General features: G+C 64.2%; 99 protein-coding genes and 2 pseudogenes. 52 read left to right on the plus strand and 49 right to left on the minus strand.

What is annotated here, in order from left to right:
• From Q0D44_RS14800 to Q0D44_RS14820, 5 genes and pseudogenes are all read left to right on the plus strand, one after another.
• Nucleotides 1–291: pseudogene (locus Q0D44_RS14800) on the plus strand (P-type conjugative transfer protein TrbL); the annotation flags it as partial.
• A gap of 3 nt (nucleotides 292–294) precedes the next feature.
• Entirely contained in the window at nucleotides 295–978 is a 684-nt protein-coding gene (gene trbF / locus Q0D44_RS14805; RefSeq protein ID WP_230189364.1) for a conjugal transfer protein TrbF, read from the plus strand.
• Nucleotides 975–1991 carry a P-type conjugative transfer protein TrbG gene (gene trbG, locus Q0D44_RS14810; RefSeq protein ID WP_230189365.1) on the plus strand — a complete coding sequence of 339 codons (1017 nt, stop codon included), beginning with the start codon at nucleotides 975–977 and terminating at the stop codon, nucleotides 1989–1991. Before trbF ends, trbG begins: the two co-directional genes overlap by 4 nt.
• Nucleotides 1988–3211 carry a TrbI/VirB10 family protein gene (locus tag Q0D44_RS14815; protein ID WP_230189366.1) on the plus strand — a complete coding sequence of 408 codons (1224 nt, stop codon included), beginning with the start codon at nucleotides 1988–1990 and terminating at the stop codon, nucleotides 3209–3211. Before trbG ends, Q0D44_RS14815 begins: the two co-directional genes overlap by 4 nt.
• Nucleotides 3208–3432, plus strand: a complete 225-nt coding sequence (locus tag Q0D44_RS14820) for a DUF2274 domain-containing protein (RefSeq protein WP_230189367.1) — start codon at nucleotides 3208–3210, stop codon at nucleotides 3430–3432. The genes Q0D44_RS14815 and Q0D44_RS14820 overlap by 4 nt, the downstream gene beginning before the upstream one ends.
• Before the next feature lie 15 nt (nucleotides 3433–3447).
• On the opposite strand, the gene Q0D44_RS14825 is transcribed toward Q0D44_RS14820, so the two are convergent.
• From Q0D44_RS14825 to msrB, 3 genes are all read right to left on the minus strand, one after another.
• Nucleotides 3448–3756: a hypothetical protein gene (locus tag Q0D44_RS14825; RefSeq protein WP_230189368.1), complete on the minus strand. Its 309-nt coding sequence runs from the start codon at nucleotides 3754–3756 to the stop codon at nucleotides 3448–3450.
• Between the two features lie 27 nt (nucleotides 3757–3783).
• The gene (locus Q0D44_RS14830; RefSeq protein ID WP_230189369.1) at nucleotides 3784–4710 is read right to left on the minus strand and encodes a LysR family transcriptional regulator; all 927 of its coding nucleotides are present in this window, start codon (nucleotides 4708–4710) and stop codon (nucleotides 3784–3786) included.
• A gap of 156 nt (nucleotides 4711–4866) precedes the next feature.
• Nucleotides 4867–5379, minus strand: coding sequence for a peptide-methionine (R)-S-oxide reductase MsrB (msrB, locus tag Q0D44_RS14835; RefSeq protein WP_230189370.1), 513 nt, complete (start codon nucleotides 5377–5379; stop codon nucleotides 4867–4869).
• Between the two features lie 107 nt (nucleotides 5380–5486).
• Here msrB and msrA (Q0D44_RS14840) point away from each other — a divergent pair, with 107 nt between their 5' ends.
• Nucleotides 5487–6155: a peptide-methionine (S)-S-oxide reductase MsrA gene (msrA, locus tag Q0D44_RS14840; protein WP_230189371.1), complete on the plus strand. Its 669-nt coding sequence runs from the start codon at nucleotides 5487–5489 to the stop codon at nucleotides 6153–6155.
• Nucleotides 6156–6324: 169 nt separating this feature from the next.
• On the opposite strand, the gene Q0D44_RS14845 is transcribed toward msrA (Q0D44_RS14840), so the two are convergent.
• The 8 genes from Q0D44_RS14845 to Q0D44_RS14880 all read right to left on the minus strand — a co-directional run bounded on the left by Q0D44_RS14845 (nucleotide 6325) and on the right by Q0D44_RS14880 (nucleotide 12360).
• Nucleotides 6325–6759 (minus strand): hypothetical protein, encoded by a 435-nt coding sequence (locus Q0D44_RS14845; RefSeq protein WP_230189372.1) that lies wholly within the window; start codon nucleotides 6757–6759, stop codon nucleotides 6325–6327.
• Nucleotides 6756–7598: a dienelactone hydrolase family protein gene (locus Q0D44_RS14850; protein ID WP_230189373.1), complete on the minus strand. Its 843-nt coding sequence runs from the start codon at nucleotides 7596–7598 to the stop codon at nucleotides 6756–6758. Before Q0D44_RS14850 ends, Q0D44_RS14845 begins: the two co-directional genes overlap by 4 nt.
• A 17-nt stretch (nucleotides 7599–7615) precedes the next feature.
• A complete protein-coding gene (locus Q0D44_RS14855; protein ID WP_230189374.1) occupies nucleotides 7616–8422 on the minus strand; it encodes an SDR family oxidoreductase in 807 nt (268 codons plus the stop codon).
• Nucleotides 8423–8432: 10 nt separating this feature from the next.
• Complete coding sequence (locus Q0D44_RS14860; RefSeq protein WP_230189375.1) at nucleotides 8433–9137, minus strand: glutathione S-transferase C-terminal domain-containing protein; 705 nt, start codon at nucleotides 9135–9137, stop codon at nucleotides 8433–8435.
• A gap of 28 nt (nucleotides 9138–9165) precedes the next feature.
• The gene (locus Q0D44_RS14865; RefSeq protein ID WP_230189376.1) at nucleotides 9166–9912 is read right to left on the minus strand and encodes a DNA-binding domain-containing protein; all 747 of its coding nucleotides are present in this window, start codon (nucleotides 9910–9912) and stop codon (nucleotides 9166–9168) included.
• The gene (locus Q0D44_RS14870) at nucleotides 9909–10736 is read right to left on the minus strand and encodes a DUF692 domain-containing protein (protein WP_230189479.1); all 828 of its coding nucleotides are present in this window, start codon (nucleotides 10734–10736) and stop codon (nucleotides 9909–9911) included. The genes Q0D44_RS14865 and Q0D44_RS14870 overlap by 4 nt, the downstream gene beginning before the upstream one ends.
• A gap of 168 nt (nucleotides 10737–10904) precedes the next feature.
• Complete coding sequence (locus tag Q0D44_RS14875; protein WP_230189377.1) at nucleotides 10905–11552, minus strand: DUF1109 domain-containing protein; 648 nt, start codon at nucleotides 11550–11552, stop codon at nucleotides 10905–10907.
• 322 nt (nucleotides 11553–11874) lie between these two features.
• A complete protein-coding gene (locus Q0D44_RS14880) occupies nucleotides 11875–12360 on the minus strand; it encodes a DUF417 family protein (RefSeq protein WP_230189378.1) in 486 nt (161 codons plus the stop codon).
• A 280-nt stretch (nucleotides 12361–12640) separates the two neighbouring features.
• Between Q0D44_RS14880 and Q0D44_RS14885 the strand changes: the two genes are divergently transcribed.
• The 6 genes from Q0D44_RS14885 to Q0D44_RS14910 all read left to right on the plus strand — a co-directional run bounded on the left by Q0D44_RS14885 (nucleotide 12641) and on the right by Q0D44_RS14910 (nucleotide 16788).
• Nucleotides 12641–13123, plus strand: coding sequence for a MarR family transcriptional regulator (locus Q0D44_RS14885; RefSeq protein ID WP_294137637.1), 483 nt, complete (start codon nucleotides 12641–12643; stop codon nucleotides 13121–13123).
• A 203-nt stretch (nucleotides 13124–13326) separates the two neighbouring features.
• A complete protein-coding gene (locus Q0D44_RS14890) occupies nucleotides 13327–14292 on the plus strand; it encodes a carbon-nitrogen hydrolase family protein (RefSeq protein ID WP_230189380.1) in 966 nt (321 codons plus the stop codon).
• A gap of 189 nt (nucleotides 14293–14481) precedes the next feature.
• Nucleotides 14482–14619, plus strand: a complete 138-nt coding sequence (locus tag Q0D44_RS14895; RefSeq protein WP_230189381.1) for a hypothetical protein — start codon at nucleotides 14482–14484, stop codon at nucleotides 14617–14619.
• An 11-nt stretch (nucleotides 14620–14630) separates the two neighbouring features.
• Nucleotides 14631–15353 carry a DUF1223 domain-containing protein gene (locus tag Q0D44_RS14900; RefSeq protein ID WP_230189382.1) on the plus strand — a complete coding sequence of 241 codons (723 nt, stop codon included), beginning with the start codon at nucleotides 14631–14633 and terminating at the stop codon, nucleotides 15351–15353.
• 66 nt (nucleotides 15354–15419) lie between these two features.
• Nucleotides 15420–15806: a thioredoxin family protein gene (locus Q0D44_RS14905; protein ID WP_230189383.1), complete on the plus strand. Its 387-nt coding sequence runs from the start codon at nucleotides 15420–15422 to the stop codon at nucleotides 15804–15806.
• 4 nt (nucleotides 15807–15810) lie between these two features.
• Complete coding sequence (locus tag Q0D44_RS14910) at nucleotides 15811–16788, plus strand: hypothetical protein (RefSeq protein ID WP_230189384.1); 978 nt, start codon at nucleotides 15811–15813, stop codon at nucleotides 16786–16788.
• A gap of 451 nt (nucleotides 16789–17239) precedes the next feature.
• On the opposite strand, the gene Q0D44_RS14915 is transcribed toward Q0D44_RS14910, so the two are convergent.
• Genes Q0D44_RS14915 through Q0D44_RS14930 form a run of 4 tightly spaced genes read right to left on the minus strand, consistent with a single transcriptional unit; the run spans nucleotide 17240 to nucleotide 19551 of the window.
• A complete protein-coding gene (locus tag Q0D44_RS14915) occupies nucleotides 17240–17704 on the minus strand; it encodes a DoxX family protein (RefSeq protein WP_230189385.1) in 465 nt (154 codons plus the stop codon).
• Nucleotides 17701–18435 carry a DNA-binding domain-containing protein gene (locus tag Q0D44_RS14920; RefSeq protein ID WP_230189386.1) on the minus strand — a complete coding sequence of 245 codons (735 nt, stop codon included), beginning with the start codon at nucleotides 18433–18435 and terminating at the stop codon, nucleotides 17701–17703. Before Q0D44_RS14920 ends, Q0D44_RS14915 begins: the two co-directional genes overlap by 4 nt.
• Nucleotides 18428–19261, minus strand: coding sequence for a DUF692 domain-containing protein (locus tag Q0D44_RS14925; RefSeq protein ID WP_230189387.1), 834 nt, complete (start codon nucleotides 19259–19261; stop codon nucleotides 18428–18430). The genes Q0D44_RS14920 and Q0D44_RS14925 overlap by 8 nt, the downstream gene beginning before the upstream one ends.
• An 11-nt stretch (nucleotides 19262–19272) precedes the next feature.
• Entirely contained in the window at nucleotides 19273–19551 is a 279-nt protein-coding gene (locus tag Q0D44_RS14930) for a DUF2282 domain-containing protein (RefSeq protein ID WP_230189388.1), read from the minus strand.
• A gap of 233 nt (nucleotides 19552–19784) precedes the next feature.
• On the opposite strand from Q0D44_RS14930, the gene Q0D44_RS14935 reads away from it, so the two are divergent.
• Both Q0D44_RS14935 and Q0D44_RS14940 read left to right on the plus strand, forming a co-directional pair.
• Nucleotides 19785–20060: a hypothetical protein gene (locus Q0D44_RS14935; RefSeq protein ID WP_230189389.1), complete on the plus strand. Its 276-nt coding sequence runs from the start codon at nucleotides 19785–19787 to the stop codon at nucleotides 20058–20060.
• A gap of 354 nt (nucleotides 20061–20414) precedes the next feature.
• A protein-coding gene (locus tag Q0D44_RS14940; protein WP_294018302.1) for an IS3 family transposase occupies nucleotides 20415–21586 on the plus strand; the annotation gives its coding sequence in 2 pieces (ribosomal slippage) (nucleotides 20415–20679 and nucleotides 20679–21586; 1173 coding nt in all).
• Between the two features lie 31 nt (nucleotides 21587–21617).
• Here Q0D44_RS14940 and Q0D44_RS14945 read toward each other — a convergent pair.
• The 3 genes from Q0D44_RS14945 to Q0D44_RS14955 all read right to left on the minus strand — a co-directional run bounded on the left by Q0D44_RS14945 (nucleotide 21618) and on the right by Q0D44_RS14955 (nucleotide 23595).
• Nucleotides 21618–21962: an NrsF family protein gene (locus Q0D44_RS14945; RefSeq protein WP_294137556.1), complete on the minus strand. Its 345-nt coding sequence runs from the start codon at nucleotides 21960–21962 to the stop codon at nucleotides 21618–21620.
• Entirely contained in the window at nucleotides 21952–22488 is a 537-nt protein-coding gene (locus tag Q0D44_RS14950) for a sigma-70 family RNA polymerase sigma factor (protein ID WP_230189391.1), read from the minus strand. The genes Q0D44_RS14945 and Q0D44_RS14950 overlap by 11 nt, the downstream gene beginning before the upstream one ends.
• Nucleotides 22489–22656: 168 nt before the next feature.
• Nucleotides 22657–23595, minus strand: coding sequence for an AraC family transcriptional regulator (locus Q0D44_RS14955; RefSeq protein WP_230189392.1), 939 nt, complete (start codon nucleotides 23593–23595; stop codon nucleotides 22657–22659).
• 345 nt (nucleotides 23596–23940) lie between these two features.
• On the opposite strand from Q0D44_RS14955, the gene Q0D44_RS14960 reads away from it, so the two are divergent.
• From Q0D44_RS14960 to Q0D44_RS14975, 4 genes are read left to right on the plus strand one after another with little or no spacing between them, the layout of a single operon-like run.
• A complete protein-coding gene (locus Q0D44_RS14960) occupies nucleotides 23941–25248 on the plus strand; it encodes a hypothetical protein (protein ID WP_294137558.1) in 1308 nt (435 codons plus the stop codon).
• Nucleotides 25249–25271: 23 nt separating this feature from the next.
• Nucleotides 25272–25550, plus strand: a complete 279-nt coding sequence (locus tag Q0D44_RS14965; RefSeq protein ID WP_230189394.1) for a DUF2282 domain-containing protein — start codon at nucleotides 25272–25274, stop codon at nucleotides 25548–25550.
• The gene (locus Q0D44_RS14970) at nucleotides 25505–26392 is read left to right on the plus strand and encodes a DUF692 domain-containing protein (RefSeq protein ID WP_294018299.1); all 888 of its coding nucleotides are present in this window, start codon (nucleotides 25505–25507) and stop codon (nucleotides 26390–26392) included. Before Q0D44_RS14965 ends, Q0D44_RS14970 begins: the two co-directional genes overlap by 46 nt.
• The gene (locus Q0D44_RS14975; RefSeq protein ID WP_230189396.1) at nucleotides 26389–27153 is read left to right on the plus strand and encodes a DNA-binding domain-containing protein; all 765 of its coding nucleotides are present in this window, start codon (nucleotides 26389–26391) and stop codon (nucleotides 27151–27153) included. Before Q0D44_RS14970 ends, Q0D44_RS14975 begins: the two co-directional genes overlap by 4 nt.
• A gap of 55 nt (nucleotides 27154–27208) precedes the next feature.
• Here the strand turns inward: Q0D44_RS14975 and Q0D44_RS14980 are convergent, their stop codons facing one another.
• The 22 genes from Q0D44_RS14980 to Q0D44_RS15085 form a co-directional block, all read right to left on the minus strand.
• Nucleotides 27209–27934, minus strand: coding sequence for a cytochrome c biogenesis CcdA family protein (locus Q0D44_RS14980; protein WP_230189397.1), 726 nt, complete (start codon nucleotides 27932–27934; stop codon nucleotides 27209–27211).
• A gap of 145 nt (nucleotides 27935–28079) precedes the next feature.
• On the minus strand, nucleotides 28080–28469 hold the full coding sequence (locus Q0D44_RS14985; protein WP_230189398.1) for a thioredoxin family protein: 390 nt from the start codon (nucleotides 28467–28469) through the stop codon (nucleotides 28080–28082).
• Between the two features lie 92 nt (nucleotides 28470–28561).
• Nucleotides 28562–29638 carry an ABC transporter permease gene (locus tag Q0D44_RS14990; RefSeq protein ID WP_230189399.1) on the minus strand — a complete coding sequence of 359 codons (1077 nt, stop codon included), beginning with the start codon at nucleotides 29636–29638 and terminating at the stop codon, nucleotides 28562–28564.
• The gene (locus tag Q0D44_RS14995) at nucleotides 29635–30363 is read right to left on the minus strand and encodes an ABC transporter ATP-binding protein (protein ID WP_230189400.1); all 729 of its coding nucleotides are present in this window, start codon (nucleotides 30361–30363) and stop codon (nucleotides 29635–29637) included. Before Q0D44_RS14995 ends, Q0D44_RS14990 begins: the two co-directional genes overlap by 4 nt.
• Nucleotides 30350–31429, minus strand: a complete 1080-nt coding sequence (locus Q0D44_RS15000; RefSeq protein ID WP_230189401.1) for a 3-oxoacyl-[acyl-carrier-protein] synthase III C-terminal domain-containing protein — start codon at nucleotides 31427–31429, stop codon at nucleotides 30350–30352. The genes Q0D44_RS14995 and Q0D44_RS15000 overlap by 14 nt, the downstream gene beginning before the upstream one ends.
• Nucleotides 31429–32091, minus strand: coding sequence for a 3-oxoacyl-ACP synthase (locus Q0D44_RS15005; protein WP_230189402.1), 663 nt, complete (start codon nucleotides 32089–32091; stop codon nucleotides 31429–31431). Before Q0D44_RS15005 ends, Q0D44_RS15000 begins: the two co-directional genes overlap by 1 nt.
• Before the next feature lie 52 nt (nucleotides 32092–32143).
• Entirely contained in the window at nucleotides 32144–32584 is a 441-nt protein-coding gene (locus tag Q0D44_RS15010; RefSeq protein ID WP_230189403.1) for a CBS domain-containing protein, read from the minus strand.
• Nucleotides 32585–32720: 136 nt separating this feature from the next.
• Complete coding sequence (locus Q0D44_RS15015) at nucleotides 32721–33716, minus strand: YeeE/YedE thiosulfate transporter family protein (RefSeq protein WP_230189404.1); 996 nt, start codon at nucleotides 33714–33716, stop codon at nucleotides 32721–32723.
• 73 nt (nucleotides 33717–33789) lie between these two features.
• The gene (locus Q0D44_RS15020) at nucleotides 33790–34305 is read right to left on the minus strand and encodes a TlpA disulfide reductase family protein (protein WP_230189405.1); all 516 of its coding nucleotides are present in this window, start codon (nucleotides 34303–34305) and stop codon (nucleotides 33790–33792) included.
• Nucleotides 34302–34793, minus strand: coding sequence for a YHS domain-containing (seleno)protein (locus Q0D44_RS15025; RefSeq protein WP_294018294.1), 492 nt, complete (start codon nucleotides 34791–34793; stop codon nucleotides 34302–34304). Before Q0D44_RS15025 ends, Q0D44_RS15020 begins: the two co-directional genes overlap by 4 nt.
• Before the next feature lie 596 nt (nucleotides 34794–35389).
• Nucleotides 35390–35734, minus strand: a complete 345-nt coding sequence (locus Q0D44_RS15030) for a copper-binding protein (protein WP_230189407.1) — start codon at nucleotides 35732–35734, stop codon at nucleotides 35390–35392.
• On the minus strand, nucleotides 35734–38880 hold the full coding sequence (locus tag Q0D44_RS15035; RefSeq protein ID WP_230189408.1) for an efflux RND transporter permease subunit: 3147 nt from the start codon (nucleotides 38878–38880) through the stop codon (nucleotides 35734–35736). The genes Q0D44_RS15030 and Q0D44_RS15035 overlap by 1 nt, the downstream gene beginning before the upstream one ends.
• The gene (locus Q0D44_RS15040) at nucleotides 38877–40109 is read right to left on the minus strand and encodes an efflux RND transporter periplasmic adaptor subunit (RefSeq protein ID WP_230189409.1); all 1233 of its coding nucleotides are present in this window, start codon (nucleotides 40107–40109) and stop codon (nucleotides 38877–38879) included. The genes Q0D44_RS15035 and Q0D44_RS15040 overlap by 4 nt, the downstream gene beginning before the upstream one ends.
• Nucleotides 40106–41272 (minus strand): TolC family protein, encoded by a 1167-nt coding sequence (locus Q0D44_RS15045; protein WP_230189480.1) that lies wholly within the window; start codon nucleotides 41270–41272, stop codon nucleotides 40106–40108. The genes Q0D44_RS15040 and Q0D44_RS15045 overlap by 4 nt, the downstream gene beginning before the upstream one ends.
• 165 nt (nucleotides 41273–41437) lie before the next feature.
• A complete protein-coding gene (locus Q0D44_RS15050) occupies nucleotides 41438–41725 on the minus strand; it encodes a hypothetical protein (RefSeq protein WP_230189410.1) in 288 nt (95 codons plus the stop codon).
• A gap of 100 nt (nucleotides 41726–41825) precedes the next feature.
• Nucleotides 41826–42188, minus strand: coding sequence for a hypothetical protein (locus Q0D44_RS15055; RefSeq protein ID WP_230189411.1), 363 nt, complete (start codon nucleotides 42186–42188; stop codon nucleotides 41826–41828).
• A 311-nt stretch (nucleotides 42189–42499) separates the two neighbouring features.
• A complete protein-coding gene (locus Q0D44_RS15060) occupies nucleotides 42500–43714 on the minus strand; it encodes an integrase family protein (RefSeq protein WP_230189412.1) in 1215 nt (404 codons plus the stop codon).
• Nucleotides 43715–43842: 128 nt separating this feature from the next.
• On the minus strand, nucleotides 43843–44538 hold the full coding sequence (locus Q0D44_RS15065) for a tRNA (guanine(46)-N(7))-methyltransferase TrmB (RefSeq protein WP_294137564.1): 696 nt from the start codon (nucleotides 44536–44538) through the stop codon (nucleotides 43843–43845).
• 43 nt (nucleotides 44539–44581) lie between these two features.
• Entirely contained in the window at nucleotides 44582–45094 is a 513-nt protein-coding gene (locus tag Q0D44_RS15070) for a hypothetical protein (protein ID WP_294137565.1), read from the minus strand.
• Between the two features lie 89 nt (nucleotides 45095–45183).
• A complete protein-coding gene (gene metK / locus Q0D44_RS15075; protein ID WP_294137568.1) occupies nucleotides 45184–46383 on the minus strand; it encodes a methionine adenosyltransferase in 1200 nt (399 codons plus the stop codon).
• Nucleotides 46384–46440: 57 nt separating this feature from the next.
• Nucleotides 46441–48105 (minus strand): apolipoprotein N-acyltransferase, encoded by a 1665-nt coding sequence (gene lnt / locus Q0D44_RS15080; protein WP_294137570.1) that lies wholly within the window; start codon nucleotides 48103–48105, stop codon nucleotides 46441–46443.
• A 7-nt stretch (nucleotides 48106–48112) separates the two neighbouring features.
• Nucleotides 48113–48748 (minus strand): DedA family protein, encoded by a 636-nt coding sequence (locus tag Q0D44_RS15085; RefSeq protein ID WP_294137572.1) that lies wholly within the window; start codon nucleotides 48746–48748, stop codon nucleotides 48113–48115.
• Nucleotides 48749–48886: 138 nt separating this feature from the next.
• Here Q0D44_RS15085 and Q0D44_RS15090 point away from each other — a divergent pair, with 138 nt between their 5' ends.
• The gene (locus Q0D44_RS15090) at nucleotides 48887–49129 is read left to right on the plus strand and encodes a hypothetical protein (RefSeq protein WP_294137574.1); all 243 of its coding nucleotides are present in this window, start codon (nucleotides 48887–48889) and stop codon (nucleotides 49127–49129) included.
• A gap of 276 nt (nucleotides 49130–49405) precedes the next feature.
• A complete protein-coding gene (locus Q0D44_RS15095) occupies nucleotides 49406–50125 on the plus strand; it encodes a hypothetical protein (protein WP_294137638.1) in 720 nt (239 codons plus the stop codon).
• Nucleotides 50126–50196: 71 nt separating this feature from the next.
• Here the strand turns inward: Q0D44_RS15095 and Q0D44_RS15100 are convergent, their stop codons facing one another.
• A complete protein-coding gene (locus Q0D44_RS15100) occupies nucleotides 50197–51108 on the minus strand; it encodes a hypothetical protein (protein ID WP_294137577.1) in 912 nt (303 codons plus the stop codon).
• 159 nt (nucleotides 51109–51267) lie between these two features.
• Here Q0D44_RS15100 and Q0D44_RS15105 point away from each other — a divergent pair, with 159 nt between their 5' ends.
• Both Q0D44_RS15105 and Q0D44_RS15110 read left to right on the plus strand, forming a co-directional pair.
• Nucleotides 51268–51918, plus strand: coding sequence for a glutathione S-transferase family protein (locus tag Q0D44_RS15105; RefSeq protein ID WP_294137579.1), 651 nt, complete (start codon nucleotides 51268–51270; stop codon nucleotides 51916–51918).
• A 161-nt stretch (nucleotides 51919–52079) separates the two neighbouring features.
• Nucleotides 52080–52625, plus strand: a complete 546-nt coding sequence (locus Q0D44_RS15110; RefSeq protein WP_294137581.1) for a hypothetical protein — start codon at nucleotides 52080–52082, stop codon at nucleotides 52623–52625.
• Nucleotides 52626–52634: 9 nt separating this feature from the next.
• Here Q0D44_RS15110 and Q0D44_RS15115 read toward each other — a convergent pair whose 3' ends face one another.
• Together Q0D44_RS15115 and Q0D44_RS15120 are read right to left on the minus strand one after the other, a co-directional pair.
• Entirely contained in the window at nucleotides 52635–52883 is a 249-nt protein-coding gene (locus Q0D44_RS15115) for a DUF465 domain-containing protein (RefSeq protein WP_294137583.1), read from the minus strand.
• A gap of 164 nt (nucleotides 52884–53047) precedes the next feature.
• Nucleotides 53048–53668 carry a hypothetical protein gene (locus Q0D44_RS15120; protein WP_294137585.1) on the minus strand — a complete coding sequence of 207 codons (621 nt, stop codon included), beginning with the start codon at nucleotides 53666–53668 and terminating at the stop codon, nucleotides 53048–53050.
• A 176-nt stretch (nucleotides 53669–53844) separates the two neighbouring features.
• Between Q0D44_RS15120 and Q0D44_RS15125 the strand changes: the two genes are divergently transcribed.
• The 6 genes and pseudogenes from Q0D44_RS15125 (at nucleotide 53845) to Q0D44_RS15150 (ending at nucleotide 58967) form a co-directional block, all read left to right on the plus strand.
• Nucleotides 53845–55152 carry a M28 family peptidase gene (locus tag Q0D44_RS15125; protein WP_294137587.1) on the plus strand — a complete coding sequence of 436 codons (1308 nt, stop codon included), beginning with the start codon at nucleotides 53845–53847 and terminating at the stop codon, nucleotides 55150–55152.
• Nucleotides 55153–55188: 36 nt separating this feature from the next.
• Nucleotides 55189–56447 (plus strand): annotated as a pseudogene (locus Q0D44_RS15130) (terminase family protein).
• A 63-nt stretch (nucleotides 56448–56510) separates the two neighbouring features.
• Nucleotides 56511–56849 (plus strand): hypothetical protein, encoded by a 339-nt coding sequence (locus Q0D44_RS15135; RefSeq protein WP_217671997.1) that lies wholly within the window; start codon nucleotides 56511–56513, stop codon nucleotides 56847–56849.
• A 117-nt stretch (nucleotides 56850–56966) separates the two neighbouring features.
• Entirely contained in the window at nucleotides 56967–58091 is a 1125-nt protein-coding gene (locus tag Q0D44_RS15140) for a phage portal protein (RefSeq protein WP_294137591.1), read from the plus strand.
• Between the two features lie 100 nt (nucleotides 58092–58191).
• The gene (locus Q0D44_RS15145) at nucleotides 58192–58512 is read left to right on the plus strand and encodes a DUF6127 family protein (protein ID WP_294137640.1); all 321 of its coding nucleotides are present in this window, start codon (nucleotides 58192–58194) and stop codon (nucleotides 58510–58512) included.
• A gap of 14 nt (nucleotides 58513–58526) precedes the next feature.
• Complete coding sequence (locus Q0D44_RS15150; RefSeq protein ID WP_294137642.1) at nucleotides 58527–58967, plus strand: HK97 family phage prohead protease; 441 nt, start codon at nucleotides 58527–58529, stop codon at nucleotides 58965–58967.
• Between the two features lie 100 nt (nucleotides 58968–59067).
• On the opposite strand, the gene Q0D44_RS15155 is transcribed toward Q0D44_RS15150, so the two are convergent.
• Nucleotides 59068–59736 carry a phytanoyl-CoA dioxygenase family protein gene (locus Q0D44_RS15155; RefSeq protein WP_294137593.1) on the minus strand — a complete coding sequence of 223 codons (669 nt, stop codon included), beginning with the start codon at nucleotides 59734–59736 and terminating at the stop codon, nucleotides 59068–59070.
• A gap of 180 nt (nucleotides 59737–59916) precedes the next feature.
• Here Q0D44_RS15155 and Q0D44_RS15160 point away from each other — a divergent pair, with 180 nt between their 5' ends.
• The 5 genes from Q0D44_RS15160 (at nucleotide 59917) to Q0D44_RS15180 (ending at nucleotide 62583) form a co-directional block, all read left to right on the plus strand.
• Nucleotides 59917–61035 (plus strand): phage major capsid protein, encoded by a 1119-nt coding sequence (locus tag Q0D44_RS15160; RefSeq protein WP_294137596.1) that lies wholly within the window; start codon nucleotides 59917–59919, stop codon nucleotides 61033–61035.
• 147 nt (nucleotides 61036–61182) lie between these two features.
• On the plus strand, nucleotides 61183–61461 hold the full coding sequence (locus Q0D44_RS15165) for a hypothetical protein (protein WP_294137598.1): 279 nt from the start codon (nucleotides 61183–61185) through the stop codon (nucleotides 61459–61461).
• On the plus strand, nucleotides 61461–61997 hold the full coding sequence (locus tag Q0D44_RS15170; protein ID WP_294137599.1) for a phage head-tail connector protein: 537 nt from the start codon (nucleotides 61461–61463) through the stop codon (nucleotides 61995–61997). The genes Q0D44_RS15165 and Q0D44_RS15170 overlap by 1 nt, the downstream gene beginning before the upstream one ends.
• Nucleotides 61994–62185 (plus strand): hypothetical protein, encoded by a 192-nt coding sequence (locus tag Q0D44_RS15175; protein WP_294137601.1) that lies wholly within the window; start codon nucleotides 61994–61996, stop codon nucleotides 62183–62185. Before Q0D44_RS15170 ends, Q0D44_RS15175 begins: the two co-directional genes overlap by 4 nt.
• Nucleotides 62182–62583, plus strand: a complete 402-nt coding sequence (locus Q0D44_RS15180; RefSeq protein WP_294137603.1) for a DUF3168 domain-containing protein — start codon at nucleotides 62182–62184, stop codon at nucleotides 62581–62583. The genes Q0D44_RS15175 and Q0D44_RS15180 overlap by 4 nt, the downstream gene beginning before the upstream one ends.
• Nucleotides 62584–62948: 365 nt before the next feature.
• On the opposite strand, the gene Q0D44_RS15185 is transcribed toward Q0D44_RS15180, so the two are convergent.
• A complete protein-coding gene (locus tag Q0D44_RS15185; RefSeq protein ID WP_294137604.1) occupies nucleotides 62949–63275 on the minus strand; it encodes a hypothetical protein in 327 nt (108 codons plus the stop codon).
• A gap of 54 nt (nucleotides 63276–63329) precedes the next feature.
• Between Q0D44_RS15185 and Q0D44_RS15190 the strand changes: the two genes are divergently transcribed.
• From Q0D44_RS15190 to Q0D44_RS15240, 11 genes are all read left to right on the plus strand, one after another.
• The gene (locus tag Q0D44_RS15190; protein WP_119744352.1) at nucleotides 63330–63737 is read left to right on the plus strand and encodes a phage major tail protein, TP901-1 family; all 408 of its coding nucleotides are present in this window, start codon (nucleotides 63330–63332) and stop codon (nucleotides 63735–63737) included.
• Complete coding sequence (locus Q0D44_RS15195) at nucleotides 63734–64042, plus strand: gene transfer agent family protein (RefSeq protein WP_294137607.1); 309 nt, start codon at nucleotides 63734–63736, stop codon at nucleotides 64040–64042. Before Q0D44_RS15190 ends, Q0D44_RS15195 begins: the two co-directional genes overlap by 4 nt.
• Nucleotides 64039–64236 (plus strand): phage tail assembly chaperone, encoded by a 198-nt coding sequence (locus Q0D44_RS15200; RefSeq protein WP_294137609.1) that lies wholly within the window; start codon nucleotides 64039–64041, stop codon nucleotides 64234–64236. Before Q0D44_RS15195 ends, Q0D44_RS15200 begins: the two co-directional genes overlap by 4 nt.
• Before the next feature lie 106 nt (nucleotides 64237–64342).
• Nucleotides 64343–64894 (plus strand): tail tape measure protein, encoded by a 552-nt coding sequence (locus Q0D44_RS15205; RefSeq protein WP_294137611.1) that lies wholly within the window; start codon nucleotides 64343–64345, stop codon nucleotides 64892–64894.
• Complete coding sequence (locus Q0D44_RS15210) at nucleotides 64894–67224, plus strand: DUF2460 domain-containing protein (protein ID WP_294137613.1); 2331 nt, start codon at nucleotides 64894–64896, stop codon at nucleotides 67222–67224. Before Q0D44_RS15205 ends, Q0D44_RS15210 begins: the two co-directional genes overlap by 1 nt.
• Nucleotides 67225–67226: 2 nt before the next feature.
• A complete protein-coding gene (locus Q0D44_RS15215) occupies nucleotides 67227–68036 on the plus strand; it encodes a DUF2163 domain-containing protein (protein WP_294137644.1) in 810 nt (269 codons plus the stop codon).
• Nucleotides 68033–68398: a peptidoglycan endopeptidase gene (locus tag Q0D44_RS15220; RefSeq protein ID WP_294137614.1), complete on the plus strand. Its 366-nt coding sequence runs from the start codon at nucleotides 68033–68035 to the stop codon at nucleotides 68396–68398. Before Q0D44_RS15215 ends, Q0D44_RS15220 begins: the two co-directional genes overlap by 4 nt.
• Nucleotides 68399–68410: 12 nt before the next feature.
• The gene (locus tag Q0D44_RS15225; protein WP_294137616.1) at nucleotides 68411–70600 is read left to right on the plus strand and encodes a phage tail protein; all 2190 of its coding nucleotides are present in this window, start codon (nucleotides 68411–68413) and stop codon (nucleotides 70598–70600) included.
• 21 nt (nucleotides 70601–70621) lie between these two features.
• Complete coding sequence (locus Q0D44_RS15230) at nucleotides 70622–71119, plus strand: DUF2793 domain-containing protein (protein ID WP_294137646.1); 498 nt, start codon at nucleotides 70622–70624, stop codon at nucleotides 71117–71119.
• A gap of 201 nt (nucleotides 71120–71320) precedes the next feature.
• Nucleotides 71321–72397: an OmpA family protein gene (locus Q0D44_RS15235; protein ID WP_294137618.1), complete on the plus strand. Its 1077-nt coding sequence runs from the start codon at nucleotides 71321–71323 to the stop codon at nucleotides 72395–72397.
• 308 nt (nucleotides 72398–72705) lie between these two features.
• Complete coding sequence (locus Q0D44_RS15240; RefSeq protein WP_294137621.1) at nucleotides 72706–73239, plus strand: superoxide dismutase family protein; 534 nt, start codon at nucleotides 72706–72708, stop codon at nucleotides 73237–73239.
• Between the two features lie 9 nt (nucleotides 73240–73248).
• On the opposite strand, the gene thpR is transcribed toward Q0D44_RS15240, so the two are convergent.
• Entirely contained in the window at nucleotides 73249–73791 is a 543-nt protein-coding gene (thpR, locus tag Q0D44_RS15245) for an RNA 2',3'-cyclic phosphodiesterase (protein ID WP_294137623.1), read from the minus strand.
• A 125-nt stretch (nucleotides 73792–73916) separates the two neighbouring features.
• Between thpR and Q0D44_RS15250 the strand changes: the two genes are divergently transcribed.
• Nucleotides 73917–74651: a Bax inhibitor-1/YccA family protein gene (locus tag Q0D44_RS15250; RefSeq protein WP_294137624.1), complete on the plus strand. Its 735-nt coding sequence runs from the start codon at nucleotides 73917–73919 to the stop codon at nucleotides 74649–74651.
• A 183-nt stretch (nucleotides 74652–74834) separates the two neighbouring features.
• Here the strand turns inward: Q0D44_RS15250 and Q0D44_RS15255 are convergent, their stop codons facing one another.
• The 3 genes from Q0D44_RS15255 to Q0D44_RS15265 form a co-directional block, all read right to left on the minus strand.
• Complete coding sequence (locus Q0D44_RS15255) at nucleotides 74835–75464, minus strand: glutathione S-transferase family protein (RefSeq protein WP_294137626.1); 630 nt, start codon at nucleotides 75462–75464, stop codon at nucleotides 74835–74837.
• Nucleotides 75465–76380: 916 nt separating this feature from the next.
• Entirely contained in the window at nucleotides 76381–78711 is a 2331-nt protein-coding gene (gene clpA, locus Q0D44_RS15260; RefSeq protein ID WP_294137628.1) for an ATP-dependent Clp protease ATP-binding subunit ClpA, read from the minus strand.
• 156 nt (nucleotides 78712–78867) lie between these two features.
• Nucleotides 78868–79065 carry a DUF1192 domain-containing protein gene (locus tag Q0D44_RS15265; protein WP_006953215.1) on the minus strand — a complete coding sequence of 66 codons (198 nt, stop codon included), beginning with the start codon at nucleotides 79063–79065 and terminating at the stop codon, nucleotides 78868–78870.
• 78 nt (nucleotides 79066–79143) lie between these two features.
• Between Q0D44_RS15265 and Q0D44_RS15270 the strand changes: the two genes are divergently transcribed.
• The 7 genes from Q0D44_RS15270 (at nucleotide 79144) to Q0D44_RS15300 (ending at nucleotide 85979) form a co-directional block, all read left to right on the plus strand.
• Nucleotides 79144–80175 (plus strand): NAD(P)H-quinone oxidoreductase, encoded by a 1032-nt coding sequence (locus tag Q0D44_RS15270; RefSeq protein ID WP_294137629.1) that lies wholly within the window; start codon nucleotides 79144–79146, stop codon nucleotides 80173–80175.
• 156 nt (nucleotides 80176–80331) lie between these two features.
• Nucleotides 80332–81207, plus strand: a complete 876-nt coding sequence (locus Q0D44_RS15275; RefSeq protein WP_294137632.1) for a UDP-2,3-diacylglucosamine diphosphatase — start codon at nucleotides 80332–80334, stop codon at nucleotides 81205–81207.
• Nucleotides 81208–81367: 160 nt separating this feature from the next.
• The gene (locus tag Q0D44_RS15280) at nucleotides 81368–82396 is read left to right on the plus strand and encodes a glycosyltransferase family 1 protein (RefSeq protein ID WP_294137634.1); all 1029 of its coding nucleotides are present in this window, start codon (nucleotides 81368–81370) and stop codon (nucleotides 82394–82396) included.
• A 115-nt stretch (nucleotides 82397–82511) separates the two neighbouring features.
• Nucleotides 82512–83195, plus strand: coding sequence for a DUF1013 domain-containing protein (locus tag Q0D44_RS15285; protein ID WP_119744336.1), 684 nt, complete (start codon nucleotides 82512–82514; stop codon nucleotides 83193–83195).
• Nucleotides 83196–83332: 137 nt separating this feature from the next.
• On the plus strand, nucleotides 83333–85039 hold the full coding sequence (locus Q0D44_RS15290; RefSeq protein WP_294137635.1) for an AMP-binding protein: 1707 nt from the start codon (nucleotides 83333–83335) through the stop codon (nucleotides 85037–85039).
• Nucleotides 85040–85080: 41 nt separating this feature from the next.
• The gene (msrA, locus tag Q0D44_RS15295; protein ID WP_294137636.1) at nucleotides 85081–85614 is read left to right on the plus strand and encodes a peptide-methionine (S)-S-oxide reductase MsrA; all 534 of its coding nucleotides are present in this window, start codon (nucleotides 85081–85083) and stop codon (nucleotides 85612–85614) included.
• Nucleotides 85615–85712: 98 nt separating this feature from the next.
• Nucleotides 85713–85979, plus strand: a complete 267-nt coding sequence (locus tag Q0D44_RS15300) for a hypothetical protein (RefSeq protein WP_217672403.1) — start codon at nucleotides 85713–85715, stop codon at nucleotides 85977–85979.
• Nucleotides 85980–86121: the final 142 nt, after the last annotated feature.

The raw sequence follows: 86121 nt of genomic DNA on the forward strand, positions 1-86121 counted from the left end.
GTCGGCCGCGCGGCCGCCGGCGCAGCCATGTCGCCGCTGCGCAAGGCCGCCGCTTCGCTCAAGGACAGCTACCGCTCGGGCGGCCGTGCCGCCGTCACCGCGACGGGCGGCGCCATTTCGGGCGGCAGCCCCGCGCCCGCGGCCGAGGCTTCCGGCGGCTCGCCCGCCTGGGCCGCCGCGATGAGACGCCGCCAGACCATGACCCACGGCGCGACCGTCGCCGCCCATACGCTGCGCTCGGGCGACGGCGGCGGCGGCGGATCGTCCGTCGATCTCAGCCAGAAGGATTGATCCATGTTTCGACGCCCCAGCATCCGATACGGACAAACCCCGGAGCCGACGACTCCCTACCAGCGCGCGGCGCAGGTGTGGGACGACCGGATCGGCTCGTCTCGCGTGCAGGCGAGGAACTGGCGGCTCGCCTTCTTCGGCGCGCTGGCGCTATCGAGCGGCCTGGCTGGCGGCCTCGTCTGGCAGTCGGCCCGCGGGCATATCGTGCCCTGGGTGGTTGAGGTCGATCGGCTCGGCGAGGCCCAAGCGGTCGCGCCGGCCGAGGGCGGCTACCGCCCGACCGATCCTCAGGTCGCGTTCCATCTCGCCCGCTTCATCGAGCAGGTCCGCGCGATCCCCGCCGATCCCGTCATCGTCCGCCAGAACTGGCTCCGCGCCTACGACTTCACCACCGACAAGGGGGCGCTGTTCCTCAACGACTATGCGCGCGCCAACGATCCGTTCGCGCAGGTCGGCAAGGTGCAGGTCGCGGTGGACGTATCGAGCGTGATCCGCGCTTCGCCCGACAGCTTCCGCGTCGCCTGGACCGAGCGCCGCTATCAGGACGGCAGCCTTGCCGCGACGGAACGATGGTCGGCGATCCTCACCGTCGTCGTGCAGCCGCCGCGCACCCCCGATGCCCTGCGCAAGAATCCGCTCGGCGTCTTCGTCAATGCCCTCAACTGGTCGAAGGAGCTGTCGCAATGACCGCGAGTCCGTTCCGCCGCGCCGCGTCCGCTGCGCTGCTCGTTTCCGCATCGGCGCTCGCCGGCTGCGCCACCACATCGGCGAAGCCGCCCGCCATCGCCTATGACGATCCGCCCGCGCCGATCACGGCAACGCCCGCGCCGGAACCGCCACGCCCGGTCGAGGTGGTGACGATCCCCGAGCCGCTGCCGCTTCCCGGCCAGCTAAAGCCGGTGACGGATACGCCGCGCGCGCCGGAGCCGTCCGATCCCCGCCGGCGCGTGGGCGCGGCGAATGCCGCCGCGCGCGTGCAGCCGGTGCGCGACGGGTTCCTCAACGCCATCCAGCAATATCCCTGGACCGATGGCGCGCTCTATCAGGTCTATTCCGCGCCCGGCCAGGTCACGGACATCGCCTTGCAGGAAGGTGAGCAGCTCGTCGGGCCGGGTCCGGTCGCGGCCGGCGACACCGTGCGCTGGATCATCGGCGATACGATCAGCGGCAGCGGTCCCACGGCGCGCGTGCATATCCTGGCGAAGCCCACCCGGCCCGATCTTTCAACGAACCTCGTCATCAACACCGACCGGCGCACCTATCATCTGGAGCTGCGCGCCACGGCGGCGACCTATATGGCGTCGGTGAGCTGGACCTATCCGCAGGATGCGCTGATCGCCTTGCAGGGCCGGAACGCCGCCGCCGCATCCGCCGCCCCAGTGGCGACGGGCGTGGATGTGTCCGCTCTCAACTTCCGCTACCGCATCGAGGGCGATCGGGCGCCGTGGCGTCCCGCCCGCGCGTTCGACGACGGCCAGCAGGTCTTCATCGAGTTTTCGGCCGGGATCTCGCAGGGCGAGATCCCGCCGCTGTTCGTGACCGGCGCGGCCGGCGATGCCGAGCTGGTCAACTACCGCGTCCAGGGCCGCTACATGGTGGTCGATCGCCTGTTCGCCGCCGCCGAACTGCGCCTCGGCGACAAACGCAGTGAGCAGCGCGTCCGCATCGTGCGCGACGATGGACGGGGGCGGCGGCCGTGAGCGATTCTGCCGACACTCCCTCGACCGAAGCGCCCGCCACGCGCGCGCCGCGTTCCGATCCTCAAGCCTTCCAACTCCGAGGCGACCCGCCGCGCGTCATGCGCCTGTCGCGCAAGGCACTGGCCGTGATGGGCGTCGCCGCGGGTCTCGGTATCGGCGGCTCGCTGATCTACGCGCTACGGCCGCCCGGCGAGAAGGCCGCTCAGGAACTCTACAATACCGACAGCCGGACCACGGCCGACGCGATCACCTCGGGGCCGAAGGACTACGGCCAAACGCCGCGCCTTGGCCCGCCACTACCTGGCGATCTTGGCCGGCCGATCGTCTCGGCGCAGCAGCGCGGCGATGCCGTGCCCGTGCCCGTGCCGCCGGTCGGCGCGCAGCCCGATCCGCGCGCCCAAGCCGCCGAAGCTGCCCGCCAGCGCGCCGCTCAGGAGCGGGACGCGGCTCGCACCAGCGCGGTCTTTCTCGGCAGCGGCGGGGGAGCGTCGTCATCGGCCGCGCCGGCCTTGCCCAGCCTGGCCGTGGCAAGCCCGGCGACACCAGCGGCAGGGGATACGGCGGCGCAAAGCGATCAGGCCGCCAAGCGCGCTTTCATGGCGCAGGCGGCCAACCAGCGCACGGTCAGCGTCGAGCGACTGACGGCGCCGGCATCGCCCAACATCGTTCAGGCAGGCAGCATCATTCCCGCCGCGCTCATCACCGGCGTCCGTTCCGACCTGCCCGGCCAGATCACGGCCCAGGTGACGGCCAACGTCTATGACAGCCCGACCGGGCGCATCCTGCTCATCCCGCAGGGCGCGCGGCTGATCGGGGAGTATGACAGCGAGATCGCCGCCGGGCAGACCCGCGTGCTGCTCGCCTGGGACCGGCTCATCATGCCGGATGGCCGCTCGATCGTTCTCGAGCGCCAGCCCGGCGCGGACGGAGCCGGGTTTGCCGGCCTACAGGATCGCGTCAATCAGCATTGGGGAAACCTGCTCAAGGCCGCTGCCGTCTCGACGCTGCTCGGCGTCGGCGCCGAGCTGGGCGCGGACAGTGAGGATGACCTGACCCGTGCCCTTCGGCGCGGCTCGCAGGACACCATCAACCAGACCGGCCAGCAGATCGTGCGGCGGCAGCTCAATGTGCAGCCGACACTCACCATTCGGCCGGGGCACCCCTTGCGCGTGATCCTGACCCGCGACCTCGTATTGGAACCCACTGGAGGCGCACGATGACGAAATTGAAGCTGGGGCCTCTCGCCGATGATCGGCCGGTGAAGCTGACGGTCGAACTGCCCGCCGCCGTTCACCGCGATCTCGCCGCCTACGCCGCTGCGCTCGCAGCCGAAACGGGAGGGGAAGCCATCGCCCCCGAGAAGCTCGTCTCACCCATGTTGGCGAAGTTCATGGCAAGCGACCGGGGGTTTTCGCGGCGTCGCGGCGGCGCGAAAGACTGAGCCATCACGCTGCCGTCAGTTGCCCATGAATTTCTTGAAGCGCTCGCGGCCTTCCACTTCGGCCACGGCTTGCTCGGCACTGGCGCATTCGCCGCCGCGCACTGAGCCATCGCGACATCCGGCGACGATCCGCCGCGCTTCATCGACATGCGCCACGAAATACTGTGTGCCGCGCGCCTCTGTCGATGTCGGCGCAACTGTCGCTGGGCTGGCGACCGCAGCCGTTTGCGGCGCTGGCGTGATGATCGGCCGTAGGATGAACCCTCCGGCAAATCCGAAGACCAACGCGACCAGAACAATGATAAGTGGCTTGCCTTGTGACATGGCATTACGCTCCAACGAAAACTAACCCTATTCTACTGAATTCTCAGAAATTTTGAAGGATAGTGCATAGCGTGTTTTGACGAATTGGAGAAATCGCCGCAAAGCGGGATTGCAATTTTCGTCGCGCCAGTATCCGGAATAGCAGATCAGCACTGGTCCTTGTTCTCCGTACATGGGCCTATAGACCACATTGGGATACTGTGTGCCGGAGCCACCCTCGCAGATGATGCTGAGGCCGCGCCCGTCGCCTAGCACACTAAGAATTGTCCCATGACCGGACTGGTGCATTCTGACGTCCGGCTGCATTCCCGCCACCGACAGGCGGCCGAGTAGCATGTCGCGAATTTCTGGACCGGGGTCTGTTGCGGGGAGCAGGAAGCGTTCGCTGCGAAGGTCGGTCCAATGGATGATCTCGCGTTCTGCAAGAGGGTGGCTCGACGACAGGGCTACCATCACGCGCTCGCTCCAGAACGCTTCGCGCTGATAACCATCATGGGCAGCTTCGCCCGCCATAATGGCAATGTCGATCTCCCCGGTATCGAGACCAGCAAGCAAAGCACCTCGGTTTGCCTCTATCCCGTCTAGATTGACGTCTGGATGCGCACCGCGCCAACCCAGCATGGTCGCGCGTAGGTTGCCGGCCGAGAGCGAGCAATAATGTCCGATAACGAGGTCGCCGGCGCGGCCCTGACCAGCAGCACGCATTATGGCTACGAGCTTGTCCGCATTCGCGAGCATTGGCCTAACGCATCGAATAAAATCGCGTCCGGCCCCTGTCGTACTTATTCCTGCACGCGAACGCACAAAAATTTGGACTCCGATCATTCGTTCTAGTTTGGCAACGTCCCGGCTAAGTGTGGACTGTTCCATCCCCAATGCGCGGGCAGCTTTGTAGAAGCTGCCGTGATCGGCCGCGGCGAGGACGTGTCGTATCTGGCAAATGCTGAATGACATCAGCAATCAACCGTAGAGGGGGCATAGATTGCTGTTGCTATTGCGCGCCGTCCCGATCCCAATGCGGTTCGCCAAGGCACGAAGAGGCAGCCGCCTTCGAGGTAACTTCGGTGGCTGAGCCCGGCGACAATTAATTTGGCGCCCGTCATGGCCCGCTCAAGCTGGCTTGAACGTCATCGCTACGCCGTTCATGCAATAGCGAAGCCCGGTCGGTCTCGGGCCATCATTGAAGACATGTCCCAAATGACCGGCGCATCGTGTACAATGAACCTCGGTGCGTTCCACACCAAGGCTATTGTCGCGGTGCTCGCCGATGGCGTGAGGAAGGTGGTCGTAAAAACTCGGCCAGCCCGTGCCACTGTCGAATTTAGTCGCGGACGAATAGAGCGGGAGCGCACATCCAGCACATGCGAACGTGCCTTTGCGGTGCTCCTTATCGAGCGGACTTGTATAGGGGTATTCGGTCGATGCTCGTCGGAGCACGGCGTAAGCCTGCGGAGAGAGTCTCTTGCGCCATTCCGCGTCGGTGAGACGAAATGTGGCGGGTACGGTCGCCACAGCCGCGGCATCATCGGCGCCTATCAACCGCCATGCGAGCGCGCCGAGGGCTGCAGTTGTGCCAAGCCCAAGGAGCTTGCGGCGAGTAGGCTGAGCGAGCGATCGTTCCATGCTGACATATTCGTAGTCGAAGGCAGGATGGTTACAGGAAGGAGTGTAACCTGTGTCGCGGCACGAACGAATGCCGGATTGGAGGTATGTTTCCGGAGTTTGAGTCCATGTTACGTTCCACTGCCCTTGCGGTTACATTGTTCGCCGGTGTCGCCGTGACCGCTGCGATAAGGCCCAGCGAAGCTCGCAATAGCGCAATCAAGGTTCCCGTCGCGGTCATGAAGGAGGCGCCTGGGGGAAATCGCGAGACGGCGATCTTTGCCGGGGGCTGCTTTTGGGGTGTCGAAGGTGTCTTCAGCCATGTGAAGGGTGTGGTTAGCGCGACTTCGGGATATGCCGGTGGCTCGGCATCGACCGCGCAATATGAGACTGTTTCGAGCGGTGCGACTGGCCACGCGGAATCGGTCAAGGTCGTGTTCGACCCTCGGCAGGTGAACTACGCTACGTTGCTGCGTATCTATTTCTCCGTGGTCGCCGACCCAACCCAAGTGAACCGACAGGGGCCTGATGAAGGCACCCAATATCGCACCGCCTTGTTCCCGCTATCGGCGGCCCAGACGAGGGTGGCGCGTGCCTACATCAGCCAGCTGAGCGCCGCTCGCGTCTTTTCCGCGCCGATCGCCACGCGCCTCGAGCAGCAGAGGGGCTTCTTTGCGGCGGAGGGCTACCACCAGGACTTTATGGCCCGCAACCCGAACTACCCCTACATCATTGTCAATGATCGGCCGAAGGTCGACGCGCTCAAACGGATTTTCCCCGAGAACTGGAAGGCCTGATCCACGAACCGCGTCCTCCCGGTCCACCGGGAGGACGCGGTTGACCACAATTCCGTCGGAAGCCGGCGCACGCACATCGGATAGCAAGCGTTTGCCCTTCATCACCAGCTGCTGCGAATCCAGCGGAGGCCATGAACGCTCTTGCGAAAGTTACGATGTTGAGAAGGATCTACAGCGCGGCCAGCTCAGTGCCGCATTGCAGGAGAACGGTTCGTTCAATAGCTGCATAGCGGTGAACAAGCGCGGCGCGATAAGTTTCGTCGCGCATCATCGCGAGAAAATGCCCGCGCGAAGGATAGCGAACGATCAGCACCCGATCCCAGTCAGTCGGAGCCGTGCCGGGTTCGCCGATAAAAACCAGCCCGACATCGCCATTATAGATGATGTTCGCCTGACTGACGGTGCCGACGGTGACGCTGAATGCCTTTTCGTACAGGGCATAGGCTTCGCTTCCCGAGCGTGCCGGCTCCCCGCTGTCTTCGGGATAGACGGCCCGATCTTTGAACTTCAGCAGGTTGACCATCGTCACGGGGCCGTCCGGTCCATCATCACGCAACTGGCGTACCTGATCAGCGGTCGGGTCAATCGAGCGATCGATCATCATACCACCCCGTTTGCCTTGAAATGTGCCAACATCCGCGACCATCCGTCACGCGCGTCGCCTTTGTTGTAGCTCGAACGATAGTCGGCGTGAAATCCATGCTGGGCGTCGGGATAGACGTGGATATTCGAACCCATTTTCCCGGCGGCTTGCAACGCAGCGCGCATCGCTTCGACATCGGCCTGGGGGATGCCCTGATCAAGCGCGCCGTACAGGCCTAACACCGGGGCCTTCAGTTCTGCGGCACGGCTGATCAGCGGCTTGAGCTGTCCATACCAGGCGACGCCTGCCTTGATATCGGGATCTTCCATGGCAGCACGCCAGACGACTGCGCCACCCCAGCAGAAGCCAGTGATCGCGATCCGCGTGCCTTCGACGAACGCTTGAGCCTTCAGCCACGTCGAAGTCGCTGCGACATCGTTGTCGACTTGGTCGGGTGTCGCCTGTCGGACGATCGGGATGATCTGCTCGATGTTGGCGATAGCCGGGAGATTGACGCCCGAACGGTAGAAGAAATCGGGCGCGATCGCGACATAACCGAGACGCGCCAACCGTCGGCAGATGTCCTTGATATAATCGTGGATTCCGAAGATTTCATTCACGACGATGATCGCGGCATGTCGGGCCTGACCGGCGGGCCGGGCGACATAGGCCGGTAAGTGCTGGGACGCGCCATTCGGAATCGTTACGCCCTCAATAATCAGCCCGTCTTCAGGTGTCGTGATCGGCGCGGCCTCCGCGGAGAAAGCCGCGAGAGCATAGCCGGCGAAGAACAAACCAGCGGCCGCCCGGCGCGTCAGGTGGAAGTCTTCCGGCAATGAGCCTTCGGGCCTGGTCAGCATGGGGGCTCCTCATCAGTTCACAGCGCGCAGTGCGAGCGTACGTCTCGCTCAAAGACGTCCTTGATCGCAAGAAAATGGGCGTCGATCGCCATCGGATCCTTGCTGTTCAGGTCGATCAGGGCCTGTCTTTCGGGACCACCACGAACCACATTGATGGCGTCATGCTTGATCCCTGCAATGATCGCTTCAGCGACAGCTTCGGCTGGCTCCAGCGAGAATCCAATCTCTGGGCCCGCCTGGTTCGTCGCCATCATCGGGGTATCGGTGCCGCTGGGGTAGACCGTCATCACACGAACACCTTCTCCATTGAGCTCGCGCCGCAGCGACTCCCCAAAGCTCGACAGACCGGCCTTCACCGCCGCATAGGTCGCATAGAACGGCATCGCGACCAATGCGATCGCGGAAGAGACGTTAACGATCATGCTCTCGGAACCAGCTCGCAGCAACGGCAACGCCGTGCGAGTCAGCATGATAGGGGCAACAAGATCCACCTCGATCATGGCGCGGATCTCCTCTTCATCAATCGCATCAAGGCGACCGGCGCGAACCGCGCCGGCGTTGTTCACGAGAATATCGAGCCCGCCGAATGCTTCGATCGCGCCCTGCAAGGCTGCCGTGCGACCTATCGGGGTCGCGACATCGGCAGTGATGCCGGCAGCCTCCGCACCTGATGCGTTCAAAGCCCCGACAGCTTCATCGACGCGCGCTGCTCCGCACGCAGCGATGACCAGACGTGCACCGCGCGCGGCAAGCCCACGCGCCAATTCAAGCCCGATCCCGCTTGACCCGCCAGTGATGAGAACCCGTTTTCCTTCGACGTCCATGACCGGCACCTCAACCTTCTGCAGCATAGTTTGAGGGAAAGAGCGCGCGCAGCGTTTGCTCGTCGAACTCGCGCTTGAATTCGTGATCGCTCCCAACATCGCGAGCACGCCACGCCGCCTGCCGCGCATTGACCAGCCGATGCCAGCGGGCCAAATCGGGATAGCGACTGAGGGGCTCGTCGAATTCGGGGAAGACGAAGCCGGCGCGTTCGATCCATCCCCAGGCCGCCATATCCGCGACCGTGTAGGTCTCGCCGACTATGTACGTCCGATCGCGCAGGTGATCGTCGAGAACCTGGTAATGGCGCTCGGCTTCGCGCCGATAGCGGTTGAGCGCATAGTCCAGACCCGCTGGCGCGGCGCGCTGGAAATGAACCGCCTGGCCGGAAAACGGTCCAAGGCCCGACGCCACGAAAAACAGCCAAGAGAGCAATTGCCCTCGATCCTCGGGTGATCCAAGAAATTGACCGTGCTTTTCTGCGAGATAGAGTAGGATCGCGGTCGAATCGAAGACCGCCGTCGGAACTCCGCCGGGGCCTTCGGTGTCGACGATCGCCGGGACTTTCCCGTTCGGATTGATTGCGAGAAAGGAGGGCGCGCACTGTTCGCCCTTAAAGGTATCGACCGGCACAAGCTCATAGCCGATGCCGAGCTCTTCGAGCAGCAGGGCGACCTTCAAGGGGTTCGGGGTCGGGTGAAAATAGAAGCGGATCATCTCGGTTTGGTCCTCATGCAAAACAGTCTCACCGGACGTCTGCGATCATCTGGTCTTGCACCCAGGACGCGAGATAGCGGCCGGCGGCATCGACCGCCGTTTCGACGCCGATTTCTTCGGACAGGCGGTCGCACAGGCGAGCAAAGCTCATGCCCGACGATGCGAGCTGGATCGCGCCCATCTCAGCGGTCTCGATCGAGGCGAAATGCGGTTGAAGACCGACGCGCCAAACACGCACCCAACCCGGCTCGGGCAGCAACTCGGCTGCCGGAACTTCCTCTTCGGCGGCGATCGCGTTCCAGATCGCGCCACAGTTGGTCTTGACGGGCAGCAACGTGAGCGTCGGCACGAATGCGATCACCGCCTCATCCCAATCGACCGCTGCGAGCTGTTGCCGGTCGAAGGCCGGTGCGTCGGGGCCGTCGAACGCGCGCCGCAAAGCCCAGTCGAGCGCGGCGATTTCGGCGACCTCAGGATCGTCCGGGTAAAGGTCGGCCATTGTCTCCGAGAATTTGACGCCGTAGTCGGCGAGCGTCCAGCTATGCGGCGGGTGGGCGGCGATATGCCGGCGCGCAGCCGCTTCGAACGCCTCGTCTCCGAGCCACGCCCACAGGCGTTCGTAACTGTCTTTGAGGCACTCTACGAGCTGGCCACCATAGGCGTTGTGATAGACGGCAAGGCCCGGCCCACTGGACCCGCCAACGGCAACCGGAATGTCGCTCGGTTCATCCAACAGGAATCCCAGGAAATCGCGTTGAAGGTCGAGAAGCGTCATGCCGCGGCCGCCGTGACGTCGCCTGCGATGCGGCGCGCAACATCCAGCTCGTCCAACATATCCTGAAGCGGAGGAATGTTGTCGTCGCGCTCGATCATAGTGGCGACGCGTCCGAGACGAGGATAAATCCGGGCGAACAGATCCCAAACTGGATCGGGAACAGGCTCGTCGTGCGTATCGATTAGCCGGCCTTGCCCCTGGCTGTGGCCCGCGAGGTGGATTTGCCGAACACGGTCCGCCGGCACGCCCGCCAGATAATCATAGGGGTCAAAGCCGTTGTTCGTTCCGCTCACATAGATGTTGTTGACGTCGAGTAGCAGGTAGCAGCCCGTCCGTTTCGTCATCTCGGCAAGGAAGGCCCATTCGGTCATCTGGTCGTCGGCGAAGGTCAGATAGGTCGAGGGGTTTTCGAGGACCAGCGGACGTTCGAGCGCATCCTGGACATGCTCGATGTTCGCGCAAACGGTGTTGAGTGCTTCCTCGGTGAAGGGCAGCGGGAGCAGGTCATGGGAATTGACCTCCCCAACGCGCGACCAGCTCAGATGATCGGAGACCCATAATGGCTGGATTCGATCAGCCAGCGCTTTCAGGCGCGCAAGATAGTCGGAACGGATGCCGTCAGCCGAACCGATCGACATTGAAACGCCATGCATCGCAACGGGCCAGCGATCGCGCACCTCATCGAGAACGTGGATCGGGCGCCCGCCGGCCCCCATGAAATTCTCGGAGATGATCTCGATGAAATCGACAGGAACGGCCTCGGTCAGATAATTCTGGAAGTGTGGAATCCGCAGGCCGAGCCCGAAGCCGTGAAATGGCGCGATTGTTTCTTCCGGCACAGACTTACTCCGATCGGTGTGCCGGGCCCGGACGGAACGGAGGGACAGCCCGGCACATGACGGAATACGAGTGGTAGCGTCTGGCGGTTACACCTGCTCCGAAAGTTTCGCGCCGCAATGCGATTGGGGTGGGCGCGAGACGGGCCCGCCGCCTTACCAGCGTAAGAGCCGTGGTCCGACGGCGGCGCCGACCAACGTCGCTGCGGCAAGGCCGAGCGAGTACCATAGCAGCACGAAGCCAGGCGATGTCTCGGCGCAGTGTAGAGCGTAGATGGAAGCGCCAGTGGCGCCAGCAACCAATCCCGCAGCTGCGCCAGCGGCCTCAAGCCTCGTCGGAGCAAGGTGGGCCATCGCCCGCACCAGCCCAACGAACACCGGCACCGATAACAACATCACATAGAGCGGGCACTGAAACCAACTCGAGCCCATCCAGAAGGAGGCAGTATTTCCGTCGGGGGCGATGGCCAGCTGGATGGACGTGACCAATGCCAACAGAGCGATGGGTGGCCACAAGAGTCGCGTCCAGTGAAGGTCGCGAGCGCCAGGCCGGCTCAATCGTTCGAGAGCGAAAAAGCCGAGCGACGCGATCGAGGCGGTGTAGAGCAGCTTCATCCAGAAGCCCATTGTCACGGCCGCTACGGACAAATCGCTACGCACGGCCAGCGAAGGCCAGAACAAGACCAGCACCATCGCGACGGCCGCACCCCGAATTAAACCCCGGCGCAAAAGGGCGCGCGGACCATGCAGGGGCACGGGCTGCAAATTCCTGGAAAGCTCCACAATCAACACTTCGGTATTCATCAAATGCTCCGTCGAACACTCGGTCGACGGGCCTCCACGCCGCGAGTCTTGACTCTACATTCGGAACCGCGAGGCAATCGGTTACGCTGGGGTCGGTCCGGGACTGACGTGCATCCAAGAGGCAACGGAGGATGTTCGCGAGAAAAATCCCGACAGAGTGGTGGAGAGGGTTACACCTGACGTCCGCCGAACGCCTTCGCGCGAACTTTTGGCGCCGGTCATGGCCCGTTATTGGTTCGGGAGAGGGCGGTGGCCGTGCCACCGCCTTGAAATGGCATGTTGCCGTCTCCTCAAGTTCGCCTCTCGTCAAGCCGCAGCCTGGTTAGGCGACGCTTGATCCCTTCCGCTGGACCGAGTTTACGAACAAGACGAGGGATGCAGCCAGAAGAACGGCGTCTTTCAATAGAAATTGGCCGGGCGCCGCCGAGATTGCGGGAAAACCGCCGGCGGTTTGCTCAGCCACGCCGGGCGTGCTCACGAAGAACGTCAGCGTTATGGCGTAGGTCGCAATCGACATCGCCGCGCCGAGTGCTGAAAAAGTGGGATGGAAAGCTCCAGCAACAAGGGCACACGCCGTCGCAAGTTCGATCACGCCAATGGCATAGCTCTGCCCCTGGATGCCGAGCATGTTGAGCCAGTGCATGATGGGGCTGTTGTCGATGAACGGTGCGATTCCGTTTGCCTCATAGGCGGTGAATTTCATTCCGCCAAACCAGAGGAAGACAATGACCAATGCCCAGCGCAGGAGGGCGAGGTCACTCCGGCCATGCTCCGCGACCCGAAAGCCGTAGTCGTCGAAAATTTTCATATTTCAGTCCTTTCTTTATGCGAATTGGAAAGTGCTTGGTGTGATTTCGCGTCCCCACTGCGCCGTGGGTGTCCAGCTTCAATTGATCGATCCCGCTCGTCGCGGCGCTCGAATGAGGAGCGCGGTGGAATTGAGCGATCTCGTGCGTTCATGCTCCGGTACGTGAATTATATGCGCCGCGCATATATTGCAGATTGAGGCTTGTCTATATGCGCCGCGCATATAGATGTGGGCGATGCATACGAACCGTGACAGGAACACGATCGGGGCCTTCGCCTTGATGATCGGTGACGAAATTGCCCGTGCAGTCGCGTCCAAGGCACCCGAGGCCGGCCCGATGGCCGCGGCGCTGGCTCTTTTGGATCACGAACCGGGCCTTTCGATCAGGACGCTCTCCGCTGGTGTCGGACTGTCTCATGCAGGCACTGTTCGACTCGTCGATCGACTCGTCTCCGAAGGGCTGATCGAAAGACGGGGGCATGCCGACGACGGTCGCGCCGTTTCGCTCTATCTAACCCCAACGGGGCAGCAGGCCTGCGCCGCCGTTCTTGAAGCGAGGGGCGAAGTCTTGGCGTCCAGCCTTGACGTTCTGAGCGCAGATGAGATCGCTATATTGGCGGAATTGTCTCAGCGTGTCCTCCGCTCCCGTCTGCGCGATTCAGACCATTCATATCGCATCTGCCGCCTGTGCCAGCACGATGCTTGCACCAACTGTCCGATCGACGCCGAATTGAAGGAACGGGTTGAAGGGAGCGCTGGCTGATTCTTCACCAGGCGTCGGGACTGTGGGGCAGCAGATTGATTTAAGGAAATCACAGAGGCGGGCGTGACTTCCTGTAACCCCCGATTGCTTATGGGCGAATGAACCAATGCGCCGTGTAAAAAGAGTCAAGAAGGCGGCGCTGTGTGGCGGGAGATGCCCCCCCGCTTCCCGCCACACACATTTTTCCGGACGGGAGCGACGCGGTGACGGATTTCTCTATCTCGATCGTCCAGGCTCCGCCCGTCTTCCTCAATCTTGCGGCCAGCATGGACCGCGCCGAGGTGTTGATACGTGATGCGGCCCGAAGCGGTGCTGCTATTGTCGTGTTCCCGGAAGCCTGGTTACCCGGCTATCCCGTTTGGCTGGATGAGAGCGCTGGCGCGGCGCTTTGGGGACATCGCCCGGCGGAGTCATTGTTTCGAATATTGTTTGCGAATTGCCCGGATTTGGAGGGGCCAGAAATCGCGCGGCTTGCCGACCTCTCCGCTGAGCTTTCGGTCGAGATCGTGATGGGCATTCAGGAGCGACGCGGCTCAAGCATCTACAATAGTGTCGTTCGCACAACCCCGAGCGGGTGGCGTGATATCCACCGCAAGATCATGCCGACGCATAACGAGCGGCTGATTTGGGCGGCCGCTGACGGCAGCACCTTGAGGCCTTGGCCAGGAACGCACGGACCTGTCGGTGCGCTTATCTGCTGGGAGCATTGGATGCCGCTCGCCAGAGCGGCGCGGCATCAACATGGGGAGGTGTTGCATTTCGCTTTGTGGCCCGCCGTCACGGAACTCCACCTCCTCGCGAGCCGTCACTATGCCTTCGAAGGCCAATGCTATGTCGCGGCCGCGGGCACGGTTTTGACCAGGGACGATGTGCTCGACGGGTTTGATAGCCTCGACATTGCGGAACCCGACGCGCGTTCAATATTGGAGGCGATCCCCGCGGAGCGCGAACTGCTGAAATCGGGGGGTAGCGCCATCATCGGCCCGGATACCTCGATCATCGTGGTTGCGGCCAGCGGCGATCCTTCCACGCTCAGCGCCACGATCGATCCGGGTAGGCTCGCCGAGGGGCGCCTCTATCTCGATACCGCTGGCCATTATTCGAGGCCCGATATCTTCGAACTGCATGTCGATGCACGAGAACGCTCGGGCGTGCGGTTCACTAACTGAGACAGTCGTCCGCGATCGAGTGGTGGAACGGGCGCTGTCGATCGCGGCTGCGTTCTTTACACGCGCTGCCCGCTGCTTTGTTGCGGATTACGCGCTCCAAGGGAGTTTCTTGGTCGGCGAACTGTAACCACCGCGCCGATGGCGGCGAATTCCCAATCATCAAGCAACATGTCCGAGAGGAACGAAATCGTGCGGACCAATACCACCCAGGCGGCATTTTCCGGCGCGCTCCCGGTCATCGGCTCCGGCGTGGCGCTCATCGCCATGCTCACTATCGGCACGATCACAATCGCAGGCGCCATAATGGGCGCGATGCCGGGCTACTGAAAGGAACCGTGATGCGCGCTCCAGCGCTGATTCTCGGCGTGCTCGCCTTTGGCGCGGGCGTCATGGGCTTGATCGAGTCCGGTCGCGGGGATGCTCAGGCGGTTCCAGCGCGGCGCGGCGGTCCCGTTCTGGTCGAACTCTATCAGAGCCAGGGTTGTTCGAGTTGCCCACCGGCCAACGCCAACGTGAATGCTCTGGCCGACCGCCCCGATGTCGTGGCTCTGTCGTTCGGTGTCACCTACTGGGACTATCTCGGCTGGCGCGACAGTTTTGCAACGCCGCAATTCACGCAGCGCCAGTGGGATTATTCACGCTACAACCGTCTTGGCAATGTTGCGACACCTCAGGTCTGGATCAATGGCACGAAGACGATCGTCGGCAACAGCCGAAGCGAACTCGACGCATCGATCCGCACAGCGCGCAGCGACGGACCTCCGCTCGCCATCGCGAACGGCAAGGCTAGTGTTGGCGCCGGCCGCGCGCCGGCCGGCGGTGCGGATGTCTGGATCGCCAACTATGACCCGCGAACGGTTCAGGTTCCGATTAGGGCCGGTGAGAATGGAGGTCGGACCCTCCCGCATCGCAACATCGTTCGTCGGCTGGTGAGGATCGGGCACTGGGATGGTAGAGCGATCAGCTTCGCTCTTCCCCCAGCCGCCCCCGGTTTGGCTACAGCCATCTTCCTGCAAGCGGGTCGGGGTGGTCCGGTGCTGGCCGTAACCAAGGCAAGCTGAGCTGTAACCTCTTCAAGAGTCTGATCGAAGCTCTCCTCGTCTCCAATCAACCATGGAATTGCGATCATGACCTTTCTTCGCGTACTGCCTCTTGCAGCGCTTATCGTTATTGCTGCTCCCGTTCAGGCCCAGCCGGTTCGACCATTCAGCCTAGCGGCGCTCAAGGCGGCTCAGGCGGCCGGCAAGCCTGTTCTGGTGGACGCCTTTGCGCCTTGGTGCCCAACTTGCCGCGCCCAGGCGCCGACGATCGAAAAGCTCGCGAAAGATCCCGCGTACAAGAACCTGATCATCCTTCGCCTCGACTATGACAATCAGGGGGCTGAGAAGAAGTTGCTCGGCATCACCAAGCAAAGCACGCTGATCGCCTACAAAGGCAACCGGGAAGTCGGCAGGATCGTCGGCATTACGGATCCTGCGCAGCTGAAGGCGTTCGCCGCAAAGCCTCTGCGCTGACGCCATGCGCTTCGATCGCCGCGCCGTCATTGCAAGCCTCGGGGCTGTCGCGATCGGCGGCACTTCCTTGGCCGGAGCTATCGCGACTCCGAGCTATGAAGACCCGGACGACATGTATGCCGCGCTCGGCCGCCAACCTCAGCAGGTGCTGAGGATCGGTGGCGGGACGATACGGGTCGTTTTCGCCGATGGTGCGCCCGGGCTCGTTCGCGACCCGGTCCTGGCATGGATACAGACGGCAGCCGTTGCGGTTACGGCCTATTTCGGACGCTTCCCCGTCGAGGATTTCGGTCTGCTCATCATCGCCGACTCATCCGATAAGGTCGGCCACGCGACCACGTTCGGCTACGCCGGTTCCGCCACCAGGATTCATGTCGGGACTGGGGCCACAAGCACGGCCTTTCGCAATGACTGGGTGCTGGTCCATGAAATGGTCCATACGGCGCTTCCCGACCTGCCTCGCCGCGCGCTATGGCTACAGGAAGGAAACGCAACCTATGTCGAGCCCATCGCGCGTGTGATGGCAGGCCAGATCCCGGCGGCGGACGTGTGGCGTCAGCTGGTCACGGGGTTGCCGAAGGGCAGTCCACAGCCTGCCGATGGCGGTATGGATGGCACCCGGGCCTGGGGCCGGCTCTATTGGGGCGGTGCCGCATTCTGGCTGCTGGCGGAGATCGCCATCTATCGCGATACCATGGGCAAGCGCTCACTCCGTGATGCGCTTCGTCGTATCAATCGCGCGAGCGGTGGAAACACGATGGATTGGTCGCCCGAGCAACTCATGACGGCCGGCGACCAGGCGATCGGGGCAAACTCGTTGATCGACCTCTATACCCGTTTCGCCGACACGCGGGTGGTCCCCGATCTCCCCGACCTGTTCCGTCAGCTTGGCATAATCCAGCTCGGCGATGGCGCGATCTCCTTCGATAGTCACGCTCAGTTAGCTGAATTGCGGCGAACGGTAACGCTCCCGCCGCGGTAGGCCGGAGCGAGAACCCTGGCCGACGTTCGCCGGGATTGCCGACTATAATCATAATTGACGGGAGGAGGAGTCAGGTGACGATCATCAACGGATCGGATCCACAGTCGATCTGATTGGCGCAGTGTGGTGGGCCCGGCCGGGGAAATAGTGAGCGCGCGGTTCTGGGGCGTATCGCGATGCCGGGCCGCAGGGGCAATCCGGCCCGGCATCGTCTTACGGACTGCCGCCACTGTTGAGCGACAGGAGTCACCGCCCATCGGGCAGCGGCGTCGTCGGCTGAAGGGAGGGTTACGGCCGCGACACTATGGTATTCGATGGAACGGATAGTCAGGTTACTGTCCCCGGAAGTTTTTTGCCGATCTTGAGCAGCGTTGAACTTCCGCTGCCCGGGATGAAGCGATGATAGATCCCAGCCTCAACTACGAGGAAAAACACTGACGATGAGCCGATATCAATCGGCCGCATAATCCTTGTTCAGCTTTCCGCGTGCCGGATCGATCCCGAGCAGATGGTCGAGCGAAAACTTGCCGCCGCCGCGGAAAATGATCGGGAGGAGCAATCCGGCCCAGCTCAAATGCGTCGGCCAGGCGTCGGGATACACGAACACCTCGATGACCGTCGTCATGCCGAGCAGCCCCAGAGCCGCGACACGGTTGAACAGCCCGAGCACCAGCAAGATCGGGAACAGATGCTCCTGATAAGCCGCGAGATGGGCCGCGATGTGAGGCGGGATCAAGGGGATGCGATAATCGGTCTCGAACAGCGAGTAGGTGCTGTCGGTGATATGAAGGATACCGTCGACCTTGGTGCGGCCGGACATGAAGAACACGCCGGCAACACCGAGGCGGGCGACCAAAAGGAGGATCGAGCCTGGAAGCTGGTCGAGTTTTTGGCCGATACGGGCGTAAATGTTCATGGATTTTCTCCCTGTTGGATGTGTCCGGCAAAGGCGCCGGCCGAAAGCAAGGTTGCGAAGATCGTGGCGACATCGCCGTCTTCGTCGGCAGCGTTCGCCGCCGCGACCGCAAGCGTTGAGCCTGCAAGGAAGGCACGCATTGGCGCGTCGATTACCCGGACCTCGATTGCGTCGGCCGGCCGCGTGATGAGGAACTGCTCCGGCGTCCAGAGCACCTCATCGAGGGCTTCGGGCGGCGCGTCGGCCTGATGCGCAAGCCATAGGCTTGCTGCGGGCGACAGGCTCCGTCCGATCCGTGTTGCCGGGTGCCAGCTCAGCGGCGCGTCTGGATCGATCCCCGCCGCGAGTGTCTCGGGATCGAGAGCGTCTGCGTCCGCGGCGAAAAGCGCCTCCGTCACCAACCGCTCAAGCGCAGCGACGGCACCGAGATAGCGTGCCTCGGCGAAAGGACTCCAAGTGTCGACGAATGCCGGAAAACTGGAGCCATAAAAGCAGAGGCGTGCTTCCGCCGGGGGGGACATTTCGACATAGGCCGTCGCGCAGGCTGCGAAAGCATCGTCGCCGACGAGGGTCGCCGCGACCGGATAGTTGGCGAACAAGGCATCGCGCGCGGCCTTGGTTGCTGTGTTGCGATGCACGGCCAGAGCGCGTCTGATCGCCGGATCGGGCGCCCGTTCTGGCGAGGCAAGCATCGCGCCGAAGCCATGCTGGAATGAGCGGGCATCAAGCATTGGCCGGCATCCGCTGTTCGAGAAGGCGGTGCGCGTGATCGCGCTCCATCATCAGCTCGTTGAACGGGGGGATGTCGTCGTCGCGTTCGACGATAGTGGGTCGCGGGCCGATCCGCTCGATCAACCGCCGATAGAGCAGCCAGACAGGGTCAGCCACCGAAGCGTCATGGCTGTCGATCAAGAGCCCACTGTCCGGATCGGGATCGGGGCGGTGGCCAGCGATGTGGATCTCCCCCACGATCGACGCCGGAATTGCGTCGATGCGGGACTCTGCCGAAAAATTGAGGTTCGCCGCGCTGACGTAGATATTGTTCACGTCGACGAGAAGGCCGCAGCCGGTCCGCGCTGCGAGCTGCGACAGAAAGTCCGCCTCATCGAGTTCGTGTCCGGGCAGATCGACATAAAGCGATGGATTTTCGACCATGATGGCGCGGCCGAGCGCATCTTGGACACGCGCGACATTGTCGGCCGTGATGCCGAGCGCTTCGCGTGTGCGGGGAAATGGCAGGAAGTCGGAATGATGCGCTCCTTCCCATTTCTGCCACGCCAGGTGATCGGAAACAGCGGTGGGTTGGATACGATCGACGAGGCGCCGCAAAAGCGCCAGGTGCTCCGGCGTAGGGGGTTCGACGGAGGCGAGCGAAAGGCCGACGCCATGCAGTGAAATAGGGAAACATGCCGCGAGCGTCATGAGTGCCCGCAGCCGCGGCCCCCCGTCCACCATGTAATTCTCGGCGTGCACCTCGAACCACAGGCCTGGGTTCCGCGCCGTTAGCGCTTCATCGAGATGCTCGAGCTTAAAACTCAGGCCTGCGGTTATGGACATGGCGTTGATCCTCAGGCTTTGGGGGTCAGCGAGCCGTAGCCCTTGGGCGTCTTGATCTTGGCGCAGGTGCCGGCAGGCACCAGCTTCCAGGCGTCGCGCTGATAGTCGATCTTCGACGTTCCCGCGCAGGTCGTGCCGGCGCCGGCCTTGCAGTCGTTCTTGCCGGCCTTGGCGACGCCGTAGCATTTTTCCATCGGCTTCTTGGCCTGAGCATGGGCCGCGTTGGTGGCACCGGCGGCGAGCGAGGCGAGAAGCAGCGCGCTGAGCGCGGCGGTCTTACGGTTGGTCATGACAGTCTCCTTCAATCAGCCTCACGTGCGACGATCTCCGGAAAGGCGATCGCCGCACGGTGGCCCGGGAGGCTGATTAGGTCGGACCACGATGTCGGGTCCGCTGAAGGCTGGCCGGCGGTTACACTTGCTCAGGAAAAATAGAATTTGTCGAAGTCTGTAACCGGCGTCGTATCGAACGCGAAAACCGCCATGCCACTTGGCGAAACATCATCTCTATTCAGGAGTATCCCATGAAGACCTTCAAGACCGGCGCCGCCATTGCTTCCGCTGCTGCCATGCTCGCGCTGACGGGCCTCGCGACTACCGCTCCGGCTTATGCCGCAGGCGGAAAGGCGGCCAAGGTGCAGCACTGCTATGGCGTCAATTCGTGCAAGGGCACGTCTGACTGCAAGACCGCCACGAATGACTGCAAAGGCCAGAACAGCTGCAAGGGCCAGGGCTTCAAGGCTCTCTCGGCCAAGGCCTGCAAGGCGCAGGGCGGCAGCCTCACCCCGAAGGCCGGCTAATCGTCGGCACCGCCCGGTCGTTAAACCGAGCACAATCACGAGCCGCCCGTCAGTTTCGCGCTGGCGGGCGGCATTTGTTTGTGCCGCCTATTCTCGTGTGCGTCGCGAAGGCGAAGGAAAATCGGCCGAGCGACATCCCGGTGAGGTCTGGCGGCACGCACTGCTGCGCGTTCATCGATTAAGGGTCGGCCTCCTCGCGGCGGCTCGGCTATAGCGATCCATGGGCATCGGCCGGAATGCTCAGTCGGGAAAGACGATCACCTTTCGCGCGCGTGGTGCCCACGACGAACGTGAGCTGCCCCCTTCTGAGTGGTCCATCGACTATGACAGTCTGGATCAAGGAAGGGACGACGAATGCCTTCGAAGAAGCACAAGCCCGAGGAGATTATCGGGAAGCTGCGTGAGGTTGAGATCATGCTGGGCCAGGGCGGGACGACGGCTGAGGCGTGCCGGCGGATCGCGGTCAGCGAGCAGACCTATTACCGCTGGCGCAAGGAATATGGTGGCCTGAAGACGGATCAGGCTCGGCGGATGAAGGATCTGGAGAAGGAGAACGCCCGGCTTCGGCGTGCGATTTCGGATCTGACGCTCGACAAGCTGATCTTGCAGGAGGCGGCAAAGGGAAACTTCTGAGCCCCGCACGGCGCCGGCGCTGCATCGATCATGTCCGGGACGTGCTGGATGTATCCGAGCGGCGGGTGTGCCGCGTGCTCGGCCAGCACCGGTCGACGCAGCGCAAGGTGCCGTGCGGGGCAGATGACGAAGAGGCGCTGACCGAGGACATCATCGCTTTGGCCAGGCAGTACGGCCGTTACGGCTATCGCCGGGTGACGGCACTGCTGCATGCGGCCGGCTGGTCGGTGAACCATAAGCGTGTGGAGCGGATCTGGCGACGCGAGGGGTTGAAGGTGCCGCAGCGGCAACCGAAACGAGGCCGGTTATGGCTCAACGATGGGTCCTGCATCCGGCTGCGGCCGGAGTATCCGGGGCACGTCTGGGCCTACGACTTTGTCGAGGCGCGGACGCACGACGGACGCAAGTTCCGCATTCTGACCATCATCGACGAGGCGAGCAGGGAATGTCTGGCGCTGGTTGTGGCACGTCGGCTCCGCCACGAGGATGTGCTTGCGGCACTTGCCGAGCTGTTCATCGAGCGGGGTCCGCCAGCGCATATCAGGTCCGATAATGGCAGCGAGTTCATCGCTACCGCCGTCCAGGCCTGGCTCGGGCAGATCGGCGTGAAGACGCTCTACATCGCACCGGGCTCACCATGGGAGAACGGCTACAACGAGAGCTTCAACGGCTCCCTGCGAGACGAGCTCCTAAATGGCGAAATCTTCTACAGCCTCGCCGAGGCCAAGGTCCTGATCGAGGCTTGGCGGCGCCACTACAACACCGTCCGGCCGCACAGCAGCCTCGGCTACCGACCACCGGCTCCGGAAGCGGCGACACCGCCATTGCCGGTCTCCGGCTCCGCTTCGCTCCACCTCCGACCGGCAATGGCGGCGGAGACGACAATGCACTAACTAACAATCCGGACCACCCGATGGGGGCTGCTCAGCCTTGGCCCGCGACATCGATGACCCAGCCGACGAGGAAGAGACTGGCGACCAGCACAGCCCAACGGCGCAGCCCCGAGCGCGGCGACGAGACAGGGTTGAACGAACCGAGAGCGATGTGGACGCCGAACGCCGCCAACAGGGCGAGGCCTCCCATCTTCCACCAAAATGCTGCGCGACCAAGCGCTGCCGCCACGTCGGGACGCAGCGTGCCAAGCGCCAGGAAACCGGCAAGCTCGACGGCGGCCAGGCAAAGCAAAATCGCCAGCTGGCGACGCGGATTCGACGGGCGGACGGGGCGAAGTTCGTCAACCAGTCGATCTAGCAGAAGATCACTCGACATCGGGCTGCTTCTGAACGATCGTGGCCAACCGCGCCAGCCCGCGATGGATGTTGACCTTGATCAGCGACCCGGATTGGCCAGTTCGTGCCGACGCTTCCTCGACGGAGAAACCCTCGATCTTCACCAGTCGAATAGCTTCGGCCTGAGCGGGTTTCAGTTTGGTCATCAACTGAGTCAAGATGACGGAACTTGTCACGCTGCTCTCATGGTCCTCAATGGCGATGTCGTCAGGCAGTTCCTCCATTGTCGCTCGACCCATCGATCGAAGGCGATCGATCCATTTGTAACGGGCGACCGCAGCGAGCCATGGCTTGAACGGGCGTTCGGAGTCATAAGTATGGCGCTTTTCGTGAATCGCGATCAGCGTATCCTGCACTGCGTCCTCCACCATGGCCGGCGGCAGACGACGGGCATAGAACCGGCATAACCACTTCCTCAGTTCGTCGAGGAGCCGCCTATATGCCCCGGCATTTCCCTGCTGGGCCGCAACCATCAGCCGTCCCCATTCTTCCTCGGCTGCGGTCATGACTGGCGCCGGGATGAATCGGGCAAGTTCGGCCGTCCGGCGGGCGGTCTGGGGGCGAGGGTCAAGGCGCACGGATACGTATTCGATACAACTAGCTGGCGGGTTACACTCGGCTTCCGCGAAAAATGCGCGGCAGTCCTTGGACGAACCGCGGCGCCGGCCACGCCCTTACGCATCAACAACCTCCTGATGGTCTCGGGCTTTCCGCATTTTTGTCGGGTCCATCCCAAAGGTATTCCGGAAAGCGCGACTGAAATGGCTGCGGCTGATGAATCCGACGCGATTGGCGACGATCGACACCGGAAGCTGCGTGGAAAGCAGCAGATTGCGAGCATGATCGAGGCGTGTGCGGGCCACGAATTCCATCGGTGGAGATCCGACGGTCTCGGCAAACATCTTGGCGAACTTGGAACGGCTCATGCCCGCGCTCCGGGCGAGACCCACCAGAGTGTGGTTGGCGGCCGGATTTTCCATGACCTGGGCGACGGCGCGCGCAAGCGACGGACCCTCGAATAATCCAGGCAACGCCCTCCGCGATCCTTGCTTCTCCGCAAATCGCCGGATCGCGAGAATCAGACAGCTTTTCATGAGCGAGGCAATGAGCGCCTTGCTCCCGATCGATGTGATCCGAGTCTCGAGCAATATCCGTTCGAACGCGCTGCGGGCGAAGGGCTCATCGGCGAGCAACGAATAAATTGGCTCCCTCAGCCCATCAAACGGGCCGAACGATCCCGCGAAATCTGCCGTTATCTGCCCACATGCGATCAGCACGCTCGCAGGCTCGCCCATGGAAGCATCGTAGTGCATCAAGCCATCGCGCCGCCGACTACAGGTTTCCGACGGACTGAACATGCTGGAGGGTGCTGGCGAACCGCCAATGACCTGCCTGATTAAAGGCGGGACTAAAACAATCCCGCCTTGCGGAACCGTCATAATCGGGTCGTCGCCGATCTTGAGGTGCAAGCTGCCCGCGAGCACGAAATGGACCTCGATCTGTTCGAGCGGCGGAATCTCGATCGCCGAGCTCGATGCAAATTCGCATATCGCGAATTCCTTCACGTCCACCGCGAGGACGGCCAGAATCTGATCAAGCGCCGAGTGTTCCATAGCTACTTCATGTGTGCCTTATCGTCAGAATGATTCCAGACGATTCGCAACGGCAGGCAAGTTTCGGACGATCAGGCACGCTAACGGATGATCCGCAACTTCAGATGGCGTGAGCAGCCATCTTCTGGCGATCGGCCTTCGCTGCTCGGCGAGACTTACTTGTGCTGCTGGCTGGTCCAAGGTCGGCGTGCCTCGCGCTGTGTCGGCATCGAGCCCGGTGATGACGCATCTGGTTACGGCGGCGGTCCCTTCGGCGGTTGAAGGTCAATGGCGTAAGTGGCGCAACGAACGAGCGCTTTTCGTCGGCTTCTGTAACCTTTTGACAGTTGTCCCGAACATCCGAACATGCGCGTTTTCTGTATCTTTCGGGGCCGGCATCGTCGGCGCACGCATCTTGTGCGATTTGTCGCGGCGGGCTGCGCGGGCTTTCTTGTCCCAGCAAGTGCAAACGCGCAGGCAGCCGCTGCCCCCGGACAGTTCGCGCTGAAGGTCAGTGGCTATGCCAACGGCACTCTCGCTGACGCCACGGCCCAGCCCGACGCGGGCGGGGGCGGTCTAGCCGAGGCCGAAGCGGAGATCACACCCCAATACCGCACCACTGGAGGGACGGTCCTTGCATTTCGCGGCGTCGCCAATGTGCAAGGGCTGGCAAGCAATACCTCCTCGTCGTATCGACTGTCAGTCCCGGAGGTGAGCCTGTTCGTCATCGGTGACTTCGGGCGGATCGAGATCGGCGAGCGGGCAGGATTCCCGCAAAGCCTTGTCGGCTTTACTCCCTCCGAGATCGCATTCACGACGCCGGGCTTTGGCCCGGAATCGGGCGCGCGCCTCGATCCGAATGGGCGCTTGCCGACCAGCTTCCTGCCCCGCGGATTGGGATCGCGGGTCAATGCGCTCACCTACCTGGGCTATGCAGCACGTTTCTACGGCGATGCGTCGCCGAAGATCATCTATCTCTCGCCGCGCTCAAAGGGCGGGTTCTACGGCGCGGTTTCGTATACGCCCGAAACAGTGCGGCCTTCGGGCTTCAAAGTCGCCAATGGCACCACGGCACAGAGTGGCACGATCGCCCCTTCGATGGCGGAGGGCCGATTCCGTGACGTGGTTCAGGCGGCGCTTGTCTGGAACCACAGGACCGAGTTGCTCGATCTCTCGATCGGTGGGACCTATTCGCGCGCCACTGCTGACACGCCCGCAACGCCACTCGCGCCGCTCCGGCGGTCCGATTCATTGAGCGGCGGCATCAGCGCCACGTTCCGCGACACGGTCTCGATCGGAATCAGCGGAACCTATGATGGCTGGTCCCGGGTCGCGCGCGCGCCCGCCGGCCTGCGCCGTGCGACCAGACCCTATGGAATTGTCGCGAGCGCCGATTACGTGCGTGGCCCCTGGACCTTCGGCGGATATTATCAGCACGCGACAGCGGACAGCCAAACGCTGATCGTCTCTCGCGATACTGTCGACATCGGTGAACTCGGCGCGTCCTACCTACTGGATCGCAATCACGATCTGTTGGGGCAGAAGTTCCATACGGACGTAAAACTCTTCGCCGGCATCTATCTCTATCGGTTCGCAAGCACTGTGAGCGCAGCTGATCGGTTGCGGCAATCGGGTCAGGTGTTCCTCACAGGCGCCCGCTTCTCATTCTACTGACTTTCTCAACCGGGAGACAATCGATGAACAAGGCAACCACTATCGTCAGTGCCGCCGGGCTTCTCGCCGCGGTCACCATGGCGGCGAATGCCGCGCACGGCCAGGTCAACGTGCCCAAGCCCACCTACAAATTCGAAAAATGCTATGGCGTCGTGAAGGCGGGTGAAAACGACTGCTTCGGGCCGGCGAACGCCTGCGGCGGAACGTCCAAAGCCGACCGTCAAGCCGATGCCTGGATTTATGTGCCGGCGGGGACATGCAAGAAGATCGCCGGAGGATCGACCGGGCCCGTAAAATCTTGATGCATCGGGCACCAGGCATCGACTGGGTCGGGATCGGATTGCGCGGCCCCTATCATGCTGCTTTCAGCGATCCCGAGAACGACCCCGCCGTCGACTGGCTCGAGATTCATGCCGAGAACTATTTTGATCGCTCTGGCCCCCGTTATCGCTCGCTCATAGCGATCGCGGACCGCTATCCCATCAGCGTACATGGTGTGGGGCTATCGCTCGGCTCGGCCGGGCCAGTCGATGAGGACCATCTTGAGCGTCTCGCCGCGCTCGTCGATGGTGTCGGTGCGTGCCAGATCTCGGAGCACCTCGCATGGTGCCGGCTTGGAGAAATCTATTACAACGATCTCCTGCCGCTCCCGTTGAGCGAGGAGACGCTTGATGTCGTCTCGCGCAATGTCGAATACACGCAGCGCCGACTCGGCCGAAGCATCCTGATCGAAAATCCTTCCGCATATCTGGATGTGCCGGGCGGGACGATGAGCGAAGGCGCCTTTCTCAAGCGGCTCGTCGAGCGGACCGGCTGCGGATTACTTGCCGATCTCAACAATCTGATCGTCTCATCCGGCAATCTGGGTCGGTCTCCGCTTGATTGGCTGGAGGAAGTTCCGCTCGAATCAATCGGCGAAATCCACCTTGCGGGCCACGAGTCGGATGCTGCCGGTAGCGGCTTGCTGGTCGATACGCATGGCAGCGACATCGGAGAGGGTGTGTGGATGCTCTACGCCGATCTCGTCGCGCGCATTGGCCCCCGGCCGACGATCATCGAGCGTGATTGCAATTGGCCGCCGCTTGGCGCGCTGCTGGCGGAAGCAGACCGCGCCAGTGAGATTGTCGGGACGGCAGCGCGATGACGGACCGCCGCCTCGCTGAATTTCAGTCACGCTTTGCCGAAAGGCTGTTTGCGGACGCGCCCATCTTCAGCGCGTCCACGGCAACTCGAGGTTATGCCATTCACGCTCGCAACATCCGAAATTCGCTAGTTTTAGCGCTTGAGCAGAGTTTCCCGGTGGTCCGCGCGCTGGTGGGGGATGCCTTTTTCGTCGAGGCGGCGCGCTGCTTTGTCAGCAATTCTCCGCCGACCAAATCGTGGCTGACCGCTTATGGCCGCGGCTTCCCGGAATTCCTTTCGGCATATCAGCCCGCATCGACATTGCCATATCTCGCCGATATCGCCGAACTGGAATGGGCCCGGATCCGGGCGGCCTTCTCCGATGATGCGCCGGCAATCGACCTGCGGGCGCTGACGCTGCTTTCGCCGAACGCGCTCATGGAGCTGGTGGTGAACCTCCATCCGTGTGCGGCGACCATCACGACCTCCTTTCCGATTTATCGAATCTGGATGGCTCATCAGGAGCCTGACAGCCTTGAGGAATTGAAAGCTACTCCGCCTGGCCCGGGTAACGAGATCGTTCTTGTCTCACGGTCAGCGGACGGCGAGGCGCTAGTCAGCCGCTTCGAGGCGGCGCGAGCGACATTCCTCATCGCGCTGACCAAGGGTGTCCCACTAGGATCATCTTGGAGCCGGGCATTGGACGACGATCCGGAATTCGATTTGACATCGGCCCTTCAGGAGCTGGCGATGCTGCGCGCATTGGGATCGTCGAGCCGATAGGCGTAGGCGCTGGGGTTGATCGAGCCACGCTCTCGGATCGGGCTAACCTTCAGCGTCAGATGGACGTCGTGAGATCGGTCAGCCAGTCGGGCGAAGCGGTGAGAATGGCTCCCTCGATGAGGCGGTCGGTGCCTGTGATGATCAGCAGCCCAACCGCCATGACGAGCACTCCCAGCGCTTTCTTCCCGCTGTTGCCCGCGTTCATCAGCTTGCCGCGCCACTTCGCGAGCACGCTCCGTGCGGCAAGCGCAAGCACGAGTAATACCGAAGCGATACCGAGGCCGAAGGCCGCCATCACGATCGCAACGCCGGCAAGATTCTGTCCCTGGGATGCAAGAATGGTCGCTGCACCCAGCGTCGGCCCGACGCACGGACTCCACACGAGTCCAAGTAGGGCTCCGATTCCGGCTTGCCCCCAAAGGCCGTATTTCTCAAGTCCGGCTTGGCGTTCGCCCGCCCAGCCCGCCAGCGGCGACGCCAGGCGCTCCGACAATCGCTGAAAATATGGGATGATCAGCGCGAGACCGATCAGGATGAGCACGATCGCGCCGATCAGCCGAACCGTATCGCTGTCGATGCCGGCCGCCTCGCCGACGGTCGCCAAGGCGAAGCCGGTGAGCGAGAAAGAGATTACGAGTCCGGTAGCGAGCGCGAGCGGGCCGAAGCGGTGCCGTTGCGCGGCACTTCCCAGCACGATTGGCACCAGCGGCAGTACGCAGGGAGAAAGGATGGTAAGGGCGCCCGCCGCATAGGCGAGCACCGGGTTCAATGCGTTGCTCATCGTCGTTTCTCCCTGGACATCGCGACCATGACTGGGCGCCGGAGCAAATGGATCACGGCGCGAACGCCTCGGCTTTGTTAGATTTCGGGGCAGCCCTTGCGCTGGTTACAGGCCGAACGACATCGCGGTCCGGGCACCGCCGAGATCAGTGAAGAGTCGACGCCAGCAGCGCGTTGATCTTGTCCTTGTTGGTCATGTATTGAATCCGGCCAACCTCCTGCCGCCCGCGAAAGGCAATCAGAGTCGCTTGTTTGCGAACACCGAAGCTTTGCCAAACCGGCTTTTGCTTGTCGTAGTTGATCCGAAAAACGATCAGTCTGTCATAGGCGGACGCCATCGCGGTCTGTTTGATCGTGCGGTTTTGCGAGGCGCAAACCGGACACCACCAGGCATGAACGTCGAGCAGAATGGGGCGGCCCTGCGCCTGTGCCGCAGCAAAGGCCACCTGGTCGAAATCGCGGAACTCCGCAGCTTGCGCTGGCGCGGCCGCAATCGCTGCGGAGAATAAGCTGGCAGTCAGGAAGAAGCGCCGCATCGTAACCTCGTAGAGTTCGTGGTCTGAATAGGTATGGCCCGCAGGTCCATTCGATAGTTCGATGGCGGCTGCGCCATCGTTACAATCCGGGTTCAATCGAGCCTTGACCGATATTGGGCGAGTGCCGCCAGCAGGGTGACGGCAAGGAACATGACGATTGATGCGCCTTGAAGAAGGACGGCACCGGCGTCGCCCCCGCGCAATGTCGCTTCGCGCGCCGCCCGGATGAGATGGGTCAGGGGAAACAGATTACCCAACCACTGCGCCCAGACCGGCAAGGTCGAAAACGGATAGAGGAATCCCGACAGCAACATCGCCGGCAGATAGAATGCGATTGCGCCTTGTAATGCGGCGAGTTGGGTCCGCGCACGGGCGGCAAGGGCCTGGCCAAGGATTAGATGGGCGGATGCGAAGATCGGGAATAGAACGAGCAAGGCTGCGATACTGCCGCGAACCGGCAGATCGAACAGCAGGATGCTGAGCCCCACCACAATCACCCCCTGCGCGGTCCCCACCAAAGCCAGCGGGAGCGTTTTTCCGGCGAGAAGAGCCACGCGGCCAACAGGGAGCGAAGCGAGCGTTTCCCACGTGCCGGTCTCCCGCTCGCGCGCCATGCTCAGCGTTCCCAACATAAGCATGCTGATCATGATGATCGTCCCTGCCAGTGCTGGCAGGAACGCCCAATCGGGGCGCGCGTCGAGGTTAAACAAGCGATCGATCTGTAACCGGGGGCCAATGTCGGCGACCTCATTCCGCTCTGCGAGAGCCTGCCAATAGATGGCGCTGACCTTTTGCTCCGCGACGGCGGTCAGATTGGGATCGCTCGCGTCGATGACCGCCCGCACGGGCGCGAATGGCTCGATAGGAAGCTCGATCCCGATCGAGGCTTTGCCTGCCTCCACCATGGCACGCGCGCCGCCAGGTCGAAGGTTCTGCGCCACAAGCGTGAGGTGCGCGTCCCTGGCGAGGCGCGCGATATCGGCCTGGCCTGCCGGAGGACCGGCAATCGCAACCGCGACGGCGGCTGACGTCGGCCGGATGGCATAACCGAACAGCAGGATTTGCAGCGCGGGGACGAGCAGCAGCAGCGTGAAACTGGTCGGCGAGCGCAACAGGCGCAACAGCTCGACTCTCGAGATCGCGATCGTGGCACGCAGGCTTGCTCTCATCTGCGCGTCGCGAGGCGGATCACCGCGTCCTCAAGACTCGCCGCGCCGGCCTCGACGACAAGCGCCGCCGGCGGCATCGGCCCATTCACCCTGCCATCGGCATAATGTAGGATATACGCGCAGCGCTCCGCCTCGGCGAGATCGTGCGTGCTGATGATGACGCCATGGCCGGCGTCGGCGAACTCGCTCAGCCAATGCCAGATCGTTTGACGGGTGAGGACGTCGAGGCCAGCCGTCGGTTCGTCCAGCAAGAGGATCCGAGGACTGTGGAGTGTCACCGCGGCGAATTGCGCGCGCCGTGCCCAGCCGCCGGACAAGAGGTCAAACCGCGTGTCGAGAACCTCACTCAATCCGTATCGCTCGATCGCGAGATCAATCGTCGGCCGCGAAGGCGGGGGTAGCAAGGCTCCCCGAAAGGCAAGATTCTCGCGCACCGTCAGTTCGGGATAGAGCGACAGGCGCTGGCTCATATAGCCGATGTCGCGGCGCGCCTGGCGATCGAGGCGATAGATGTCGCGTCCCCACACGCTGCCTTCGCCCTCGTTTGGCCGGGTCAGGCCCGCGAGCATCCGGAGCGTCGTGGTCTTCCCGCCGCCATTGGCGCCAACAAGGCCGAGAATAACGCCGGGCATCAAGACGAAGCTCAGGTCGCGCACGACCCAGCGTGTGCCGAAACGCCTTCCAAGCCCGCGGACAGAAATCAGGGGTGCCTCACGCGCTTTCATGGACGAAGCCTCCGAACATGTACTTCGTCGCTTCCGCACCAAGCGCGAGCGTTCGGGTGCCGCGCGGCAGTCCTCTCGCCCTCAATTCGGCAAGCGCGATCCAGATCGCGGCCGATCCCGTGTTACCAAGGCGATCGGCATTGACGAAGAAGCGCTCCTCGGGTTGCCCAAGATGGCGCGCCAGAAGCGTGCCGACCTTGCCGCTAGCCTGATGGGGAATGATCCAGTCCACGTCGCCAAGCGCGAGCCCTTGGCTCATCGCCGCTGCGATGCCCGCTTCGAAGAGCTCGGCACCGCCGCGTAGCACGGCCGAGAAGTCATGCTCGAAGCCGAGTGGTCCCCGACTATTGTTGCCGGGCGCGGCCGAGCCGCCATTGCGCATCTGCAAGCCGGGACTGCGATCGAGCCCGATTGAGCCGAACCAGGCGGCACTCAGACGATCGGCACCAGGCGCTGGCGGTCCAAGGACAATCGCTCCGGCGCCGTCGCCCATCTGGACGAGGTTCACTATCTGGCCAGCTTCATCGGCGAGCGCCGTAAGGTCGAGGAATACGGACCCGGTCTCCGAACCGACAATTGCGACGGGCCGGGCATTTGGGGCAGACAGCAGGCCCATGGCGATCATCAGCGCATTGGCGAAGCCGGTACATGCCTGGCGCAGCTCGACATGTGGCCCGCGATACCCCAGCCGATCGGCAACGAAGGTGATATTGCCGGGGAGAGGTTGCGCCGGCGTCGCTGTGTGGCCGATCAGATAGCCGAGATCGCTTACCTGGAGGCCCGCATCGTTCAACGCCGCGCCAATGGCTCGCGCGGCGAGCGTCGGATTGTCCGCGCCTTCGCAAAGCGCGTCTATACGCGCCGACCAGCTTCGGCCGACATGGCGCGTTCGAATGCCGAGACGATCGGCAACGGTTTTCGCAAGCGACCGCTGGCGTCCTTCAAGGCCAGCCTGATCCAGCAGGCGTTCTGTCGCGACCGCCGGGCCCGGGAGCGCGATGCCGGTTCCAAGCACTGCGGCTACCCGGTGAGAAAACCAGGTTTCCGGCGGAACGAGCCGATCCATCAGCGATACAGGCCGGCAGGGATTCGCGCGAGATCGGCGCGTAGCCAGCGTGGATCGAAAGCAAGCGCCTCGAACGCATCGCCAGCTTGCTCGAGCAGGACGGCGAGGGCTTCGCGAACATGCACGCCGACGCAAACGAGCGTAGCTTCGTCAGCTCGATCACATACGAGATGTCGCGTGAGCCGGACATGGCCCGCTTCGTCGCGTGCAATGCGGCGTAATATGCCGGTGATCACCGGATCGGCCGATAACGGAGTGCCCGGGCGCAGCAATCGCGACAATATGAGGCAGACTGCGGAATCGAGTGCCGTGATCCGCGCCAGCCGCATGATATGATCGCCGCGGCCGAGCTCGAGATGGAAGCGCCTCGAAATGGTGCGCAACCGCGTTGCGTCGGGCGGCGGGGGCAACCCTGCCATAAGTGAAGCGATCAAACCATCATGAACCCGTTCTTCGTCGGCGATCAACCTGAGCGCCGCAATGCCCGCGACGTCTGCTATCCCCGAATCGGCGAGGCTGCCGAACGCGAGTCCGGCCGCCTCCTCACCGCACCCCAGAACTGGCAGCAACTCGGCCAAGGCCGCTGCGGCGCGGTCCGGTAAACTCGACTGGATCGGCGAGAATTGTGGACGCGCGGCTGATCCGAAGCAGCGCTGGCTCATTGGCGAGCCGCTCGGGGGGCTCTTGTCGACAGCGGTCACAGGCCACGCGCCGTCAGGCCGCAGTGCGCCAACGCGCGATATCCTGAAGAACGAGGTTCTCCTGGATTTTCTCGTCGAGACGAAACTTCAGCACATCGCCGATGCTGAGAATCCCGACCAGCTTGTCCTCGTCGATCACGAGCGCGTGCCTCGCGCGCAGATGCGTCATGGCCGTCGTGACAACGTTTAGCGTGTCCGTCGAACGCACCGCCAGTGGTTCCTTGACCATGATGTCCTGCACCTTACGGTGCGGAGCATCGCTGCCCCACCGGGCGACAGCGGCGGTGAGTTCGCGCTCCGATATCAGACCGTTCATGTTGCCGGCGGCGTCTTCGACGACGAGCGCGCCGATGCCGGAGGAGGACATGAGACCTGCGGCCGCCGATAGTGTTGCCGTCATGATGATCTGATGAACATTGCTCGATTTGTTATTGAGTACGTCGCGCACAAGCATTTGACATTCCTCTCTTAAACTAAGCGCTCTCACATTCGGCGCGCTCAATCAGATATTCGACCGCGCGCTTCTTCCGGTTACGGCTACGGCTCTGGAGGATGACGATTTTGCGTGTGGCGCGTGACGGACCAAGACGTCACCCCGCAGCGATACCGCTGTGCGAACGCCGCGAAATAGTGAGGAGGACCAGTATCGCCGCCGCCATGGCTGCCGCCGCGATCCAGGCATAAGGGCGCAGGAGGGGCATACCGATCAGCAGCAAGCCGTCGTTGCCGCCGGGAATCAAATCGGCTCCCCAGCCCATCAACGCGCCCCCGACGAGGCAGCGCAGGGCGGTTCTCACGCTCGGCGATTGCAGGCGGAGCCGGCCACCATGCCACCCGCCGAAGACCGCACCAGCGAAAAGGCTGGCGATCAATATCCACCTTCCGTCACGGGTGCTGCCGCCGTTGCGTGCGATATCCGCAATAACGTCCGTGTACGCCCAGGGGCCGACCGTCAAAAACATCGCGAGGAAGGTCAGGGCAATTCCGATCGTGGCAAGGTGCGCGGTCGATGGGTGTGCGACCAGCGGACGTCTGGCGAGTGCTCCTCCGACGCCAAGAGCACGCCATGCAAGCAGCCCGATGATCGGCGCCAGCAGCCAACCGTGCTCGATCAGGCCAGTCGAGGCACTGAACATGCCCGCCGCCATCATCCGGTGCAGATGAACGAACGCGATATCGCCTGCGAGGATTCCTATCGGGGTGAAGGCATAGGCCCATTGCCCCGAGCCCAGCCGCGCGACAGTACCAAACGCGCAGGCGCCGTTCACGCAAGCGCCCGCTCCGAACAAAAGCCCTCCGGCGATTGCCCAGGCCACCGTCGTTGAAGGTTGTGGTACGGTCACCGCGAAACCTGCAAGCCGCGCAATCGCCATCCCACCCGCAACCCAGATCGATGCTTCGGCGATTGCGGCGAGGCGAGAGCCTCGTCGCATGTGAAGCAGTTCCTCGATTGCTGCAACGAGGCAGGTGCTCCCGCGCTGGATGGCATATCCCATGACGAAGGTGCAAATGGTGCCGAACAAGATTCGATGCGGGGTCAGCGATAGCCCAATCTCGGTAAGTTCGCTCGACCAAGGCATGGCCATCGTTCATTCGCCTCGATTGCTCTCTCTCTGTGCACCGGGAGCCTACGCGATCCGATATCCGGATCGCTTGCGTTCATTGCGTGCGTGCAAGGATCTTGGTCGCCTCAGGGCCGGTCCAGTCGATGGAGCGCGTCACCCGCTGAACTTCTGCGCCTTTCGCATCGAGGATAACGGAATATGGCATCCCGAGTGCGCCGTAGTTCTGGACGGCCGCGAGAGAAGCGAACGCCAGGCGCAAGTGCGGACGGGTGTTGCCGAAGGCAGCCTTGCCCATGCGAGAATCCTCGTCGACCGAGGCGGCGATCACGATCAGTTTGCCAGTTCGCGCTGCAGCAAGCCGTTCGAGACTCGCCAGTTCTGCCCGGCAGGGTACGCACCAACTCGCCCAGAAATTGACGATGACGGCATGACCGCGGAGCGACTGTAGCTTGATTGTCCGGCCCTTGTCCGCAACTAGCGCCGGGAATGCCGCTGGTCCGGCACGGTCCGGCCTTAACCGGGCGTTCGCCGAAACACCGCCGACCCCGAGCAACGTCAAGATGAGCAGGCACTGGCCAATTGAAAGCGAGACAATGCCTCGCCCGCTCACTGCGCCTCGTCTTTCACCGTGGGCCAGTTCTGCTCAGCGCGCTGGATGGTGCCTGGCACGTCCTTGTTGAACAGCGCCTGCGCCTTCTCATTGAAATTCACATAGAGCCTGCCGTTGACGACGCGGCCGGTCTCTGGATCGGCATCGACCTTTTCGCCAAAGGAAGTTCCGATCGCGCAGAAACCACCAAATTGCGGCACATATTTTGCCGGATCGGCCATGAACTGCTGGCGATGCTCCTCGCTCGCGAAAAGATAGCGGGCTCCGTCAAAGCTCGCATCGAGGCTGGCGAGTCCTTTCGTCGGCGTGCCGGTATCGAAATAGGCGACAGGATCATAACCGCGCATCGCGAGGCCATCTTGGTCGACGTTCACGGCCAAGGTTGAACCTGGCACGGTCGCGTGCACGGCGGTCGAGGATAGGAGAGCCGACGGCGCAGAAACTGCAAGCAACGCAGCTGCTAAAGAACGAAAACCAACGCGCAACATATATCCGTCTCCCATTTGTTCGGACCCTGAGGTGATCCGAGATGAGTTCGACGGCATGACGGTCCCGGTTACAGGTTCCGCGATTATTTCACGACGAATCGCGCGCGATTGCAGCTGTTTTTGCCAACGAGCCAACCCCGAGGTCGGGCGACGGTGGGGACGTGTTGGCTCCGCCGATGAATGTAGCGCCGGCAATGGTCACCCTGCTGGTTGCGGCGCTTTCTCTGTCGGCCAGCACTCCTGATTCCTCGGGGCGCCGTCGGTCCTAGGATGGCAGCTTGGGTTGCAATCCGTTACCCAGCGCAAACGACCATCAGTAGCGCGGCCCGCCGGAATCTGTCCGGCCATCGCCGTAGCGCTCGATGCAAGACGTAACGGTCGGCGACGGCGCGCGGCGCTTCGTGACGGCTCTAAAGTAATACGAACGGCGAGATATATTCGTCACGCTTATCCGGCGCGGCGCACCAAACACCGCCGTCTGCCGTCGTGTTGTGCCCGTGAGCCGCCTACGCTTCGATCATCATAGTAGGTGCGGCGGCTTGAGCCGGGCCTGTGCGGCAGGTCTGAAAATCCTTCGCGTTGGCAGAGCGGTCGGCTCATTCCTTGCGGATCGAGGTCAACCGGCCGGCTTGCCCGTCCCACTGAAACGAGAATGCCACCTTGTCGCCAACGGCCAGGCCCTGCGCCATCGCGGCATTGCCCGCGAACGTCATCGTCATCGCCGGCCATTTCAGTTCCGCGACGGGGCCATGATCGAGCGTGATCTGGCCGGTGGCGGCGTCAATCGCGGTGATCGTTCCAACGCCGTTCGCCTGTTTGGACTCACCGGACATCGCTATGTTGGACATGGCATCCGACTTGGTTGCCTGGCCGGTCGAGGCGGACTGTCCGCAGGCTGCCAGCGGAATGGCGAATAGTGCGGCGATAAACGGAATTTTCATCACGTCGGGTCTCCTTGGGTTGCAACGGGTGAAGCGGCGCTGCGGCGCATCAGCAGGTAGGCGGCCGGGATCACGAACATCGAGAGCAGGGGCGCGGTCAGCATCCCGCCGATCATCGGCGCGGCGATGCGGCTCATCACTTCCGATCCGGTGCCGGTGCCGAGCAGGATCGGCAGCAGGCCGGCGAGGATGACCGCCACCGTCATTGCCTTGGGCCGGACGCGCAGTAAGGCGCCTTCGCGGACCGCTTCTTCGACTTTGCCGGCATCGGGCGCAGCGCCACGATCGGCGAGCGCGTGTTTCAGATAGATCAGCATCACCACACCGAACTCGGCGGACACGCCGGCGAGCGCGATGAACCCCACCGCGGTCGCGACCGATTGGTTGTAGCCGAGCAGGTAGAGCAGCCACACCCCGCCGGTCAGCGCGAACGGCAAGGTCGCCATGATAAGCGCCGCCTCGTCCAATCGCCGGAACGTCAGGTAGAGCAGCAGGAAGATGATCGCGAGGGTCGCGGGCACGACGATCTTCAAGCGTTGCGTGGCGCGTTCGAGAAACTCGAACTGGCCGGTATAGGCAACGCTGATTCCCGGCGGCAGCGCGACCCTGGCCGAGACCGCGCGTTGCAGATCGCCGACCATATCGGTCAGCGCGCGGCCGCGGGCATCGACATATATCCACGTCGCCGGGCGACCATTCTCGCTGCGCAGCATCGGCGGGCCCGAGACGATGCGGACATCGGCGACGGTGCCGAGCGTGATTTGCTGACGCGAGGGCGTCAGGATCGGCAGGTTGACGATCTTGTCCGGACTGTCGCGTAGCTCGCGCGGGTAGCGCAGGCTGATCGGGTAGCGTGCCAGCCCCTCGACTGTCTCGCCGATTACAGCGCCGCCGATCGCGCCCGACACCACCTCCTGCACATCGGCGACGTTCATGCCGTAGCGCGCAGCGGCGGCGCGATTGACCTGGACGTCGATATAGCGGCCGCCGCTCAGCCGTTCGGCCAGCGCCGAACTGACCCCCGGCACGGTCTTTGCCACGGCCTCGATCTTCTGCGCGACCTGATCGATCTGGCCGAGATCGGCGCCCGACACCTTGATCCCGATCGGACTCTTGATGCCGGTTGCCAGCATGTCGATGCGGTTGCGGATCGGCGGTATCCAGAAATTGGCGAGGCCGGGCACCTTCACGGTGCGGTCAAGTTCCTCGACCAATTTGTCCTGCGTCATCCCCGCACGCCATTGGTTCTTCGGCTTGAACCGGATCGTCGTCTCGAACATTTCGAGGGGGGCGGGATCGGTCGCGGTATCGGCGCGGCCCGCCTTGCCGAACACGCTCTCGACCTCAGGCACAGTCTTGATCAGCCGGTCGGTCTGCTGGAGCAGCAGCCCGGCCTTCGCGGTCGAGATACCGGGCAGCGCGGACGGCATGTAGAGCAGGTCGCCCTCGTTCATCTGCGGCATGAACTCGCCGCCGGTCTGGCTGATCGGCCATAGGCTGGAAGCGAAGACCAGTCCGGCGATCAACAGTGCCTGCTTCGGCCGTGCCAGCACCCAATCGAGCGCCGGGCGATAGGCGTGCGACAACCAGCGGTTGACCGGGTTCACTTCCTCGCCCGGAATCCGCCCGCGGATGAGCCACCCCATCAGCACCGGCACGAGCGTGATCGACAGAATCGCCGCAGCCGCCATCGCATAGGTCTTGGTGAAAGCGAGCGGGGCGAACAGCCGCCCCTCCTGGCCCTGAAGTGAGAAGATCGGGATGAAGGAAAAGGTGATGATCAATAGCGAGAGGAACAGCGCCGGCCCGACCTCGGCGGCGGCATCGGTAATGACGCGCCAGCGCTCCGGTCCGGCCAGTTCGGTATCGGGATGATCGTGCGCCCAGCGTTCGAGGTGCTTGTGGGCATTCTCGATCATCACGACGGCGGCATCGACCATCGCGCCGATCGCGATCGCGATCCCGCCAAGCGACATGATGTTGGCGTTGACACCCTGCACCCGCATCACGACGAAGGCGGCGAGGATGCCAAGCGGCAAAGTCAGGATCGCGACCAGTGCCGAGCGAACGTGCCAGAGGAACAGCGCGCAGACGAGCGCGACGACCAAAAACTCCTCGAACAATTTGCCCGTGAGATTATCGACCGCGCGGTCGATCAGCCCCGAGCGATCGTAGGTGGTGACGATCTCGACCCCCGGCGGCACGCTCTTCTTCAATTCGTCGAGCTTCGCCTTGACGCCCTCGATCACCTCGCGCGCGTTCTTGCCCTGGCGCATGACGATCACGCCGCCCGCGACCTCGCCCTGGCCGTTCAGTTCGGCGACGCCGCGGCGCATGTCGGGGCCGATCTGGACCGTCGCGACATCGCTCAGCAGAACGGGAACGCCTCCGGTGGCGGTGCGGATCGGCACGCTGCGGAAATCGTCGAGCGACGAGAGGTAGCCGGTCGCGCGAACGATATATTCCGCCTCCGACATCTCGACGATCGAGCCGCCGGTCTCCGAATTGGCGCGCTTGAGCGCCTCGCTCACTTCGGCTTGGGTGATGCCGTAGGAGATCAGCTTCTGCGGATCGAGCAGCACCTGATACTGCTTGACCATGCCGCCGATGCTCGCGACCTCGGCCACGCCGGGGACGGATTTCAGCTCGTAGCGCAGGAACCAGTCCTGCAATGATCGCAGTTGCTGCAAGTCCTGCCGACCGGTCCTGTCGACCAGCGCATATTCGTAGATCCAGCCCACCCCGGTCGCGTCGGGGCCGATCGAGGCCGTCGCGCCGGGGGGCAGGCGGCCCTGCACCTGGCTCAGATATTCGAGCACCCGGCTGCGCGCCCAATACAGGTCGGTCCCGTCGTCGAACAGCACATAGACGAAGCTGTCGCCGACGAACGAATAACCGCGCACCACCCGCGCGCCCGGCACCGACAGCATCGTCGTCGCGAGCGGATAGGTAACTTGATTTTCGACAATCTGCGGCGCCTGCCCCGGATAGGACGTGCGGATGATGACCTGCACGTCGGACAGATCAGGCAAGGCATCGACCGGCGTGGTCCGCATCGCGCCGATGCCGATCGCCACTAGAACCAAGGCCGCCAGAACCACGGCCATGCGCGCCTTGACCGATGCATGGATTATCCGCGCGATCATTTCGCTGCGCCGATCGCGCGAACCGGGATGCCCGTCAGGCTCGCTTCGGAATCGAGCAGGAACTGCCCCGATGCGACGACCTTTTCGCCCGGCGCCAGACCGGCGAGAATTTCGGTCTGGCCGCCCGCATCGCGCCCGACCCGCACTTCGGCGGGATGATAGCGCCCGTCGCCGGTCGCCAGCATGACCAGTGTGCGTGTGCCGGTGCGGATCACCGCCTCGCTCGGCACGAGCAGGGCTGGCCGCGCATCGCCGCCGAGCGCGACGCTGGCGAACATGCCGGGCCGCAGGCGCCCGCTGCGATTGGCGAGTTCGATCCGCACGGTGAGCGTGCGGCTGTCGGCCTGCGCGGTCGGCAGGATCGCGATCACGCGCCCGCTAAACGGCTCGCCCGGAAAGCCGGTCAGCGTCGCGGTCGCCGTCTGGCCGACGCGAACGTCGCCGGTGCGCGCCTCGGGCACGGCGGCGTTGAGCCAGACCGTGTCGAGGCCGCTGACCTGCGCGAGCGTCTGCCCCATTGCCAGCGTCACTCCGGCGCGCGCGTCGAGCGATTGGATCACCCCCGAAATCGGCGTGGTGATCGTCACGACGCCGTTCGGCCGCCCGCTGCGCTCGACGCTGCTGATTAGCCCGTCGGACATGCCCATCAACCGCAAGCGTTGCCGCGCCGCCGCAGTCAGGTCGGGCTTACCGAGGCGCTTGACGCTTAGGAACTCGGTCTGCGCACCGCCCCATTCGGGCAGCAGCAGCGTCGCGATCGGTGCGCCAGCGCGCACCACGTCGCCCGGCGCGCGGGCATAGACGCGCTGCACGAACCCGCCCGATCGCGCCTGGATGATCGCAACATCGCGCTGGTTGAAATCGATCGTGCCGGTGACGTCGAGCGCGCTGGCGAGACTGCCCATCGTCGCCGCAACCGCTCGAATGCCCAGGCTCTGCCGTGCGGCGGGATCGACGCTGACGCCCGGCGCGGCGCCGCCCGCTGCGCCATCGGCGTATTTGGGGACGAGCTGCATGTCCATGAACGGCGATTTGCCCGGCTTGTCGAACTTCTGATTGGGGAACATCGGATCATAGTAATAGAGCGGCGCCGAGCCGCCCGCGCTTGCCGGTGTAAGCGGCGCTTCATTGGCGCTCTGACCCAGCCAGTATCCGCCTCCGCCGGCGACGATCGCCGCCAGCAGGACCGCGCCGCGCCAGCGTGCAGCCTGGGTGCTCGAAAGCGTCATGACGGTTCCCCTCCATAAGTGATGGTGATGCGCACGGCGTCGCGCGCCACATCGGTTTCGCGATTGAGCGCATCGACTTCGGCTTCGGCGAGCGCGAGCGCCGAGAGCAGCGCGCTGCCAAGGTCGAGCTTGCCCGCGGCATAGCTGTCGCGATCGAGTTCGGCACGGCGCTTGGCCAGCGGCACGAGGGTGCTGCGCGCATTCTCCAGCCGCTCATGGTGCATGGCGTGATCGGCGAGGTCGGACTGGAGCGCGGCGATCCATTGCCGTCTGACCGCTTCGCGATCCAGTCTGGTGCCATTCGCTGCGCTTTCACTGGCGGCAATCTTCGGGTTCTGCCGCTTGCCCGCGAACAGCGGCAGATCGATCGACACGCCGACCGACACGAGATCACCGTAGCGCGGGTCGCGGCGGCCATAGGATGTGCTCAGCGACCAGTCAGGGCGCTTGTCGGCGCGCGCCAGCCGCGTATCGGCATCGGCCCCGGCAATCGCCGCGTCGGCAGCGCGCAGCGCCGGCAGCGCATCGATCCCGGCCATCAATAGCGCCGGGTCGATGTCGAGGCTCGGCGGGGGACCGCTCACCTCGGGATTGGTATCGCCGGTATAGCGCGTCAGTCGCGCGCGCGCCTGCGCCACCGCCGCGACCATATCCGCGCGCCGGTCGGCGACCGCGGCGCGTAGCTGCGCCGGTTCGAGCGTCTGCGACGGTCGTGCGGTGCCAGCCGTCAGTCGCGCCGCAACCGTTTTTTGCAGATCGTCGAGGCTCGCGTCGAGCAGGTCGAGCTGCGCCAGCCGGCGCTCGCCATAGTAAAGGTCGATCCACGCCAGCGCCGTCTCCAGTCGAACGGCGCGCGCTTCGGTGAGGACGCCGGCCTCGGCGATGCCGATATTGGCGGTTGCCCGCTCGGCGAGCGCGCGACGCTTCGCCAAATTGGGAAAGCGCTGCGTCAGACCGATCACCGACATCGTGAAGTTGTCGCCTGTGAAGCTGCCCGCCGCGGGGCCAGTGACGGGAAAGTCCTGGAGGCGGAGATCGAGCGTCGGATCGGGCAGGCGGTCGACCGCAATCGCTGATGAGCGCGCCGCATCGGTCGCGGCGCCGCGAGCACGAACGCTGGGCGCCGCAGCCGCCGCGCGCGCCAGCGCCTGATCATAGGTCATCTGGTCGGCGAGCGCGGCGGACGGCACACCCACGCAGGCGAGCAGGATTATGGCGTATTTCATGTCGTCCTCCCCATTGGGACGGAACCGGCTTGCGGGCGGCACCGACGCCGATGGCGCCGCGGGGAAACATGCGTTTCGCCCGCTACGCCACCAGTCGGTTGCTCAGCCCTGACGAGCCGGGTTGCTGGCGGACGGCATGGTCATGCAGTTGGCCGCCTGGGGTCCGCGCATCATCGAGCAATCGCAGTCAGCGGCCATCATCTTGCTGTCGCTGACCCAAACGCGCACGGGCGCGCGAGTGGGTGCCCGTGGGCCGTAGGACGGCTGGCTACGCCATTCGAAGTGCCCCGTCGAAGGAGCCGGCTGCGCGTCCGCAGCAAACGCGGCCGAGGCCGTTGCGGACAGGGCGAGGGTGGCCGCAATGGCTGCGGCGCGAACGATAGTCTTCATGGTGATAGTATCCTTGGTTGAATCGCAGTTGGACGAATGGCGATCGTCGGAGCGCGTGCCGGGCACGACGCTGGACAGCAATCACCGACGCCGGATCGGTTCAGCCAAGGAGTGAGGGTGGTTCAGGCTCGGGCGTGACGGTGCGCCCGGCAAATACGGCCGTGACCGGCCAGAACACCCCGATCGGAGTGATGTACGGCGACGACGCGGCGGGCGCGGGCTCACTGACAGCCAGCATGACGCCGCAACTCGCCATCAGCGCGCAGCCGCGCTTCGTATCTTTGCTCTGCTTCTTATCGCAGTCCGGACACTTCATCGCCATGTCGCAGTCGGGCATATCCGCCATCGCCGAGGTCTGGCTCTGCATCATCATGTTGCACGGCGGCGCTGCCGCGGCCACGCCGTTGCCGACAAGCCCGAACAGGACTCCCACGAGCAATAGATGGCGAAGCAGCCTCAGCATTTAATATGGGTGCGTGATGACATGGCGAAAGTCAATTCGCGTTGCCGCGCAGTTTGGTTACAGTGTCGCGTGCTGGCCGCTTCCTCATCCAATCATCCGAGCCTCCGCACAAAGGTAGCTGGACGGAACTGGTCATTTCGGCCTCATCGAAGCGTTTGCGACGAGATTTAACGGCTCACGACGGCTAAGGGCGTTAGCGGACGGCGCTAGAGTAGCGTGAACGGCGACATATATTCGTCATGTTTGTCCGGCGCGGGGCGCCGCGCCCGGAGCGATTCGAACTTCTGTGCTGCCACTACGGCTAGTGTGTATCATACGGGCACTTCTGCCACCGCGATGGTGCTGGAAATGTGATTGTTCCACATCGCTAGTGCTTCGCGCTTTTCTGGTTTCCAGTCGTGGCGTTGATAGATACCTGCCACTCCTGAGCGCGAACCTCCGACATGATTGAGAACCGCTTCGGTCACCTCGAAGCGAACTCCGAGCCTTTGAAAGCCGGTCGCCAATGTTCGCCTGAGGTCGTGGAGGCGCCAAGGTAGCATTGAGTTGCCGCCGTCTTTTGAAATCAGCTTGTCGAGCTTCGCCTTACCCTTGTGATAGGCGGTGAATGCGGCGCCAGTCGCAGTGGGAAACACCCTGCCACGACTTGGCCACTTCTCCCCACCAGCCACCTTGTCAAATTCTGCGATCGCTAGGTCGTTGAGCGGAATGGTCGTCGGCTCGCCATTCTTTGTCCGATTGCCGGACAGCCGCATCTCCCGTTCTGAGCGGTCAAGTTCTTGCCAATGAAGGCCGCCGATCTCCTCTCGACGTTGGCCGGTAACAATCAGAAGGCGAACGATTGGCCCGAAGCAGCGATGGCATTCCGGAACCTGCACCCAAACCCTCGCCAACTCGCTATCGCTAAGCCATCGCTCGCGGGGCTTGACGGCTTTGGGCGTCTCCATCCCCTCCATCGGGCTTCTGTCGATGTCGCCGCGGCTCACCGCCCATCGAAACAACCGTCTTAGTACCGCGAACACGTTGCGACGATTGGCTGCCTGTTCCGCCGGCATGCGATCGAACACGGCCACCACATCAATACGCGTGATTGCAGGAAGCGCCCTATCACGCAAAACGGGTTTGACGTGCAGTTGAAGCGATCGCGTTACGAGGGTCGACCATCCTGTCCCCTTGCAGTCCGCTGCGAAGCGGTCGGCATAGTTGGAAAAGGCAAGGTCGACAGCCTCGCGCCGTCGCTGTTTGTCCGATTCGACGGGGTCGATCCCTTGGGCGACGAGGCGGAGGAGTCTCGTCGCCTCCTCGCGAGCGGTGAAGGGCGTCCATGGCGAGCCATGACCGCCGATGGTGTAGCGACGCGTCTTCGCCTCGCGACCACCCATCCGATACTGGACGACATAGGACGCAGAGCCGCCTGCGGTGATCTTGAGTCCGAACCCCTTCAGTTCGTCATCCCAAAGGAAGCCGGTAACAGCCCCTGCCTGGAGAGCATCGAGGGTTCGCTTGGTGATTTTTCCGGTGGCCATGACGAACCTCATGTACCAGAAAAGTAATCACCCAGCAATCACCGGAACGGAAATCGGCGGCGGCAGGCGGCGGCGTATTTCGGTTTAACCAACTGAAAACTCATAATTCATGGCGCCAGGTTATTGATCTAAATCCGCTGGTAACGGAAGTACCAGACTTCGTGGCCTTTTTGCCGGGCCTTGGCTTCGTAGCGGGTCTGGGGCCAGCCGCCGGGGCGGGTGAGGAAGTCGGCGGGGTCGCTGGCCAGCCAGTCGAAATCGGGATGGCCGTTCATCACCATCAGCGCCCAGCGCAGATAGATGGGATGGTCGGTGCCGAAGCGAAATTCGCCGCCGGGCTTGAGTTTGCGGGCGATCATCGCGACCGGGCCGGGGTTCATCATCCGGCGCTTGGCATGGCGTGCCTTGGGCCAGGGGTCGGGGTGGAGCAGATAGACGAAGCTCAAGGAGCCGTCGGGGACGCGGGCGAGGACTTCTAGGGCGTCGCCCATATGGAGGCGGATATTGCCGAGCGCGCCTTCGCGGATATGGCCGAGCGCGGTGACGACGCCGTTGAGGAAGGGTTCGCAGCCGATAAAGCCATGATCTGGCAGCATGTCGGCGCGATAGGCAAGATGCTCGCCGCCGCCAAAGCCGATCTCGAAATGGAGCGGGCGGTCGTAACCGAAGAGCGAGGCGGCAGTGACTTCGCCTTCTTCCGGCACGGAGATGGCGGGGAGGAGGGTGTCGACCAGTTCCTGCTGCCCCTGCCGCAGCTTGTGGCCCGACTGGCGGCCATAGAGGCGGTTGAGCGTCGTGGGATCGCCGGATTTATGCGCTGTCATGGGGTGGCGGACTAGCGGGCGAGGGGCGTGGGGGCAAGGGGGGCTAGCGACAGGGCTTGCCGCTATATTCCTTGCGGTTGGCGACATAGGCCTTGCCGTTCCAGCGGACGACGGGAAAGCAGAAGCCGGGGCCGCCGATGGAAATGTCGGGCCAGCCGCCGACGCCTTTGCTTTTCAGAAATTCCGGGATGCCTGTGCTGTTGGTGACCAGTTTCCAGCTGCCATTGGGTTGCTGGCTGACGAGCCAGAAGGCCGTGCCGGTGTTGCCATAGCAATAGGTGCCGCCTTCGGTGACGACCGCTTCGGGACGGCCATCGCCATTGAGGTCGGCGCGGCTTTCGATCGTGCCGGGGGAATAGCTGGCCGTGCCGGGATCATCGCAATCGCTGCGCCATTGATTGCCGCGCTTGATGAACCCGGCGGCGCGGAAGATGGCAGCGTCGTTGGATGGCGCCGCGGTTGCGGGCCTGGTCGTCCTGGGACTGGTTGCGGTCTGGGCATTGCCCGATGTCGCAAGCATCAGCGCCAGTATGGCACCAGAATGACGATATGACATCGCGCCCCCCATGTTCACCCTCTCCGAGTCGTTTCGGATTGGGCATCATAGCATGAAGGGCGCGATATCAGGCGTTAGAAGATGGCGCGTCAGGCCAGTGCCGCTTTCAGCGCGTCCACCAGATCGGTCTTTTCCCAGGGGAAGAAGTCGCCTTCGGGGGTGCGGCCGAAATGGCCGTAGGCGGCGGTTTTCTGGTAGATGGGCTTGTTGAGGCCGAGATGGGTGCGGATGCCCTTGGGGGTCAGGCGCACCAGCGTTGGCAGGACCGCTTCGATCGCCGAGGCTTCGACGGTGCCGGTGCCGTGCAGGTCGACATAGAGGGAGAGCGGTTCGGCGACGCCGATGGCGTAGCTCAGCTGGATCGTGCAGCGGCGGGCAAGGCCGGCGGCGACGATATTCTTGGCGAGGTAGCGGGTGATGTAGGCGGCCGAGCGGTCGACCTTGGTCGGGTCCTTGCCGCTGAACGCGCCGCCGCCATGGGGCGAAGCGCCGCCATAAGTGTCGACGATGATCTTGCGACCGGTCAGGCCTGCGTCGCCGTCCGGCCCGCCGATTTCGAACAGGCCGGTCGGGTTGACATAGATGCTCTCGTCGCCCGGCAGCCAGCCTTCGGGCAGGATGTCGGCCATGACGCCCTTGACATAGGCGCGCAGCTTGGCGCGGCTTTCGTCATTGTCCATGCCTGCGGCGTGCTGGGTCGAGACGACGAGGGCGGTCGCGCGGACCGGCTTTTCGTCGATATATTCGAGCGTCACCTGGCTCTTGGCGTCCGGCTCCAGAAAATCGACCACCTTATTGTGGCGATCATGGGCGAGGCGTTCCAGGATTTTGTGGCTGTAATAGAGGGTGGCGGGCATGAGGTCGGGGGTTTCGTCCGAGGCATAGCCGAACATGATGCCCTGATCGCCAGCGCCTTCATCCTTGTTGCCGCTTTCATCGACGCCCTGCGCGATATGGGCGGACTGGCCGTGGAGATTGTTTTCAAAGCGGAAGGTCTGCCAGTGGAAGCCGTCCTGCTCATAGCCGATGCGCTTGACCGTTTCGCGGACAGTGGCTTCAATCTCTTCCTTGGCACCGGGCGCCCATGCGCCATCCTCATAGACGCCCTTGCAGCGGATTTCGCCCGCCAGGACGACAAGCTGGGTCGTCGTCAGCGTTTCGCAGGCGATGCGGGCTTCGGGGTCTTTGGACAGGAAGAGATCGACGATGGCGTCGGAAATCTGGTCTGCAACCTTGTCGGGATGGCCTTCGGACACGGATTCCGAGGTGAAGAGGAATTGGTTACGCATGGGACTCCCGTAAACGGCTGAACCGGAAAACGATATAAAGAATAGTTTATGTGGCTATTAGCTTTTGCTGCGCAGCATGGCAATGGCCAGTCCGGCCAGCAATGCCATGAAGGCGAAGGACGCCCAGTTGCCGATCCGTGCGAAGAGGGTCGGCGGCAGGGCGGGCGGCAGGCCGGAATCGAGGAAACCGGCGCGGTTGAGGCCGAGCGCATGGACGACATGGCCGCGCGCGTCGATGATGGCGGAGACGCCGGTGGGGGTGGAGCGGATGATCGGAATCCCCTCCTCCAGCGCGCGCAGGCGGGCTTGGGCGAGATGCTGGACCGGTCCCCAGCTGCCGAACCAGGCGTCGTTGGAGGGGTTGAAGAGGAAGGTGGGACGGTTGGCGCGGTCGATCACCTGGCCTGAGAAGATGATCTCATAACAGATTTGCACGCCCATTTTGAGGTCCGGGCGACCGAGCGTGGCGGGGAGGGGCAGGCTTTGCGGGCCGGGGCCGGGCCAGAAATCGGCGTCGCCGGGGACCAGGCGGGAAAGGCCGATCGGTTCTAGGATGTTCCGCATCGGCAGATATTCGCCGTAGGGTACCAGATGCGCCTTGCTGTAGCGGCCGAGCAACCGGGCGTCGGGGGTGACGATCCAGACGCTGTTGTTCGCGCCCGCCAGCTTTTGCGTGATGACGCCATCCTGTTCGACCGGCTTGAAATAGACCTTGTCCGCGCCGGTCATCAGCAGGTCGCCGGGGCCAAGCAGGCTGGCGAGACGGGCGCGCCAGCCCGGTTCCATGTCGAGATAGGCGGGGATGGCGGCTTCGGGCCAGAAGAGCAGGCGCGGGGCGGGGCGGGGCTGGCCGGAAAGGGCGGCGAGCTTGCGGAAATTGGCGACTTCGTTTTCGACCGAATATTTCTGGTCCTGGCCGATATTGGGCTGGACGATGCGGACGCGCGGCGCGCCGGGCGGGGTCGGCGGGGCGGGGGCGAGATGGCCCCAGAGTGCGAGGAGGGCGAGCGGCGCGGCGAGGGCAGCGGCGGGGCGGTAGTGGCGCTGGAAGGCGAGGAGGAGCGCGCCTGCCGCGAGGATCGTCAGCGCGCCAAGGCCGTAGGTGCCGATGAGGGTGGCGGCGATGGCGATGCCGGTCGGGAGCAGGGTGACGCCGAGCGGGTTCCAGGCGAAGCCGGTGAAGAGGGTGGCGCGGCAATATTCGGTCGCGAGCCAGAGGGCGGCGAAGAGGAGGAGGGGGGGCAGTGCCATCAATCCTCCCCTGCAAGGGGAGGTGGCATCGCGTAGCGATGACGGAGGGGTGTCGCCGTCTCGATAGGGTGACACCCCTCCACCACTTCGTGGTCCCCCTCCCCTTACAGGGGAGGAATGAGAAAGCCACCATGTCCCCAGCGTCGCGAGGCCCGGATAGACAGCGAGGTAGAGCGACAGCAGCGCCACGGCGGGGTAGCCCAGCCAGTGGGGCATGCTGTCCTGAAAGGTGAAGGCGTGGGCGATCCAGTTGAGGCCCAGGGTGAAATGGGCGACGCCGAAGAGCCAGCCATAGGTGAAGGCGGCGCGGCGGTCGGGGGCGTGCTGGATCAGGTGGATGAGCAGCGCGAGGCAGGCGAGGGTGACCGGCCAGAGGTTTAAGGGCGCGAAACCGGTGGCGCTGAGCAGACCCGCCAGTAGCGCGGCGAGGCGTGGCCAGGACCTGACATGCCGGGCGATCAGGCTTTGCATCCTGTGTCTAGCGGACCGTGGCCATGGTGGCGGCGCTGCAACTGTCGCTCTTGCTGGGGCCGCCGGTCAGCATCGAGGCGGCGATGAAGCCGCCGACGATGAGGACAAGGAACAGGCCCGACAGGAGGGCGAGATATTTCTCGATGAACGCCTTGATCGGACGGCCAAATTTCCAGAACAGGAAGCCCACGAGCATGAACTGGAACGCACGGGACAGGACGCTGGCCCAGAGGAAGGTGAAGAGCGGCAGGCCGATAAAGCCCGCGGTGATGGTGATGAGCTTGAACGGGATCGGCGTTGCACCCTTGATCAGGATGATCTCCGCCCCGAACTCGCGCAGATAGCAGGCCGCGACCGGGAATTTGGCAGCGAGGCCAAGTGCGGCGAGCAGTTGCTGGCCCACGGTTTCATAGAGGAAATAGCCGATCGCATAGCCGAGCAGCCCGCCCAGCACCGAGGCGAGGGTGCAGATGACCCCGAATCGCAGCGCGCGTTCCGGGCGGGCGAGGCACATGAGGCCGAGCAGCGGGTGCGGCGGGATGGGGAAGAAGCTGGATTCCATGAAGCTGAAGGCGAACAGCCAGCGTTCGGCGTGGCGGTGGGCGGCTTTCGCCAGCATCCATTGATAAAGGCGTGTCAGCATCGGGGCCGACCCCTAGCCGAGATGAAGGCCGGTCGCCAGCGCCTTTTGCCGGTCCAGCGATAGGTGAAGGCGCAGGGATCGCGGCGCTTGATCGGTTGGTGCGCGTGGCGATAGGATCGGCCGACTGAGGAGAGACAGATGCAGGGTATGGGTGAGGGCGGTTGCCCGTTCGAGTTCAATACCGATCCGGCGACGTTCAAGGTCGGCGATTCGGTAAGCTATCGCGTGACCGGTAGCCTGGAGGGCTTTCCCTTCGCAGGCGTGCTGCTGGAGGTGCATGACGATCATGTCGTGCTGACCAGCGATGTCGACGACCAGGCCAGCCGGATGCGCGCGACGCGCGAGAGCAGGCCGGTGGTGCGTGAGGAAGATGTGTGCTGAGGAAGTGCGTGTTTGAAAATGCGCGAAAGGGCGCATTTTGAAGCCGCACCGGCCCTGACCCCCACCCGACCGCCCACAGTGTATCCTGATTGGAAGGTCGGGTGGGGGTGAGGGCCGGTGCGGTCCGAATGTGCGAACGCACAATCGCACGCTTTGACGCGACGGCGTTGACGGGACGGTGTCGTCTGGGCATGACCCCCCATCAGTCCTGTTTGGTCGGCGCGTTTGACATTTTCTACCATTTCCTGGGCCAGATTGCGGCAACGCGCGGGCGGCATGGCGTTCGCGCTGGTGCTGAACGCTATCCTGCTGCTTGCGCTGTTCACTTTGGCCCCCAGGCCCGAACCCAAGCGGGTCGATGACCGGATGCCGGTGACGTTCGACGTCGAGACCGGGCAGAAAAGCGCTGAGCAACAGAAGCGCGCGCCCAAGGCGGAGCGGCGCGAGAAAGAGGATGCGGCGGCGCCCAAGCAGGCCGAGGCGGTGGTGCGGCCACCCGTGCCGGTCGCCAAGCCCGCCGAGCAGCCGCCATCGCCCTTCCCCTTCCTGACGCTCAACCGCGAGCAGATGGCCTCAGCCGATATCGGCCGGATGCCCAAGGCGGCGCAGGGAGCAAGTGCCGCTGGGCAGGGCAATAGTGCGGCGGTAGCCGGGCCGGGCGAGGGGCCGGGGGGCGTGCAATTGTTCAACGCCGAATGGTATCGGCGACCGACCAATGCCGAGCTTTCCCCCTTCCTGCCCGCCAATGCGCCACCCAATGGATGGGGCATGGTCGCGTGCAAGACGGTCGATCATTATCATGTCGATAATTGCCAGACGCTGGGCGAATCGCCGCTGGGGTCCGGCTTTGCCCGCGCGGTGCGGCTGGCGGCGTGGCAGTTTCTGGTGCTGCCGCCGCGCGAGAATGGCAAGGTGATGGTCGGCAGCTGGGTGCGGATACGGATCGACTATACGCGCACGATGGTGAGTGCCGGGGCTGGCGCGGGCGGCGAATGAGGTCTCGCATTGCTGCGTTTGCGGCTGTCCTTATCCGAGGACAACCGCTCCGGCATATTGTGCGCCGAACATCATCTGTTTTGCACGCGGGTGGTGACCATTTCCAGTCCTTTGGACGGGGCTGCGGCTACAGGCGGCGTGACCGTCACTTTGGCCTTCGCGGCGGTGATTTGCTGGTCTGTGATCGCCTTGTCCAGCTTGAGTTGCTCCAGCACGGATTTCACCTCCCTCAATTCCTTTTCCGCCGCGGTTTCCGTTGGCGCGGGAGATGGGGTGTCGCTTGTCGTCGATTCGACCTCTCCAGCCTCAATGGCTTCACTGACCAGTTGCAGGATATGGCCGGGCGAACATACCGCCTGATTGTTGAGGAGGTGGGTAACGGATTGGGAATAGGTGAGCTTCGTGTCTGCGGTCTTTGACGCTTCCAGAGCATTGTCGGCGAGCGCCTTGAGAATCAGCAGACGCACCGAGTTTACATTTTCGGCCCCGAACAGGTAGCGTTGCTCATAGATGCGAAAACCGGCCGATGCGGCGCTGGTGCCGAGCGACAGCGCGGTCAGTGCATCGTTGCTGGTGTCGTCCCCTTTGCCGATCAGCGCCACGGCCCCGGTCAGCAAGGCGGTGATCGGGGCGAAAGTATCGCGCCATACATTCACGCGGCGCTGATTGTCGGCCTTGGAGAGGATGTAGATGTTGCAGCGCGCCTGGATGAGGGCGAAGCCGGCGTCCATGAAGGCGCGCTGCTTGACGGGATCATTGGGTTTGAGGGCAATGGTCGGACCGCTGGTAAATGGACTGGCTTCGGCTGCGGCAAGTTTGAACTGAAAAAGAAGTCCGTCACCCATCGGGCTGACGCCGTTGGCATCGATGACTTCTTTCGTGACGCCACGATCCGATATAAAAGTGGGCCGTCCGTCGTTGGCGCAACCAGATAGCATCGAAATTGTTGCGACCAGGCCAATAGTCTTGAACGACATATGCATGATTCCTGCCCTCCCGGAAGCATCATCATTACTTGTGCGTAACGGAACGGCAAATGGCGTTTGCGCCATAATCGCTCCGTTGTGGCAGGATGCATAAAATAGTTGCATTTTGAGACTGGGTTGCCATCCTGACGCGCTGACAGGATAGGGAGAGATTGCATGATCATCCATGGTGCGCGGCCGTCGCCTTTTGTGCGCAAGGTTATCGTCTTTGCCGCCGAGAAGGGGATTGATGTCGAGGTGCAGACGGCCGGGTTCGGGCGCGGGGCGGAGGGCTATTTCAAGGGGTCGCCGTTCGGCAAGATTCCGGCGCTGGAGGATGGCGATTTCCTGCTGTGCGATTCGACCGCGATCATAACCTATATGGATGCGCTGCGACCGGGGACGGAGATGATTCCGGCAGAGCCGCGGGCGCGGGCGCGGACGATATGGTATGAGGAATTTGGCGATACCGTCGTGCAGCCGGCGGGCGCGAAGATATTTTTCAACCGCGTGGTGGCGAAGATGGTGAAGGCGCCGCAGGATCTGGCGGCGGCGGACACGGCGGAGGCGGAGGAGATGCCGCGCTTCTACGACTATCTGGAAGGGGTTTTGCCCGACAGCGGCTGGCTGGTTGAGGATCGCTTTACGTTGGCCGATCTGGCGGCGGCCTGTCCGATCATCAATGTGACCTATTGTTCGGACGGGCTGGATGCGGGGCGATGGCCCAGGGTTGCGGCGTGGATCGCGGCGGTGAAGGCGCGGCCCAGCGTGGCAGCGGCGCTGATGCTGGAGGCGCCGATCGTGGCCGGAATGATGGGCAATAAATAACCTATATGGAACATTCGTCTTGACAGCGTCACGCTGTTCTGGCAGAGATAGGCACAGTGGAAAAATGTGAGTCGCCAACAGGGCGACGCAGCAGGGGCTGATCCGGGCGGGTCGGCCCTTTTTTGCGTTGGGCTTGTGGCGCGCGGGCGGGGGACATAGGCATGGCGGACGGGGTGGAGGCGCAGGGGCGCGACTTGGAACCGGCGCGCCGGACGATTGCGGGCAAGGCGCAGATGCAGATGCGTGCGCCGCGCAAGGATGGCTGGACCAAAGAGCAGGAGCGGCTGTTTTTGCAGACGCTGGCGACGACCTGCAACACCAGCGAGGCGGCGCGGGTGGCGGGCGTGAGTCGCACCAGCGCCTATGACCGCAGGCAGCGCAACCGCCGCTTTGCCGCCGACTGGGAACGGGCGATGGATATTGGCTATGCCGAGATTGAGGCGATGCTGATGCGCGAGGCCTTGTTCGGGAGCGAGAGCGAGGAGATTTTGCTGGACGGCGAAGGGGCGGTGAAGAGCCGCAAGGTCAAGCGCGGGCATGACCTGAAACTGGCGCTGCAATTGCTGACCCGGCATCGCGACCGGGTGCTGGCCTATCGCGCGAGCGCGGCGGCGGGGAAAGAGCGGCCCGACAGCCCGGCGGTGGTGCGGCGGGTGCGGCGCGCGCGAGACGAAGTGGAGCGGATGCGCGCGGCGACGGGGACGTGAGGCGTGCGCTCAGGCCGGGCGTCCGGGCGCGATCATCGCACCGATCGTGTCGAGCAGGGCCAGTCGCTGTTTCTTGAGATCCTCCAGCCGGGCGTCCGATGCGGCGCTAAGCCCCTCTATGATCCGGCTGATTTCGCCGGCCAGATCATGATAGCGATCGGCCAGCCCGCGAAAATAGGCGTCGGTGAGTTTGAGATGGTGCAGCCGGTCGATGGCGTGGGGAAACAGGCTGTGGAGATCGTGGCCATGTTCGCTCATTCTGTCGTCTCCATAAGGAGGATGGTATGAGCGGATTATGCGGCGGGGTGGCGCTGTGGTCTCTAGGTAGTTGTCCGGGGACTGGCCGCTGAACCTTTCGTCGCCGGACAAAAGGAAAGCGGGCGTTTGCACGATCGCAACGCCCGATAGTCATGCATGGCCGATCAGTCGGGCCTGCGATGGTTTTGCGTCGATTTGCCGGGATAGTCCGGGCCGAGCGATCGCATCGGGGCGTCGGGATCAAGTTCGCCGTGGCGGATGCTGCGCGGGTGGATGGCGGTTGATGACGCGGCGTTATGCCCAACGTTCAGATTGAACGGTGGCGAGAGGCAGAAGTTGAGAATGAGGTCGTACATTACCGCCCTTGTGCTGGGCGCGGCTTCCAGAATGGATTTCCGGGAATCATGACGATGTTCACGCCGGTAGATCATGCCGCTGCGTTCCATGCGGGCAAGGTGGCGCAGCGCGGTGGTCATCGGGACGCCGCTGGCATAGCAGAGTGAGGTGACGCAGGATGACCGATATTCCGCCATATCTGCGACAAGCGCCAGCAGCATGTTCCAGCCAGGGTCCGAGACCGGTTGACCAAGCGCTTCGCTACGGCGTAGCGAGAAGCGGTGAAATTGTCGCGCAATCTCTCCGATCTCCGCTTCGGTTGCCGTCGGGTTGATGCTCGGATCATCCGATATGTCGGGTTTGGCGTGGTTACGGATCACCGTCATTAAATGGGCAACAACGTCCGGGCTGATGCCTAATTTTGTCATGTGGCGCTCGATCTCGTACATTCGGTGGGGCATCGAGTTTCCCTTCGTAATTGAATCGATTTCGAAACGATGTTTGATTTTATAGGGTTAGCAAGCCTGTCGCAGCAGATGAATTTTTTGTTTGATCCGATTTGGAGGTTGTCGCGCTTGCCAATCGCCGTCTTTACAGGGCGCTGGGGTGCGATAGATTGACGTCCATGAAAAATCAGATTTTGTTCGCCGCGGCGTCGATGCTGTCCACATCAGCCATGGCGAAGGCACCAGCCCCCGACCCCGATCGCTTGAAGGCCACGGTCGAGAAATTGGTGAGTTTCGGGACGCGGCATACATTGTCGTCGGCGACTGATCCGAAGCGGGGGATTGGCGCGGCGCGGGCGTGGGCGGCGGCGGAGTTTGCGCGGATTTCCAAGGGGTGCGGCGGTTGTCTGAAGGTCGAGAGCGTGTCGGAGCGCTTTACCGCGCCGCGCGTGCCCAATGGCGCGGATATTGTCGATGTGCTGGCGATCCAGACCGGGACGGGTGATCCCAGCCAGGTGGTGATCGTCGCGGGGCATATCGACAGCCGGGTGAGCGATGTGATGGATGCAACCAGCGATGCACCGGGCGCGAACGATAATGGGTCGGGCAGCGCGCTGGTGATCGAGGCGGCGCGGGTGCTGGCAGGCGAGACGTTTGACGGGACGATCGTCTACGCGCTGTTGTCGGGCGAGGAGCAGGGGCTGCTGGGCGGCAAGTTGCTGGCCAACACCGCCAAGGCGCGCGGCTGGCGGGTTCGGGCGATGCTGAACAATGATATTGTCGGCAATACGACCGGCCTGAACGGGCGGATCGTGGCGGACCGGGTGCGGGTGTTTTCCGAAGGAATACGCTCTGCCGAGGATGCCAAGGCGGGGCTGACCCGGCGCGGGATTGGCGGCGAGGATGACGGGCCTTCGCGCGCGCTGGCCAAGGCGATCGACGCGATTGCCGAGGCCAATCCGCAAATCGGGCTGGACGTGTTTGCGGTGCGGCGGCCTGACCGTTTCGGGCGGGGTGGCGATCATACGCCGCTGCTGGAGGCGGGCTATCCGGCGGTGCGTTTTTCGGTGGGGATCGAAAATTACGACCGGCAGCATCAGGATTTGCGGGTCGAGGCTGGGCGCGATTATGGCGACACGGTTGTCGGCATGGACTTCCCCTATCTGGCGAAGGTGACGGCGCTGAATGTCGCGGCATTGCGGGCTTTGGCCAGCGCGCCGGCGGCGCCTGCGACTGTATCGCTGGATGGCGCGCTGTCGATGGATACGCGGGTGTTCTGGGACGCGGTGCCGGGGGTGGCGGCCTATCATGTATATTGGCGGCGGGCCGATGCGCAGGACTGGACCGATAGCCGTGTCGTGACCGGCGCGACCGAATTGCTGCTGAAAGATGTGGTGGTGGACGATCATTTCATCGGCGTGGCGGCGGTGGCCAGGGACGGTAGCGAGAGCATCGTGACGTTCGGCGGAATGGCGCCGCGCAAGTAGGGGCGTGCTTGTCGCCGCCCCGGCAAGGGGAGGGCGATGGAGACTTCGCATATCGAATGGATGGATGCGTGGCCGCGCGAGCAGGCCAAGGTGCGGCGGTTGCTCAAGGAGGCGGGCCGCGAGGCGTTGGGTTTTGATTGGAACTGGCTGGCGCGACCGGGGCAGAAGGCGCCGGAGGGCGACTGGCGCATCTGGTTGATGATGGCGGGGCGCGGATTCGGCAAGACGCGGGCCGGGGCGGAATGGGTGCGGGGGATTGCGGAGGCTGATCCCAAGGCGCGGATCGCGCTGGTCGGTGCGACGCTGGGCGAGGCGCGGCGGGTGATGGTCGAGGGGGCGTCGGGGATATTGGCGATTGCGCCCTGGTGGTGCCGCCCGGTCTTTGCACCCGCGCTGCGCAAGCTGACCTGGCCCAATGGCGCGGTGGCGACCCTGTTCGGCGCAGCGGAGCCGGAGAGCTTGCGCGGGCCGCAGTTCAGCCATGGCTGGGCAGGCGGCCGCAGGTGATGGCGACGACGACGCCGCGTCCGGTGGCGCTGGTGCGGCGGCTGGTGGCGGATGCGGCGGCGGGGAGCGTGGTGGTGACGCGCGGGCGGACGGCGGACAATCGCGCCAATCTGGCCGACGGCTTCGTCGAGGCGATGGAGCGCAGCTATGGCGGCACGCGGCTGGGGCGGCAGGAGCTGGACGGCGAACTGATCGAGGAGGTGGAGGGCGCTTTGTGGTCGCGCGACCTGATCGAGCGGTGCCGGGTGGCGCATGTGCCGGGCGGGCAAGACGGGGCGGCGCTGCGCCGGGTGGTGGTGGCGGTCGATCCGCCGGCGTCGGCGCATGGCGATGCGTGCGGGATAGTGGTGGCGGGCGTGGGTGGTGACGGGCGCGCCTATGTGATTGCGGATGCGAGTGTCGAGGGATGTTCGCCCGAACAATGGGCGCGCGCGGTGGCTGCGGCGGCCACCGTCCATGGCGCGGACAAGGTGGTGGCCGAGGCGAATAATGGCGGGGCGATGGTGGAAAGCGTGCTGCGCGCGGCCGACGAGATGCTGCCGGTGAAGCTGGTCCATGCCTCACGCGGCAAGGTGGCGCGGGCGGAGCCGGTGGCGGCTTTGTATGAGGCCGGGCGGGTGGCGCATCGTGGGGCTTTTCCCGCGCTGGAGGACGAGATGTGCGGGTTGCTGACCGGCGGCGGCTATGTCGGGCCGGGGCGATCGCCCGACCGCGCCGATGCGCTGGTGTGGGCGCTGACGGAGCTGATGCTGGGCAAGAGGGGCGAGGCGCGGGTGCGGGGGTTTTGAGGGGAACCCTGCGGTGCGGTCGGTCGTTTCGGGAGCATCTATTTCTGGTGCGGAGTTTTGGCGATGAAGATGGTGACGATGTTGGGCGCGCTGGTCGGTGCGACGCTGGTGGCGACGCCGGTGATGGCGGTGACGTTGAGCGCCAAGGAGCGGGCGCGGGTAGCGCGGGCGGTGCCGCGGGATCGTGATGATGTGCGCTATTGCCTGATCCAGGCGAAGAAGGGCCGCGACAAGGGCACGGTGATCGGTGCGGCCGGTGGTGCCGGCGTCGGGCTGATCGCGGGCGGTGGTCTGGGCGAGACTTTGCTGGGCGCGGGTGCCGGGGCGCTGGCGGGCCGAGTGATCGGCAAGAGCGAGGGGACGAATTCGACCTGCGACCGGGTGTTGCGGCGTAATCCTTGATTTAGCGTGAGGGGGCGTTGATCCCCCTCTCCCAGTTTTGGTAGGCGGCTTCGCCACCAACCTTCACTAGCCCTCTCCCCGCCGGGGAGAGGGTTTTTGCGTTTTGGGGGACAGGGTATGAAATTTTTTGGGGTGAAGGCCGCTGGGTCGGCGGATGTGCGGCCGGTGCTGGCGCGGGCCTGGGGGACGGGGGCGGTGGCTTTAGGCGAGTGGCCCGCCAGCTATGAGGCGCAGTTGCGGGGCGGGGTGATCGGCAATCCGGTGGCGCAGCGGGCGATGCGGCTGGTGTCGGAGGGGGCGGGGGCGACCGCGCTCAAAGTCGCTGGCGTGGAGGATGGCGCGCGGGTGCTGGCATTGGTGGCGCGGGCTTCGGCGGGGCAGGGGTTGGTGGAGACTTTGGCCTGCCATTTGTTGTTGCATGGCAATGCTTATGTGCAGGTGATTGGCGGGGCGGACGGGATGCCGGCCGAACTGTTTGCGCTGCGGCCTGAACGGGTAAGCGTGGAGGCGGATGCGCGGGGGTGGCCCGCGGCCTATCTCTATCGCGTCGGGGAGAGCGTGACGCGGCTGTCGCCCGAAGATGCGGCGGGGCGGACCAATGTGCTGCATCTCAAAAGCCTGCATCCGCTGGACGATCATTATGGATTGGGCTGTGTCGGCGCGGCGGCGGGGGCGGTGGCGATCCACAATGCGGCGACGGTGTGGAACAAGGCGCTGCTGGACAATGCGGCGCGGCCCAGCGGGGCGATGGTCTATGATCCGGGCGATGGATCGGTGATGGCGCCCGACCAATATGAGCGGGTGAAGCGGGAGATGGAGATCGCTTTTGCGGGTGCGGCCAATGCGGGGCGGCCGATGCTGCTGGAGGGCGGGCTGAGCTGGAAGGCGCTGAGCCTGACGCCGGCGGAGATGGATTTTGTCGGGCTGAAGGCGGCGGCGGCGCGGGAGATTGCGCTGGCGTTCGGGGTGCCGCCGATGCTGATGGGGCTGCCAAGCGACAATAGCTACGCCAATTATCGCGAGGCGAACAAGGCGCTGTGGCGACAGACGATATTGCCGCTGGTGGGGAAGATAGGCGCGGGGCTGGGGCAGGGATTGAGCGGCTGGTGGCCGGGGCTGCGGATCGAGCCGGACCTGGATGGCGTGGCGGCGCTGAGCGATGAGCGGGCGGCGCTGTGGGAGCGGGTCGCGGGGGCGGATTTCCTGTCGGCGGAGGAGAAGAAGGCTTTGTTGGGATTGTAAGGCGGGCGGCGGTGTCCCCTCTCCCAACTGCGCCTAGGCGGCTGCGCCGCCAAGGCTTCGTATCCCTCTCCCCCAAGGGGCGAGGGGATTGGAGGGCGTGATGAAACAGGATGGCGAGATGCTGGCGCGGTTGGTGGCGCAAGCCGATGGCGGGCCGGGTGCGGCGGATATGGTGATGATCCGGGCGCTGGTGGAGGAGGCAAGCGAGCTGGGCGCGGGGCGGGCGCTGGAGCGGCTGGGGCTGGCGGACCGGCGGGCGGAGGGCGATGTGCGGGAGCTGCGCGAACTGCTGCGCGCCTGGCGCGATGCGAAAAAGGCGGCGCGCGGGGCAGTGATCGGCTGGATGGTGCGGATAGCGCTGGCGCTGGTGTTGCTGGGGATTGCGGTCAAGACCGGGCTGGTTGGGTTGGTGAGAGCGTGAGTGGCGATGTTGCGCTGGGGGCTTCTCGACTTCGCTCGAAGCGAACGGAGGAGGGAAAGGGGGGCGACGTGCGCTTCGCGGGCTATGCGGCGATTTTCGATCGGGTGGACCGGGGCGGGGATGTGGTGCGGGCGGGCGCCTTTGGTGGCGTGCGCGCGGCGGCGGTGCCGTTGCTGTGGCAGCATGGGCCGGGGCAGGTGATCGGATCGGTCGAGCGGCTGGAGGAGGATGCGCGGGGGCTGCGCGTGATCGGCCGGGTGTCGGCGCGCACGGCGGCCGGGCGCGAGGCCGCGGCGGGGCTGAAGGCCGGGGCGCTGGATGGGCTGTCGTTTGGATATAGGGTACGGGAGGCGCGCGGGGCGGGACCGCGCGAGTTGCTGGCGCTGGAACTGGTGGAGGTGAGTCTGGTGACGCATCCCATGCAGGATGGGGCGCGGGTGATTGCGGTGGAGTGATTTACGCGGGCGCAGCTCCCCCCTCATCCAACTTCGCCTAATCGGCTTTGCCGATAAGGCTTCGTATCCTTCTCCCCCCTGGGGAGAAGGTTTGCTGGGCCTATATCCCCAACCATTCCAGTCCGCCGGGCAGAGCGTCGGCGCTATAGTCGAGTTGGAGGACGCGGCGGTGGCGGGGATTGGCGGCGGCGTCTGAGGCGTGGAGGATGGGCGTAGCGTAGAGCCAGATGTCGCCGCGCGACGCGAGGCAGGCGACGATGCCGCAGCGATCGACCATGGCCAGGACATCGCTTTCCGCGATGCGGCCATGGCGGTGGGAGCCGCGGGCGATGAGCAAAGGCGCATTGTCGGCGTCGACCTGATCGAGATGGAGGCGCAACGTGACCATGCGGTCCAGCAGGGATTGCGGCGGGGCGACATGCTGGAGGCCGGATTTGATCGTCCAGGGGCCAAAGCCGGGTGTTTCGATGCGTTGACGCACGGCGATGGTGCGGTCCTGATGCCAGCCGAGCGCCCAGTTGGTGGCTTCGTTTTTGTCGAACAGGATCGCACGCACCGGCTTTGCGGCGTTGCCCAGATGGGCGGCGGCGTGGCAGCCGATGGGGCCGGTTGGCGCGAGAAATGGCGCGAGTTCGGCGAGGGCTGTCAGGCGTTGACCGGGGCGGCCTGTTGGCAGCGTCGTGAGGGCGGCTTCGACGGTGGCGAGGGTGGTGGCGTCGAGGGCGGCGGGGATGTGTTGCGCGCCGTCGGTGGCGAGGGTCAGGGGCATGGGGTTTTATGCTGTGTCGGGGTGCGTGACGCAAGCGGCGCTTCCCCCTCATCCAACTGCGCCTAGCCAGCAAGCTGGCAAGGCTTCGTATCCTTCTCCCCCCAAGGGAGAAGGTTTTGAGAGTTTTAGGGCGGTCCCACCGGGGCCGCCCTTTTTGGTGTTTTCTAGCGGGAGAATGACATGACGGACGGCGTGGCGGATGCTCTGGAGGGGAGCTTTGATGTGGTGCTTCAGGGGGAGCGGATTGCGGCTTTGGAGGCGGATTTGAGTGCGATGCGGGTGGCTATGCAGCGGCCTGCGCTCGATGGGGTGAAGGGCGGGGCGGTTGATCCGGCGCGCGCCAATTTCGTCGATCGCTATTTGCGGCAAGGGCAGGAAGCGGGGGTGGAGCTGAAGAGCTTTTCCGGCGCGAGCGGTGCGACCGGCGGTTATGCGGTGCCGCGGGAGATTGATCAGCTGATCGATGCGACGCTCAAAAGCATTTCGCCCATTCGCACGATCGCCAATGTCGTGCGGACCGGGACGGCGGGCTATCGCAAGCTGGTGAGCGCGGGCGGGATCGTGTCGGGCTGGGCCAGCGAGACGGGGGCGCGGGGCGAGACGGGGACGCCAAGCTTCAACGAGATCGCGCCGCCGTCGGGCGAATTGTTCGCCAATCCGGCGGCCAGCCAGGCGATGCTGGACGATGCGCAGTTCGATGTCGAGGGCTGGCTGGCGGGCGAGATTGCCCGTGAATTTGCGGTGGCGGAGGGCGCCGCCTTCATCAACGGCAATGGCACCAACAAGCCCAAGGGTTTCCTGACCTATACGACCACCAATGAAGCGGACGCTGTGCGGGCGTTCGGGTCGCTGCAATATGTGGCGTCGGGCGCGGCGGGGGCTTTTGCCGCGTCCAACCCGCAGGACCGGCTGATCGATCTGGTGCAGAGCCTGCGGGCGCCCTACCGGCAGGGCGCGTCGTTCGTGATGAACAGCGCGACGCTGAGCGCCATCCGCAAGATGAAAACGAGCGATGGCGCGTTTCTGTGGCAGCCTTCGCTGAGTGCCGGGCAGCCCGCAACTTTGCTGGGTTATCCGGTGGTGGAGGCCGAGGATATGCCGGACATCAGTGCGGGCAGCCTGTCGATCGCCTTCGGCAATTTCCAGGCGGGCTATGTCATTGCCGAGCGTAGCGACACCAGCATTTTGCGCGATCCGTTCAGCAACAAGCCGTTCGTGCATTTCTATGCGGTCAAGCGGATCGGCGGGGCTGTGGCCAATAGCGAGGCGATTAAGTTGATGAAGTTTGCGGCTTCTTGACGGGCGAGGGGGTGGTTCCCCCTCTTCCAACTTCGCCTAACTGGCTGCGCCAGTAAGGCTGCGTATCCTTCTCCCCCCAGGGGAGAAGGTTTTTTGGGGGGGAGGCGTTTGGCCTTCCCCCTTTTTGTTTGTGGGGAGCAAGCAGCGATGAGCCTGTATCTGAAGGATGCCGATAGCAGCATCGATCATGGCATCGACTGGTCGGCCCATCTGGCGGGGCAGACGATCCTTGCCAGTGCGTGGAGCGTGGAGCCGGTCGAGGCGGGCGGGCTGAGCGTCGAGGCGTCGGCTTTTGAGGCAGCGCGGGCCAGCGTGCGGGTGAGCGGGGGGCTGGTCGGGCATCTGTATCGGCTGACCAACCGGGTCACCTTGTCCGACGGGCAGGTGGACGAGCGATCGGTGACATTTCGGGTGGAGGAACGCTGATGCTGGCGCAGGATGAGAGCGGGGCGCTGGCGGCGTCGCTGGCCGAGCTGAAGGCCTATTTGCGGATCGAGACGAGTGGCGAGGATGGGGTGCTGACCGGGTTGCTGCGGAGCGCGGCGGCCTTGTGCGAGCAATTTGTCGGGCAATGGCTGATCGTGCGGGGCGCGCGCGAGACGGTGGCGGGCGACGGGAGCTGGCAGCGGCTGGCGGCGCGGCCGGTGGTGACCATCGAGAGTGTCGAGGCGGTGGACGCGGATGGCACGGCGGTGGCCTTGCCGGTCGATGGCTATGCGATCGACATTGATGCCGCGGGCGAGGGGTGGGTGCGATCGACGCGCGCGGGGGACCGGCGGCGGTTGATGGTGCGCTATTCGGCGGGCATGGCGAGCGAGATGAACGGCCTGCCCGAAGCATTGCGACAGGGGATCGTGCGTCTGGCGGCAGAGCATTTTTCTGCGCGCGGGACGGAGAGCGCCGCGCCGCCTGCGGTGGTGAGCGCGCTGTGGCGACCCTGGCGACGGATGCGTTTGCGATGAGGGCGGCGCTGGCGCGGATGGTGGAGCAGCGGGCGGCGCGCAGGCGGGCGGCTGTGGCGGCGGGGCTGGAAGAGGTCGGGGTTGCGGTGGCGATTGAGGGCGATGCGGTGCGGGTGTCCGGGCGCGGCCTTGTGGCGCGCTGGTGGCGGGATCTGGCGCTGCGGGAAGCGGGGAGGGGCGGGTTATGAGCGCTGAAGTGGCGGTGCGCGCGGCGGTGATCGACGCGCTGCGGGCGGATAGCGCGTTGATGGACGGGCTGAACGGCCTGTTCGACGGCGAGCCGGTGCGGGCCAGCCTGCCCTATGGCGTGGTCGGCGAATGCATCGGCGCGGACTGGGGCGGCAAGGATGTGGCGGGGCGCGAGCTGCGGCTGACGATCGGGCTGCATGATGGTGGCGAAACGCCGGGGCGGCTGGCGGGGATGATCGCGCGGATCGACCCGGTGCTGGCGGGCGTGGCGGTGCGCGAGGGCTGGCGGATCGTGACGGCGCGGTTGGTGCGGTCGCGCGTGGCGCGGGCGGCGCGGCAGGGTGGTGGGTGGACGGCGGTGGTGGATTATCGGGTGCGGGCTGTGCGGGAGGGGTGAGCGATTATATTTTCGTTTTATTCAACATCCGTTCGGGCTGAGCCTGCCGAAGCCTTGTCCTTCTTCGCGAAGAAGAACGGCCCTTCGACAGGCTCAGGGCGAACGGTATTGGGGGCATCGTACCCCCTCTCAACTGCGGCTAGGCAGCAGGCTGCCAAGCCTTCGTATCTCTCCCCGGTGGGGAGAGAGGGTTTAGGTTGATCTGTTCTGAAAATCCTCCCCTGCAAGGGGAGGTGGCTGGCCGCAGGCCAGACGGAGGGCTGTCGCCCTGACGATAGCGGGACACCCCTCCGTCATCGCTCCGCGCTGACACCTCCCCTTGCAGGGGAGGATTGGGAGGGCGTGCAATCCTGGCCGACTGCGCGTCAGCCTGGTTTGTTATAGTCCTCATATTCCGCGGTGATCTTGTCGACATATTCGGCGATCTGGTCGTCGGCGTCGGCTTGCGCGGCTTTTTCGGACATGCCGTCGGCCTTGTCGGCAGCGACGATTGCGGCGCGGAAGGTGGCTTCCTTGGCGGCGCAGGTCTTTTTCATGTCGGACTGAAAATCGCCGAGCGTCAGCTTCTTTTCAAGGCCCGGCTGAATCTGGGCCGACAGGCATTGCGAATAGGCCTTGCGACCCGCGCCGACAGGATCGGATGCGGGAGCGGCGGCTGCGGCCAGCAACATGAGCGGTGCGATGAAGATCATTGAGACTCTCCTTAACCAGCGTTTTGCACGCTTTATCGGAAGAAAGGATGCGCCATGGGCGTCGAAAAGGGAAGTGCGTTTCTATTGAAAGTGGGGGATGGCAACATTCCGGCAACATATGCGACCGTGGCGGGGATGCGCACTACGCAATTGTCCGTGAATGGCGAGGCGGTGAACATCACGTCCAAGGATTCGGGCGGGTGGCGCGAATTGCTGTCGGGGGCGGGGGTTCGATCGGTCAGCGTGTCGGCAGCGGGGCTGTTCACCGGATCGGCGGCGGAGGTGCGCATTCGCAATCATGCGCTGTCCGGCACGATCGAGGATTATGAGCTGAGTTTCGAGAGCGGCGAGCGGATGCGCGGGCGCTTTCTGGTGACGCGGCTGGACTATGCCGGGGACTATAATGGCGAGCGCAATTATGCGCTGAGCCTGGAAAGCTCCGGCGCGGTGGTGTCGGAATGAGTGGCGTGAACGAGGCGCGGGGCGAGGCCGCGCTGGAGATTGGCGGGGACGTGCTGGCGTTGCGGCCGAGCTTTGCCGCGCTGGTGGCGGCGGAGGCGGAGCTGGGGCCGCTGTTCGCGCTGGTGGAGCGGGCGGCGGACGGGAAGCTGTCGCTGGGCGATCTGGTGGCTTTGTTCTGGCATTGCCTGGTCGATCGGGACCGGATGGATCGCGATACGCTGGGCGAGGCGATATTGGCGGTCGGGCTGGCGAAGGTGACGCCGGTGCTGAAGGCGATTTTGCAGCAGATATTGGCGGGAAAATGACGGGCTTTGCGCAGGGCGCGGCGCGGCTGGCGGGGGTGGCCGGGTGGCTGCTGGGCTGGCGGCCCGATGAGTTTTGGCGCGCGACGCCTGCGGAGCTGGCGGTGGTGCTCCGGGCGGCGCGGGGGGATGCGGTTGTGGATGCGGGGGTGGATGGGGCGGTTCTGGATCGGTTGCGGGCGATGTTCCCGGATTGATCTGGCGTTGAACCCCCTCTTCCAACTGCGCCTAGGCAGCAAGCTGCCAAGGCTTCGTATCCTTCTCCCCGCCGGGGAGAAGGTATTTTTTTGATGGGAGGCGCTGGTGGACGAGGAAATCGAGACGCTGGTGGTGCGGGTTCGGGCGGATACGCAGGGGTTGAGCCGGGACGTGGAGGCGATGCGGGCCGGGATTGAGGGGCCGCTGGGCGACGGGGCCGAGAAAGCCGGGCGGCGGATCGAGCAGGGGCTGTTGCGGGCGGTTCGGACGGGCAAGTTCGGCTTTGAGGATTTGCGGCGGATCGCGCTGTCGGTGCTGGACGAGATTGCAGCGAGTGCGTTGCGGACGGCGATGAATGGTGCCGGTGGCGGGGGTGGTCTCGTCAATCTGGGGGCGTCGTTGCTGACGTCGGCGCTGGGGCTGCCGGGGCGGGCGACTGGCGGGCCGGTGACGCCGGGGCGGGCCTATATGGTCGGCGAGCGCGGGCCGGAAATGTTCGTGCCGACGAGCAGCGGGCAGGTTGTCGCGCATGGCGGCGGCGCGCGGGATGTGCGGGTGAGCATCGCGGTGAATGGCCGGGGGCAGGAGAGCGAGGCGCGATTGCTGGCGCGCAGTGCGCGGCAGGTGGCGCGGGCGGTGAAGGGAGCGCTGGGCTGATGGCGGGCATCGACTATTGGCTGGCGGATGCGCGGCGGGGGCAGGAGACGCGCTGGATGAAGCGCTTTGCGCCGACCCACTGGACCGTCAATTTCCCGCGCCCGATGATGGCGAGCGTGATCACGACCGGGGCGGATTCGTTGCGGGTGGATGCGGTCTTTTACGGGTCGGGCGATCTGGCGGGGCTGATCTGGGAGGCGGCGGACGGGTGGAGCCATCCGTTGCTGGCCTATGAGACCGCGCGGGATTTTCGGGACTGTGTGTTGCGGTTTCGCTGGCGGAGCGGGGGGCTGCGCCAGCTGGACCAGACGCATGGGCCGACGCTGACGATCGAGGGGCGGGACGCGGCGGGGAATCCACGCGCCTGGTATGTGCGGCTGTGGAACTATGCGAGCGGCGGGCCGGAAGATGCAGTGATTACGCTGGATTTTGCCGCGCTGGATGGCGGTTTCCTGCTGCCGGGCGAGGCCGATCCGGTGTGGGCGGGAGATGTGGACCGGATGTTCATATCGCTCGTGCCGCCCGATTATGGTGTGGGGGAGACGGCCTTTGCCGCGGCTGTCGAGGGCTGGGCTGAGCTTTCGGAGATGGCGTGCGACGGGGCGGGGTCCGTGCTGGCGGTGGGTGACGTCATGGTGCCGGAGCATGGGCTGGCCATGGCGACGGGCTATGATGATTGTTTCAACCAGACGCCCGAACGAGTGGTCGCGGCCATCCATGCGCTGGGCTATCGCGGGGCGATCAACCATTATGTCGGGATGAGCCATTATTTCCGGCTCGAACGGGTTGGCAGTGGGCTTTACGTCAGTCTGGCGGGGGGCGTGCTGAACGCGCCGTGCGCGGCGTGGCATCGGGATTTTGCGGCACGGGCCAAGGCGCTGGGTTTCGACGTCATCTGGTCGCTCTCCTACGAACTGTTCGACGCGCATTGCTGGAACGACTGGAAGCAGCGGGCGGAAAATGGCGATCCGGCGCTGACGGGGTGGGTGCCGCCTTCGACCTTGCTGTCCCCTGCGCATGGCGGGGCGATGGCTTATTTGCAGGCGGTAGCCGGTGCCTTTGTTTTCATTGGGTTGGAAGCGGGACTGCCGATCCTGTTTCAGGTGGGCGAACCCTGGTGGTGGGTGGAGCCGGGCGACGGGCGGATATGCATCTATGACGATGCGGCGCGGGCGGCCTTTGGCGGCAGTCCGGTGTCGATTGCGAGCATCTGGGGGGCGCTGGACGGGGCGCAATGCGCTTTGCTGGATCAGGCGGGGGCGGTGCTGGCGGCATCGACGGCGGCCCTGTGCGCGGCGGTGAAGGCGGTCGCGCCGGGGGCGGTGACGCATTTGCTGGCCTATCTGCCGACGATCCTCGACCCGCGTGCGCCAGAGGCCAAGCGGGCGAACATGCCGGTGGGGTGGGCGTCGCCTGCCTTCGATGTGCTGCAACTGGAAGATTATGACTGGGTGACCGAGGGGCGGCCGGGACTGACCGCGCGGGGCGTGGAGCTGGCGACGGCGCGGCTGGGCTATCCGGTGGAGGCGCAGCATTATCTGGCGGGGTTCGTGCTGTTGGGGAGCCAGGCGGGGCAGTGGTGCGCGATTGCGGCGGCGGCGCAGGCGTCGGTGGCGCGGGGGACGGCAGCGACCTTTGTCTGGGCGCTGCCGCAAGTGTGCCGCGATGGCTTTGTCGCGTTCAGGATCAATGGGGAGGATGGGATGCAAGCCTTTGATGATGTGCTGTTTCCTCTGGCCATTGGGCGGGAGGCGAGCCTGTCGCCGACCTTTTCGACGCAGATTGTCGAAAGCCCGTCCGGGCATGAGCGGCGGAGCAGCGACTGGGCGGATGCGCGGCTGTCCTTCGATGCGGGGCCGGGGGTGCGGTCCGAAGCGGACATTGCGACGCTGATCGGCTTTTTCCGGGCAAGGCGGGGCGCGGCGCGGGGCTTCCGATTCAGCGATCCCTATGACGATCGCAGCGGGCCGATGGGGCAGGCGCCGGGGCCGATGGACCAGAGGCTGGGCGTGGGCGACGGGGTGCAGGCCGCGTTTCAGCTGATGCGCTATTATGGTGCGGGGGAGGATGCGCAGGGGCGGGTCATCACCCGGCCAGTGGCGGGGACGATCCGGGTGGCGGCGAATGGCGTCGAGATGGTCGGCGGGTGGAGCCATGAGGGGATGGGGATCATCGCCTTTGACGACGCGCCTGCCGATGGCGTGCTGCTGACCGCCGGGTTCCGCTTCGACGTGCCGGTGCGCTTTGCCGAGGACCGGCTGGACATCAACCGGGCGACCTTTGCGGCGGGGGAAGCGCCGTCGGTGCCGCTGGTGGAGATACGCGAATGAGCATGATCGAGGCGCTGGAGCAGCCGCTGGTGACTTTGGCCTTTTGCTGGCGGATCGAGCGGCGGGACGGGGTGACGATCGGGCTGACCAGCCATGATCGCGATCTGGCGATTGGCGGGCTGACCTATCGCGCCGCGCCGGGGATGACGCCGTCGGCGATCCGCAGCGGGATCGGGCTGGACGGGGAGGATAGCGATCTGGCGGGTGCGCTTTCCAGCGATGCGATCAGCGAGACGGATTTGATGGCGGGGCGCTGGGATGGCGCGGCGCTGGAATTGTGGCTGACGCAGTGGGAGGCACCGGGCGATCTGTGGCTGTCGCTGGCGCGGGGCGAGATTGGCGCGGTGGCGCGCAGGGGGGCGGCGTTCAGTGCCGAGCTGATCGGCGCGGCGGCGGTGCTTGGGGCGGCGGTCGCGCCGTCGACATCGCCCGATTGTCGCGCGAGCCTGGGCGACCGGGCGTGCCGGGTCGATCTGGCGGGGCGGCGGCGGGTGGTGGCGGTTTCCGGTGTTGATGGTGCTGAGGTTGCTGTCGGCGGGCTGGTGGCGGGGGATTATGCTTTCGGGACGTTGCGCTGGCTGGGCGGGGCCAATGCGGGCCTGGTGCAGGCAGTGGTGGATAATGGGGTGGACGGGGTGACTCTGGCCGATCCGCCGGCCTTTGCGGTGGCGGCGGGGACGCTGGCGTTGCTGACGGAAGGGTGCGACCGGCAGATGGCGACCTGCGCCGGGCGGTTCGGCAACGGGGTGAATTTTCGCGGTGAGCCTTATTTGCCGGGGATGGATTTGCTGACCCGCTATCCCGGCGCATGAGCGTGGTGGAGCGGGCGCGGGCGCTGGTGGGCGTGCCGTTTCGATTGCATGGGCGAAGCGACAGCGGCGTGGATTGCGTCGGGCTGGTGGCGCTGGCGCTGGGGCGGGGTGCGCCTTGCGCTTATGGGTTGCGCAGTGGCGATGTCGGGCGGGCGGAAGGCTGGCTGCGGGCGGCGGGGCTGGTGCCGGTGGCGGGTGGTGAGCCTGGCGATGTGGCGCTGGTGCGGCCGGGGCCGTTGCAATTGCATCTGATGATCTGTGTGCCGGGCGGCTTTGTCCATGCCCATGCCGGGTTGCGGCGGGTGGTCGAGATGCCGGGGGCGTCGCCCTGGCCGGTGATTGGCTGGTGGCGGGCGATATAGAAGGAGTGTGTCATGGCGACGGTGGTGCTGAGTGCGGTGGGCACGGTGATTGGCGGGCCGATCGGCGGGGCTATCGGGGCGCTGATCGGCAATGCGGTTGACCATGGGGTGCTGTTCAAGCCCAAGGGGCGGGAAGGGCCGCGGCTGAATGAATTACAGGTGCAGACGTCGAGTTACGGGACACAGGTGCCGCAATTGTTCGGTACGATGCGGGTCGCGGGGACGGTGATCTGGGCGACCGACCTGCGCGAGACGAAAAGCAAGAGTGGTGGCGGCAAGGGGCGGCCGAGCGTGACCAGTTACAGCTATGCGGCGAGTTTTGCGGTCGCTTTGTCAGCGCGCAGGATAAGGTCGATCGGGCGGATCTGGGCCGATGGCAATTTGCTGCGCGGGGCGGCGGGGGACTTCAAGAGCGCGGTGTCGGCGTTCCGGGTGCATCCGGGCGGCGAGGATCAGCCGGTCGATCCGCTGATCGCGGCGGCGCAGGGCGTGGGGGAGACGCCAGCGCATCGCGGCTTGGCCTATGTCCTGTTCGAGGATCTGGCGCTGGAGGATTATGGCAATCGCATCCCGTCGCTGACGTTCGAGGTGGAAGCGGACGAGGGGGCGGTGGCGATCGGGGCGATTGCGGCGGCAGTGAGTGCGGGGCGGATTGGCGGGGCCGGGCTGGCCAGTGTCGAGGGCTATGCGGCGAGCGGGGCGGATGTGCGCGAGGCTATCACGCCGCTTGTCGAGGCGCATGGGCTGGCGTTGCAGGGGCTGACGCTGATGGCGGCGGGCGAGAGCACGGACGAGATTGGTTCCCGCGTGCTGGCGGCGCGGGTCAATGGGCGGGCGGTCGATGCGGTGGAGCAGTCCGGCGGGGCGGCGGATGGCGTGCCGGTGGCTCTGTCGCTGCGCCATTATGATGCGGCGCGCGATTATCAGGCGGGGGTGCAGCGGGTGACGCGACCGGGGCCGGGGCGCAGCGAGCGCGGGATTGAACTGCCTGCGGTGCTGGCGGCGGATGCGGCGCGGGGGCTGGCGGGCGAGCGGCTGGCGAGTGGCTGGACCGGGCGGGCGACGATGGTGCTGCGTTGCGGCTGGGCGGCGCTGGGGCTGGCGCCGGGCATGGTGGTGCGGGTGGTCGATGCGCCGGGGCTATGGCGGATCGAGGAGCGCGAGTGGGAGGCGATGGCGGTGCGGCTGTCGCTGCGGCGGGTGCCGGGGGCTGGCGGGGTAATGCCGGGCGGCGCGTCGTCCGGCGCGATCGTGCGGCAGGTGGATGCGCCGCATGGAGTAACGACGCTTATGCTGGCCGACTTGCCGCGCCTGACCGAAGGGGTGGCGAATGCGCCGCTGGTGGTGGCTGCGGCGAGCGGTGGGGCGGGTTGGCGCACCGCGGCGCTGTTTGCGATGAGCGGGACGGGCGAGGCTGTGCCGATCGGCCGGAGCGCGCCGCGGGCGGTGATTGGGGTGGCGGACACTGCGCTGCCGCCCGGAAGCGTGGCGATGGTGGACGGGCAGAACGCGATGCGGGTGACATTGCTGGCGGCGGATATGGAATTATTGTCAGCGGATGAGGCGGGGCTGGCGCAGGGGCGCAACCTGTGTCTGGTCGGGCGCGAGTTGATCCAGTTTGGCGCGGCGGTGCAGACGGGAGAGGCGAGCTATCGGCTGACCGATTTGCGCCGGGGGCTGCGCGGGACCGAATGGGCGATGGCGGACCATGCGGCGGGCGAGGCGTTCCTGCTGGTCGAGGAGGAACGGCTGGTCGAGCCGTTGGCGATGCTGGGCGTGGCGGGCGAGGTTGGCGGGACGGTGCAACTGTCGGCGATCGGGCTGGGCGATGTGGAGCCTGTGGTGGCCGAGGTGGCGGTGACGGGCGAGGCGCTGGTGCCGCCGGCTCCGGTGCATCTGACGGCGCGGGCGGTGAGCGGTGGTTGGGTGATCGGCTGGACGCGGCGCAGCCGTGCGGGATGGCGCTGGAGCAGCGGCGGCGATGTGCCGCTGGGCGAAGAGAGTGAGCGCTATGCGGTGCGGGTGCTGGATGGCGATGTCGTGGTGCGCAGTGCCGAGACGGTGTTGCCGGGCTGGACCTATGACGCGGCGATGATCGCGGCAGATAGTGGTGCCGGGCATGATGGCGCGCTGCGCGTGGAGGTGCGGCAGGTCGGCACCTTTGCGACCGGGCGGGCGGGGGTGATCGGGATCACGATTTGATTTGGGACGGGAGCGATGGTGATGGACATGACGGCGCGATGGGCGATGCCGATGCTGTTTGCGGGGCAGGCGCAGAAGGAAATTTTCCACAATGAGGCGCTGGTGCGGATCGATGCGCTGCTGCACGGCAGGGTCGAGAGCGCGGATGTGGCGACGCCGCCTGCGACGCCGACGGTTGGGCAATGCTGGATCGTGGCGGCAGGCGCGAGTGGCGCCTGGACCGGACAGGAGGGATGCGTTGCCAGCAGGAGCGAGGGCGGCTGGCGCTTTGTGGTGCCGCGTGCCGGGCTGTCGATGGATGTGGCGGACCGGGGTCATGCGCTTTTTTATGACGGAAGCCTGTGGCGGGACGCATTGGTGCGGGAGGATGGGCTGTATCTGGACGGGGAGAAAGTGGTCGGCGGGCGGCAGGGGGCGATTGCCGCGCCAACGGGCGGCGCGACGATTGACGCAGAGGCGCGCACTACACTGGACGCCATACTCGTTGCTTTAAGGACACATGGGCTGATCGAAAGCTAAATTTGTCCGAATTTACTTTTTATTGTCATGTCGTCTCGCTATTAGCTGAGTGAACCATGCAAATAGCCTCACAGGGGGTTCCGAGGAACCCTACTGCGTTATTTTTGCAACGGTTTCACTATTTGTGGACTTGCCATGAAACTTTCTTCCCGATACAGGGTTTCAGCAGTCCTTCGTGACACTTTTGAAAGGGGAATTCAGATGCGGAAGCTTGCCCTCGCGGCTGCTCTTGCTACCACTGCTTTGGCCACCCCGGCCATGGCACGTGACGACAGTTGGTACGTCGGCGTTGATGCCGGTGTAATGATTGTCGAAGACCAGGACATGACCTTCTCGGCAGTCCCTCCCGGCGGCCGTCCGGTCCCGTCGATCGATTATCATAAGGGTTATGATTTCGACGCCAATATCGGCTATGACTTTGGCGGTTTCCGCCTGGAAGCCGAAGCCGCTTACAAGCGCGCCAAGATTGATTTCGACAAGACCGGTGGCCGTTTTGGCGGTGCCTCTTCGGCCCTCTCGTTCATGCTGAACGGCTTGCTGGACTTCGGTTCCGATGACGGCCTGCAGGGCTTCGTCGGCGGCGGCGTCGGCGTTTCGCGCGCCAAGGTTGCTTCGGACATCGTCAACGACAGCGACACGGGCTTTGCCTGGCAGGCAATCGCCGGCGTTCGTTATCCGGTGACCAACAATGTTGACGTTTCGCTGAAGTATCGCTTCTTCAACCAGGACGATATCAAGCTGATCCCGGCTTATCAGAGCATCTATGGCCAGGCCGGTTCGACCGCCGACACCAAGCTGCGCACCCACAGCCTGCTGCTGGGTCTGACCTACAACTTCGGCGAACCGGCTGCTCCTCCGCCGCCTCCCCCGCCGCCGCCGCCTCCCCCGCCGCCTCCCCCGCCGCCGCCTCCGCCGCCAGTGGCAGAGTGCAGCCCCGGACCGTACATCGTGTTCTTCGAATGGGACAAGTCGGACGTCACGCCTGACGCCGCCACCATCCTGGACAACGCGGTTTCGGCCTACAGCAACTGCGGCAGCGCCCAGGTCATGCTGGCGGGTTATGCGGACAAGTCGGGTTCGTCCTCGTACAACGTCGGCCTGTCGCAGCGTCGCGCTGACGCCGTCAAGGCTTACATGGCTTCTAAGGGTATCCCTGATGGCGTCATGACGACCCAGGCGTTCGGTGAATCGAACCCCCGCGTCGAAACCGCCGACGGCGTTCGCGAACTGCAGAACCGTCGCGTGGAAATCACCTACGGTCCCGGTTCGGGCATGTAAGAGACTTTCCCTTCCGCAAGGTTGGAAAGCAGATGAAGGGGCTGGTCGAAAGACCGGCCCCTTTTTCGTTGCGCTGAGTGGCGTTGGGCGTGCGGATCGGACTATTGGCCGTTTTGTAGCGCGCGGGGTAGTGCGATTGTGGCTTCTCGACTTCGCTCGAAGCGAACGGTGGTATGTGTGGCCATAGGTTTGGCTGCACTTGGCAGGATTTTGCAGGACAGAAATGCGGTGACAGACCGGTGGTGCTCGGCAACAAATGCGCCGTTGCGGCGTTCGCTGCTATGTTCGCCGACCTCCGGGAGTTTGTCATGAAATTTGCCTCGATATTGCTCGCCTTGCCTTTGACTGTCGCGGCATCGGCCTGTGCGACGACCGGGTCGAGACCGTCTGCGCCAACGGCCAGTGCCAGTCTGACAGCAGGTGATGGGTCCGCGCGTGGCACTGCCAGCGTGACCGAGGCGGCGGATGGGCTGCATGTGCTGGTCAAGGCGCAGGGACTAACGCCGGGCATTCATGCGGTGCATGTCCATATGACCGGCACCTGCACCGCGCCCGATTTTGCCAGCGCCGGGGGACATTGGAACCCGACCGGGCGCAAGCATGGCATGGACAATCCGGCGGGCGCGCATATGGGCGATATGCCCAATATGACGGTCGGAACGGACGGCACCGGCGCGATCGAATATGTCATTGCCGGCGGGACGATCAGCAGTGGGACGAAGCCCTTGCTGGATACCGATGGCGCGGCGGTGGTGATCCATGCGCAGGCCGACGACAATAAGAGCGACCCGGCGGGCAATGCGGGCGGGCGGATCGCCTGCGGCGTGTTGGCGGCGGGTTAGGACCGGCGTTCAGGCCGGGCTGCCTGGCCCATAATCCTCGACGATGTGATAGCTCGCGCCGTTATGGCCGAGGCGGCTTTCAAACAGGGCGAAGCTGTCGATCGTGAAGGGCGGGCTGGTCAGCGCGGCGTGGGCGGCGAGGAAGGGATCGACCAATGCGCCCGTCCGGCCAAAGCGGGCGAGGGTGATGTGGGGCAGGTAGGCGCGTTCTTCGGGCGGCAGGCCAAGCGCGATACAGGCGCGATCGACTTTGCGATGCAGGCTGGCGAGCGGATCGCGCGGCTGGACCCCGGCCCAGAGCGTATCGATCACGCCGCGACGGTCGAACGCGCCGACGCCTGAGACGCTGGCGTCGAACGGAGCGAAGCGGATGGTGCGCAGCGCATAGGCGATGTCGGTGGCGCGATGCCGGTCGACTTCGCCGATGAAGCGCAGCGTCAGGTGCAGCTGGTCGTCGCGTTGCCAGCGGGCGCCCGCGATCCCGCCCATCAGCGCAAGCAGCTGCGCGCGGTGGCTGGCCGGCGGGCGGATGGCGACGAACAGGCGGTGCATGACGCGGCGACTATAGGCTTTACCGCGCGTTAGACCAGTGTGGTTACGAGAGCGCTTGAATATCGGAGCATAACAGCCGATAATGGATGCAGCGGCGACAGTGACGCCGACGAAGGAGAATTTTCATGGCCAACTGGTCTGATCCCCGTTCCGATATTGCGGGCTTTGGCGGTCCTAGCGTCGCACAGGGTGCGGCGTACGACGCCGGTCTGCGCAGCTATATGCTGTCGGTCTATAATTATATGGCAAGCGGCGTGCTGCTGACGGGCATCGTCGCGGTGCTGTTTGCGTCGAGCGGGCTGGCGTTGCAGGTGCTGGGCGGTCCCGGCATCCTGAAATATGTCATCATGTTCGCGCCTTTGGTGTTCGTGATGGTGCTGAGCTTTGGCATCAACCGGCTGTCGACGGCGGCGGCGCAGGGGCTGTTCTGGGCCTATGCCGCGGTGATGGGCCTGTCGCTCTCGTCCATCTTCCTGGTCTATACCGGCACGTCGATCGGCCAGACCTTCTTTGCGACGGCGGCGGCTTTCGCGGGGCTGAGCCTGTTTGGCTATACGACCAAGAAGGATCTGTCGGGCTTCGGCACCTTCCTGATCATGGGTGTTGTTGGCTTGCTGGTCGCCAGCCTGATCAACCTGTTCCTGAAATCGAGCGTGATGGACCTGGTCATCAGCTTCATCGGCGTGCTGCTGTTCGCGGGCCTGACCGCCTATGACACGCAAAAGATCAAGAGCATCTATGCGCATGTCGCGGGTACGGACATGATGGGCAAGTCGGTCGTCATGGGGGCGCTGAACCTCTATCTCGACTTCATCAACATGTTCCTGTTCCTGCTGCGTTTCATGGGCAATCGCGACTGATCGGCGCGGTAGCGAGATAAGGAAGGCCCGGCGGAGTGATCTCCGCCGGGCCTTTTTTTTGTTATGGCTTTGCACCAACATCCGTTCGTTTCGAGCGCAGTCGAGAAACGAGGCGCGCCTGGCGTCGATGCAGCGCTGCTTGCTTCTCGACTAGGCTCGAAGCGAACGGGGTGGGGGTGGAGATCAGGCCTGCTTCTGCATGGCGGCGATCAGGGCGCCGTCGATCTCCTTCTGGCGCTGGTAAGCCGGGCGGGCGCGGAGGCGCTCCGCATAGGCGGTGAAGGCGGGGCGTTCCGGCATGGTGCCGAAGGCCAGACCCCAGTCGATCTGTGATCCGACATAGACGTCGGCGGCGGTGAACTGGTCGCCGCAAATCCATGTCGTCCCCGATACCGCTTGTTCGAGCGTGTCCAGCACCGCGTCGAGCGAGCCATAGCCCGCGCTGCGATCCCGCCCTTCGGGCAGGACGAAGCCCATGGCCTTGTTGGTGATGGCGGCTTCGACAGGGCCAGCGGCGAAGAAGAGCCAGCGATAATAAGCACCGCGTGCGCTGGTTGGCGGGGCGAGGTTGGCGGCGGGGAAGGCGTCGGCGAGATAGGCGCAGATGGCGGCGCATTCGGTGACGATGATGCCGTTGTGGACGATCGCGGGGACTTTGCCCATTGGGTTGATGGCGAGATAGTCAGGGGCCTTCATGCTCGTCGCATAGTCGAGGACGACGGTGTCATAGGGCGCGCCGACCTCCTCCAGCATCCAGCGGGCAATCTGCCCGCGCGACATGGGGTTGGTGTAGAGGGTGAGGGTGTCTGGCACGGCGTAGCTCTCCTTTGGCGGGGCGGTTGGGGAGAGGGTGGCGGAAATGTGGGGACGGGGCCAGCGGGATTTGGTGGAGGGCTGGTTCCGACATATGCGGATGGTCGATTAAGAGGGATGGCGGGTCAATCCCGGCATGATGAGGGGGCTGCTAACGAGCAAAGGTGGGCATTGTTAAGGCTGATCGGGTTTCCCGAAAGCTGTCGTTGACGATGCTTGCCGGGCATCGCTGAAATTAGGCCCAAGAGACTTGTTCACGGGAGGCATGACTTGGGAAAGGATGGCAGCTTTCGATTTAGCGTCTACCTTACACTCCTGCCGCTTTTTGCGTCGTCGTGCAGAGATGGGGCTGCCCCGATAATCGAGATGCAATTTGGCACTACAAAATGGGTTTGGGACAGCCAGCGCCTAGCAAGTGACTATATCGCCGATTTTCACAGGAAGATTCCGGTTTTCGCTGATAGGTGCAGAGTGACTTTGTTAGGCGCACATGGAGGCATCACCGATGGTGGTGAGGCCGCATATTTCCTCCCTCAACAATCCGCTGAGGCGGCTCAGGCCTGTTTGAAACGCAATCTTCCACAAGGGCATTTCGGGTTGATCGAACGAAACGAATGGGAAAACCGAATAAAGACGGACCCAAGCTTCCCTGTTGCTCTAAGCTCGATCCCTAAACCAGTTGAAATGCCACCTCCCTAACAGCAAATATCGCGCCCGTTGTTGCTAAAGCAGCCCGTCCGTTACTCACCGATATTGGGTTAGCGACCTGACTTCCTCTGTCATCGCCAATCGAGATGCGTGGTGAGAGATGGATCCCCGCCTCCGCGGGGATGACGAGGTTAGGGGATTTTGGTGGGGGGCATGAAAAAGGGCGGCCTTTGCGGGCCGCCCTTTTCGTTTGCGTCGGTCATCGCGCTTATTTCGTGCCTTCGCTCGCCTTGGCCTTGCCGCCCTTCTTGCCCTTTTTGGGGGCCGCGGGGGTGATTTCGAAGGCGAGGGCCCCAACCCCATCGGTTTCCTTCATATGGACATGGACTTCGCCGCCATGGACCAGCTTGCCGAAGAGCAGTTCCTCGGCCAGCGGCTGCTTGATCTTTTCCTGCATCAGGCGGCCCATCGGGCGGGCGCCGTAGAGCTTGTCATAGCCCTTCTTGGTGAGCCAGTCCTTGGCGTCCTGATCCAGGGTGATGTGGACGTCGCGGTCGGCCAGTTGCAGTTCCAGTTGCAGGACGAACTTGTCGATGACGCGGGCGACGATTTCCGGCGGCAGATAGCCGAAGGGGACGATCGCATCGAGGCGGTTGCGGAATTCGGGGGTGAAGAGTTTTTTCACCGCATCCTCCTGCACATCCTCACGGGTCAGTTCGCCGAAACCGATCGATTCCTTCGCCATGTCCGACGCACCGGCATTGGTGGTCATGATGAGGATGGTGTTGCGGAAATCGACGGTCTTGCCGTGATGGTCGGTCAGGCGGCCATTATCCATCACCTGCAACAGGATGTTGAACAGGTCGGGATGCGCCTTTTCGATTTCGTCGAGCAGCAGGACGCTGTGCGGTTGCTGGTCGACGGCGTCGGTCAGCAGGCCACCCTGGTCATAGCCGACATAGCCCGGAGGCGCGCCGATCAGGCGGCTGACCGAGTGGCGTTCCATATATTCCGACATGTCGAAACGCTGGAGCGGGATGCCGAGCAGGGTCGCGAGTTGGCGCGCCACCTCCGTCTTGCCGACGCCAGTGGGGCCGGAGAAGAGATAGTTGCCGATCGGCTTGTCGGGATCGCGCAGGCCAGCGCGCGACAGCTTGATCGCGCTGGACAGCACTTCGATCGCCTTGTCTTGGCCAAACACGACGCGCTTCAGGTCCGTGGTCAGCGATTCCAGCACGCTCTTGTCGTCGGACGACACGGTCTTGGGCGGGATGCGGGCCATGGTCGCGATGACCAGTTCGATCTCCTTGGGGGTGATCACCTTCTTGCGCTTGCTTGGCACGACCAGCATCTGCATCGCGCCGACTTCGTCGATCACGTCTATGGCCTTGTCCGGCAATTTGCGGTCGTTGATGTAGCGGGCGGACAGTTCCACCGCCGCCTTGATCGCGTCGGGCGTATATTTGACGTGGTGATGCTCCTCGAACGCGGAGCGCAGCCCGGCGAGGATCTTGATCGTATCCTCGATCGTGGGTTCGTTGACGTCGATCTTCTGGAAGCGCCGGAGCAGCGCCCGGTCCTTCTCGAAATGGTTGCGGAATTCCTTGTAGGTGGTCGATCCGATGCAACGGATCGTGCCGCCCGACAGAGCGGGCTTGAGCAAGTTTGACGCATCCATCGCGCCGCCGCTGGTCGCACCAGCGCCGATCACGGTGTGGATTTCGTCAATGAACAGGACCGCGTGGGGCAGCTTTTCCAGTTCGGTGACGACCGCTTTCAGCCGCTCCTCAAAATCGCCGCGATAGCGGGTGCCGGCCAGCAGTGCGCCCATGTCGAGCGAGTAGATGACGGCTTCCTTGAGGACGTCAGGCACTTCGCCCTCGATGATCTTGCGCGCCAGACCTTCGGCAATCGCGGTCTTGCCGACGCCGGGATCGCCGACATAGAGCGGGTTGTTTTTCGAGCGGCGGCACAGGATCTGGATGGTGCGGTCCACCTCCGACGCGCGCCCGATGAGGGGATCGACCTTGCCGCGCGCCGCCTTCTCATTGAGGTTGACGGTGAACTGATCGAGGGCGCTGTCCTTCTTACCCTTGCCGTCCTGCACCTTCTTCTCCTCTTCGGCTGCCCCCTTGGTCTCCTGACGCTCAGGCGCGGGCGTACCCTTGCCGACGCCATGGCTGATGAAGCTCACGGCATCGAGACGGCTCATATCCTGCTGTTGCAGGAAATAGACGGCATAGCTTTCGCGTTCGGAAAAGAGCGCGACGAGGACGTTTGCCCCGGTCACTTCATCCTTGCCGGACGATTGCACATGGAGGATGGCGCGCTGGACCACGCGCTGGAATCCGCTGGTGGGGGAGGGGTCGGACGCGCCCTCCACCTTGAGGCTGTCCAGTTCCGTATCGAGATATTGGGTGACGGCGTCGCCCAGTTCGCCGATTTCCACGCCGCACGCCTGCATCACTTTTGACGCATGTTCGTCATCAATCAGTGCCAGTAGGAGATGCTCCAGCGTGGCATATTCATGCTTGCGTTCCGACGCATGGGTCAGCGCATTGTGCAGGGTCGTTTCCAGAGCGGGTGCGAAAGAGGGCATGTCTGTTCTACTCCTGGCCCGATGAGAGGGCGGTATCGAACCTTATGTCGGCATTGCTCGACGCCGGATCAAGACGTGCGTCCCGACCTGCGGAATTGCCAGACTGACCGTGCCCGGTAGAACCCGTCAAATGGGTGCGTGGGGCAAGGCGCGGGTTCATCGCTTGAATAACGCCTCGGCAGTTGCCTTATGGTTAACGGCGTATTCCATTTTCGCTTCTGTCCGCGCTATTTCCGCCTTGAGGGCGGCGATGCGGGCGTCCAGTTCAGCCACGGACAAGGGGTCCAGATCCTGCGCGTGCAGCCGGGCCAGTGGATCGTCAGCCCGGCGGGGGAGATCATCATCCTTGTCCATAAAGCGTAATGTTGACCCTGCGGGCCACTCTGTCAATAAGGGCGCTCGTTCTGCCTGTCGATTTTGGTGCGGTGCAGCATGAGCGTGTTTTTGGGGGAAGCGATGATGGCCGATGGCAACCGCGTACCGGGCGAGATGATGGCGATTGCCATTCGCGTGCCGGGTGGTCCTGACGCGCTGGTGCCGGAGCGGCGCGCGGTGGCGGTGCCGGGCGATGACGAGGTGCTGATCCGCGTCGCCGCCGCCGGGGTGAACCGGCCCGACGTGCTGCAACGGCAGGGCAAATATCCGCCGCCGCCCGGCGCTTCCGACATTCCGGGGCTGGAAGTGTCCGGCACGGTCGTGGCGGCGGGGCGCGGGGCGGAGTTGCTGGTCGGGCAGAGGGTTTGCGCGTTGCTGGCGGGTGGCGGCTATGCGGAATATGCGGTGGCGCCTGCGGGGCAGTGCCTGCCGGTGCCGGACGGCTATGACATGGTCGAGGCGGCGGCGCTGCCGGAGACGCTGTTTACCGTGTGGACCAACCTGTTCGAGCGCGCCTATGCTGTCGGCGGCGACACGGTACTGGTCCATGGCGGGACCAGCGGGATCGGCACGATGGCGATCCGCCTGTGCAACCTGTTCGACGTGAAGATCATCGTCACCTGCGGGTCGGACGAGAAATGCGCGGCTGCCAAGGCGTGGGGCGCGGACGAGGCGATCAATTACAAGGCCCAGGATTATGTCGCGGAGGTGAAACGCATCACCGGCGGGCAGGGTGTTCAGGCGGTGCTGGACATGGTCGGCGGCGATTATCTTCCGCGCAACCTGGAGTGCCTGGCCGAGGATGGGCGGCATGTGTCGATCGCGGTGCTGGGCGGGGCGAAGGCGGAGATTTTCATTCCGGCGATCATGCAGCGGCGGCTGACGATCACCGGATCGACGCTGCGGGCGCGGTCGGTGGGGTTCAAGAGTCTGGTCGCGGATGAACTGGTGCGGACGGTGTGGTCGTTCGTGGAGGACGGCAAGTTACGCCCGGCGATGGATCAGCGCTTTGCGCTGGCGGATGCGAGCAAGGCGCACGCGCGGATGGATGCGGGCGAGCATTTCGGGAAGATCGTGCTCGTGGTTTGAGGGTGCGTCGGCCCACCCCCCAACCCCCTCCCGCAGGCGGGAGGGGGAGCAGAAAACCCCGCAAACCGTAGCATTTCCGTCATAATCCCTTCGGAACTGTAACATTGCGGCGTTAGGGAACCGGTCCTGAGGGCATCAGTCTTTGGGGATCGCATCATGAACGCCATCACGCGCCTGCCATTTTTGGCGGACCTGCCGGAGGACGGCGCAGAGCCATTTTCCGTGCCCGAACGGACGCAAGGTGAGCGTCGCCGGTTTCGCACCATCTGGATTTCCGACATCCACCTTGGCACGCGCGGCTGCAACGCGGCGATGCTGATCGATTTCCTCGACAATGTGGACAGCGACACCATCTATCTGGTGGGCGACATCATTGACGGATGGCGGCTGAAGAAGCGCTTTTACTGGCCGGCCAGTCACAATGACGTGGTGTGGCGGCTGATGAAGCGGGCCAAGCGCGGCACGCGGGTCGTCTATATTCCCGGCAATCATGACGAAATGTTCCGCCAGTTCACCGGCATGAATTTCGGCGGCGTGGAAATTCGGCGCAAGGCGATCCATACGACTGCCGACGGGCGCAAGCTGCTGGTGCTGCATGGCGATGAGTTCGACACGATCATGCTGGCGCATCGCTGGCTGGCCTTTGTCGGCGACGCTGCCTACACCACGCTGATGCGGCTGAATGTCGTGGTCAATGCGGTGCGGCAGCGTATGGGATTGCCCTATTGGTCGCTCAGCAAGATGGCCAAGCACAAGGTCAAGAATGCCGTGTCCTTCATTTCCCAGTTTGAGGAAGTGGTCGCGCATGAAGCGGGTGCGCGCGGCGTCGATGGCGTGGTGTGCGGCCATATCCATAACGCGGAAATGCGCGAGATTGGCGGCGTGGCCTATTATAATGATGGCGACTGGGTGGAAGGCTGCACCGCTCTGGTCGAGCATGATTGCGGACGGATGGAAGTGCTGCACTGGGCTGACGAGATCGCCGCGCGGACGCAGGCCGAGCAGGGCGAACGGGCGCGGATGGCGGCCTAAAACAACAGCCGTTCGCTTCGAGCGAAGTCGAGAAGTCTCACGCGCTGTGCCAATGTTTCTCGACGTAGTTTATCCAGAGCGCCTGCCGCAGGCGGGCAGTCGAAGGGCTCGAAACGAACGGAGGTGGGTGCGGAAGCGCCTGCAATGACGGAGTAACCAAATGCGCATTATGATCGTCACAGATGCCTGGACCCCGCAGGTCAATGGCGTCGTGCGCACGCTCCAGACGATCCAAGCGGAGCTGGAGGCGATGGGGCATGAGGTTCGGGTGATTTCGCCCGATCTTTATGGCTCCATTCCTTGCCCGACCTATCCCGAAATAAGGCTGGCCTTGGTGCGGCCTGGCGTGGTGGGGCAGGCGATTGCGGCGTTCCGGCCTGACGCGGTACATCTGGCGACGGAAGGGCCGCTCTGCGTGGCCGCCCGGCGCTGGTGTTTGCGCGAGCATGTGCCGTTCACCACGGCCTACCATACCCATTTCCCCGATTATGTGGCGCAGCGCACCGGCCTGCCTGCGGCCTGGTTCTGGCGCTATATTCGCTGGTTTCACGGTTCTGCGCAGGCGGTGCTGGTATCGACCGGATCGGTGCGCGCGCAATTGCGCGCCCATGGGCTGCATAATGTGCTGCCATGGGGCAGGGGGGTGGACCTGAGCGCCTTCACCCCTGACGCGCCGCCGCCTGCGCTGTTTGCCCACCTGCCCCGGCCGATCATGCTGGCTGTCGGCCGGGTGGCGGTGGAGAAGAATCTGGAGGCGTTCCTGGCCACCGATCATCCCGGCACCAAGGTGGTGGTAGGCGATGGTCCGGCGCGTGCGGCGCTGGAGCGGCGCTACCCAGAGGCGCATTTTATGGGACCATTGTTCGGGGAGGCGCTGGCGGGCGCCTATGCCGGGGCCGACGTGTTTGTGTTCCCCAGCCGCACCGACACATTCGGGCTGGTGATGATCGAGGCGCTGGCCTGCGGCACGCCGGTCGCGGCCTATCCCGTCACCGGGCCGGTGGACATTGTGACCCCGGAAAGCGGCGCGCTGTCGGATGATCTGGGGCAGGCGATTGCCGGGGCGCTAAGCTGTGACCGGGCCGCCTGCGCCGCCTATGGGCGTAGCTTCAGCTGGGAACGCAGCGCGCGCGAGTTCCTGGCGGGGCTGCACACCATTGACCGGTTGGGGCTGGATAGCGCGGCCTGACGCTTTTCCTTGCTCCAGCGGGGATGATCGACTATCTCCAGACGGTCGCGGCCGCCCTGCTTGGGCGGCCCTTATCGTTTTTGTGCCGGAGAATGTTCCCGTGTCCCAGCCACTCATGCCCCATGCGACCGCCAGCTGGCTGGTCGACAACAGCGCTCTGAGCTTTGACCAGATCGCCGAATTTTGCGGGCTTCACATCCTGGAAGTGCAGGCGATCGCCGACGATACCGCCAGCACCAAATATACCGGTCGTGACCCGGTGCGCGCCCATGAAATCACCATGGACGAAATCCACAAGGGCGAGCAGAACCCCGACTACAAGCTCAAGATGCTGAAAGGCCCGGAGCCTGTCCGTCGCACCAAGGGGCCGCGCTACACGCCGGTGTCCAAGCGGCAGGACAAGCCCGATGGCATCGCCTGGATCCTGCGCAACCATCCCGAAGTGTCGGACGGCGCGATCGGCAAGCTGATCGGCACCACCCGCACCACCATCGCGGCGATCCGCGACCGCACCCACTGGAATATTTCCAACATCACGCCCAAAGACCCGGTGACGCTGGGCCTGTGTTCGCAGCGCGAACTGGACGCTCTGGTGGCCAAGACCGCCAAGAAGCTGGGCATCGAGGCACCGACCGATTCGCGTCTGGATGGCGACCGTGCGGCGCTGATCGAGGAGCTGCGGCGTGAGCGTGACGACAATGCGCGGCGCGCTGATGAGGCTCTGCGCAGCGAAGCGGAACTGATTTCCGGCGTCGCCACCATCCTTGATCCGTTCAGCAACAACAAGGGCGCGGTGTGATGCCGTAGCGTCATTCGGCGGCCGTCCGTAAGTCGCCGCAATGCAGCATTTTCAAGGGTCGCGCCGGGTAACCGGTGCGGCCCTTTTTGCTGTGGTTGACGCTTGCGTAAAGCAGCCATTCTCCATAGACTTCCCTCATGGAGAGCATAGAAAAAATCTGGCGGGAGCATTACCAGCACCCCACCGTCTGGGACCGGACGTTCGCCCCGATGTCGATGGGGGACATGGTCACCACCAGCGCACTGGCCCACCCCGATGCGCCGATGATCGATTTCATGGGTCGCCGGTTCAGCTATGGCACGATGTTTGGGCAGATCCGCCGCATCGCCTGCGGCTTGCAGGCGATGGGGGTGCAGAAGGGCGACCGGGTCGGCCTCTATCTGCCCAACACCCCCCATTATGTCGCTGCCTATTATGGCGCGCTGATCGCGGGCGCGATCGTCGTCAATTTCTCTCCCCTCTACACTGCTGCCGAACTGGAGCATCAGGTCGAGGATAGCGGGACGAAAATCCTGTTCACCCTGTCGGCCAAGGCGCTGCTGCCCACCGCGCTGCAGGTGCTGGACCATAGCAGCCTGGAGAAGCTGGTCGTCGGATCGGTGGCGGAGATGCTGCCGCCGGTCAAATCGGTGCTGTTCCGCCTGTTCAAGGCGAGCGAGTCCGTGCCGCTGCCGGACGATCCGCGCGTGTTGCGCTATGACCGGCTGATCGCCAATGCGGGCGACTGCACCGTGCCGCCGATCGACCCGGAGCGGGACATCGCCCTGCTGCAATATACGGGCGGCACCACCGGCACGCCCAAGGGCGCGATGCTGACCCATCAGAATCTGACCGCCAATGCGCGGCAGGCGCAGGCGATCGACCCGCACGCCCATGAGGAGGACCGCATCATCGCGGTGCTGCCCTTCTTCCATGTGTTCGCCAATACCTGCACCCTCAACCGCACCGTGATGAACGGCGGCGAGATGGTGATGCTGCCCCGTTTCGACGCGGCGCAGGTGCTGGCGGCGGTGCAGCGGGTGAAGGCGACGTCGCTGCCCGGCGTGCCGACCATGTTCCAGGCGCTGCTGGATCACCCCGCGATCCGCAACATCGACTTTTCCTCGCTGCGCGCCTGTATTTCGGGCGGTGCGCCGCTGCCGCTGGAAGTGCGGCAACGGTTCGAGGCGGCGACGGGCGCCAAGCTGATCGAGGGCTATGGCCTTACCGAAACCAGCCCGATCGTCTGTTCCAACCCCTATGAGGGGCTGAACAAGACCGGGACGGTGGGGCAGCCGGTGCCGGGGACGCGGGTCAAGCTGGTCGATCGCGAAGATCCGACCAAACCGCCGCCGCCCGGAGAGCCAGGTGAATTGCTGTTCGCCGGACCGCAGATCATGAAGGGCTATTGGAACCGGCCGGACGCCGACGCCGAAGTATTTATCGGCGATTTCATCCGTACCGGCGACGTGGGCGAGATAGACGAAGATGGCTATGTCCGCATCGTCGACAGGCTCAAGGACATGATCGCCGTCGGCGGCTTCAAGGTATTTCCGAGCCAGGTCGAGGCTGTCCTCTATCATCATCCGATGGTCAAGGAGGCGCTGGTGATCGGCATTCCCGACCACTATCGCGGTGAACAGCCCAAGGCGTTCGTAACCCTGATCGAGGATGCGCAGATTGACGGCGCGGCGCTTAAAGACTGGCTCAATCCGCAACTGGGCAAACATGAGCGGGTGTGCGAGGTCGAGGTGCGGCTGAACCTGCCGCGCACGCTGGTCGGCAAGCTGTCCCGTAAGGAACTGGTGGCCGAGGAGCGGGCGAAAGCGGCGGCGATGACGGCGGAGGCTGGAACGGCGGCCTGAGCGTTCCTATCTGTGTGGCCAACATGGATAGGAATGGATAGATGGCGCAGGAAATCGCGACACTCGCAGGCGGATGCTTCTGGTGTACTGAAGCGGTGTATCAAAATCTCAAGGGCGTTAGCGCGGTCGAGAGCGGCTATATCGGCGGGGAAAAGTCCGACCCGACCTATGAACAGGTCTGTTCCGGCACGACCGGCCACGCCGAGGCGATCCGCATCAGCTTCGACCCTGACGTCATCAGCTATGCCGACCTGCTCGACATTTTCTTTGCAACGCATAATCCCACGACGCTCAATCGCCAGGGCAATGATGTCGGCACCCAATATCGCTCCGCCATCTTCCCCCATTCGCCTGAGCAGGAGGCAGAGGCGAAGGTCGCTATCGACCGGGCGCAGGCGGACCATGACGACCCGATCGTCACCACGATAGAGCCGGACGGCCCCTGGTATCCGGCGGAGGATTATCATCAGCAATATTGGGACCGGGTCGGCGACCGTAACCCCTATTGCATGGCGGTGATCCCGCCCAAGCTCGCCAAGCTGCGCAAGGGCTTTGCCGACAAGATTGACGGCTGATTTTCCGCGACACGCTTCGCCGTCTTTGGCATCCTGATTAGGCGGCGGTTAAGGTCAGCTGTGCCAGGACGGCGGCGAACCAAGTCGGGGGACTGATGATGAACAAGATATTGATGCTGGCCGCGCCGCTGATGCTGCTGGCTCTGCCCGGCTGTATCGCCAAGACGGCGCTGGATATCGCGACGATGCCGGTGCGCGCGGGCGCGCAGGCGGCGGACTGGGCGACCACCAGCCAGGACGAATCCGATCGCAATTATGGCCGCAAGATGCGCGAGCAGGAAGCGCGCGATGGCAAGGCGCGCAAGAAGGCGGACAAGGAACGCCGCCGCCAGTGCGAGGATGCGGGCTACGATAATTGCGATTGAGCGCGATGACTTCACCTTGACCCGTTCGTTTCGAGCGAAGTCGAGCATCTGTCTTGTTGGTCAAGCATGGATTGGGGACCAAGTTCGATTTTCGGCAACGAGGCGATTGGCGAGGACGACGATTTTTCTAGCGACGGCGGCG

The organism is Sphingobium sp. (assembly GCA_023266575.1).
Lineage (GTDB): Bacteria > Pseudomonadota > Alphaproteobacteria > Sphingomonadales > Sphingomonadaceae > Sphingobium.

Excerpts from the sequence above, each read along its gene's own strand:
- trbF (WP_230189364.1), top strand. The coding sequence starts at position 295 with ATGTTTCGACGCCCCAGCATCCGATACGGACAAACCCCGGAGCCGACG.
- trbG (WP_230189365.1), top strand. The coding sequence starts at position 975 with ATGACCGCGAGTCCGTTCCGCCGCGCCGCGTCCGCTGCGCTGCTCGTT.
- Q0D44_RS14820 (WP_230189367.1), top strand. The coding sequence starts at position 3,208 with ATGACGAAATTGAAGCTGGGGCCTCTCGCCGATGATCGGCCGGTGAAG.
- Q0D44_RS14825 (WP_230189368.1), bottom strand. The coding sequence starts at position 3,756 with ATGTCACAAGGCAAGCCACTTATCATTGTTCTGGTCGCGTTGGTCTTC.
- Q0D44_RS14830 (WP_230189369.1), bottom strand. The coding sequence starts at position 4,710 with ATGTCATTCAGCATTTGCCAGATACGACACGTCCTCGCCGCGGCCGAT.
- msrB (WP_230189370.1), bottom strand. The coding sequence starts at position 5,379 with ATGGAACGATCGCTCGCTCAGCCTACTCGCCGCAAGCTCCTTGGGCTT.
- msrA (WP_230189371.1), top strand. The coding sequence starts at position 5,487 with ATGTTACGTTCCACTGCCCTTGCGGTTACATTGTTCGCCGGTGTCGCC.
- Q0D44_RS14845 (WP_230189372.1), bottom strand. The coding sequence starts at position 6,759 with ATGATGATCGATCGCTCGATTGACCCGACCGCTGATCAGGTACGCCAG.
- Q0D44_RS14850 (WP_230189373.1), bottom strand. The coding sequence starts at position 7,598 with ATGCTGACCAGGCCCGAAGGCTCATTGCCGGAAGACTTCCACCTGACG.
- Q0D44_RS14855 (WP_230189374.1), bottom strand. The coding sequence starts at position 8,422 with ATGGACGTCGAAGGAAAACGGGTTCTCATCACTGGCGGGTCAAGCGGG.
- Q0D44_RS14860 (WP_230189375.1), bottom strand. The coding sequence starts at position 9,137 with ATGATCCGCTTCTATTTTCACCCGACCCCGAACCCCTTGAAGGTCGCC.
- Q0D44_RS14865 (WP_230189376.1), bottom strand. The coding sequence starts at position 9,912 with ATGACGCTTCTCGACCTTCAACGCGATTTCCTGGGATTCCTGTTGGAT.
- Q0D44_RS14875 (WP_230189377.1), bottom strand. The coding sequence starts at position 11,552 with ATGAATACCGAAGTGTTGATTGTGGAGCTTTCCAGGAATTTGCAGCCC.
- Q0D44_RS14880 (WP_230189378.1), bottom strand. The coding sequence starts at position 12,360 with ATGAAAATTTTCGACGACTACGGCTTTCGGGTCGCGGAGCATGGCCGG.
- Q0D44_RS14885 (WP_294137637.1), top strand. The coding sequence starts at position 12,641 with ATGATCGGTGACGAAATTGCCCGTGCAGTCGCGTCCAAGGCACCCGAG.
- Q0D44_RS14900 (WP_230189382.1), top strand. The coding sequence starts at position 14,631 with ATGCGCGCTCCAGCGCTGATTCTCGGCGTGCTCGCCTTTGGCGCGGGC.
- Q0D44_RS14905 (WP_230189383.1), top strand. The coding sequence starts at position 15,420 with ATGACCTTTCTTCGCGTACTGCCTCTTGCAGCGCTTATCGTTATTGCT.
- Q0D44_RS14910 (WP_230189384.1), top strand. The coding sequence starts at position 15,811 with ATGCGCTTCGATCGCCGCGCCGTCATTGCAAGCCTCGGGGCTGTCGCG.
- Q0D44_RS14915 (WP_230189385.1), bottom strand. The coding sequence starts at position 17,704 with ATGAACATTTACGCCCGTATCGGCCAAAAACTCGACCAGCTTCCAGGC.
- Q0D44_RS14920 (WP_230189386.1), bottom strand. The coding sequence starts at position 18,435 with ATGCTTGATGCCCGCTCATTCCAGCATGGCTTCGGCGCGATGCTTGCC.
- Q0D44_RS14925 (WP_230189387.1), bottom strand. The coding sequence starts at position 19,261 with ATGTCCATAACCGCAGGCCTGAGTTTTAAGCTCGAGCATCTCGATGAA.
- Q0D44_RS14930 (WP_230189388.1), bottom strand. The coding sequence starts at position 19,551 with ATGACCAACCGTAAGACCGCCGCGCTCAGCGCGCTGCTTCTCGCCTCG.
- Q0D44_RS14935 (WP_230189389.1), top strand. The coding sequence starts at position 19,785 with ATGAAGACCTTCAAGACCGGCGCCGCCATTGCTTCCGCTGCTGCCATG.
- Q0D44_RS14945 (WP_294137556.1), bottom strand. The coding sequence starts at position 21,962 with ATGTCGAGTGATCTTCTGCTAGATCGACTGGTTGACGAACTTCGCCCC.
- Q0D44_RS14950 (WP_230189391.1), bottom strand. The coding sequence starts at position 22,488 with ATGACCGCAGCCGAGGAAGAATGGGGACGGCTGATGGTTGCGGCCCAG.
- Q0D44_RS14955 (WP_230189392.1), bottom strand. The coding sequence starts at position 23,595 with ATGGAACACTCGGCGCTTGATCAGATTCTGGCCGTCCTCGCGGTGGAC.
- Q0D44_RS14960 (WP_294137558.1), top strand. The coding sequence starts at position 23,941 with ATGCGCGTTTTCTGTATCTTTCGGGGCCGGCATCGTCGGCGCACGCAT.
- Q0D44_RS14965 (WP_230189394.1), top strand. The coding sequence starts at position 25,272 with ATGAACAAGGCAACCACTATCGTCAGTGCCGCCGGGCTTCTCGCCGCG.
- Q0D44_RS14970 (WP_294018299.1), top strand. The coding sequence starts at position 25,505 with ATGCAAGAAGATCGCCGGAGGATCGACCGGGCCCGTAAAATCTTGATG.
- Q0D44_RS14975 (WP_230189396.1), top strand. The coding sequence starts at position 26,389 with ATGACGGACCGCCGCCTCGCTGAATTTCAGTCACGCTTTGCCGAAAGG.
- Q0D44_RS14980 (WP_230189397.1), bottom strand. The coding sequence starts at position 27,934 with ATGAGCAACGCATTGAACCCGGTGCTCGCCTATGCGGCGGGCGCCCTT.
- Q0D44_RS14985 (WP_230189398.1), bottom strand. The coding sequence starts at position 28,469 with ATGCGGCGCTTCTTCCTGACTGCCAGCTTATTCTCCGCAGCGATTGCG.
- Q0D44_RS14990 (WP_230189399.1), bottom strand. The coding sequence starts at position 29,638 with ATGAGAGCAAGCCTGCGTGCCACGATCGCGATCTCGAGAGTCGAGCTG.
- Q0D44_RS14995 (WP_230189400.1), bottom strand. The coding sequence starts at position 30,363 with ATGAAAGCGCGTGAGGCACCCCTGATTTCTGTCCGCGGGCTTGGAAGG.
- Q0D44_RS15000 (WP_230189401.1), bottom strand. The coding sequence starts at position 31,429 with ATGGATCGGCTCGTTCCGCCGGAAACCTGGTTTTCTCACCGGGTAGCC.
- Q0D44_RS15005 (WP_230189402.1), bottom strand. The coding sequence starts at position 32,091 with ATGAGCCAGCGCTGCTTCGGATCAGCCGCGCGTCCACAATTCTCGCCG.
- Q0D44_RS15010 (WP_230189403.1), bottom strand. The coding sequence starts at position 32,584 with ATGCTTGTGCGCGACGTACTCAATAACAAATCGAGCAATGTTCATCAG.
- Q0D44_RS15015 (WP_230189404.1), bottom strand. The coding sequence starts at position 33,716 with ATGGCCATGCCTTGGTCGAGCGAACTTACCGAGATTGGGCTATCGCTG.
- Q0D44_RS15025 (WP_294018294.1), bottom strand. The coding sequence starts at position 34,793 with ATGTTGCGCGTTGGTTTTCGTTCTTTAGCAGCTGCGTTGCTTGCAGTT.
- Q0D44_RS15030 (WP_230189407.1), bottom strand. The coding sequence starts at position 35,734 with ATGAAAATTCCGTTTATCGCCGCACTATTCGCCATTCCGCTGGCAGCC.
- Q0D44_RS15035 (WP_230189408.1), bottom strand. The coding sequence starts at position 38,880 with ATGATCGCGCGGATAATCCATGCATCGGTCAAGGCGCGCATGGCCGTG.
- Q0D44_RS15040 (WP_230189409.1), bottom strand. The coding sequence starts at position 40,109 with ATGACGCTTTCGAGCACCCAGGCTGCACGCTGGCGCGGCGCGGTCCTG.
- Q0D44_RS15045 (WP_230189480.1), bottom strand. The coding sequence starts at position 41,272 with ATGACCTATGATCAGGCGCTGGCGCGCGCGGCGGCTGCGGCGCCCAGC.
- Q0D44_RS15050 (WP_230189410.1), bottom strand. The coding sequence starts at position 41,725 with ATGAAGACTATCGTTCGCGCCGCAGCCATTGCGGCCACCCTCGCCCTG.
- Q0D44_RS15055 (WP_230189411.1), bottom strand. The coding sequence starts at position 42,188 with ATGCTGAGGCTGCTTCGCCATCTATTGCTCGTGGGAGTCCTGTTCGGG.
- Q0D44_RS15060 (WP_230189412.1), bottom strand. The coding sequence starts at position 43,714 with ATGGCCACCGGAAAAATCACCAAGCGAACCCTCGATGCTCTCCAGGCA.
- Q0D44_RS15065 (WP_294137564.1), bottom strand. The coding sequence starts at position 44,538 with ATGACAGCGCATAAATCCGGCGATCCCACGACGCTCAACCGCCTCTAT.
- Q0D44_RS15070 (WP_294137565.1), bottom strand. The coding sequence starts at position 45,094 with ATGTCATATCGTCATTCTGGTGCCATACTGGCGCTGATGCTTGCGACA.
- metK (WP_294137568.1), bottom strand. The coding sequence starts at position 46,383 with ATGCGTAACCAATTCCTCTTCACCTCGGAATCCGTGTCCGAAGGCCAT.
- lnt (WP_294137570.1), bottom strand. The coding sequence starts at position 48,105 with ATGCAAAGCCTGATCGCCCGGCATGTCAGGTCCTGGCCACGCCTCGCC.
- Q0D44_RS15085 (WP_294137572.1), bottom strand. The coding sequence starts at position 48,748 with ATGCTGACACGCCTTTATCAATGGATGCTGGCGAAAGCCGCCCACCGC.
- Q0D44_RS15090 (WP_294137574.1), top strand. The coding sequence starts at position 48,887 with ATGCAGGGTATGGGTGAGGGCGGTTGCCCGTTCGAGTTCAATACCGAT.
- Q0D44_RS15095 (WP_294137638.1), top strand. The coding sequence starts at position 49,406 with ATGGCGTTCGCGCTGGTGCTGAACGCTATCCTGCTGCTTGCGCTGTTC.
- Q0D44_RS15100 (WP_294137577.1), bottom strand. The coding sequence starts at position 51,108 with ATGCATATGTCGTTCAAGACTATTGGCCTGGTCGCAACAATTTCGATG.
- Q0D44_RS15105 (WP_294137579.1), top strand. The coding sequence starts at position 51,268 with ATGATCATCCATGGTGCGCGGCCGTCGCCTTTTGTGCGCAAGGTTATC.
- Q0D44_RS15110 (WP_294137581.1), top strand. The coding sequence starts at position 52,080 with ATGGCGGACGGGGTGGAGGCGCAGGGGCGCGACTTGGAACCGGCGCGC.
- Q0D44_RS15115 (WP_294137583.1), bottom strand. The coding sequence starts at position 52,883 with ATGAGCGAACATGGCCACGATCTCCACAGCCTGTTTCCCCACGCCATC.
- Q0D44_RS15120 (WP_294137585.1), bottom strand. The coding sequence starts at position 53,668 with ATGTACGAGATCGAGCGCCACATGACAAAATTAGGCATCAGCCCGGAC.
- Q0D44_RS15125 (WP_294137587.1), top strand. The coding sequence starts at position 53,845 with ATGAAAAATCAGATTTTGTTCGCCGCGGCGTCGATGCTGTCCACATCA.
- Q0D44_RS15135 (WP_217671997.1), top strand. The coding sequence starts at position 56,511 with ATGAAGATGGTGACGATGTTGGGCGCGCTGGTCGGTGCGACGCTGGTG.
- Q0D44_RS15140 (WP_294137591.1), top strand. The coding sequence starts at position 56,967 with ATGAAATTTTTTGGGGTGAAGGCCGCTGGGTCGGCGGATGTGCGGCCG.
- Q0D44_RS15145 (WP_294137640.1), top strand. The coding sequence starts at position 58,192 with ATGAAACAGGATGGCGAGATGCTGGCGCGGTTGGTGGCGCAAGCCGAT.
- Q0D44_RS15155 (WP_294137593.1), bottom strand. The coding sequence starts at position 59,736 with ATGCCCCTGACCCTCGCCACCGACGGCGCGCAACACATCCCCGCCGCC.
- Q0D44_RS15160 (WP_294137596.1), top strand. The coding sequence starts at position 59,917 with ATGACGGACGGCGTGGCGGATGCTCTGGAGGGGAGCTTTGATGTGGTG.
- Q0D44_RS15165 (WP_294137598.1), top strand. The coding sequence starts at position 61,183 with ATGAGCCTGTATCTGAAGGATGCCGATAGCAGCATCGATCATGGCATC.
- Q0D44_RS15170 (WP_294137599.1), top strand. The coding sequence starts at position 61,461 with ATGCTGGCGCAGGATGAGAGCGGGGCGCTGGCGGCGTCGCTGGCCGAG.
- Q0D44_RS15175 (WP_294137601.1), top strand. The coding sequence starts at position 61,994 with ATGAGGGCGGCGCTGGCGCGGATGGTGGAGCAGCGGGCGGCGCGCAGG.
- Q0D44_RS15180 (WP_294137603.1), top strand. The coding sequence starts at position 62,182 with ATGAGCGCTGAAGTGGCGGTGCGCGCGGCGGTGATCGACGCGCTGCGG.
- Q0D44_RS15185 (WP_294137604.1), bottom strand. The coding sequence starts at position 63,275 with ATGATCTTCATCGCACCGCTCATGTTGCTGGCCGCAGCCGCCGCTCCC.
- Q0D44_RS15190 (WP_119744352.1), top strand. The coding sequence starts at position 63,330 with ATGGGCGTCGAAAAGGGAAGTGCGTTTCTATTGAAAGTGGGGGATGGC.
- Q0D44_RS15195 (WP_294137607.1), top strand. The coding sequence starts at position 63,734 with ATGAGTGGCGTGAACGAGGCGCGGGGCGAGGCCGCGCTGGAGATTGGC.
- Q0D44_RS15200 (WP_294137609.1), top strand. The coding sequence starts at position 64,039 with ATGACGGGCTTTGCGCAGGGCGCGGCGCGGCTGGCGGGGGTGGCCGGG.
- Q0D44_RS15210 (WP_294137613.1), top strand. The coding sequence starts at position 64,894 with ATGGCGGGCATCGACTATTGGCTGGCGGATGCGCGGCGGGGGCAGGAG.
- Q0D44_RS15215 (WP_294137644.1), top strand. The coding sequence starts at position 67,227 with ATGATCGAGGCGCTGGAGCAGCCGCTGGTGACTTTGGCCTTTTGCTGG.
- Q0D44_RS15220 (WP_294137614.1), top strand. The coding sequence starts at position 68,033 with ATGAGCGTGGTGGAGCGGGCGCGGGCGCTGGTGGGCGTGCCGTTTCGA.
- Q0D44_RS15225 (WP_294137616.1), top strand. The coding sequence starts at position 68,411 with ATGGCGACGGTGGTGCTGAGTGCGGTGGGCACGGTGATTGGCGGGCCG.
- Q0D44_RS15230 (WP_294137646.1), top strand. The coding sequence starts at position 70,622 with ATGGACATGACGGCGCGATGGGCGATGCCGATGCTGTTTGCGGGGCAG.
- Q0D44_RS15235 (WP_294137618.1), top strand. The coding sequence starts at position 71,321 with ATGCGGAAGCTTGCCCTCGCGGCTGCTCTTGCTACCACTGCTTTGGCC.
- Q0D44_RS15240 (WP_294137621.1), top strand. The coding sequence starts at position 72,706 with ATGAAATTTGCCTCGATATTGCTCGCCTTGCCTTTGACTGTCGCGGCA.
- thpR (WP_294137623.1), bottom strand. The coding sequence starts at position 73,791 with ATGCACCGCCTGTTCGTCGCCATCCGCCCGCCGGCCAGCCACCGCGCG.
- Q0D44_RS15250 (WP_294137624.1), top strand. The coding sequence starts at position 73,917 with ATGGCCAACTGGTCTGATCCCCGTTCCGATATTGCGGGCTTTGGCGGT.
- clpA (WP_294137628.1), bottom strand. The coding sequence starts at position 78,711 with ATGCCCTCTTTCGCACCCGCTCTGGAAACGACCCTGCACAATGCGCTG.
- Q0D44_RS15265 (WP_006953215.1), bottom strand. The coding sequence starts at position 79,065 with ATGGACAAGGATGATGATCTCCCCCGCCGGGCTGACGATCCACTGGCC.
- Q0D44_RS15270 (WP_294137629.1), top strand. The coding sequence starts at position 79,144 with ATGAGCGTGTTTTTGGGGGAAGCGATGATGGCCGATGGCAACCGCGTA.
- Q0D44_RS15275 (WP_294137632.1), top strand. The coding sequence starts at position 80,332 with ATGAACGCCATCACGCGCCTGCCATTTTTGGCGGACCTGCCGGAGGAC.
- Q0D44_RS15280 (WP_294137634.1), top strand. The coding sequence starts at position 81,368 with ATGCGCATTATGATCGTCACAGATGCCTGGACCCCGCAGGTCAATGGC.
- Q0D44_RS15285 (WP_119744336.1), top strand. The coding sequence starts at position 82,512 with ATGCCCCATGCGACCGCCAGCTGGCTGGTCGACAACAGCGCTCTGAGC.
- Q0D44_RS15290 (WP_294137635.1), top strand. The coding sequence starts at position 83,333 with ATGGAGAGCATAGAAAAAATCTGGCGGGAGCATTACCAGCACCCCACC.
- msrA (WP_294137636.1), top strand. The coding sequence starts at position 85,081 with ATGGCGCAGGAAATCGCGACACTCGCAGGCGGATGCTTCTGGTGTACT.
- Q0D44_RS15300 (WP_217672403.1), top strand. The coding sequence starts at position 85,713 with ATGAACAAGATATTGATGCTGGCCGCGCCGCTGATGCTGCTGGCTCTG.